At 73.6% G+C, this 115343-nt stretch carries 89 protein-coding genes and 2 pseudogenes (1 of these 91 only partly in view); 44 read left to right on the top strand and 47 right to left on the bottom strand.

The genetic code is table 11. The features are described from left to right. Nucleotides 1–218: the 3' portion of a DUF2267 domain-containing protein gene (locus IE332_RS27170; protein ID WP_189921288.1), read on the top strand. It extends 178 nt beyond the left edge of the window; only the last 218 of its 396 coding nucleotides appear in the window; its start codon lies beyond the left edge, outside the window; it ends in the stop codon at nucleotides 216–218. Nucleotides 219–236: 18 nt separating this feature from the next. On the opposite strand, the gene IE332_RS27165 is transcribed toward IE332_RS27170, so the two are convergent. The 7 genes from IE332_RS27165 to IE332_RS27135 form a co-directional block, all read right to left on the bottom strand. Beyond that, nucleotides 237–410 carry a hypothetical protein gene (locus IE332_RS27165; RefSeq protein WP_189921414.1) on the bottom strand — a complete coding sequence of 58 codons (174 nt, stop codon included), beginning with the start codon at nucleotides 408–410 and terminating at the stop codon, nucleotides 237–239. 24 nt (nucleotides 411–434) lie between these two features. Beyond that, nucleotides 435–1367, bottom strand: a complete 933-nt coding sequence (locus IE332_RS27160) for an ROK family protein (protein ID WP_229928943.1) — start codon at nucleotides 1365–1367, stop codon at nucleotides 435–437. A gap of 149 nt (nucleotides 1368–1516) precedes the next feature. After that, complete coding sequence (locus IE332_RS27155; protein ID WP_189921286.1) at nucleotides 1517–4561, bottom strand: alpha-mannosidase; 3045 nt, start codon at nucleotides 4559–4561, stop codon at nucleotides 1517–1519. Between the two features lie 56 nt (nucleotides 4562–4617). Next, nucleotides 4618–5874, bottom strand: coding sequence for a glycoside hydrolase 5 family protein (locus tag IE332_RS27150; protein WP_189921284.1), 1257 nt, complete (start codon nucleotides 5872–5874; stop codon nucleotides 4618–4620). Nucleotides 5875–5936: 62 nt separating this feature from the next. After that, entirely contained in the window at nucleotides 5937–6860 is a 924-nt protein-coding gene (locus IE332_RS27145) for a carbohydrate ABC transporter permease (RefSeq protein WP_373313847.1), read from the bottom strand. Between the two features lie 4 nt (nucleotides 6861–6864). Beyond that, entirely contained in the window at nucleotides 6865–7737 is an 873-nt protein-coding gene (locus IE332_RS27140; RefSeq protein ID WP_189921282.1) for a carbohydrate ABC transporter permease, read from the bottom strand. A 165-nt stretch (nucleotides 7738–7902) separates the two neighbouring features. Beyond that, complete coding sequence (locus tag IE332_RS27135) at nucleotides 7903–9192, bottom strand: ABC transporter substrate-binding protein (protein ID WP_189921280.1); 1290 nt, start codon at nucleotides 9190–9192, stop codon at nucleotides 7903–7905. A gap of 255 nt (nucleotides 9193–9447) precedes the next feature. Between IE332_RS27135 and IE332_RS27130 the strand changes: the two genes are divergently transcribed. The 5 genes from IE332_RS27130 (at nucleotide 9448) to IE332_RS27110 (ending at nucleotide 18701) form a co-directional block, all read left to right on the top strand. After that, nucleotides 9448–10530, top strand: coding sequence for a LacI family DNA-binding transcriptional regulator (locus tag IE332_RS27130; protein ID WP_189921278.1), 1083 nt, complete (start codon nucleotides 9448–9450; stop codon nucleotides 10528–10530). 156 nt (nucleotides 10531–10686) lie between these two features. Then, entirely contained in the window at nucleotides 10687–13170 is a 2484-nt protein-coding gene (locus IE332_RS27125; RefSeq protein ID WP_189921276.1) for an endo-beta-N-acetylglucosaminidase, read from the top strand. A gap of 96 nt (nucleotides 13171–13266) precedes the next feature. After that, nucleotides 13267–17472, top strand: coding sequence for a glycoside hydrolase family 38 N-terminal domain-containing protein (locus IE332_RS27120; protein WP_189921274.1), 4206 nt, complete (start codon nucleotides 13267–13269; stop codon nucleotides 17470–17472). Beyond that, the gene (locus IE332_RS27115) at nucleotides 17469–18161 is read left to right on the top strand and encodes a DUF7158 domain-containing protein (RefSeq protein WP_189921272.1); all 693 of its coding nucleotides are present in this window, start codon (nucleotides 17469–17471) and stop codon (nucleotides 18159–18161) included. Before IE332_RS27120 ends, IE332_RS27115 begins: the two co-directional genes overlap by 4 nt. Nucleotides 18162–18239: 78 nt before the next feature. After that, on the top strand, nucleotides 18240–18701 hold the full coding sequence (locus IE332_RS27110; RefSeq protein WP_308437605.1) for an SRPBCC family protein: 462 nt from the start codon (nucleotides 18240–18242) through the stop codon (nucleotides 18699–18701). Nucleotides 18702–18746: 45 nt separating this feature from the next. On the opposite strand, the gene IE332_RS27105 is transcribed toward IE332_RS27110, so the two are convergent. From IE332_RS27105 to IE332_RS27090, 4 genes are all read right to left on the bottom strand, one after another. Further along, complete coding sequence (locus IE332_RS27105; protein ID WP_189921268.1) at nucleotides 18747–18953, bottom strand: hypothetical protein; 207 nt, start codon at nucleotides 18951–18953, stop codon at nucleotides 18747–18749. Between the two features lie 71 nt (nucleotides 18954–19024). Beyond that, nucleotides 19025–20167 (bottom strand): ATP-grasp peptide maturase system methyltransferase, encoded by a 1143-nt coding sequence (gene tgmC / locus IE332_RS27100; RefSeq protein WP_189921266.1) that lies wholly within the window; start codon nucleotides 20165–20167, stop codon nucleotides 19025–19027. Continuing rightward, complete coding sequence (gene tgmB / locus IE332_RS27095; protein WP_189921264.1) at nucleotides 20164–21126, bottom strand: ATP-grasp ribosomal peptide maturase; 963 nt, start codon at nucleotides 21124–21126, stop codon at nucleotides 20164–20166. Before tgmB ends, tgmC begins: the two co-directional genes overlap by 4 nt. Beyond that, complete coding sequence (locus IE332_RS27090) at nucleotides 21126–21362, bottom strand: putative ATP-grasp-modified RiPP (RefSeq protein ID WP_229928942.1); 237 nt, start codon at nucleotides 21360–21362, stop codon at nucleotides 21126–21128. The genes tgmB and IE332_RS27090 overlap by 1 nt, the downstream gene beginning before the upstream one ends. 203 nt (nucleotides 21363–21565) lie before the next feature. Here IE332_RS27090 and IE332_RS27085 point away from each other — a divergent pair, with 203 nt between their 5' ends. Further along, the gene (locus IE332_RS27085; RefSeq protein ID WP_189921260.1) at nucleotides 21566–22879 is read left to right on the top strand and encodes a helix-turn-helix domain-containing protein; all 1314 of its coding nucleotides are present in this window, start codon (nucleotides 21566–21568) and stop codon (nucleotides 22877–22879) included. A gap of 48 nt (nucleotides 22880–22927) precedes the next feature. On the opposite strand, the gene IE332_RS42000 is transcribed toward IE332_RS27085, so the two are convergent. Beyond that, nucleotides 22928–23131, bottom strand: coding sequence for a DUF397 domain-containing protein (locus IE332_RS42000; RefSeq protein ID WP_189921258.1), 204 nt, complete (start codon nucleotides 23129–23131; stop codon nucleotides 22928–22930). Then, nucleotides 23124–23987, bottom strand: a complete 864-nt coding sequence (locus tag IE332_RS27075; RefSeq protein WP_268256621.1) for a helix-turn-helix domain-containing protein — start codon at nucleotides 23985–23987, stop codon at nucleotides 23124–23126. Before IE332_RS27075 ends, IE332_RS42000 begins: the two co-directional genes overlap by 8 nt. Before the next feature lie 266 nt (nucleotides 23988–24253). Here IE332_RS27075 and IE332_RS27070 point away from each other — a divergent pair, with 266 nt between their 5' ends. Continuing rightward, nucleotides 24254–24619 (top strand): ATP-binding protein, encoded by a 366-nt coding sequence (locus IE332_RS27070; protein WP_189921254.1) that lies wholly within the window; start codon nucleotides 24254–24256, stop codon nucleotides 24617–24619. Beyond that, entirely contained in the window at nucleotides 24619–24873 is a 255-nt protein-coding gene (locus IE332_RS27065; protein ID WP_189921252.1) for a hypothetical protein, read from the top strand. The genes IE332_RS27070 and IE332_RS27065 overlap by 1 nt, the downstream gene beginning before the upstream one ends. A gap of 173 nt (nucleotides 24874–25046) precedes the next feature. Here IE332_RS27065 and IE332_RS27060 read toward each other — a convergent pair whose 3' ends face one another. Next, complete coding sequence (locus tag IE332_RS27060; protein ID WP_189921250.1) at nucleotides 25047–25682, bottom strand: DUF6368 family protein; 636 nt, start codon at nucleotides 25680–25682, stop codon at nucleotides 25047–25049. 63 nt (nucleotides 25683–25745) lie between these two features. Beyond that, entirely contained in the window at nucleotides 25746–26129 is a 384-nt protein-coding gene (locus tag IE332_RS27055) for a hypothetical protein (protein WP_189921248.1), read from the bottom strand. A 309-nt stretch (nucleotides 26130–26438) separates the two neighbouring features. On the opposite strand from IE332_RS27055, the gene IE332_RS27050 reads away from it, so the two are divergent. The 4 genes from IE332_RS27050 to IE332_RS27035 all read left to right on the top strand — a co-directional run bounded on the left by IE332_RS27050 (nucleotide 26439) and on the right by IE332_RS27035 (nucleotide 30225). Then, nucleotides 26439–27353 carry an ABC transporter ATP-binding protein gene (locus tag IE332_RS27050; protein WP_189921245.1) on the top strand — a complete coding sequence of 305 codons (915 nt, stop codon included), beginning with the start codon at nucleotides 26439–26441 and terminating at the stop codon, nucleotides 27351–27353. Between the two features lie 82 nt (nucleotides 27354–27435). Next, a complete protein-coding gene (locus IE332_RS27045; RefSeq protein WP_229928953.1) occupies nucleotides 27436–28164 on the top strand; it encodes an ABC transporter permease in 729 nt (242 codons plus the stop codon). 133 nt (nucleotides 28165–28297) lie between these two features. Then, on the top strand, nucleotides 28298–29590 hold the full coding sequence (locus IE332_RS27040) for a sensor histidine kinase (RefSeq protein ID WP_189921241.1): 1293 nt from the start codon (nucleotides 28298–28300) through the stop codon (nucleotides 29588–29590). Beyond that, the gene (locus tag IE332_RS27035) at nucleotides 29587–30225 is read left to right on the top strand and encodes a response regulator (RefSeq protein WP_189921239.1); all 639 of its coding nucleotides are present in this window, start codon (nucleotides 29587–29589) and stop codon (nucleotides 30223–30225) included. Before IE332_RS27040 ends, IE332_RS27035 begins: the two co-directional genes overlap by 4 nt. A 38-nt stretch (nucleotides 30226–30263) precedes the next feature. On the opposite strand, the gene IE332_RS27030 is transcribed toward IE332_RS27035, so the two are convergent. After that, nucleotides 30264–31961: an FAD-dependent monooxygenase gene (locus IE332_RS27030; protein WP_189921238.1), complete on the bottom strand. Its 1698-nt coding sequence runs from the start codon at nucleotides 31959–31961 to the stop codon at nucleotides 30264–30266. An 80-nt stretch (nucleotides 31962–32041) separates the two neighbouring features. On the opposite strand from IE332_RS27030, the gene IE332_RS27025 reads away from it, so the two are divergent. Continuing rightward, complete coding sequence (locus tag IE332_RS27025) at nucleotides 32042–32599, top strand: CGNR zinc finger domain-containing protein (protein WP_189921235.1); 558 nt, start codon at nucleotides 32042–32044, stop codon at nucleotides 32597–32599. 92 nt (nucleotides 32600–32691) lie between these two features. Here the strand turns inward: IE332_RS27025 and IE332_RS27020 are convergent, their stop codons facing one another. Then, on the bottom strand, nucleotides 32692–33465 hold the full coding sequence (locus tag IE332_RS27020) for a hypothetical protein (protein ID WP_189921232.1): 774 nt from the start codon (nucleotides 33463–33465) through the stop codon (nucleotides 32692–32694). 262 nt (nucleotides 33466–33727) lie between these two features. Here IE332_RS27020 and IE332_RS27015 point away from each other — a divergent pair, with 262 nt between their 5' ends. Next, nucleotides 33728–34720, top strand: coding sequence for a helix-turn-helix domain-containing protein (locus IE332_RS27015; protein ID WP_189921230.1), 993 nt, complete (start codon nucleotides 33728–33730; stop codon nucleotides 34718–34720). Nucleotides 34721–34795: 75 nt separating this feature from the next. On the opposite strand, the gene IE332_RS27010 is transcribed toward IE332_RS27015, so the two are convergent. Together IE332_RS27010 and IE332_RS27005 are read right to left on the bottom strand one after the other, a co-directional pair. After that, nucleotides 34796–36196, bottom strand: a complete 1401-nt coding sequence (locus tag IE332_RS27010; RefSeq protein WP_189921228.1) for an NUDIX hydrolase — start codon at nucleotides 36194–36196, stop codon at nucleotides 34796–34798. Between the two features lie 93 nt (nucleotides 36197–36289). Continuing rightward, nucleotides 36290–37192, bottom strand: a complete 903-nt coding sequence (locus IE332_RS27005) for a DUF4253 domain-containing protein (RefSeq protein ID WP_189921226.1) — start codon at nucleotides 37190–37192, stop codon at nucleotides 36290–36292. Nucleotides 37193–37407: 215 nt separating this feature from the next. Between IE332_RS27005 and lanL the strand changes: the two genes are divergently transcribed. The 3 genes from lanL (at nucleotide 37408) to IE332_RS26995 (ending at nucleotide 41559) form a co-directional block, all read left to right on the top strand. Further along, entirely contained in the window at nucleotides 37408–40098 is a 2691-nt protein-coding gene (lanL, locus tag IE332_RS27000; protein ID WP_229928941.1) for a class IV lanthionine synthetase LanL, read from the top strand. A gap of 2 nt (nucleotides 40099–40100) precedes the next feature. Beyond that, nucleotides 40101–40232: a hypothetical protein gene (locus IE332_RS41995; RefSeq protein WP_268256620.1), complete on the top strand. Its 132-nt coding sequence runs from the start codon at nucleotides 40101–40103 to the stop codon at nucleotides 40230–40232. A gap of 118 nt (nucleotides 40233–40350) precedes the next feature. Next, nucleotides 40351–41559, top strand: coding sequence for a lanthionine synthetase LanC family protein (locus IE332_RS26995; RefSeq protein WP_189921224.1), 1209 nt, complete (start codon nucleotides 40351–40353; stop codon nucleotides 41557–41559). Nucleotides 41560–41608: 49 nt separating this feature from the next. On the opposite strand, the gene IE332_RS26990 is transcribed toward IE332_RS26995, so the two are convergent. The 5 genes from IE332_RS26990 to IE332_RS26970 all read right to left on the bottom strand — a co-directional run bounded on the left by IE332_RS26990 (nucleotide 41609) and on the right by IE332_RS26970 (nucleotide 47953). Beyond that, on the bottom strand, nucleotides 41609–43081 hold the full coding sequence (locus tag IE332_RS26990) for an MFS transporter (protein ID WP_189921222.1): 1473 nt from the start codon (nucleotides 43079–43081) through the stop codon (nucleotides 41609–41611). Beyond that, on the bottom strand, nucleotides 43078–43884 hold the full coding sequence (locus IE332_RS26985) for a glycerophosphodiester phosphodiesterase family protein (RefSeq protein ID WP_189921220.1): 807 nt from the start codon (nucleotides 43882–43884) through the stop codon (nucleotides 43078–43080). Before IE332_RS26985 ends, IE332_RS26990 begins: the two co-directional genes overlap by 4 nt. A gap of 156 nt (nucleotides 43885–44040) precedes the next feature. Then, nucleotides 44041–45111, bottom strand: a complete 1071-nt coding sequence (locus IE332_RS26980) for a DUF4185 domain-containing protein (protein WP_229928951.1) — start codon at nucleotides 45109–45111, stop codon at nucleotides 44041–44043. 293 nt (nucleotides 45112–45404) lie between these two features. Further along, nucleotides 45405–46448 carry an asparaginase gene (locus IE332_RS26975; protein WP_268256619.1) on the bottom strand — a complete coding sequence of 348 codons (1044 nt, stop codon included), beginning with the start codon at nucleotides 46446–46448 and terminating at the stop codon, nucleotides 45405–45407. 140 nt (nucleotides 46449–46588) lie between these two features. Continuing rightward, nucleotides 46589–47953 (bottom strand): M14 family metallopeptidase, encoded by a 1365-nt coding sequence (locus IE332_RS26970; RefSeq protein WP_189921216.1) that lies wholly within the window; start codon nucleotides 47951–47953, stop codon nucleotides 46589–46591. Between the two features lie 546 nt (nucleotides 47954–48499). Between IE332_RS26970 and IE332_RS26965 the strand changes: the two genes are divergently transcribed. The 4 genes from IE332_RS26965 (at nucleotide 48500) to IE332_RS26950 (ending at nucleotide 53724) form a co-directional block, all read left to right on the top strand. Continuing rightward, complete coding sequence (locus IE332_RS26965) at nucleotides 48500–50581, top strand: PEP/pyruvate-binding domain-containing protein (RefSeq protein ID WP_189921214.1); 2082 nt, start codon at nucleotides 48500–48502, stop codon at nucleotides 50579–50581. Nucleotides 50582–50723: 142 nt separating this feature from the next. After that, nucleotides 50724–52079 (top strand): ATP-grasp domain-containing protein, encoded by a 1356-nt coding sequence (locus IE332_RS26960; RefSeq protein WP_189921212.1) that lies wholly within the window; start codon nucleotides 50724–50726, stop codon nucleotides 52077–52079. 38 nt (nucleotides 52080–52117) lie between these two features. Continuing rightward, a complete protein-coding gene (locus tag IE332_RS26955; RefSeq protein ID WP_189921210.1) occupies nucleotides 52118–53257 on the top strand; it encodes a nucleotide disphospho-sugar-binding domain-containing protein in 1140 nt (379 codons plus the stop codon). Nucleotides 53258–53313: 56 nt separating this feature from the next. Beyond that, a complete protein-coding gene (locus IE332_RS26950) occupies nucleotides 53314–53724 on the top strand; it encodes a peptidase inhibitor family I36 protein (RefSeq protein WP_189921208.1) in 411 nt (136 codons plus the stop codon). 46 nt (nucleotides 53725–53770) lie between these two features. On the opposite strand, the gene IE332_RS26945 is transcribed toward IE332_RS26950, so the two are convergent. After that, nucleotides 53771–54340, bottom strand: a complete 570-nt coding sequence (locus IE332_RS26945) for a hypothetical protein (RefSeq protein WP_189921206.1) — start codon at nucleotides 54338–54340, stop codon at nucleotides 53771–53773. A gap of 446 nt (nucleotides 54341–54786) precedes the next feature. On the opposite strand from IE332_RS26945, the gene IE332_RS26940 reads away from it, so the two are divergent. Continuing rightward, nucleotides 54787–56061, top strand: a complete 1275-nt coding sequence (locus IE332_RS26940) for an FAD-dependent monooxygenase (protein ID WP_189921204.1) — start codon at nucleotides 54787–54789, stop codon at nucleotides 56059–56061. Nucleotides 56062–56151: 90 nt separating this feature from the next. Here the strand turns inward: IE332_RS26940 and IE332_RS26935 are convergent, their stop codons facing one another. After that, nucleotides 56152–57057 carry a UTP--glucose-1-phosphate uridylyltransferase gene (locus IE332_RS26935; protein WP_189921202.1) on the bottom strand — a complete coding sequence of 302 codons (906 nt, stop codon included), beginning with the start codon at nucleotides 57055–57057 and terminating at the stop codon, nucleotides 56152–56154. Nucleotides 57058–57278: 221 nt separating this feature from the next. Further along, on the bottom strand, nucleotides 57279–58055 hold the full coding sequence (locus IE332_RS26930; RefSeq protein WP_189921200.1) for a DUF4232 domain-containing protein: 777 nt from the start codon (nucleotides 58053–58055) through the stop codon (nucleotides 57279–57281). A 241-nt stretch (nucleotides 58056–58296) separates the two neighbouring features. Here IE332_RS26930 and IE332_RS26925 point away from each other — a divergent pair, with 241 nt between their 5' ends. Beyond that, nucleotides 58297–59553 (top strand): helix-turn-helix domain-containing protein, encoded by a 1257-nt coding sequence (locus tag IE332_RS26925; protein ID WP_189921198.1) that lies wholly within the window; start codon nucleotides 58297–58299, stop codon nucleotides 59551–59553. A 167-nt stretch (nucleotides 59554–59720) separates the two neighbouring features. Here IE332_RS26925 and IE332_RS26920 read toward each other — a convergent pair whose 3' ends face one another. Next, entirely contained in the window at nucleotides 59721–60671 is a 951-nt protein-coding gene (locus IE332_RS26920; RefSeq protein WP_189921196.1) for an RNA-guided endonuclease InsQ/TnpB family protein, read from the bottom strand. Between the two features lie 160 nt (nucleotides 60672–60831). Here IE332_RS26920 and IE332_RS26915 point away from each other — a divergent pair, with 160 nt between their 5' ends. Then, nucleotides 60832–61203, top strand: coding sequence for a YciI family protein (locus IE332_RS26915; RefSeq protein ID WP_189921194.1), 372 nt, complete (start codon nucleotides 60832–60834; stop codon nucleotides 61201–61203). Next, nucleotides 61200–62417: an RNA polymerase sigma factor gene (locus IE332_RS26910; protein ID WP_189921192.1), complete on the top strand. Its 1218-nt coding sequence runs from the start codon at nucleotides 61200–61202 to the stop codon at nucleotides 62415–62417. The genes IE332_RS26915 and IE332_RS26910 overlap by 4 nt, the downstream gene beginning before the upstream one ends. Nucleotides 62418–62455: 38 nt before the next feature. Here the strand turns inward: IE332_RS26910 and IE332_RS26905 are convergent, their stop codons facing one another. Further along, a complete protein-coding gene (locus IE332_RS26905) occupies nucleotides 62456–63139 on the bottom strand; it encodes a TetR/AcrR family transcriptional regulator (protein WP_189921189.1) in 684 nt (227 codons plus the stop codon). A 146-nt stretch (nucleotides 63140–63285) separates the two neighbouring features. Here IE332_RS26905 and IE332_RS26900 point away from each other — a divergent pair, with 146 nt between their 5' ends. Continuing rightward, nucleotides 63286–63783 carry a nitroreductase family deazaflavin-dependent oxidoreductase gene (locus tag IE332_RS26900; RefSeq protein WP_189921187.1) on the top strand — a complete coding sequence of 166 codons (498 nt, stop codon included), beginning with the start codon at nucleotides 63286–63288 and terminating at the stop codon, nucleotides 63781–63783. A gap of 76 nt (nucleotides 63784–63859) precedes the next feature. Here IE332_RS26900 and IE332_RS26895 read toward each other — a convergent pair whose 3' ends face one another. The 4 genes from IE332_RS26895 to IE332_RS26880 all read right to left on the bottom strand — a co-directional run bounded on the left by IE332_RS26895 (nucleotide 63860) and on the right by IE332_RS26880 (nucleotide 69065). Continuing rightward, nucleotides 63860–64981: a hypothetical protein gene (locus tag IE332_RS26895; protein WP_229928940.1), complete on the bottom strand. Its 1122-nt coding sequence runs from the start codon at nucleotides 64979–64981 to the stop codon at nucleotides 63860–63862. A 183-nt stretch (nucleotides 64982–65164) separates the two neighbouring features. After that, nucleotides 65165–66922 carry a penicillin-binding transpeptidase domain-containing protein gene (locus tag IE332_RS26890; RefSeq protein ID WP_189921180.1) on the bottom strand — a complete coding sequence of 586 codons (1758 nt, stop codon included), beginning with the start codon at nucleotides 66920–66922 and terminating at the stop codon, nucleotides 65165–65167. Between the two features lie 203 nt (nucleotides 66923–67125). Continuing rightward, nucleotides 67126–67632 (bottom strand): carboxymuconolactone decarboxylase family protein, encoded by a 507-nt coding sequence (locus IE332_RS26885; protein WP_189921178.1) that lies wholly within the window; start codon nucleotides 67630–67632, stop codon nucleotides 67126–67128. A gap of 194 nt (nucleotides 67633–67826) precedes the next feature. Beyond that, entirely contained in the window at nucleotides 67827–69065 is a 1239-nt protein-coding gene (locus tag IE332_RS26880; protein ID WP_189921176.1) for a cytochrome P450, read from the bottom strand. Between the two features lie 649 nt (nucleotides 69066–69714). On the opposite strand from IE332_RS26880, the gene IE332_RS26875 reads away from it, so the two are divergent. After that, nucleotides 69715–70857: a hypothetical protein gene (locus IE332_RS26875; RefSeq protein WP_189921174.1), complete on the top strand. Its 1143-nt coding sequence runs from the start codon at nucleotides 69715–69717 to the stop codon at nucleotides 70855–70857. Nucleotides 70858–70993: 136 nt separating this feature from the next. On the opposite strand, the gene IE332_RS26870 is transcribed toward IE332_RS26875, so the two are convergent. Continuing rightward, entirely contained in the window at nucleotides 70994–74203 is a 3210-nt protein-coding gene (locus IE332_RS26870; RefSeq protein ID WP_229928939.1) for a M28 family peptidase, read from the bottom strand. 348 nt (nucleotides 74204–74551) lie between these two features. Between IE332_RS26870 and IE332_RS26865 the strand changes: the two genes are divergently transcribed. From IE332_RS26865 to IE332_RS26850, 4 genes and pseudogenes are all read left to right on the top strand, one after another. Further along, nucleotides 74552–75985, top strand: a complete 1434-nt coding sequence (locus tag IE332_RS26865) for a helix-turn-helix domain-containing protein (RefSeq protein ID WP_229928938.1) — start codon at nucleotides 74552–74554, stop codon at nucleotides 75983–75985. Between the two features lie 276 nt (nucleotides 75986–76261). Next, entirely contained in the window at nucleotides 76262–77119 is an 858-nt protein-coding gene (locus tag IE332_RS26860) for a sterol desaturase family protein (RefSeq protein WP_229928937.1), read from the top strand. Nucleotides 77120–77204: 85 nt separating this feature from the next. Further along, nucleotides 77205–86447 carry a non-ribosomal peptide synthetase/type I polyketide synthase gene (locus IE332_RS26855; protein WP_189921172.1) on the top strand — a complete coding sequence of 3081 codons (9243 nt, stop codon included), beginning with the start codon at nucleotides 77205–77207 and terminating at the stop codon, nucleotides 86445–86447. After that, nucleotides 86434–88089: pseudogene (locus tag IE332_RS26850) on the top strand (phytoene desaturase family protein); the annotation flags it as partial. The gene IE332_RS26855 and the pseudogene IE332_RS26850, both read left to right, overlap by 14 nt. Nucleotides 88090–88161: 72 nt before the next feature. Here IE332_RS26850 and IE332_RS42460 read toward each other — a convergent pair. Continuing rightward, nucleotides 88162–88221: pseudogene (locus IE332_RS42460) on the bottom strand (hypothetical protein); the annotation flags it as partial. Between the two features lie 59 nt (nucleotides 88222–88280). On the opposite strand from IE332_RS42460, the gene IE332_RS26840 reads away from it, so the two are divergent. The 5 genes from IE332_RS26840 to IE332_RS26820 all read left to right on the top strand — a co-directional run bounded on the left by IE332_RS26840 (nucleotide 88281) and on the right by IE332_RS26820 (nucleotide 93549). Continuing rightward, nucleotides 88281–89999, top strand: a complete 1719-nt coding sequence (locus IE332_RS26840) for a phytoene desaturase family protein (RefSeq protein WP_189921380.1) — start codon at nucleotides 88281–88283, stop codon at nucleotides 89997–89999. Continuing rightward, complete coding sequence (locus tag IE332_RS26835; RefSeq protein WP_189921170.1) at nucleotides 89996–91051, top strand: MDR family NADP-dependent oxidoreductase; 1056 nt, start codon at nucleotides 89996–89998, stop codon at nucleotides 91049–91051. The genes IE332_RS26840 and IE332_RS26835 overlap by 4 nt, the downstream gene beginning before the upstream one ends. A gap of 124 nt (nucleotides 91052–91175) precedes the next feature. Beyond that, nucleotides 91176–91622, top strand: coding sequence for a GntR family transcriptional regulator (locus IE332_RS26830; protein ID WP_189921168.1), 447 nt, complete (start codon nucleotides 91176–91178; stop codon nucleotides 91620–91622). Further along, the gene (locus IE332_RS26825; protein WP_189921166.1) at nucleotides 91619–92461 is read left to right on the top strand and encodes an ABC transporter ATP-binding protein; all 843 of its coding nucleotides are present in this window, start codon (nucleotides 91619–91621) and stop codon (nucleotides 92459–92461) included. The genes IE332_RS26830 and IE332_RS26825 overlap by 4 nt, the downstream gene beginning before the upstream one ends. Then, on the top strand, nucleotides 92458–93549 hold the full coding sequence (locus IE332_RS26820; protein WP_189921164.1) for an ABC-2 membrane transporter-related protein: 1092 nt from the start codon (nucleotides 92458–92460) through the stop codon (nucleotides 93547–93549). Before IE332_RS26825 ends, IE332_RS26820 begins: the two co-directional genes overlap by 4 nt. A 36-nt stretch (nucleotides 93550–93585) precedes the next feature. Here the strand turns inward: IE332_RS26820 and IE332_RS26815 are convergent, their stop codons facing one another. Next, nucleotides 93586–94158 carry a winged helix-turn-helix transcriptional regulator gene (locus tag IE332_RS26815; RefSeq protein WP_189921162.1) on the bottom strand — a complete coding sequence of 191 codons (573 nt, stop codon included), beginning with the start codon at nucleotides 94156–94158 and terminating at the stop codon, nucleotides 93586–93588. Between the two features lie 110 nt (nucleotides 94159–94268). Between IE332_RS26815 and IE332_RS26810 the strand changes: the two genes are divergently transcribed. Then, the gene (locus tag IE332_RS26810; RefSeq protein ID WP_189921160.1) at nucleotides 94269–95027 is read left to right on the top strand and encodes a class I SAM-dependent methyltransferase; all 759 of its coding nucleotides are present in this window, start codon (nucleotides 94269–94271) and stop codon (nucleotides 95025–95027) included. A gap of 217 nt (nucleotides 95028–95244) precedes the next feature. Here IE332_RS26810 and IE332_RS26805 read toward each other — a convergent pair whose 3' ends face one another. Continuing rightward, the gene (locus tag IE332_RS26805) at nucleotides 95245–96462 is read right to left on the bottom strand and encodes a threonine synthase (protein ID WP_189921158.1); all 1218 of its coding nucleotides are present in this window, start codon (nucleotides 96460–96462) and stop codon (nucleotides 95245–95247) included. 106 nt (nucleotides 96463–96568) lie between these two features. Here IE332_RS26805 and IE332_RS26800 point away from each other — a divergent pair, with 106 nt between their 5' ends. Then, entirely contained in the window at nucleotides 96569–96895 is a 327-nt protein-coding gene (locus tag IE332_RS26800) for a hypothetical protein (protein WP_189921156.1), read from the top strand. A 15-nt stretch (nucleotides 96896–96910) separates the two neighbouring features. Here the strand turns inward: IE332_RS26800 and IE332_RS26795 are convergent, their stop codons facing one another. After that, complete coding sequence (locus IE332_RS26795) at nucleotides 96911–97522, bottom strand: hypothetical protein (protein WP_189921154.1); 612 nt, start codon at nucleotides 97520–97522, stop codon at nucleotides 96911–96913. A gap of 64 nt (nucleotides 97523–97586) precedes the next feature. Further along, nucleotides 97587–100436, bottom strand: a complete 2850-nt coding sequence (locus IE332_RS26790) for a penicillin acylase family protein (protein WP_189921152.1) — start codon at nucleotides 100434–100436, stop codon at nucleotides 97587–97589. Nucleotides 100437–100665: 229 nt separating this feature from the next. Between IE332_RS26790 and IE332_RS26785 the strand changes: the two genes are divergently transcribed. Further along, on the top strand, nucleotides 100666–102036 hold the full coding sequence (locus IE332_RS26785; protein ID WP_189921150.1) for an SUKH-4 family immunity protein: 1371 nt from the start codon (nucleotides 100666–100668) through the stop codon (nucleotides 102034–102036). 13 nt (nucleotides 102037–102049) lie between these two features. Here the strand turns inward: IE332_RS26785 and IE332_RS26780 are convergent, their stop codons facing one another. The 3 genes from IE332_RS26780 to IE332_RS26770 form a co-directional block, all read right to left on the bottom strand. Further along, nucleotides 102050–102931 (bottom strand): N-acetylglucosamine kinase, encoded by an 882-nt coding sequence (locus IE332_RS26780; RefSeq protein WP_189921148.1) that lies wholly within the window; start codon nucleotides 102929–102931, stop codon nucleotides 102050–102052. A 62-nt stretch (nucleotides 102932–102993) separates the two neighbouring features. After that, nucleotides 102994–103590 carry a DUF1349 domain-containing protein gene (locus IE332_RS26775; protein ID WP_189921146.1) on the bottom strand — a complete coding sequence of 199 codons (597 nt, stop codon included), beginning with the start codon at nucleotides 103588–103590 and terminating at the stop codon, nucleotides 102994–102996. Nucleotides 103591–103863: 273 nt separating this feature from the next. Beyond that, nucleotides 103864–104550 carry a macro domain-containing protein gene (locus tag IE332_RS26770; protein ID WP_189921144.1) on the bottom strand — a complete coding sequence of 229 codons (687 nt, stop codon included), beginning with the start codon at nucleotides 104548–104550 and terminating at the stop codon, nucleotides 103864–103866. A gap of 262 nt (nucleotides 104551–104812) precedes the next feature. Between IE332_RS26770 and IE332_RS26765 the strand changes: the two genes are divergently transcribed. After that, a complete protein-coding gene (locus tag IE332_RS26765; protein WP_189921142.1) occupies nucleotides 104813–106432 on the top strand; it encodes an ADP-ribosyltransferase domain-containing protein in 1620 nt (539 codons plus the stop codon). Nucleotides 106433–106566: 134 nt separating this feature from the next. Next, entirely contained in the window at nucleotides 106567–108762 is a 2196-nt protein-coding gene (locus tag IE332_RS26760; RefSeq protein WP_189921140.1) for a HelD family protein, read from the top strand. A gap of 61 nt (nucleotides 108763–108823) precedes the next feature. On the opposite strand, the gene IE332_RS26755 is transcribed toward IE332_RS26760, so the two are convergent. The 5 genes from IE332_RS26755 to IE332_RS26735 form a co-directional block, all read right to left on the bottom strand. Next, the gene (locus IE332_RS26755) at nucleotides 108824–109402 is read right to left on the bottom strand and encodes a phosphatase PAP2 family protein (RefSeq protein WP_229928935.1); all 579 of its coding nucleotides are present in this window, start codon (nucleotides 109400–109402) and stop codon (nucleotides 108824–108826) included. After that, nucleotides 109395–110897 carry a diacylglycerol/lipid kinase family protein gene (locus tag IE332_RS26750; RefSeq protein WP_229928934.1) on the bottom strand — a complete coding sequence of 501 codons (1503 nt, stop codon included), beginning with the start codon at nucleotides 110895–110897 and terminating at the stop codon, nucleotides 109395–109397. Before IE332_RS26750 ends, IE332_RS26755 begins: the two co-directional genes overlap by 8 nt. A gap of 467 nt (nucleotides 110898–111364) precedes the next feature. Next, nucleotides 111365–112207: a universal stress protein gene (locus IE332_RS26745; protein WP_189921138.1), complete on the bottom strand. Its 843-nt coding sequence runs from the start codon at nucleotides 112205–112207 to the stop codon at nucleotides 111365–111367. Beyond that, a complete protein-coding gene (locus IE332_RS26740) occupies nucleotides 112204–112404 on the bottom strand; it encodes a DUF302 domain-containing protein (RefSeq protein WP_189921136.1) in 201 nt (66 codons plus the stop codon). Before IE332_RS26740 ends, IE332_RS26745 begins: the two co-directional genes overlap by 4 nt. A 96-nt stretch (nucleotides 112405–112500) precedes the next feature. Further along, the gene (locus IE332_RS26735) at nucleotides 112501–113799 is read right to left on the bottom strand and encodes an SGNH/GDSL hydrolase family protein (protein WP_189921134.1); all 1299 of its coding nucleotides are present in this window, start codon (nucleotides 113797–113799) and stop codon (nucleotides 112501–112503) included. A 144-nt stretch (nucleotides 113800–113943) separates the two neighbouring features. On the opposite strand from IE332_RS26735, the gene IE332_RS26730 reads away from it, so the two are divergent. Next, nucleotides 113944–114423 carry a multinuclear nonheme iron-dependent oxidase gene (locus tag IE332_RS26730; protein WP_229928933.1) on the top strand — a complete coding sequence of 160 codons (480 nt, stop codon included), beginning with the start codon at nucleotides 113944–113946 and terminating at the stop codon, nucleotides 114421–114423. Beyond that, nucleotides 114416–115096: a hypothetical protein gene (locus IE332_RS26725; RefSeq protein ID WP_189921132.1), complete on the top strand. Its 681-nt coding sequence runs from the start codon at nucleotides 114416–114418 to the stop codon at nucleotides 115094–115096. Before IE332_RS26730 ends, IE332_RS26725 begins: the two co-directional genes overlap by 8 nt. The last annotated feature ends 247 nt before the right edge of the window (nucleotides 115097–115343 follow it).

Below are 115343 nucleotides of genomic sequence, written 5' to 3'. Positions count from 1 at the left end.
GCGACGCCCGGCCCGCGGCCGAGCCGCTGACCGCCGAGCGCTTCGTCCTGGGCGTGGTCGGGTGGATCGACGGGGCGACCCCGGCGACGGCGCAGTGGGACATCGGGGCGGTGCTCAGCACCGTGGCCGACCTGGTGCCCGGGGACCTGCTCGACCGGGTGATCGAGCAGCTTCCGGAGGGCTACGACCTGCTGTTCGGGCACCCCACCTCGGTCTGACGGGCGCCGGACCCGCTGCTACCGGGTGGCCCGCGGCCGTCCGGTGGTGGCCCGGAACAGCTCCGCGCCCAGCCACAGTTCGGCCTGCGGGGTGCCGTCGGGCTCGGCCCCGGTGAGCGCGGGGATGGCGGTGGCCGAGCCCCAGGCGTACCGGCGGACGGGGTTGCGGAGCGGGGCGAAGGGAGGCGGCACGGTGGCTCCGGGAGGGGGAGGCCCTCAGCGGCAGAGCGCGGCCGCGCCGATCAGCCCGGCGTCGGTGCCGAGTTCGGCGCGGCGCACGTCGAGGCCGCGGATGTACGAGAGGGCGGCGTAGCGGTCCAGGTGGCGGGCGAGCGGGGCGAACAGCACGTCGCCGGCGGTGGCCACGCCGCCGCCGACGACGACCCGGTGGAGGTCCACCAGGGCGGCCGTGGCGGCGATGCCGGCGGCCAGGGCCTGGGCGGCGCGGTCGAAGGAGGCGAGCGCGACCGGGTCGCCCGCGGCGGCGGAGGCGGCGACGGCGCGCGCCGAGCGGTCCTCGCCGTCGGGCCGCCAGCCCCCGGCGAGTGCCCGGCGGGCGATCGCGGTGCCGCTGGCGAGGCCCTCCAGGCAGCCGCGGGAGCCGCACGGGCAGGGTTCGCCGTCCAGCTCGACGGTGATGTGCCCGAGGTGTCCGGCGTTGCCGCTGGGGCCCGGGCGGACGGCGCCGTCGAGCACCAGTCCGGCGCCGACCCCGGTCGACACCACCAGGCAGAGCGCGTTGTCGGCGCCCCGGGCCGCGCCCTGCCAGTGCTCGGCGGCGGCCATCGCGACGCCGTCCCCGGCGAGGCGGACGGGCAGTGCGCGGGCGGCCACCGCCGGGTGCGCGGCGACCTCGGCGACCAGCGGGAAGCCGCGCCAGCCGGGGATGTTGACCGGGCTGACGGTGCCGTCGGCGAGGTCGACCGGGCCGGCGCTGCCGATCCCGAGGGCGGTCACGGCGGGCCAGTCGGTGGTGCCGGAGAGTTCGTCCAGCACCTTGTGGACGACGGCGAGCACGGCCGGGCCGGGCTCGGTCGCCGGGGTGGGCAGCTGGAGCCGGTGCCGGAGCCGGCCGTCGCCGTCGACCAGCGCTCCGGCGATCTTGGTGCCGCCGACGTCGACGGCGGCGAACAGCGGGGTGGAAGGCACGGTGGGCTCCAGGAGAGGGAGGGGGCGGCGCCCCGGCCGGGGAGGCGGGGGCGCCGCACAGCGTAGAACAGCCGTCGTGCGCGGAGCAGCCGTGCCGTGCCGCATGGAGTGGCCGTACCACTCCATGCGCACAGCCTGGCGCGGGGCGGCTACCCGGCGGCCCGCAGCCGCAGCGTGACCAGCTCGAACGGGCGCAGCGCGAGCCGCACCGCGCCGTCCGCCACCGTCACCTCGCCGCGGGTGCCGTCCCAGGGCCGCTCCAGCAGGTCGCAGGGGACGGCGTCGGCGAGCGGGAAGGAGGTGGTCAGCCGGCCCCGGGTACGGCCGCCGGAGGCCTCGTAGACCCGGACGATCAGGTCGCCGCTGCGGTCGTCGGCGAGCTTGACCGCGCTCACCACCAGCGCGTCGTGGTCCAGCTCCACCAGCGGCGCGACCCGCTCGGCGGTGCCGGTGACCCGCCGCTCGGGCAGGCCGATCCGGTAGCCCTCGCGGACGGCGTCGCCGATCGCCGCGCCGGGGACGAGGGCGTGCCGGAACCGGTGCAGGCCCTGGTCGGTCTTCGGGTCGGGGAAGCGCGGGGCGCGCAGCAGCGAGAAGCGGACCGTGGTGGTGGTGCCGCCGTCGGTGGCGCGCACGGCGCGGGTGACGTCGTGGCCGTAGGTGGAGGCGGTGACCAGGGCGACGCCCCAGCCGGGCTCGTCGAAGTGGACGAAGCGGTGGTTGCAGGCCTCGAACTTGGCGGCGTCCCAGCTGGTGTTGGTGTGGGTGGGCCGGTAGAGGTGGCCGAACTGGGTCTCGGCGGCGTAGCGCTCGGTGTGGACGTCCAGCGGGAACGCGGCCTTGAGGAACTTCTCGGTCTCGTGCCAGTCCACCAGGGTCTCGATGTCCAGGCGCTGCTCGCCCGCCCGCAGGGTGAGCGTCTGGACGGCGGTGGACGAGCCGAAGGAGCGCACGACCCGGACGGAGACCTTCTCGGCCGTCTCCGCGAAGACGGTGAGCGAGTCCACGCCGGTCAGGTCGGTGACGGTGTTGCGGTAGAACTGGTCGACGTCCCAGGCGTCCCACATGTTCGGGAAGTCCGGGTGCAGTTGCAGCAGGTTGGCGCGGGTGCCGGGGGCGACGGTCTCCCGGCCGCTCGCGACCTCGACCGCCGAGGCGATCAGGCCGTCGGCGTCCACCACGACGTCCAGCAGGCCGTTGCGCAGCAGGTAGCCGCCCTCGGGGCGCTCGGTCAGCGTGCAGCCCTCCGCCGGCGGAGCCACCACGGCGGCCCCGCCGGCCGGGACGGCGGAGCGCGGGTGCGGCGCCGCGTTGAACACCAGCTCGTGCCGGCCCCGGTGATCCCCGGCGAGGGCCCGCTGGGCCGACGCGATCAGCTCCACCAGCTCCTTGGCCAGCGCCGCGTACGTCGCCTCGGCCTCGCGGTGCACCCAGGCGATGGACGAGCCGGGCAGGATGTCGTGGAACTGGTGCAGCAGCACGGTCTTCCAGATCCGGTCCAGCCGCTCGTACGGGTACTCCGCGCCGGTGCGCAAAGTGGCGGTGGTGCACCAGAGTTCGGCCTCGCGCAGCAGGTTCTCGCTGCGCCGGTTGCCCTGCTTGGTCTTCGCCTGGCTGGTCAGGGTGGCCCGGTGCAGCTCCAGGTAGAGCTCGCCGACCCAGACCGGCGGGTTCGGGTACTCGGCCTCGGCCTTGGCGAAGAACTCGGCGGGCTTCTCCCAGCGGACGGTGGCCGAGCCCTCCAGGTCCCTCAGCCGGGCCGCCTTGGCCACCATCTCGCGGGTGGTGCCGCCACCGCCGTCGCCCCAGCCGGTCGGGGCGAGCGAGTGGCTGGCCACCCCCTTGTCCTTGAAGTTCCTTGCCGCGTGGGCGATCTCGCTGCCCTTCATGGAGCAGTTGTAGGTGTCCACGGGCGGGAAGTGGGTGAAGATCCGGGTCCCGTCGATGCCCTCCCAGAGGAAGGTGTGGTGCGGGAATTTGTTCACCTGGCTCCACGAGATCTTCTGGGTCAGCAGCCACTTGGAGCCCGCGTTGCGGATGATCTGCGGCAGGCCGCCGGTGAAGCCGAAGGTGTCCGGGAGCCAGGCCTCGTGGTTCTCCACCCCGAACTCGTCCAGGAAGAACCGCTTGCCGTGCACGAACTGCCGGGCCATCGCCTCCGAGCTCGGCATGTTGGTGTCGGACTCGACCCACATGCCGCCCGCCGGGACGAACCGGCCCTCGGCGACGGCCTTCCGGACCCGGGCGTACACCTCGGGGCGGTGCTCCTTGATCCAGGCGAACTGCTGCGCCTGGGACATGGTGTAGAGGAAGTCCGGTTCGTCCTCCAGCAGCGCCGTCATGTTGGCGGTGGTACGGGCCACCTTGCGGACGGTCTCGCGCAGCGGCCACAGCCAGGCCGAGTCGATGTGCGCGTGGCCGATCGCGCTGATCCGGTGCGCGGACGGCACGGCGGGCGCGGCCAGCACGCCCGCCAGCTCCGAACGGGCGGCCGCGGCCGTGCCGTTGACGTCCTGGAGGTCGACCGCGTCGAGGGCCCGCTCGATCGCCCGCAGCAGCTCCCAGCGGCGGGCGCCCTCCACCGGCAGCTCGGCCATCAGCTCGCCGAGCACCTCCAGGTCCAGCACCAGCTGCCAGACCGTCTCGTCGAAGACGGCGAGGTCCATCCGGGCCAGCCTGTACTGCGGCCGGTCGCCGGCCGTCTCCCTGTCGCCCAACTCGGTCGGCAGGAAGGGGTGGTAGTCCAGGATGACCGGGTTGGCGGCGGCTTCGACGTGCAGCAGCACCTGCTCGCCGCCGGCCGCCGGGGCGGCGATCCGCACCCACTGGTTCTGCGGGTTGAGGCCCTTCACCGGGGTGCCGTCCGGGCGGTAGACCAGGCCCTCGCACTGGAAGCCGGGCATGTTGGCGTCGAAGCCGAGGTCGATCAGCGCCTCGACGGTGCGGCCCGCCCAGGCCTCGGGCACGGTGCCGGTGACGGTGATCCAACTGGTGCTCCAGGGCGCGCCCCAGGCGTCGCCGACCGCGATCGGGGCGCGCGGCGCGGCCAGGCCCTCGGCGACCGGGACGGGCTCGCCGGGCGCCGTCCAGATGCCGACCTCCAGCGGGACGGACTCGGGGTACACGGCCGGACGGATGCGCTCGTCCAGGACGCGCTTGAGACGGGACTCGACGAGGGTGCGGTCATCGTGCATGTCAGCGGGCTCCGTTGCGTGGCTGAGGGACAGCGGCGTTCAGGGAGAACGTACGTCTAGAGAGAACGTAGGTGGGAGGGGTGGACCACGTCGGTGATACCGCGCGCGGCCAGGTGCTCGCGGTCCCCGGCGCGTTCGGCGAGGACGGCGGTCGGGCGGGCACCCGCCTCGGCGAGGCGCATGAACGCCTCGTACACCGGGCCGCCGGGGCCGCAGACCGAGCGCTTCGGCGAGGTCACCTCGTCGCCGGTGGCGACCACCACGGCGGTGCCGCGCGGCTTCGGCGGCCGCCAGGAGCGGCGGGCCTCGGCGGCGGCCTCGGCGAGCCGGGCGCCGGCCGGTTTGACCTTCCGGTCGGTGGTCAACAGGCCGAGGCTGTACTCGAGTTCGGGGAAGTCGGCGAGCGAGCGGTCCACGTCGTGCGAGCACCACCAGGTGACGCCCCACAGGTCCGGGCAGTCCAGCACGGCCTCGACGGTGGCGCCGGTGAAGCGGGCCGCGTCGTCCGGGGCGATGTGCGGGGCGGGCGCGCCGACCTCCTGCAGCCAGACCGGGCGGGCCGGGTCGTCCGCCCAGGCCTTGGAGAGCTCGACCAGGTACGCGGCGTGCTGCGCGGTGGCCGTGGAGTGCGGGCCGTAGCGCTGCGCGGTGCCGTTGAACACCCAGGAGTGCACGGCGGTGGCGGCGCCGATCCGGGCCGAGTGCCAGGGGGTGAACGGGTGCCCGTCCAGGTACCAGGCGGCGTCGTAGGAGGCGTGCAGGTGCAGCCGGCCGGGGGCGCCGGTCTCGCAGGCCGCCAGCATCCGGCGCAGCCAGGCCTCGGCCTCGGCGGGGGTGGCCCGGTCCGGGTCGGGGTGCGGGTCCCCGGAGAACTGGTTGATCTCGTTGCCGAGCGTCATCCCGAGGAAGTTGGGCCGCTCGCGCAGCGCCCCGGCGAGGGTGCGCAGGTAGGCGGCCTGGCCGTCGGCGACCTCGGGGTCGGTGAAGAGGTTGCGCCGGTGCCAGGTCCGGGTCCAGGAGGGCAGGAAGTCGAAGCTCGACAGGTGACCCTGCAGCCCGTCCACCGCGACGTCCAGCCCGCGCTCCCCGGCCGCGTCCACCAGGGCGGTCAGCTGCTCGACGGCGCGCGGGCGGACCAGGGCGCGGTTGGGCTGGAACACCGGCCAGAGCGGGAAGACCCGGACGTGGTCCAGACCGAGGGCGGCGATGGAGTCGAAGTCGGCGCACACGGCGTCGAGGTCGAAGTCGAGCCAGTGGTGGAACCAGCCGACGCTGGGGGTGTAGTTGACGCCGAAGCGGGGGGCGGTGGTCATCGGGGGGCTTCCTCGACTCGGTGGGGCGTACGGGGGCGTACGGGGCGTACGGGCCGGCGGGGCTATCCCTTGACGGCTCCCTCCTCGACACCTCTGAAGAAGAAGCGCTGGCAGAGGCCGAACACCACGACGATCGGCAGGAAGGCGATCATGGTGCCGGCCGCGATCAGCCGGGGGTTGGCGGAGAAGGTGCCGTTGAGGTACTGGAGTCCGACGGTCAGGGTGTACTTCTGCGGGTCGTTGAGCACGATCAGCGGCCAGAGGAAGTCGTCCCAGGCGCCGATGAAGGTGAAGATCACGATCACGCTGATCATGCCGCGCACGTTGGGCAGGCCGACGTGCCACAGCCGCTGCCAGACGTTGGCGCCGTCCACCAGCGCGGCCTGGTCGAGCTCGGCCGGCACGGCGGCGAAGGCGGTGCGCATCAGCAGCACGTTGAGCATGGCGATCGAGCCCGGCAGCGCCACCCCGGCCAGGGTGTCGGCCAGGCCGAGGCCGCGCACCAGCACGTACTGGGAGACGATGGTGACCTCGCCGGGCAGGACGAGCGTCGCGAGGAACAGGCCGAGGACGAGCCTGGCGCCGCGGAAGCGCAGCCGGGCGAGCGCGTAGCCGGCCAGGGTGCAGCCGACCACGTTGCCGGTGATGCAGACCGCGGCGACGAGCACCGAGTTGAGCGCGTAGGTCCACACCGGGACGGTGTCGGCGACCTTGCCGTAGTTGTCGAGGGTGGGCTGGTCGGGCAGGAAGACCGGGGTGCGGGAGTAGACGTCCTCGGCGGGGCCCTTGAGGGAGGTGGACAGCTGCCACAGAAACGGGCCGATGACCAGGAGCAGGACGAGCAGCAGGAGCAGGTAGCGGACGGCGATGCCGCCGGGGGAGGGGGTGTTGAAGCCCCGGGCGCCCCTCGTGGCCTTGCTGTGCTTGGTCTTCTCGGTGGTGTCCTGGGCGCCCTGGGGGGTCGTCTTCGTCGGGAGGGTGGTCACGGGTTCAGGCCGCCTTCCGGTTCAGGCGCATCAGGAACAGCATCGGGCCGAGGGTGACGAGGAACAGCAGCAGGCTGAGCGCCGAGGCGTAGCCGAGGTGGCCGTTGAAGCCGCGGCTGTACATCTGGATCAGCATCACCACCGACATGTCCCGCCCGCCGGGGCCGCCCTGGCCGTTGGAGAGCACGTACAGCTCGGAGAAGACGCGCAGCGAACTCACCGAGATCAGCGCCGAGATGAGGATCATGGTGGGCCGCACCCCGGGCAGGGTGATGTGCCAGAACCGGCGCACCGACCCGGCGCCGTCCACCGCCGCCGCCTCGTGCAGTTCGCGCGGGACGTTCCCGAGGGCGGACAGGTAGATGACCATGTAGTAGCCGAGGCCCTTCCAGACGGTCAGGGCGATCGCGCTGAACAGCAGCAGCCAGCGGTCGGTGAGGAAGGAGACCGGGGAGCCGGCCAGCCCGGTCTGCCGGAGCAGGCCGTTGACCAGCCCGCGGTCGTCCAGCACCCAGCCCCAGACCACCGCCACCACGACGGCGGAGGCGATCACCGGGGTGTAGAACGCGGTGCGGAAGAAGGTGATGCCGGGGATCTTCCGCTGGACGAGCAGGGCCAGCAGCAGTGGCAGCACGGTCAGCAGGGGCAGGCAGACCAGCATGAAGACGATGCTGTTGAGCAGGGCGTCGGCGAGCTGTTCGTCGTCCAGGAGGCGGCCGTAGTTCTCCAGGCCGGTGAACCGCCCGCCGCCCAGCGGCTTGGCGTTGGTGAAGGACAGGATCACCGTGTTGACGGCCGGCCAGAGGTTGAACACGGCCAGCCAGACGATCGCGGGCCCGGCGAGCAGCCAGGGGGTGAACCAACGCCGGTGGGTCATGCCGATGCCTTCCTGGGGCCTGGGGTGGTGCGGGTCGTTCCCGGGAGCGCTGTTCCCGGGAGCGGCGGGTAGGGGGCCCGCCGCTCCGCCGTTCCGCCGGTACCGGGTGTGACGGGTCTGACGGTTGTGACGGGGGAGGTCCGTCCGGGGGGCTACGTCCGGAGGTCAGCCCTTGAGCAGCCTGTTGCACTGCTCCACGGCGGTGTCCAGCGCCTGCTTGGAGCTCGCGTCGCCGCTGATGGCCAGGGCGATCTGCTGGTTGATGACGGTGCTCATCGCGTCGTCGACCTGGACGGGCTGGATCAGCTTGGCCTTGGCCAGCGAGGCGAAGGCGATGACCTTGGCGTCGCCCGCGTTGGTGCCGTCGCTCTTGCTGAAGAACGGGTCCCCGGCCGAGGCCTTGGTGGACGGGAAGATGCTGGTCAGGTGGGCGAAGGCGGCCTGGTTCTCGGCGTTGGTGACCCAGCGGGCCAGGGCGACCGCGGCGGCCGGGTTCTTGGTGCTCTTCGGGATGGACACGCCCTGGACGTACAGCGGCGGGGTGTCCAGCGCGGGGGAGGGGACGACCTTCGGGGCGAGGGTCGGGTTGTCGACGGCGAGGCTGGTGATGTGGTTGGCGCCGGCGGTGGTCCAGGCGGCGGTGCCCGCGTTGAACAGCTTGGAGTTGCCGGCGTAGGTGTTGGTCAGCACGTCCTTGGGGAGCAGGCCGTCCTTGAAGGCGTCGCGGTACTTGTCGAGCAGCGCGGCGGCCTCGGGGGTGTTGAAGGTGAAGGTCCGGCCGTCGTCGGACATGATCTTCACACCGGCGTTGTAGAGGTCGCCGATGCCCGGTTTGCGGCTCATCAGATAGGTCTGGCCGCCGGACTTCTCCTTCATCACCCGGGCCTGGGCGATGAGTTCGTCCAGGGAGGTCGGGGGCTTCTTCGGGTCCAGGCCGTACTTCGTGAGGAGTTCCGAATTCCAGTAGTTCACATCGGTGTTGAGGTACCAGGGGTAGCCGAAGGTGCCCTGCTGTCCGACGAAGCGGTAGGCGTCGACGCCGCCGGCGACGTACTCCTCGGCGAGCTTCGGGTCGGCCTTGGCGACGTCCAGCAGGAGGTCCTTCCTCGCGAGCGGGAGGGCGAAGTCGGGCGGGAGGTTGACCACGTCGGGCAGGGTGCCGGCGGCGGCCTGGCTGAGCACCTTGTCGGAGTACCCCTCGCCGGGCTGGTCGAGCCACTCGACCTCGACACCGGGGTACTTCTTCTTGAAGCCGTCGATCACCCCCTGCATGTAGTCGGTGAACTTCGGCTTGAGCGCCCAGGTCTGGAGCGAGACCTTGCCCTTGACCTCGCCGGTGGCGGCCGCGCTCGCCACGCTGTCGCTGTTCTTGGTGTCGCCGGAGCCGAGTCCGCAGCCGGTGAGCGCGGCCGCGGTGAAGGCCGTTGTCGTCAGTGCCGCCCAGATTCTGCGCATGAGGGTCTCCCGGTCCTGAGGGTGGGTGGGGGATCGTGCTGAGCTCGGGGGGTGCTCGGGTCCGTCGGGTCCTTGCCGACACGGCTGTCGGCAGGGCTGTCGGCACGGCTGCCGAGAGGGCCGCAGGCAGCGCTGCGACGTGGCCGCCGACGGGGCTTGTGCCGCATTCCGGAACATGGCTAACTAAACCGGTCTAGCTCTGGCAGGGACTATGCTCCCGCCTAAACTTGGATGTCAAGAGAGGAGTCGGGTCCTGTGGGCAGACCGACGATCGCCGACATCGCCCGCCAGGCCGGTGTCTCCAAGGGCGCGGTTTCCTTCGCGCTCAACGGCCGCCCGGGCGTGAGCGAGGCGACCAGGGACCGGATCCTGCGGGTCGCCGAGGAGATGAACTGGCGCCCGCACAGCGCCGCCCGCGCCCTCGGCGGCGCCCGGGCCGACGCCGTCGGGCTGGTGATCGCCCGCCCGGCCCGCACCATCGGCGTCGAGCCGTTCTTCAGCCACCTGCTCTCCGGGCTGCAGGCGGTGCTCTCGGTGGGCTCCGTCGCGATGCACCTGATGGTGGTCGAGGACACCGCCGCGGAGATCGAGGTCTACCGCCGCTGGGCCTCCGAACACCGGGTCGACGGCTTCATCGTGGTCGACCTGCAGGTCAAGGACCCGCGGCTGCCGGTGCTGGACGAGCTCGGGCTGCCCGCCGTCGTGCTGGGCGGGCCCGGCAAGGGCGGCAACCAGCTGCGGATCTGGGCCGACGACCGGGAGGCGATGCTCTCCATCGTCGACTACCTGGCCGCCATCGGGCACCGCCGGATCGCCCACCTGGCCGGGCTGCCGCACTTCCAGCACACCCAGCGGCGGATCCGCGCCCTGCGCGACGCCTCGCGCCGGCTCGGCCTGGAGGAGGCCGTGTCGGTGCCCACCGACTTCAGCGACGCCGAGGGCGCGGCCGCCACCCGCACCCTGCTCTCCCGCGCCAGGCGGCCCACCGCGATCGTCTACGACAGCGACGTGATGGCCGTCGCCGGGCTCGGCGTGGCCGGGGAGATGGGCGTCGCGGTGCCCGGCGAGCTCTCGATCGTCTCCTTCGACGACTCGGTGCTCGCCCGGATCGTCCACCCGCCGCTGACCGCGCTCAGCCGGGACACCTTCGCGCTCGGCGAGCAGGTCGCCCGCAGCCTGCTGGAGGCGCTGGACGGGGCCGGGCCCGGGCGCGACCTGCAGATGCCCACGCCGCGGCTGACCGTGCGGGAGTCCACCGCACCGCCCGGTGCCGCGTCGTCCGCACCGGCCGGTGTGGTTGCCGCGCGAGTCGTTGACAGCGGTTCTGAACCGGTTTAGCCTCGCTGCGCCGAGGGGGTCCGGTCCTGTGCACCGCTCGTTGTCATGTTCGTTGAATTCCCCTCGATGAGCACCGCCACGCCCGCATGCACCCGGGCGGGCCCGCCGCTGCCGGCGGGCCCGCCCCCACCTCCTCCGCTCGATCGGAGCCACCGCATGTCACGACGCCTCCCCCTGCTGCTCGGCGCCGTCCTCACGACGGCCGCACTGACCACCACCGCCCCCGCGGCCCGGGCCGAACCGAGACCGGCCGCCGCACCGGCTTCCCCCGCCGACTCGGCAGCCGCCGGCGGCACCGCCGCCACGGCCGGCCCGGGCAGCCAGCCCTTCGCCTCGTACTGGTACCCCAGCACGATCCTGAACTGGGACCCGGCCACCGACCCGGACGCCCGCTTCAACCGTTCCCGCGTCCCGCTCCAGCCGCGCACCAGCGACCCGGCGCTCAAGGCCAACCCCAACGCCCGCACCGGCGAGGGCAAGATCGCCTCGCTGGTCTCCTTCGGCCCCACCTCCGACAACCCCTCGCAGGGCTCCGCCGACCCCAACTACTACGCCTTCGGCTACTGGCAGTACGTCGACAAGCTGGTGTTCTGGGGCGGTTCGGCCGGGGAGGGCCTGATCCTCGCCCCCAACCCGACCGTCATCGACGCGGCCCACCGCAACGGCGTCAAGGTCTACGGCACCGTCTTCTTCCCGCCCGGCGCGTACGGCGGCCAGCTCCAGTGGGTGCGCGACTTCGTCCAGAAGTCCGGCAGCCGCTACCCCGTCGCCGACAAGCTCGCCCAGGCCGCGCAGTACTACGGCTTCGACGGCTGGTTCATCAACCAGGAGACCGGCGGCGGCGATTCGGCCCTGGCCGGCGAGCTGCGCAACCTGATGCAGTACACCAAGGCGCAGAGCGGCACCGAGTTCATGTGGTACGACGCGATGACCACCGACGGCGCGGTCGACTGGCAGAACGCCCTGACCTCGGCCAACTCGCCCTTCCTGCAGGACGGTTCGAAGCGCGTCTCGGACTCGATGTTCCTGAACTTCGGCTGGTCGGCGAGCGGACTGAACTCCTCCCGGACGCTCGCCCGGCAGCTCGGCCGCAGCGAGTACGACCTCTACTCCGGCATCGACACCGAGGCCAACGGCTACAACACCGGCGTGGACTGGAACACCCTCTTCCCCACCGGCAAGCCGCACACCACCTCGCTCGGCCTCTACCGCCCCGAGTGGACCTGGAAGTCCGCCACCGACCGCGCCGACTTCTACGCCAAGGACTCCCGCTACTGGGTCGGCGCCAACAACGACCCGTCCCGGACCGACCTCTCGTCGAGCTGGCCCGGCCTGGCCGGCTACGTCGCCGAGTCCTCGCCGATCACCGCCAAGCCCTTCGTCACCAACTTCTCCACCGGGCAGGGCGACTTCTACAACGCGGGCGGCACCCGGGTCGCCACCGGCGGCTGGAACAACCTGTCGCTCCAGGACGTCCCGCCCACCTACCGCTGGGTGGTCGACTCGGCCGGCAGCAAGCTCACCCCGTCCGTCGACTTCACCGACGCCTACCAGGGCGGCTCCTCGCTGCGGCTGACCGGCACCCTCGACGCCGCCAACACCGTGCGGCTGTACCAGACCAAGCTGCCGGTCGCGGCGACCACCAAGCTGGACCTGGTGGTCAAGACCCCGGCCGCCGGGCCCACCGGGCTCAAGGCGGCCGTCGCGTTCACCGACGCGCCGAACACCTACACCACGATCGACGTCGGCGCCGACTCCGGCACCGGGTGGGAGCGGCACTCCCTCGACCTCTCCCCGTACGCGGGCCGCACGATAGCCCAGATCGCCCTGCGGGTCGAAGGGGCCGCCCCCTCGTACGATCTCCGGGTCGGCCAAGTCGCCGTCTACGACGGGTCGGTGGAGAAGCCAGCGGCGCCGAGCGGCCTGACCGTGCTCGGTGCGAGCGACGTGACGGCGGGCAGCAGCCAGTCGCTGCGGCTGTCCTGGACGGCGGCGCCCGGCGGCAACGTCCACCACTACGAGGTGTACCGGCGCAACGCCGACGGCAGCCGGACCTTCCTCGGCGCGACGCCCAACGACGCCTACTTCGTCGGGCGGCTCGACCGGGCCGGCACCGAGAGCGCCACCACGCTGGACGTGGAAGCGGTGTCCACCACCTACGGGCGGTCCAACGCGGCTTCCACGACCGTGAGTTGGACCACGACCCCGCCGGCCTCGACCAACCTGGCGCTGAACCGCCCGGCCACCGCCTCCGGCCAGTGCAACACCAACGAAGGGGCGGCCAAGGCCGTCAACGGCAGCGTCAGCGGCGGCACCAGCGACAAGTGGTGCACCCTGAGCTCCGCCAAGTGGCTCGAGGTGGACCTCGGTTCGGCGAAGCGACTGTCCAAGTTCGTGGTCAAGCACGCCTCGGCCGGCGGTGAGAGCTCCTCGTACAACACCCGGGACTTCTCCGTCCAGGTCCGGTCGAACACCACCGACCCCTGGACGACGGTCGCGTCCGTCACCGGCAACACCGCCGGCACGACCACGCACCCGGTGAACACGACCGCCCGCTACGTTCGGCTGGTGGTCACCAAGCCGACCCAGACCACGGACCCGGCCGCCCGCGTCTACGAGTTCGAGGCCTGGGGCGCGTAGCCCGGGCAGCCCCTTCGGGCCTTCGGGCCTTCGGGCCTGCGGACCTTCGGCCCCTCGGACCTGCGGCCCCTCGGACCTCCGGAAAGGAACCACCCCGTGCCGGTCACCATCACCGCCGTCGAGACCACCGACCTGTTCGTCGGCCCCGAGTCCGCCCCGCGCCAGATCCTGCGGGTCACGACCGAGGGCCCGGCCGCCCGGATCACCGTCCACGGCCCGGGCGTCCGCGGCGAGGCGACCGGCACGGGACCGGTCGAGGTCCCCCTGGAGATCACCCCGACCGCCCGCCCGGGGGACCGGCTGCCGGTCACCGTGACGGCCGGAGGAGCCGTCGCGGAGGGGCTGGTGGAGGTCGCCGAGCCCGGCTGGACGATGTTCCTGGTCTCGCACTTCCACTACGACCCGGTCTGGTGGAACACCCAGGCCGCCTACACCTCCCCCTGGGAACTGCTCTCCGCCGACGCCACCACCCGTCCGCTCTGGGAGCGCAACGGCTTCGCACTGGTCGACGCCCACCTGGACCTCGCCCTGCGGGACCCGGTGTACAAGTTCGTCCTCGCCGAAGTCGACTACCTCAAGCCCTACTTCGACCAGCACCCGGAGCGCCGCGACACCCTCCGGCAGCTGCTGGAACGCGGACAGGTCGAACTCGTCGGCGGCACCTACAACGAGCCGAACACCAACCTGACCGGCGCCGAGACCACCATCCGCAACATCGTCCACGGCATCGGCTACCAGCGGGACATCCTCGGCGGGGACCCGCGGACCGCCTGGCAGCTCGACGTGTTCGGGCACGACCCGCAGTTCCCCGGCCACCTCGCCGCGGCCGGCCTCACCGGCAGCGCCTGGGCACGCGGCCCCTTCCACCAGTGGGGACCGATCCAGAAGAACTTCCGCGAGGCCAAGGACGACGCCCGGGTGATGCAGTTCCCGAGCGAGTTCGAATGGATCGCCCCCGGCGGCGAGGGCGTGCTCACCCACTACATGCCGCACCACTACTCCGCCGGCTGGTGGATGGACTCCTCGCCCGACCTCGCCACCGCCGAACAGGCCGTCTACGAGCTGTACCGCAAGCTCAAGCCGGTCGGCGCGACCAGGAACCTGCTGCTGCCGGTGGGCACGGACTACACCCCGCCCAACAAGTGGGTCACCGCGATCCACCGCTCCTGGGCGGCCAAGTACCTCTGGCCGCGCTTCGTCTGCGCCACCCCGCGCGACTTCCTGGACGCCGTCCGGGCCGAACTCACCGCCACCGGACGGCGGCCCAGCCCGCAGACCCGCGACATGAACCCGGTCTACACCGGCAAGGACGTGTCCTACATCGACACCAAGCAGGCCCAACGGGCCGGTGAGGTGGCGGCGGTGGACGCCGAGAAGCTCGCCACGCTGGCGGCCGTCCGCGGCCTGGGCCGCTACCCGGCCGCCGCGCTCGACAAGGTCTGGCGCCAACTCGCCTACGGCGCCCACCACGACGCGATCACCGGCTCCGAGTCCGACCAGGTCTACCTGGACCTGCTCGGCGGCTGGCGGGAGGCGTACGACCTGGCCACCGCCGTCCGGGACACCGCACTGGACGCGCTCACCGGCCGGATTGCCACGACCGGAGCCGGATCGGCCGTGGTGGTGACCAACACGCTGTCCTTCGACCGGACCGACCTCGCCTCGGTCGAACTGCCCGACGGCGTCAGGGCGGTACGGGTGCTGGACGACCGGGGTGAGCAGGTGCCGAGCTCCGTCGACCGGGGGACGCTGCGGTTCCTGGCCGCGGACGTGCCCGCGCTCGGCTGGCGCACCTGGCGGCTGGTGAACGGGACGGCGGAGGAGCCCTGGTCGGCGGCCGAAGGCTCGGTGATCGCCAACGCCCGGTACCGGGTGACGGCCGACCCGCGGCGCGGCGGCGGCCTCAGCTCGGTCCGGGACCTGTGCCACGAACGGGAGTTGATCCAGGACGGCCGGATCGGCAACGAGCTGCGGGTGTACGAGGAGTACCCGCAGCACCCCGACTTCGGTGAAGGCCCCTGGCACCTGGTGCCCAGCGGCCCGGTGACCGGCTCCGGGGAGTCCGTCGCCGCCGTCCGCCGGGAGACCGGCCCGCTCGGCGAGCGGCTGGTGATCGAGGGCACGGTCGACTCCGTCCGGTACGAGCAGACCGTCACCCTGTGGCGCGGCGTCGACCGGGTGGACTGCCGTACGAGGGTGCTGGACTACTCCGGCGCCGACCGGCTGCTGCGGCTTCGCTTCCCGGTGGACGTCCCCGGCGGGCTGCCCGTCAGCGAGGTGGCCGGCGCCGTCATCGGACGCGGCTTCGCCATGCCGGACGTGGACTCGGCGGAGGCGCCGTGGACCCTGGACAACCCGGCCAACACCTGGTTCGGGCTCGGCTCCACCGCGCGCGCCGACCTCACCGACCCGGCCGGGGCGGCGATCGGGTCCCGCGCCCTGGGCGTGGCGGAGGTCATCGTCCCGAGCCTGGACGCCGCCGCCGACGCCCGGCCCCTGGTCGTCGCGCTCGCCCGGGTCGGGGTCACCGCCACCACCTCCGGCGCGGACTGGGCCCGGTACGGCTGGCTGGACGTCGACTCCAACCTTCCGGACTTCCGGATCCTGGTCGGCGGACCGGAAGTCAACGAGGCGGCACGGGAGTTGATCGAGGGGGCGGGAGCGGAGTACGCCGCCGTCCTGAAGACGCACGGCGCGGTCTGGGTGCCCGCGCTGACCCCGCTGGCCGAGGCCTGGCGGCCGGACGCCGACCTGCGCGACCTGCGGGCACTGCCGGCGCTCGTCGTCGCCGACGCCGCCGAGGTCGACGCGCTGGTCGACGACCTCGCCGACGCCCGGATCACCGCCGTCTGCCCGGCGGCCGCCGCCGACCGTACCGACGGCCCCCTCGCCGACCGTACCGTGGCCCTGCTCGGCTTCGGCCTGCCCGGGTTCGCGGTCGACACCACGGGGGCGTTGCACCTGTCCCTGATGCGCTCCTGCACCGGCTGGCCCTCGGGCGTCTGGATCGACCCGCCCCGGCGGACCCTGCCCGACGGGGCCTCCTTCCAACTCCAGCACTGGACACACGAGTTCAGCTATGCACTGGTCGGCGGGGACGGCGACTGGCGGACGCAGACCCTGCCCGCGCAGGGGCAGGAGTTCAACCACCCGCTGTACGCCCGGATCGTGCCCGCACAGGACGGCCCGCTGCCGGCCACCCTGTCCTGGCTGCGGGTCGAACCGCAGCGCGAGGTGCTGCTCGGCACGCTCAAGCCGGCCGGGAACCCGATCGCGCACGGATCGGTGGCGGGGGTCGGGCCCCAACTGGCCGTCCGGCTGGTCGAGTCGACGGGGCTGGGGTCGACCGCCGCGCTCGCCGGGGCGCTCGGGCTGGAACAGGTACGGGCCGCGGACCTGCTGGAACGGCCGCTTGAGAGCACCGCCGAACCCCTGGACCTTCCCGGCTCGCGGATCGCCACCCTGCTGGCCACCCCCGGCGTCACCGCGGCGGAGGGCGGTCCCGTCCTCGGCCCCACCGCCGAACCCGCCCAGCCCGTCCACGCCCGCTACTGGCTGCACAACCGCGGCCCGGCACCGCTCGGCTACCTGCCGGTGTCCATCGGCACCTCGCCCGGACTGCTGCGGACGACCGGCGAACCGGTGGTGCTCTCCGTCGCCCTCTCCTCCCAACTGCGGGACGCCGCCGTCGAAGGGACCGCCGTCGTCCTGCCGCCGGACGGCTGGACCGCCGGCCTCGGCAGCCGCCCGTACCGGCTGGAACCCGGCGGACACCTGCGCTTCCCGGTCACCCTCACCCCGCCGGCCGCCGCCGAACCCGGGCTGTACTTCGCGGCCGTCCGGACCGAGCACGACGGCCAGCGGATCGAGGACGTCGTCACGGTCGCCGTCGGCGACCTCCCCGGCCTGCTGCCCGTCGCCGGGGACGCCCCCGAGGACTGGACGGCCGCCCAGGGCACCAAGGCCACCGCCGGCCGCGGCACCGGCCTCGACGTCGAGGTCTCCCACCAGACCCTGCGGCTGACCCCCGGCGGCCGCGCCACCCTGAGCCTCACCCTCACCAACCGCACCCGCGGTGAGATCCGCGGCGAGTTGCAACTGGTCTCCCCGTGGGGCACCTGGGAGACGATCGCCGACCCCGTACGAGGCTTCGCGGTGGCGGCCGGCTCCGCGACGACCGTGGACTTCACCCTCGCCGTCCCCGAGTCGACCGACCCCGGCTCGTACTGGGCCCTCGCCAAGGTGATGTGGTTCGGCCGCTGCCAGTACGCCCCGACCGTCGCCCTGGTGGTGGAATCATGACCCTCGGCCTGCTCGACGGACACCCCCTCCCACGCGAACCCCTCGACCGCCGGCTGGCCGCCCTCCGGACCGGCCCTCGCGCCACCGCCCTGCCCCAGCCAGGCAGTTCGGAGGACCGGCAGCTCACCCGGTGGGTCGCCCAGGTGCTGCTGACCGAGGCGCTCTGCGAGGCGGTGGCAACCGAGCGGGGGTTGGTACTCGGCTCCGGCGCCACCCACCTCGACCAACAAGCCGCAGTCGAACTGGGATCCATCACGGCAGCCGCCTACGAGAGCAGTCCGGCCGTCCGCGCCGTCTACGAGTCGGTCACCGCCGACATCGAACCCACGCCCGAGGACATCGCCCACTACCGCGCGATGACCACCCGCACGCCGGCCGCCCGCTGGAGACTCGCGCTCCCCGGCGGCGAGTCGGAAGCCGACCCCGACACCGTCCCGCGCGCCCTGGCCGAAGCCCTCCGTGCGGCCCCCGTCGGCGAGTGGGTCACCGTAGGCCCCTGGACCGCCGCCCTCCTCGCCACCACCACCCCGGAGGCCACCCCCGACCCCACCCCGCGGCTCCGCGAAGCCGCCCGCCGAGCCGCCTTCGTCCGCTGGCTCGACCACGAACGCGCCCGACGCCTCACCCTCGTCGAGGGCCTCGAACACCCCGGCGACCCCGCCCAACCCGACAACCACCACCGCCACTGAGCCGGAGAGCCGGAGAGCCGGAGAGCCGCAGAGCCACCGCACGGGCCGGGCGAAGGCCGCCGTGCGACGGGCCGTACCGTGGGGCACCTGCCTTTGAGGAAGGGAACACGAGTGCGGTACAAGGTGACGGTGAATGTCGCGGCCCCGCCGGATCGGGTGTGGGAGGTGCTGGCCGACGTCGAGGGCTGGCCTCGCTGGACGGTGTCGAAGGCGAGCGTGCGGCTGCTGTCCGACGGCCCGGTGGCAGTGGGAAGCGAGGCGGAGGTCCGGCAGTTCAAGCTGCCGACCGAGGTGTGGGAGGTCACCGGGATGGAGGCCGGCCGCAGCTTCGAATGGCGCTCCCAGAACCCGGCGTTCACCACGATCAGCACCCACCTGATCGAGCCGCTCGGTGCGGACCGGTCCCGGGTGGTGCTCGGCGTGCAGCAGAAGGGGTTCATGGCGCCGCTGATGGCTCTGGCGTACGGCAAGCTGACCCGCCGGTACGTCGACATCGAGGCGGCCGGGCTCAAGCGGTACTGCGAGGCGCCGGCCCGCTGAGCGGCGCGGCAGCCGATGCCCCGCACCGCCCGACCCAGTGGACCGTCAGGTCGCCAGCCCGACGACCACGGCGGCCGTGCCGAGGGCCGCGTGAATCGCTCCGATGATCTTGACGGTACGCAGCGCCAGATCGGACTGACGGTACTGGTAGTTGAGCAGCTGCCACCACTTGGCGGCATTGCGGATGTCGAAGGCGGTGGCGATCCCGTGGAGGGCGAAAGCCGACCCGAAGACGATCAACTCGGTAGTCACAGCGGGAGCATAGGACCACGCCGAGGGGACCGCCAGGGAGTTCCGTGATGACGGCCTTCGACCGATGTGGGTCAGATCGGCAGGTCCCAGCCGGGGCCGTCCTCGGCGCCGAGCCACACCCGCTGGCGGGCGGTCGAGACCGTGATGCCGAATTCCTCCTGGTGGGGTTCGCCTGCGGCCTGCCAGCACCGCACCGCCTGCTCGACCCGGTCCCACAGGCGGGCGGGACCGCGTTGCACGACGGTCCATCCGCCATCGGGGTCGGGTGCCGTCCGGGCCTGCGAGCCGGTGGACACGTCCCAGAGGATCTGTGCCGCTCCCGCCCCCATCCGTTCGGCCGAGGGCGCCGCGAGCTGTGCGACCCAACCGCCGGTCCAGTCGTCGAGCTTCGCGGGGTCGATCCGGCTCGGACGCTCCTCGCCGGGCAGCAGGGCCAGTGTCGGGCGGGGTGGCCGGTCGTGGGGCCGGGCGATCATGAAACTGGTGTAGCCGGGCAGGAATCGACCCGTGGCCTCCCCGGGGCCGGTCACGTCGAGGAGCGCGAGGGCGTTGGCGTAGCTCCACCCGGACAAGGTGACCAGGATCCTTCCGCCCGGCTTCACCTGGTGCAGCCACGGGAGCGGGACGTACCGGACCGAGCAGGTGGCGATGAGCCGGTCGTACCGGCCGCCGTCCGGGTCACCGCGCAGCCCGTCACCGATGATCAGCCGAGGCGCGAAGCCCGCCGTCCTGAGCGCCGCCGCAGCGGCCCCGCCCACCGTCGGGTCGTATTCGATGCTGGTGAGACAGGCGTCCCCGAGGCGGTGCGCGCCGAGGGCGGTGGAGTAGCCGGTTCCGGTGCCGATCTCCAGCACCCGGTGTCCGGCCTCGGCGCCCAGTTGGTGCCACATGCGCAACACCAGCGACGGCAGGGTGGACGACGACGACGGGGAGCCGGGCACGGGCCCTCCGGTCACGTCGTCGGGCCTGGTGCGGCCGTCGAGTTGAGTGATCAGCGTTTCGTCGGAGTAGACCCCCTCCAGCCATCCGGGCTCGCCCTCCCGGACGGGCCGGTACCTGGTGGGGACGCTGCCCGCTACCGGCAGGAAGTAGGACCCCGTGAACAGCTCCCGGGGTACTTCCCTGGCGGCGCTGCTCCACTCGGGTGCGGTGAGGGTGCCGTCCTCGGTGAGTCTGTGCACCAAGGCGGAGCGGAGTCGAGTCGCTGTGCTCACGTGTCGGGACCTTTCTCCAACTGGTCGGCGACGGCATGGGCGATCGCTGCGGTGGTCTGAGCCGGCTGCCACGCCCACTGGCCGTTCGGATTGCACTCAAGGAAGTACCAGTCTCCGGCGCTGGTGACGGCGAAGTCGAACGCACCGTAGACCAAACGGAGTTCGGCGAGGTAGGCGACGACCGCACGAGCGACCGACTCCGGCACCTCGACCGGCGTACACGTCATGAGGTCCTGGCGGTGGCGCCAGTCGAGATCAGGGCTGTCGATCCGGGCCCCGAAGAGTCGGGCGCCCACAGCGGTCACCCGCACGTCGAACGCCTTGTCCACCTTGGCCTGGAACATGTGCGGGCACACGGACACGGCGTCGGTGATCTCGGCTGTACGCACCTCTCGGACCCACACGCTGTGCGGCCGGCCGTCCACGCGGTAGGGCGTGTTCCACAGCGGCTTGTAGACCACCCCGCCGTGCTGTCGGGCGGCGAAACTCCGTGCCTCGTAAGGGTCGTTGGTGATCACCGTGTCGGGCGTCAGGAATCCGCAACGCCGTGCGGTCGAGAGCTGAGCGGGTTTGAACTCGGCGGCCCGGTTGTTCCACGGGTGATTGACGTAGTGCGCGCCCGGCAGTGACGCGAGGATACCTCCGGTGCCCCACAGCGCTTGTTCTGCGGCGAAGCGACGGTCCTGGTCGTCCAAACCCGGGGGCCCCTCGTAGGGCGATGGCCGGCGCACCCAGACGGACCGGATCCGGGTGGTGTCGAGCTCCCGGCTTGCCGTGCGCAGCGTGCCCCGCTGCTCGCCCGTACGGTACGTGGCGGTCAGCGAGGCACCCGCGTGCAGGTCGGCGCCGGGATCGAGACGGACAACGGGAACCCGGCGGTCGGCGAGAAGCCGCAACACCACGTCCGCCGTCACGTCATAGGGATTGGTCAATACGAGTACCGACCTGCTGTCGTCCATCAGCCGGAACTCTGGTCCTGGTCGTACGACTCGGTGCTGTCCGCGTCGGTCGCGCCACCCGGACCGGCGCCGTCACCGGGGGTGGTCGTGGTGGGCGTCAGGCCGCTCGTGCTGGTGCCGTGGCCGCCCAGCTCGACCGTCCGACCGTACTCGTCCACGATGACCGCGATCTGCGTTTCGGGGTCGATGACGGGCGCGTGCCGCGGGACCGTGCTGGTGGCCGCGTACGGTCCCATGCGTCGCGTGCCCCACGGTGCCGGTGTCTTCGTCAACTGGCGCTTCCTGCGCGGGCTCCTTCCGTTTCGTGAAGGAAGTTCTTCGGTGTGCGTCGAGTACAACCCAACTCCCGCTCTCCGACCAGGCATTGTCGGTAGTCCCGGGGTTGTCCCGCCCGCGTTGTCGGTAGGCTCGCGGGCACTGTCGATGATGGGATTGGCCCGTGGACGACCCGATCCGGCACCCCCTTGCCTATGCGCGCGAACTGCACGGCTGGTCCCAGGGGGATCTCGCCACCTCGATGGACAAGGCCGCCCGCGGTCACGGGCTGCGCTCGGGGGCCGACAAGGCGGCTGTCAGCCGGTGGGAGAACTGGCGCAAGACACCGAACGTGGACTCCCAGCTCCTGCTCGCCGAAGTCTTCGGGGTCACGGTCGCGGACATGGAGGCGTACGGCTGGCCGTACTGGCTGCCCGGCCGCGACGAGCCGCTCGCGCTCGGCTCCGCCCACACCGTCCAAGCACTCCACGACGCACAGAGAGCTCTGATGGATCGCCGCACCTTCATGACGTACAGTGCCGTCTCCCTGGCAGGACTCGCCGCACAGTGGGCCGTGATCGAGCCCGCACGCCTCACGTCCGCACTGGACGGCAAACAGGTGGACGGCGGGCTCGTGGACTGGCTGGAGGAGACCAGCAAGCAGCTGACGGTCCTGCCGACCGAGCAGCGCCAGCACACCGTGCGGCTGATGGACGCCCAGCTGGCCACGGTGACCGACCTGATCGACGACGGCCGCTACAGCGAGGACATCGGCCGGCGACTCCACCTGCTGGCGGCCACCTTGGCCACCACCTGCGGCTGGTACCGCTTCGACCACGGCCGGCACTGGGCGGCGGGCAAGCTCTGGGGAGCGGCCCTGCAGTCCGCCCACGCCGCGGGGGACCGGGACCACGGCGCCGGGGTGCTGGCCGATTTCGCCTACCAGTCGAACTGGCTCGGCGAACCCAAGGTGTCGGTCGACCAGCTCGGGTACGCGTTGTCGGGCACCGGGCATCCCACCGCCCGGTCGCTGCTGTTCCTGCGCCGGGCCCGCGCGTACGCCGCCCTCGGGGACCGGGCGGCCTGTCTCCGGGACCTGTCGGAGGCCGAGGCTGCCCTCGGCGTGGAGGCCGCCGACCCCGCACCGGGCTGGTGTGCATGGATGGGCCCGGCCGATCTTGCCGTGGACTCCGGTCAGTGCATGCTCGACCTCGGCCGAACCGACGAGGCCCACACCCGGATCGCCGAAGGCATGGCCCTGCTGCCCCGCGCCCGCGACAAGACACGTGGAGTCTTCCTGACGTACCAGGCGAACGGCTACCTGCGGTCCAACGATGTCGAACAGGCGCTTGCCGTCAGCCGGGAGTCACTGGACCTGGCCACCCGGATCGGGGCCCCACGCTGCGTCGCCCTCGTGCGCGACCTCGCGCCGGCGTTCGAGGCTCACCAGCGAGTGGACGGTGTCCAGGAGTTCCTGGAACGACTCAAGGCCAGTTGATTCGCGGTGACCCGGCCCCTCGCTTTGCGGAGCGAGGGGCCGGTCGTTTCAGTTGGTGGGGTTGGTGTGGTGGTCGAACTCGCCGGCCTTGGCGGCTTGGAGGAGGGTGGCGAAGGTGGCGGGGGCAGTGCGGATGATCATGTCGGCTTCGTCTGACTCGCGGAGTTCGACCGCCCCGTCGGCAGTTCGGACCTCCACGCACTCGTTATTCGCCGCGCTGTAGCTCGACTTCCGCCACTCGGTGTTACGCATACTTGGATTCCACTTCTTTCTTGATGGATCGGATGAAGTCTCGCGACTCATCCTCGGAAAGTGCAGCGGAGTCCACGCGGTCGAAGATGGATCGATGCTTGGCCAGGTCTGCTGGGGCGTCGAAGAAGAGCGTGCCGGGAGAGGTGTCCATCTGAACGGTGTCGAGTTCGGGTACAGGGCCCTCGGCGAGCGTTACGTTCTCGCCAGCACCGGGGAAGGTGTCCACATCGAACGGCACCACCCTGATCGAGATTCCGTTGTCGGCTGAGTCGCCGATCAGGGCGTCAAGCTGGTCGGCGAGCACCTTGGGGCCACCGAACTGCATTCGGAGTGCTGCCTCGTGAACGAATGCGCGAAGCGGGATCTTGCCGGATCGGACCACTTGCTGCCGCTGCACACGGAAGGCAGTTCGGACATCGATGTCCTTGCGAGGCAGCGGCGGATAGACCCGAGCGAACACGGCAGATGCGTAGCTCCCGGTTTGCAGCAGGCCCGGGATGTAGGTGGTGGTGCAGACGGAGAGCGTTTTGGCGTGATGCTCGATCTCGGCTACCTCAAGGAAGTCTGTCGTCAGGACCTCTCGGTACTCCTCCCACCATCCCCGGCCGCGCTCCGTGATGATGTCGGCGAGAGCGTCGATCATCGGGCGATTCGCGTAGTTGCACGCGGAGGCGATGGTGCGCAGGCGGTCGGCGCTGATACCGATCCGTCCCGATTCCATCTGAGTGACTTGAGCGGGGTTCATCCCGACGAGGCGACCGAGCTCTGAGCCGCCATAGCCGGCCTGCTCGCGCATCCTCCGTAGCTCGGTGCCAAACCTGCGTTGGCGGAGTGTCGGGTTGGCGCGTGGCGGCATGGCTTCCTTCCGAGGACGTAGTCGACTCAAGTCTGCCGTGAGGGCTGAGTGGCGGTCTACCAACTACCACGATAGAGGGAAGTTCCCGAAGCGGGGGAAAATTGGCCACCCCTGTGCGCTATGGTCGCTGTCACATCGATCCGACGGATCGTCAGTAACGCCTGCTAGCAAGCACCGCAGAGCAGCCATGCCCATCTGCCTGGCCTGGCTCACGGCGACATGTGTTCCGCCGGTTCTTCCCTCACTCACGCCTCGGGAGAAGTCCCATGCGTCACCTCAACACGCCCTCGATCGCCATCGCCCGTCAGTCCCTCGGTGACACCATGACCCGCGTCGGCTGGTCCCCCTCCGCCATCTTCGACGCGCAGCTCGCGCTGGTCGAGCTCCTGGTCAACGCCTGGCGGCACGGCTCGACCCCCGCGCCGATCGTCCAGATCATCTCCGCGAACCAGACCCTCCGTGTCTCCGTCACGGACGAGAGCCCGATCCCGCCCTCTCCGCAGTCGACCGACCTGCTCGCGGAGTCCGGGCGGGGCCTCCAGCTGGTCGCCGGGCTCACCCACCGCTGGGGTGTCGACCCCCAGGAGCGTGGCAAATCGGTCTGGTTCGAGCTGCAGAAGGATGTCGCCTGATGTCCTACCGTCGCCACCCCATGAAGCCGACCGATCCCCGGATCCGGCACTACACGGACGACCACATCCGTACCCTCCTGGCCGAAGTCCAGGAGCGCGGGCGGAAGTTCGGCCTGATCTGGCCCTCGGCCGGTACCGACAAGACCCTGGACGGCCGCGTCCTCGTCCGCTTCGGCACCGCGCCCGCGTCGACCCTGCTCAACCTCCTCGTCCTCCTCCTCGACGCCGAACGCGAGACCCCGTGCGATTCCTGATCGGGACAGCTTTTGCTGTCCTCCTCGCCCTCGCCTTCGCGACCGTCGCGCTGGGCGTCGTCACCGCCCTCCGCGCGACCCCGCCCCAGGACGAGGACACCTGACCGCCAGCCCCCGCCGCCCGCGCGCCGGGGGCTGCGGCGCTGTCCATCGGGCCGCGCATGAACGCGCTGCTACTTGACCAGGCGGAAGCCCGGTCGGGCGACCCAGGCGCGCAGGAACTCGGCCGTGACCAGGGCGGTGTCCCAGCCGTCGTCGGCGACGGCGATCAGCCCGGGGAGGTCGGCGGTCACCGACGCCTGGCCGGGGGCCAGTTCGGCCTTGCAGACGCCGCCGATGACGTCCAGGACGGCGGCCGTGAGCAGGGCGGTGGCGGCGTGGTCGATCGCGCCGTTGCAGGCGGCGCTGACGTTGACGGCCTGGGCGGCGCGGAAGCCGAGCAGGGCTTCGATCTCGTCCTCCTCCGCTTGCTCGGACTCGAATATGGACTCGTCGCCGGCGCCCGCCCCCATCAGGTAGACGTCGAACGGCCGGCGCCGGTCCTCGCGTCGCGGGTTGAACCCCACCAGCGCGGCGAGGCTCGCGTCTGTCGGCTGTCCGGCGAGCAGCGGCAGCGGGTACGGCTTCCGCCAGTCCGGGTCACGGGTGTCCTCGATGCCCAGCCGCTCGGCGGGCACGTGGACGTCGTACGACCCGGGGCGGATCTCCGTGAAGCGGCAGGAGAGCCCCACCATCAGCTCCCGGAGTGCCCGTACGGAGGCGGGGGAGAGGGGGTCGGCGAGATCGATCACCAAGGTCGGTCCGGACATGCGGGGGAGCCTAGGCCCGCGCCCGTCCGGCCGTCGTCCGATTTTCGGGTGGTGGCGGTCGGGTCAGGCCGCCTTCTTCTTCACCCCGTTGATCTCCAGCAGGGCATCGCGCAGTTCCCACACCTTGCTGTGCGAGTACGGGAGGCTCAGGATGTCGACGGCCGTCTTGAGGCTCGCCCGGGCGGCCGGGCCGAGCCGGTCGAACTGTGCGTTGGCCAGTTCCGTGCGGTAGATCAGGATCGGCCAGTCCTCGCCGCAGATCGGGTCTCGGGGGTAGCAGCGGAGGCCGTGGCAGTTGAGTGCCGTGTAGATGGCGCGGAGCCGTTCGCTCCTGATCCGCTCCTTGCCCGACCAGTCGCGCAACAGGCGCTGGTAGAACACCGTGGCTCCACCGCGGAGGTCGACGCGCTCGGCCACCTTCTCGACGAGGGCGTGGGAAACGTGCATGCGGAGGCGAATTCCTTGCCTGGAGCGGGAGTTGGGACAACGGTGACGCATCGCTCCGGCGTTCGTCAACGACCCTTGTGGTCTCGACCGGCCTGCTGTAGGGGCCGGTGCGACCTCCCGGTGTCCACCGTTCGGTTACCGGCGGTTCCACCGTTCGGTTGTCGGACGGTGGATCCGCGGGCCGGGGCGGGTGCCGGAGACTGGGCGGACCCGGGAGGGCCGGGAGGACGGGGAGGTCGGGGCCGTGCGAGCCGATGTGACACCGAAACGGCGGGGGCCGGACACCGGGTGGGACCGGTGAGGCCTGCCGTGGTGGTGTCGGACCTGCGGGTGCGGTACGGCCGGAGGACGGTCGTGGACGGCATCTCCTTCGAGGTCGGGGAGGGCGAGATCTTCGGGATCCTCGGCCCGAACGGCGCCGGGAAGACCACGACGGTGGAGTGCCTCGCCGGGCTGCGGGTGCCGGACGGCGGCACCGTCTCGGTGCTCGGGCTGGACCCGTGGCGGGACGCGGCCGGGCTGCGCCGGGTCCTGGGCATGCAGCTGCAGAGCGGCGAACTGCCCGAGAAGCTGCGGGTCGCCGAGGCGATGGAACTGTACGCGTCCTTCTACGAGGAGCCCGCCGACTGGCGGGAACTACTCGCGCTGCTGGACCTGACGGAGCGGGCCGACAGCCCGTTCGGCCGGCTCTCCGGCGGGCAGAAGCAGCGGCTGTCGATCGGGCTGGCGCTGGTCGGCGACCCCAGGGTCGCGGTGCTGGACGAGCTGACCACCGGGCTGGACCCGGCGGCCCGGCGGGACACCTGGGAGCTGGTGGAGCGGGTCCGGGACCGGGGCATCACCGTGGTCCTGGTCACGCACTTCCTGGAGGAGGCGGAGCGGCTCTGCGACCGGCTGGCCGTCGTCGACCGCGGCCGGATCGTGGCGCTGGACTCCCCGGCCGGGCTGGTCGCCGCCGTCAACGCCGAGCAGCGGGTGCGCTTCCGGCCCACCACCGCGCTCGACGACGGCCTCCTCACCGCACTGCCGGAGGTGACCTCGGTGCAGCGGCACGGGGCACAGGTGGTGGTCACCGGCACCGGCAACCTGGTGTACGCGGTGGCCTCGGCCCTGGCGCGGCAGCAGATCGTCGCGGCGGACCTGCGGGCCGAACCGGCCGGGCTGGAGGACGCGTTCCTCGCCCTGACCGGACGGCGCTTCGACCACCCCGACCGGCAGCGGTGAACCCGTGAGTACCTCGAAGCGGGCGAAGGACCGACCGAAGGACCGACGGAAGGACCGACGGAAGGAGCCCCCGGTGCGGGCGATGAACCGGCTCACCGCCGTGGAGTTCAAGCTGTTCCTGCGCGACCCCGCCGCGTACTTCTGGACGCTGCTGTTCCCGGTCGCCCTGGTGGTGGTCATCGGCAGCCTCCCGTCCTCCCGCGAGGCCGGTGCGGAGCTCGGGCAGCGCGGCATCGACCACTTCACGCCCGTCCTGGTCGTGCTGTCCTGCGCGCTGACCGGACTGTTCGTCACCCCGGCGTACCTGGTGGGCTACCGGGAGAAGGGCGTGCTGCGGCGGCTGTCGGCCACGCCGGTGGGCCCGGTACGGGTGCTGGTCGCCCAACTCGTGGTCCAGACGGCGGTCGTGGCCACCACGACCGTCCTGGTGCTCGGCACCGCGGCCCTGCTCTGGGACGTCGAACCGCCCGCCAACCCGGGCGGGTTCCTGCTGGCCTTCGCGCTCTCCGTGCCGGCGGTCCTCGCCATCGGACTGTTCCTGGCCTCGGTGATCCGCACCGGCAAGGCCGCCACCGGCGCCGGGAGCATGCTCTTCTTCCCGCTGATGTTCTTCGCCGGGCTCTACGTGCCGCGCGAGCAGATGCCGGAGGCGGTCAACCGGATCGGCGACTACACGCCGCTGGGCGCGTCCGTGGCGGCGTTCGGCGACGCCGCCAGGGGCGACTGGCCGGGCCCGGCCGCCGTGCTGGTGCTGGCCGCGTACGCGGTGGTCCTCGGGGTGGCGGCGGCCCGCCTCTTCCGCTGGGAGTAGGTGGTCAGCCGGTCAGCCGGTCAGCCGGTCAGCCGGGGGGCCGGTCGGCCGGGCCGGGCCCGCGTCGGCAAGATCACGTAGGGTCGCAGGGCGCGAAGCGACCGGGGCCATCTGGGGGACGAGCATGTCGAGGATGTTGAGCGACGAACCGATCGACCTGGCCCGGGTCCGCCGCTACCTCACCCCGCTGCCCCTGGCGCTGCTGGCCGTGGCCACCGTGCTGAGCTACCTGCAGCCCGACGAGGGCGCGGCGAACGCGCGGGTGACGGTCGGCCCCCTGGTGGCGGTGACCGCCGGGTGGACGCTCGCCATGTACACCCTGCGCCCGCGGGAGTGGAGCGCCCGCACCGGGCCGATGCTGACGTACGTGGCGGTCCAGCAGGTCCTGGCCGCCGTGCTGATGACACAGCACCCGATCTTCTTCGTGTTCGCCGTGATCGGCTTCGTTCAGGCGTACGACCTGTTGCCGCCGCAGTGGGCCTTCGTCAGCGTCGGCGCCACCTCGCTGATGATCAACCTGATCCCCGGCGGGATCCCCGACACCTCGAAGCGGATCGCGATCGCCGCCGCCTCGGTGGTCCTGCAGACGCTGCTGATCGGCGTGTTCGGCAACCTCTCGTACCGCTTCAACGAGCGCAGCGAGGAGCGCCGCCGGCTGATCGCCAGGCTGAAGAGCGTCATCGCGGAGAACAACGGCCTGCACGCCCAACTGCTGACCCAGGCCCGGGAGGCCGGCGTCCAGGACGAGCGGCAGCGGATGGCCCGGGAGATCCACGACACCCTCGCCCAGAGCCTGGCCGGTATCGTCACCCAGCTCCAGGCCGCCGACCGGGCCCGGGAGCGGCCCGAGCGGCGCGACTGGCACCTGGAGCAGGCCCGGACGCTGGCCGGGGAGGGCCTCTCGGCGGCCCGCCGGTCGGTGGCGGCACTGCAGCCGGTGGAACTGGACGAGGCCCATCTGCCCGGCGCGGTCCAGGACCTCGCCCGGCGCTGGTCGGCCCTGCACGGCGTCCCCGTGTCGGTCGAGGCCACCGGGGACCCGGTGCCGCTGCTGACCGAGATCGAGGTGGCGCTCTTCCGGGTCGCCCAGGAGGCGCTGGCCAACGTGGCCAAGCACGCGGCGGCCGGTAGGGTCGGGCTGACCATCTCCTACCTGGACGACACCGTGATGCTGGACGTCCGGGACGACGGTGTCGGCTTCGGCGCGCTCACCGTGACGGGCCGGGACGAGCCGCCACCGCCGGAAGACGGTGACGGCGGTGGCTACAGCGACGGTGGCGACGGCGGTGACGGCGGTTACGGCCTCCCCGGTCTGCGGCAGCGGCTGGAGCGGGTGCTGGGGACGCTGACCGTGGAGAGCGCGCCGGGCGCGGGCACCGCCGTCAACGCCAGCGTGCCCGCGATCCGGCGGGGAGCGGGCGAATGAGCGAACAGTCCACACCGGTACGGCTGTTGATCGTCGACGACCATCCGATCGTGCGCGACGGCCTGCGCGGCGCGTTCACCGGCAGCCCCGAGTTCGAGGTGGTCGGCGAGGCCGGCGACGGCGCCGAAGCCCTCGACCTCGTCGAGGAGTTGAAGCCCGACCTGGTGCTGATGGACCTGCGGATGCCCGTGATGGACGGCGTCACCGCCATCCGGCGTCTCGGCCGGACCGCGCCGGCCGTCCGCGTACTGGTGCTCACCACCTTCGACACCGACAACGACGTGCTGCCCGCCATCGAAGCCGGCGCCACCAGCTACCTGCTGAAGGACGCGCCGACCGAGGAACTCCTGCGCGCCGCCCGGGTGGCCGCCCGCGGCGAGGCGGTGCTCTCCCCGGCCATCACCAAGCGTCTGATGGACCGGGTACGGCGACCGGCCGACGGTGTGCTCAGCGCCCGCGAGCTGGACGTGCTGCGCCTCGTCGCGCACGGGGCCTCCAACAAGGAGGTGGCGCACGAGCTGTTCGTCAGCGAGGCCAGCGTCAAGACGCACCTGCTGCGCATCTACGACAAGCTCGGGGTGCGCGACCGGGCGGGCGCCGTCGGCGAGGCGTTCCGGCGCGGGCTGGTGACCTGAACCGGGTCTCCCCGGCTCTCCCCGGCTCTCACCTGCTCTCACCGGCTCTCCGCCGTGGACAGGATCCGCCGCAGGACGGTGAGCAGGAGCGTGTCCCGGCCGGCGGGCGGATGCGGGGCCCGCCAGGCGATGTGGCCGTCGGGGCGGACGAGCAGCGCTCCGCTCCACGGGGCGAACTCCGTCGGCAGCGGACGGACGGTGACGGGCAGGCCGGCCGCCACGGCGGTGTCCGCCTGCCGCCGCCAGAACGCCTGCCCGGCCTCGTCGGTCTCCTCCGCCTTCGCGGCCTCGCCGGTGGGCGCCAGCAGGGTGAACCCGGGCCCGACCAGGTCCAGGGTGGAAGCGGGCCCGGCCGGGCCGGACAGCCTCAGGTGCGGGAGCCGGGTGCCGGGCGCGCCTCCGGGGTGCTTCCGGTCCGGGTCGAGCGGCGGCAGGGCCGGTGCGTCCGGTGCGTCCGGTGCGTCCGGATCGTCCAGGACCGCCGTCGAGCGGTAGGCCGCCGTCAGCAGCAGCTCGTCGTCGATCCGGTAGCCGCTCCGGGCCCGGGAGTTGGCGAGGGAGATGTCGATGACCTGCCGGGCCACCGGGCGGCGTTCGGCCTCGTAGCTGTCCAGCAGAGCCTCGCCCGCCGTCCCGGCCACCACCGCCGCGAGCTTCCAGGCCAGGTTGTCGGCGTCGCCGAGGCCGGTGTTCATGCCGTGTCCGCCGGTCGGGGGCACCGCGTGGGCCGCGTCGCCGGCGAGCAGGACCCGGGAGCGGCGGTAGGCAGCGGCGAGCCGGGCGTCCATCCGCCAGGTCATGGTGTCGTGGACGGTGACCGGCAGGCCGGGTACCCCGGCGGCGTCCCTGACCAGCTCGGCCAGCCGCCGGTGGTCGGTGAGGAGCGCCGTGACGTCCGCGTCCTCGGGGTCGTACGGGTGCTGGTAGATCCAGTGCCGGTCGTTGTCGACGGCCAGGAAGCCGCCGCGTCCCGGCGCGGTGAGGAAGTACGAGGCGCTGGCGCGGTCGGCGACAACTTCGCCGAGCGGTGCCTCGAAGCGGACGCTGAGGTAGTGGCCGAGTCCGGTCGGCCCCTCCATCGGGATCCCCGCAGTCTCGCGGACGGTGCTCGCCGCGCCGTCGCAGCCGACCAGCCAGTCGGCGCGCACGGTGTGCCGCTCGCCGGTGGCCCGGTCCTCCAGCGTGGCGTACACGCCGTGGCCGAGTACGCCGACATCGCGCGCGCCATTTTCGCGCGCGCCATTTTCGTGCGCGCCGATGTCGTGAGCGCCGTCGGGCTGCTCGGCGAAGGAGACCAGCCGAAACCCGAACCGGACGCCGTCCGGGGCGAGTTCGCGGGCGCGCCGGAGCAGGACGGGTTCCAGGGCGTCCTGGGAGCAGATCAGCCCGGGGGAGGGGGTGCGTTCGGGGCCGCCCGGCTCGGCGGCGACCCCGGTGCGGACGAAGTCCGGGTCGACCAGGTCGCGGCCGCGGTAGAAGTGCACCTGCGCGGCCGGGAGCCCGGCCCGCCGGACCTCCTCCTCCAGGCCGCAGCGGCGGAACAGCTCCATGGAGCGCGCCGACACCCCGCGCGCCTTGGGGTGGTGCGAGGTGCCCGGGTGGGCCTCGACGAGCAGGTGCGGCACGCCGTACCCGGACAGCAGGACCGACAGCGTGAGGCCGACCGGGCCTCCGCCGACGACGAGGACGGACGTTGTCCGCGGGAGTACTTCCGGGAGTACCGCCGGGTTTCGCATGCCACCCCTCCGTAACGTTCAATGCGTCTTTTTGACGTTACCATGGTGGGCAGGCGACCACCCGATCCGAAGGCGACCCCATGGCCCAGCCCCGCACCCGGCAGCAGCCCGACGACGGCAACCCCCGCGGCCTGCACTTCCTCACCGACCTCGCCAACACCGTCCACGAGGACCCCGACGCGAGCGCCGCCGACCTCCAGGCGCTCCTGGAACTGCACGGCGGCCCGGCCTTCCGGCTCACCGACGCCGACGCCCGCGAACTGTGCGAGGCCACCGCCCCCGTGATAGCGATCCTCGGCGCCGACGACCCCGACACCGCCGCCGAGGCGATCAACGCCCTGCTCGACCGCTACCCGGCCCGCCCCCGGCTGGTCCGCCTTCCCGGCCGGCCCTGGTCCCTGCACACCCGCGCCCCCGCCGACGCCGGCCCCACCCACTGGCTGCTCTCCACCGCCGCCCTCGCCCTCGGCCTCTGGCTCAGCGAACGCGGCACCTGCGCCTGGGGCCGGTGCGCCGCCCCCGGCTGCGGCCGCTTCTTCATCGACACCGGCCGCCGCACCCCCCAGCGCTACTGCACCCCCCGCTGCGCCACCCGCGTCCGGGTCGCCACCCACCGGGCCAACCGCGCGGCGGACTGAGGGGCAAGGCCCGACCGCGGATGACCCGGCCCCGGGCGCCCTGCGGGGGTGCGGGCGTCCGGGGCCGGGGGTTCGGGCGGGGCGGTGGTGCGTCAGTGCTGAAGGATCTCGCCCAGGTAGCCGCCGCAGCCGTTGGTGGTGTACATCGAGGAGATCCACCACCCGGCCGGGACGGTCGAGTTGCCGCACACGTTGATGCCGTTGAACAGGTTGTTGGTGATGATCTCGACCAGGTGGCCGCCGCAGCCGTTGGCCTGCTGCGCCGAGGTGATCACGTAGCCGGGCGGGACCGGTGAGTCGCCGCAGATGTTGATGCCCGGGAACGGCGCGTTCAGGTTCTCCGACATGGTGCCGCCGCAGCCGTTGGTCTGCTGTTCGGACGTGATCACCCAGCCCGGCGGGACGACCGAGTCCGCGCACACACTGATGCTGTTGAAGAGCTGGCTGGTGATCGTCCCGCCCAGGTGGCCGCCGCAGCTGTTGGTCTGCTGTTCGGCCGTGATCACCCAGCCGGACGGGACGGGGGAGTCCATGCAGATGCCGATCCCCGGGTAGGCGATGCGGATCACCGCGTTCAGGTGCCCGCCGCAGCCGTTGCCGCCCGACTCCGAAGTGATCACGTAGGTGGCGGGGACCGGGGAGTCGCCGCAGACACCGATGCCGTCGAACGGCGGTTGGACGGTCAGTTCCAGGTAGCCGCCGCAGCTGTTGCTGGTGCGCTCGGAGACGATCACCTGGCCGGGCGGGACGGGTGAGTTGCCGCAGATCGTGGCGGCCGAGGCGGGAGCGGCGAACGCCACCAGCCCGCCCGCGAGGACGGCCAGTACGGCGACGACGCGTCCGAGCCAGTGTGCGATGGGTTTCATGCGGTCTCCCGGAGGGGTGGACGGCGGCTCGGCCGCCGGCGGGTGGACGGGACGGCTGGACGGGACGGGTGGTGCGCCTGTGGGTCCGGCGGTCCCGGTGCGCTCACCACAGTGGCGGGCCGGTCGGTCGCGGCCAACACCGTCGCGACTCGGACAAACAATCACGGAAAACGATCAACCCCTGGTCACCCGCCGGGCCGCTGCGGACAATCTGGTCCGGACAATCAATCAGAGTGAAGCCGCAGCACGGGGGAGAGCGTCGGTGGGCCGCAGACAACGGAGCCTGGACCCGGACGCGGGGCCGGTCGCGGAGTTCGCCCTGCGGCTGCGAGCCCTGCGCGAGCGGGCCGGCACCCCGACCTTCGCCGCGATGAGCCGCAAGGTGCACCGCTCGACGACGGTCCTCTCGGAGGCGGCGGGAGGGGTCGACCTGCCGACCTGGGCCACGGTCGAGGCCTTCCTGGAGGCCTGCGGCGAGAGCGACCCGGGGCCGTGGCGTGAACACTGGGAGCGGGCCCGCGACGCCCTGGGGGAGCCCACGGCCCCGGCGGACGAGTCCTCGGACGGGCCGGCCGATGAGCGGGCGCACGGGCGGGCGTACGGGCCGGCCGCCGCCGTCCGGCCCGCCTCCGTCGATCCGGCCGGCGCACGGGCTCCCCACTGGTGGTCCTCACGCCCGGCCGTCGCGGCGGCGGCACTCCTCGCCGGCCTCACCGCCGGTCTGCTGGCGGGCAGCCGGCTCCCGCGCGACACCCCGACGCCCGACGCCGCCCCGCAGCCCACGCCGTCCCGGGTGCTGCCGACCGTCGTGGTCGTGCCGCCGCCCGTGCCGCCGCCCTGGCCGGCCGCGGGCTCCGGCTGCGACGCCCGGACCCACTGGGTCTACCAGTACGACCACGCCTACCAGGGCCAGGTCTACGCCCTGCTCGCTCGGCCCGACGGCACGCCCGCCGACACCGCCGTCACCCTCACCTGGGGCGCCTGGCGCTGGCAGCACGGGGTGACGGTCCAGCCCGGCACCCCGGCCCGGACCACCGGCGGCACCCTCCTGCTCTACACCAAGCTCGACACCAGTCTCCGCGACCCGCTCGTCACCGTGGACACCGCGGACCCGGTCTGCGCCGCCTTCGGCACCGCCGGCCCCACCTCCGTCGCCCCGCTCACCACCGTCGACGCGAACCAGGGCTGGACCGGGGCCGAGCCCACCGCCGACACCCCGGACACCCCGGACGCCCCGTCGGCCGCCCCCCGGTGACGCGCCGTCGACCCCAGGTGACGGGCCGACCCCCGGTGACGCGCCGCGGCCGAACTCCCGGACGGTGACGGTGCGCTACCTCGGCTGCCGACCCGCCTCCGTCGGGCGGCCGTCCGGGAGCCGGTCGAGGTAGTGCGCCAGGTACGGCGGGGTCCGTAGGTCCGGGAGCTCGGTGAGGGGGACCAGGCGGACGGCCCGGCCCTCGCCGAGGACGAGGGCGGACTCCGGGCCGGCGTACGTCCCGTGCAGGGCGACGGTGGACTCGTGCACGGCCGGGTGCCGGGGGCCGGGGAGGGCGCGCAGGCCGTCGACCCGGATGCCGGTCTCCTCCAGCACCTCCCGGGCTGCGGTCTCGTACGCGCTCTCGCGGCCCTCGCGGTGGCCGCCGATCGGGGCCCAGCACCCGGGGTGGGCGATGCCCGGCTCGTCGTCGCGCAGGTTCATCAGCAGGTGCTTGTCGTCCGGGGTGGTCACGAACACCACGACGCCCTCGAAGTCCCGTGCGACGCCGTGCCGGTCGACGGCGTCCGTCCCCGGCCGCTCGCCGTAGAGGGTGAGCCCGGCGCGGCGGGCGCGGTCGACCAGCAGCAGCCTGCGGTAGTCGGCGGGCCGCATGACGGCGCGCCAGTCGTGGAGGCTGCGGACGGCCCACTCGGTGTGCTCGTGGGAGAGCCGGATCCGGCCCAGCTGCTCGTCGCTGAGCCGTCCGCCCCGGAAGATGTGGCCGACCTGGTGCAGCGGCCAGTAGGCGCCGGGGGAGAAGTGCACCACGGCGAGCAGTTCCCGGCGGTCCACGATCCCGGGGTTCTCGGCCGCGAGGTCCAGGCCCAGCTCCTCCTTGGCCTCGCGCAGCGCGGTGTCCCACGGGGTCTCGCCGGGGTCGGTGTCGCCGCCGGGGAACTGCCAGCGGTTCGGGTCGAAGGCGTTGCGCAGGCAGAGGCCGCGGCCGGCCCGGTCGGTGAAGTAGAAGGCCCCGTACAGGTTCGCCAGGGCGATGTCGTGGACGTAGCGGCTGATCGGCCGCCAGCCCGGCACGGCCCGGCGCCGCCGCAGGAAGTCGAGCACCTCGTGGTAGCCGGCGCTGGTCGGCGGCGGGTCGTCGAGGTCCGCCCACACGTACCGGTCGTGCTCGGTGAGCGTCACCGGGGTGCCGTCGGGCACGGTGGCGGTGAAGACGAACTGCCGGATCGGACGGCCGTCGGCACCGGGGAAGTCCACCGCCCGGACGTACTCGACGTCCTCGGGTGCCACCGTGAGCCCGGTCTCCTCGCGGAGTTCGCGCAGCGCGCCCGCCCGTACGCCCTCGCCGGGTTCCAGGCCGCCGGCCGGGTAGTCCCAGAGGCCGGGCAGCACGTCGTCCTCGCGGCGGCGCAACATCAGCACCCGGCCGGAGGCGTCGAGGACGACCACGGCGGCCGCGAGCCGCGCGAAGCCCAGGGCGAGTGCGTTCCGGGCCAGGAGGTCGTAGTCGATCACGGGGTGTCGCCTTCCGTCGGTCGGGTCCAGCGGTGCCCTACCCACCTCGCCGCGGGACGCAACGGACCGCCACGCCCGTTTCGCCGGACGCCGTCAGTGCCACCAGAACGACCAGCACTTCTCCAGGACGAGCTCCTGCGCGTAGTCGGTGAGGCTCTCGGTGTCCCGGATGACGTTGTCGGGGCAGAACGCGACGTGCTCGGCGGCGATCGGCAGGGCCTGGTCCAGGTCGTCAGGGTCGTCCAGCCGCACCGTGGTGCTCAACCGCAGCCCGTCGGGGCCGACTTCGACGACCCGGGCGCCGAACCGCCGCTCCCAGTCGCGCAGGACGGCGGCGAGCTCGCCGGGGTCGTGGTGGCCGCCCGCCGTCCAGCCGCAGACGGCCAGCGCCTCGGCGCCGCTGCCCGCCCGGACGAGTCCGATCCGCAGCGCGGGGTCGTGGCCCAGCAGCCACCGCGCGACCTGGGCGGCTGCCGCCTCCGGGCCGTCCGCCTGCGAGACGTCCGCCTCGCCCGCCTTCGGGCCGTCCGCCTCGGCCGGCTGCGGGGTGGGGGCGAGGCCGGGCCAGTCGGCGCCGTACGGCTCCAGGACCTGGTGGCGCTCCCGCGCCTCCTCCGGATCCTCCGGGCGGGCCACGGCCGGGGAGTCCCACCAGCCGCGGAGCAGGGCGGACGGGTCGTGGCCGGCGGGCGGGTCGGCCTGGGCGGGGTGGAGCTCGCCGGTGGCCCAGGGCCGGAACTCCGGGTCGCCGGTGCGGCGGGTGAGCAGCAGCGGCCACAGCCCCGACCGCGGGTGCTCCCGCTGGAGCTCCTCCCACAGCCCGGCGGGTGCCGGCCCGTCGCTCAGCCACAGCACGGGAGCACCGCCCTCGGCCTCGCCTCCGGCCGGGGTGATCAGCCGGCCGGGCGGCAACGGGGTGGCGAGGGTGGACCGTTCGGCGGCGCCGTCGGGGAACAGCGGGTGGAGGACGGGCGGCAGCGGGAGACGATCGGTCATGCGCACACGGTAGAGGCAGGGTCGGACAGTGCGCCCGACGAGGGTCCGACGAGGGTCCGACGAGGGTCCGACGGGACGGATCGCCCACAGCCCTATTATGAGCTGATCGTATGCAATGACTTATCAAATCCCTTACGGAGCCCTTGTGTTGAGGATTTCACCGTTGCTAGCTTCGCCGTGTGACCTCGCCCTATCGGTCCATTCTCGCGGAGTTCTTGACGGGCTCCGATCAAGCCGCCGGCTGGCGCGTGCGCCGCGTCGAGCCGTGGTGGATGGTGACCCCGCCGGACCACCTGCCGCGCCGGCAGGGCTGGAAGCTCCACGTGTCCGCGACCCTGGCCTCCGCGCCGCGGGTGCTGGAGCGCGCCGGACGGGTCCTTGTCGCGCACGGCTGTGCCTTCAAGTTCGCGTCCGGGCCGCAGGTCACGGCCGAGCTGACCGGCACCCGCGCGGCCCGGGCGCAGTCCGGCAAGTTCCTCACCGCCTACCCCGCCGACGACGACCGACTGCGCGCCCTGGCGCAGGAGTTGGACGAGGCGACGGCCGGTCTGCCCGGCCCCGCCATCCTTTCCGACCGCCGCTACCGGCCGGACAGCGTGGTGCACTACCGGTACGGCTGCTTCGCCCGCTCCCGGGTGCTCAACGACGAAGGCTTCTACGAGGGCCGGCTGGTGGCGCCCGACGGGAGCCTCAGCACCGACCAGCGCAACCCCTGGTTCTCGCCGCCGCCGTGGGCCGAGGACCCGTTCGCCCGGCCGGAACCGGCTGCGGAACCGGCTGCGGAACCGCCGTCGGCGACACCGCCCCGCCGCCGCGGCGCACCGGTCCTGCTGGCCGGCCGGTACCTCGTCAAGGAGGCGATCCGGCACTCCAACCGCGGCGGCGTCTACCGCGCCGAGGACACCCGGGGCGGCGGGACCGTCCTGCTCAAGGAGGCCCGGCCGCACGTCGGTGCCGACCCCGAGGGCCGCGACACCCGGGACCGGCTGCGCCACGAGGCCCGGGTCCTGGACGAGCTCGCGCCCCTCGGTGTCACCCCCCGGGTGCGGGAGCTGTTCGAGAGCGGCGGCCACCTCTTCCTGGTCGAGGACCTCGTCCCCGGCCGCAACCTTCAGCAGTGGACCGCCGAGCACCTGGAGCGGGGCGACGGGAGCGTGCCCGTCCCGGCGGCCCTCGGGCTCGCCCGGGCCCTCGTCGCGCTGATCGGGCGGGTGCACGCCGCCGGGTACGTCCTGCGCGACTTCAAGCCGGGCAACGTCATCATGACGCCGGAGGAGCGGCCGGTCCTGGTCGACCTGGAGCTCGCCGTCCCGCTCGGCTCCGCCGCCCACCCGGCGGGCACCCGCGGCTTCACCGACCCCGGCTACCTGAACGCCGGCCACCCCACAGCCACACCGGCACCCACGCCCGCACCCTCACCCGGCCCCGAGGCCGACTGCTTCAGCCTCGGCGCCACCCTGCTGCACGTCACCAGCGGCATCAGCCCCGTCCTCGCCGACGACGGCGCACCCGCCCGGCCGCCCGGCGAACGGCTCGCCGCCCTGGTCGCCGCCGCCGACGACCTGCCCGCGCTGCGCGCCCTCGGCCCCCTGGTCGCCGGACTGTCGGCGTCGGCACCGCGGCGCTGGACGCTGCCCCGGGCGGAGGCCTACCTGCGCACCGGACTGGACCCGGGCGGCCGCGAGCACCTGCCCGAACCGCCGTCCGCCGAGCGCCTGATCGAGGACGGCCTCGCCCACCTCGCCGCCACTGCGGACCCCGCCGCCGAGTACCTCTGGCCGGCCCCGCGCTCCCTGCCGGACGGCGACCCCTGCAACGTGCAGCTCGGCGCGGCCGGGGTGCTCGCGGTGCTCACCCGCGCCGTCCGCCGCGGGTACGGGGCCGCCCGGCCCACCCTGCGCACCGCCGCCGACTGGCTGGACGAACGGCTCACCGAACCCGACCGGATCCTGCCCGGCCTCCACTTCGGCCGCTCCGGCACCGTCTGGGCCCTGCACGAGGCGGCGACCACCCTGGAGGACCGCCGGCTCGCCGACCGCGCCCTCGACCACGCCCTGCGCATCCCGCTGGACACGCGCAGCGCCGACGTCTGCCACGGCCTGGCGGGTGCCGGGCTGGCCCAGCTCCACCTGTGGCGCCGCACCGGCGACCGGCGCCTCGCCGACCGGGCCCAGGAGTGCGCGGACGGGCTGCTGTACCTGCTGAAGGACCGTGACGGGGTGGACTGGCCGCTCGGCCCGGAGCACCGCGCCGAACTGGCCGGCTCCGGACACTACGGCTTCGCCCACGGCGTCGCCGGCAACGCGGCCTTCCTGCTCGCCGCCGGCCGCGAACTGGGGCGGCCCGAGCTGACCGACATCGCGCTCGGCGGCGGCGAGGCCCTGTGTGCGCTCACCGACTGGCGCGACGGCGCCGCCTACTGGCCCAAGGGCCCGGGCCGCGCCGACCGCCCCGGCCTGGACTACTGGTGCCACGGCTCCTCGGGCATCGGCAGCTACCTGGTGAGGCTGTGGCAGGAGACCGGCGACCCGCGCCACCTCGCCCACGCCGAGGGCGCCGCGCTCGCCGTGCACCGCGACCGCCACCGCCTCGGGCCCGGCACCTGCCACGGGCTGGCCGGCAACGCCGAGCTGCTGCTCGACCTGTACGCCGCCACCGGCGACCGCCGCCACCTGGCCCGCGCCGACGACCTGGTCCGCGGCATCGCCCTGCGCGCCGCGCTCCGCGACGGCCGGTACCTGGTCCCCGACGACACCCTGCGCGAGGTCACCGCCGCCTACAACGTGGGGTACGGCGGCGTGCTCGACCTCCTGCTGCGCCGCCGCCACGGCGGCCCCCGATCGTGGCTGGTCGACCGGCCGGCCGCGGAACCGCACCACCACCCGAGCCCCGGAAAGGGGGGATGACGATGGAGAGCACCGTCCTGGAGCTGCAGGAGCTGCCCGAGACCGAGGAGCAGCCGCTGGAGCCGATGATGTGCTGCGACACCGGCCACCACAGCTACGAGTGGACCGACCTCTGTCTGAGCCCGGTCGACTGACGGCCGGCCCGCGCGGTGCTGTGGGAGCCGGCAGCGGCCTCTCACAGCACCCGATCGACGGGCGTGCGAGCGATCCGCACCGAACGATCCACCGCACCCGATCCGTGGAACGGGGCCGATGACCGGCGACTCCGGCGAGACCCCCTGGGCCGTCCTGCTCGACGGGCCCGCGGCGGAGGCCGCCCGGCGCCTGGTCGACCGGATCGCCGGTCCGCCGCGCCCGGCACCCCGGGCGGTCCGGCCCGACCTCGCGGCCGGCGGCGCGGGCCTCGCGCTCGCCCACCACCAGCTCGACCTCTGCCGGCCCGGCGAGGGCCGGCACGCGGTGGCGGCCGGTCACCTGGAGGCGGCCGTCCGGGGCGCGGAACGGATCCGGTCGCGGGCGCCGGGACTGCTCGGTGGCTTCGACGGACTCGCCTTCACCGCGAGCCGGCTGGGCCTCCCGGTCCCGCTCGGAGCGGCCGGCCGGGGTTTCGACGCCCAGGCCCCAAACAGCCAGCACCTCGACCGCCGCAGCCTCGACCTGAGCTCCGGTCTGACCGGACACGGCGCCGTCCTCCTGGACCGCTGCGCCGAGGACCCGGCCGCCGCCGACCGGCTGACGGCCGTACTGGCCGTGCTCGGCCGTCAGGTGGCGGCGTTCCCGGGCGACTCGCCGGGGATGGCGCACGGCCCGGCCGGTCCGCTGGCCCTGTTCTCGTTGGCGCTGTCGGCGGGTGTGGCGGCGCCGGGCCAGGTCGCGGCGGTGCACCGGGCGGTGGACCGCCTCCTGGCGCACCGTCGGGACGACGAGTACGGCCCGGACTGGGTGCTGATCGAAGGCCCGGGGCCCGAACGGCCGGCCCTGCCCGCCTCCTGGTGCCACGGCGGCCCGGGCATCGCCCGTGCGCTCTGGCTGGCCGGCACCGCCCTGGACGACGGGTCCCTGCGCGGCCTCGCCCGGGAGACCCTGCTGGCCGCGCTGCGCCGCCCGCGCGAGGTGCGCCGGATCGACCGGCGGCCGGGCCTCTGCCACGGCCTGGCCGGTCTGCTGCTGATCACCCTGCGCTTCGCCCACGACACCGGGGACCCGGAGTTCCGGTCGGCGGCCCGGGGCCTGGCCACCCGGCTGGTCGACGGGCTGACGGACGGGCTCACCGACAGTCTCGGCGACGGGCGCACCGACAGGCGCACCGGCCGACTCACCGACAACCTCACCGGCCGAAAAGAGAACGCCCGGCCCCTCGGCCCGGGGTTCCTGGACGGCGCCGCCGGTGTGCTGCTGGCCCTGCTGGCCGCGACGACGCCGGTGCCGCCCGGCTGGGACCGGGCCCTGCTGCTCTCCTGACGGACGGACCGTTGGCCCGGCGTACCGGAGGGCGGCAGGGCCCCGCCCGTCAGAGCCGCTCGGGCACCGGGTTGCCGACGGCCTCGATGGCACGGCGGAGCGGGACCTTCACCAGCACCGCGAAGCCGATCACGAAGAACACCAGCAGCGAGATGATCGCCGAGCGGTAGCTGCCGGTGAGCTCGTACGCGAGGCCGAAGACCAGCGGGCCCATCCAGCTGGTGCCGCGGTCGCTGACCTTGTAGAGGCTGAAGTACTCGGCCTCCCGGCCGGGCGGGATGAGGTGGGAGAACAGCGAGCGGGAGAGCGCCTGGCTGCCGCCGAGCACCAGGCCGATCATGCAGGCCAGGGCGTAGAACCAGGCGGGCTGGTGGGCGGGCATGAAGTAGCCGAGGGCGAGGGTGACCACCCAGCCGACCAGGGAGCCGAGGATGGTCCGCTTGGCGCCGTACCGCTGGGCTATCCGGCCGAGCAGCAGGGCGCCGCCGATGGCCACCACCTGGACCAGGAGCACGGCGGTGACCAGCGAGGTCTGTTCCATGCCGAGTTCCTCGCTGCCGTAGAGCGAGGCCTGGGAGACGACGGTCTGGATGCCGTCGTTGTAGCAGAGGAAGGCGGCGAGGTAGAGCAGCGTGAGCGGGTGCTTGCGCATGGCCTTCAGGGTGCGGCCGAGCTCGCGCAGGCTGCCGGCGGCGGGCTCGGCGGCCCTCGCCGCGTCCGCCTTGTCCGCCACGTCCGCCTTGTCCGCCGCGAGCGCCGCGGCCCGTGCGGGGGTGACCCCGGCGCGGGAGGGCAGCCGGAGCAGCGGGACGACGGTGAACAGCGCCCACCACAGCCCTGCCGAGGCCAGGCAGATCCGCACGGCGGTGCCGGAGGACAGGCCGAGCGCCTCGTGGCCCTGGAACAGCGCCAGGTTGGCGATCAGCAGCAGCCCGCCGCCCGCGTAGCCGTACGCCCAGCCCTTGGAGGAGACCGCGTCCCGCTCGTCGGGGGAGGCCAGGCCCGGGAGGTAGGCGTAGGAGAGCGCGACCGACACCGCGTAGGCGATGTTGGCGACCACCAGCAGTCCGCCGCCGAGCAGGTAGCGGTCGCCGTCGAGGAGGAACATCCCCATCGTGGCGATCGAGCCGACGAACGCGAAGCCGCACATCAGCTCCTTGTGCCGCCCGGTGCGGTCCGCGACCGTGCCGGTCAGCAGCATCACCGCGACCGAGATCAGCACGGAGAAGGAGACCGTGTACGGGAAGTACGACCCCGCCCGGATCGACAGGCCGAGCGGGTGCACGTCGCCGTTCGCGTCGGCGGCGTTCTTGGCCACCTCGGTCAGGTACGGCCCGAGGAACACCGTCAGGACGGTGGCGGAGAAGGCCGCGTTCGCCCAGTCGTTGATGTACCAGCCGAACTGCATCCGACGCAGCGCTCGGCCGTCGTCGTCGGCAGCGGCAGCGGCACCGGCGGCGGCCGCCGACGGGTCGGTCGGTGGATCGTCCGGCGGGTGCGTGGCCGGGTTCGTGGTGCTCATGGGGTTCCCATCACCGTGCTGGAGCCGGTGCTGCCGTCGGTCCAGCAGCCCCGCTCGCCGAGGACGTCCCGCAGGACGTCGATGCGATCGGCCATGATGCCATCCACACCGAGGTCGAGGAGAGCCCTGATCCGTGTGGGATCGTCCACAGTCCAGACGTGGACCTGCAGGCCGAGGCGGTGGGCGGTCCGGACGAAGGCCCGGTCGACCACCCGCACGCCCCGGTGCCGCTCCGGCACCTGCGCGCAGACGCCGGCGAACGGTGCCGCGGCGCGTCCCCGCAGCAGCGGCCCGGCCAGCGAGCGCAGCCGCAGCCGGGCCACCTCGCGCGGGCCGAGCGAGGTGGCCAGCCGGGGGCCGGCGGCGGCCCGGACGGCGGCCAGCCGGCTGTCGGAGAAGCCGCCGACGCAGACCCGGTCCCAGGCGTCGGTCCGGCGGATCGCCTCGACCAGCGGCGCGACGGCCGGTGCCGCCTTGACGTCGATGTTGAAGCGGGCCCCGGGGAAGGCGCCGAGCAGGTCCTCCAGCAGCGGCACCGGCTCGCTGCCGCCGATCCGGGCCCGCCTGACGCTCTCCCAGGGCAGCTCGGCCACCGCTCCGGCGCGGTCGGTGACCCGGTCGAGCCGGGAGTCGTGGAAGGCCACCAGCACGCCGTCGCTGGTGGCGTGCACGTCCGTCTCCAGGTAGCGGTACCCGAGCGCGACGGCGGCCTCGAAGGCCGCGAGCGAGTTCTCGGGGTGCCCGAGGTCGCCGCCGCGGTGGGCGAAGGCCAGCGGCCCGGGGTGGTCGAGGAAGACGTGCATGTCGTGCTCCGAGCTGCTGGGAGGGGAACCGCGCCGACCGCTCCGCCGCCGTCCCGGACCGCGCGCGTTACAGTATTACGCACTCTGTCAAGCAGTAATGCGCGCGGTCACTCCGCAGTCCGTCAGCCCGGATCCTCCCTCGACCCCCGGCGGCGCTCAGGACACCATGTTGATCCGGTACTGCATGATCCGGTAGTTCGTCGGGTCCGGGACGTACCACTGACTGACGATGATGTGGAAGTTGCCGAACGTCGAGCCGGGGACGACGAAACCGCCGTAGGGGCTGAGGACGAGGTTCCCGGCCTCCTGCCCCGGGCCGCAGGGCAGGATCATGGTCTGCTCCGGCGTCCTGGTCAGGTCCGAGGTCGGGAGCGGGAAGACCATCGCCCTGATGGACAGCGGGTTCATGTTCAGCCAGGTGAGGACGTACTTGCCGTCCATGGCGCGGAAGCAGATCTCGCCCCACTTGCGGGTGCCGAAGACGGTCGTCGGCGCGGGCGCGTTCCACCGCCAGTCGCCGTCCCAGCCCCAGGGCTCGTAGGCGCCCGGGTCGCCGAGGCTCTCCTTGCGGACCCGGTGCAGCAGCATGCCCGACTCCACGTCCCGGTTGAAGACCGTGGACAGGACGTAGCAGTAGCCGTCGTCGGCCACCGCGTAGGTCTTCTGCTGGAACTGGCCGCCGTGCAGGTCGCCCGGCCACTGGCAGAGGTACTCCCAGGTCTGCCCGTTGTCGGTGGAGCGCCAGAAGTCGGTGTGGTGGGTGTCGAAGATGACGCCGCGCATCAGGTGCATGTACATCACGCCGTCGACGACGAACACGTCGGAGGGGATCGCGGTCGTGTGCGCGGTGTCGCCGACCGGGGTGTGCGGCTCGTCGACGAGGCTGATGCCGTACGCGCCGCGGACGATGCCGTCGATCCGCAGGTTGTTCGGGTCCGAGTTGCTGGAGCGCAGGCCGACCGGGGCGTTCCACTCGCCGTCGCCCACCCCGTTGCCGCTGAAGGTGTCGCCGCAGACGAAGAGCATGCTGCCGTCCGGGCACCGCACGGGGATGCCGAGGTCCGTCCACGGCGCGCCGAGCGGCCCCGTCTCGGCCGCGCCGCTGAGGTTCTTCACCTTGGTGGCGATCGTCGGAAGGGTCGGGTCGTTCGGCCCGCCGGCGACCGCCGCCGGGGCGCCCGAACCGATCGCCGCCACCCCCGCGGCGACACCGAAACCGATCTTCAGGAGCCGGCGGCGGGACGGCCCGCCGGTCGTCGGGTCATTCCCGCCCGACGGCTCCGAGGGGTTCGATGACTCCGACCGGTCCGACGGGTCCGATGAGTGCGTCATGCTGTCGATGGCCTTTCCGCGTCGACGAACTACTGCGACTGAGACCGCGTCGCGCACCTCGGTGGCGACGGTCGGACCCGAGGCTACGGCGGCCGGGCGCCGGTTCATCGATCGGTGGACAAACCTTCACTCAAATTGGTTATGCGCCACGGAAGTTCACGTTCCGCGCGCGGGTCCCGGCAGGTCCTTCACCCGGTCGCGGCGAAGGCGGCGGCGATCTCCGCGGCCCCCCGCCCCCGGGTCAGCAGGACGCGCAGGAGCAGCCGGGCCTTGTACGGGTCCAGGTCGCCGCCCCGGATCAGCCCGCGGGCGAGCAGGTCCCGCTCCGAGCCCGGGAAGCCGTACGTCCCCTCCAGGACGGGCCCGTTGCCGATCCGGCTGGCGAGGACGACCGGGATCCGGGCCGCGGTCCGCTCCAGCACGTCCACGAAGCCCTCCGGCACGTGCCCGACCCCGAACGCGGCGACGACGAGCCCGTCGCACGCCTGCGCCGTCGCGGCGAGCAGGCCGCCGTCGTCGCCGAGCGTCGCGGTGTACAGCCCGACCCGGACGGCGTTCGCGGGCCCGGTGGCCGGGCCGGCGAGCGCCGTCCGGGGAGCGAGCGGGCCGTGCAGGTGGACGCGCCCCTCGTACAGCCGCCCGAGGGGCCCGGTGGCGGGGGAGGTGAACGCGGCCGGGCTGGTGGTGTGGGACTTGCGGACGCGGCGGGCCGCGTGGATCTCGTCGCCGAGCACGACCACCGCGCCGGCGCCCCGCAACTCCGGTGCCGCGGCGGCGACGACGGCCGCCAGGACGTTCGCCGGACCGTCCGCCCCGGGCAGGGTGGGGTTGCGCATGGCGCCGGTGACGACGACCGGCTGGTCGCCCGGGTGCAGCAGGTCGAGCAGGTAGGCCGTCTCCTCGATGGTGTCGGTGCCCTGGGTGACCACCGCGCCGTCGCAGCCGTTCCGGAAGGCCTCGGCGAGGGCCTCCGAGAGCGCGTCCAGGTCCTCGAACCCGAGCGAGGCGCTCGGCAGCCGCCGGAAGTCCCTGACCCGCAGCTCCACGTCGAGACCCCGCAGGGCCGGCACCGCGTCGAGCAGGTCCTGGGCGGAGAGCGCGGGTACGACCCCGCCGGTCGCCGGATCGGCCGTCATGGCGATGGTGCCGCCCAGCGAGAAGACCGCAACCGTCCTCGTACCCGACGCCGTCGTCCCCTCGCTGCCCGACGCCGTCGTCCCCTCGGTACCCAACGCCGTCGTCCCCTCGTCCGGGCCCCGGAAGCCGCCCCCGCCGACTGCGGGGGCGGGTGGTGGCCGCGGGGCAATCTACCGGTTCGGTGCGCGCCCGGGGCGCCGCGGGCGGGCCACGGCCGCGCACCGGACCGGGCCGGTCAGGAGGGGATGCCGCAGTACTGCTGCTGCTTGCCGATCGCGCGGTAGACGCAGTCGGCGGTCTCCACCAGGCGCAGGACCGCTTCGCGGTTGCGGCTGGTCTCGCGGCCGATCACCTCGTCGGGCGGGTAGAAGCCGTCGCTGCCGTTCTCGCCGGGGTACATCTCGAAGGTGTAGGCGAAGACCCGCTGGGAGCCCCAGAGCCAGTCGTCGATCGCGCCGTCGGTGATGTAGAGCTCGCTGGACTGCTCGGGCGTGTAGCCGTTGGTCGCGGCCATGCTGCGGCCGAGGGTGGCGAAGGTGTTGTACTCGTCGGCGGTCATGCCGGTGGTGGTCTCGGAGGTGGTCCAGCCGAACGGCCAGAGCACCAGCTCGCTGTAGGTGTGGAAGTCGATGGCGGCGGTGATCTGCTGCTTGCCGCCGACGATCCGGCTGCGGACGAAGTCGGCGACGACCTTGGTCTCCTTGGCGGACTCCGGGGCGCTGCCGCGGTAGGTCTCGCTGGAGGTGGAGCCGGAGGAGCCGCCGCAGCAGCCCCACTTGAAGTTCCAGTTGCGGTTGAGGTCGGTGCCGACGTTCCTGCTGCCGGAGTTGGGCTGGCGGTCCTTGCGCCAGCTGCGGTAGCGGCCGGTGGCGATGTCGTACTCGCCGCCGTCGGGGTTGAGGTCGGGGATCACCCAGATCTCGCGGCTGTTGACGACGTTGGCGATCCGGCTGTCGGTGGCGTACTTGTCGCCGAACTCGTGCAGCAGGTAGAGCGACATCTCGACGGTGAGGTGCTCCCGGGCGTGCTGGTGGGCGGTGAACAGCACCTCGGGTTCGTCCTCGTCGGTGTTGACGTTGTCGCTGATCTTCACCGCGACGATCGGCCGGCCCTCGTAGGAGGTGCCGATGACGCGCTTGCTCATGATGTCCGGGTGCGCGGCGACGACGGCGTCGATGTCGGCGGTGGCCTCGGCGTAGTTGTGGTAGCCGGAGTCGGCCTGCGGGAAGTCGTAGACCGCGGACAGGCCCTGGTCGTCGGCGCCGGCGCCGTAGCGGGGGCCGGGCAGGGCGACGGGGGACCAGCCGAGCGCGCGCAGCCGGGCGGCCTCGGCGGGGGTGGCGGTGACCACGACCGCGTCGGGCAGGACGGCGTCGACGGAGGCGCCGGTGGCGGCGACGGCGGTGCGTTCGGCCACGGTGCGGGGGCCGTCGAGCCGGTACTGCCGGGCGGTGTCGGACGTGCTGGTGTCGGCGGTGGTGGAGGTGGACGCCGGCGGCCAGTCGGGGGAGGCGGCCTGGGCGGTGAGCGGGGTGGCGAGTGCGAGGGCCAGCAGCACGGCGGTGGCCGCAGCGGGCTTTCCTCGGCGGGGCAGTCGCATGACTGTCCTCCTGTGGGGGTCCGTTGGGGGCGGAGCAGTGGAGGAGATGGCGCGCCAGCTTGATGGTGCGTCAGTGTCATGCGTTCGTCAAGACGGGGGAAAGCCGGGGGAGGGGCGGAGGCGGGGGCGGTGCCCGGCGAAGGGGTCGAGGCGGAGGGGCGACGGGTCCGAGGTGTCCGGCGGCGGTGTCGGACGGTCGGGTCCGGGCGAGGTCGGCGGCCTCAGTTCGTGGACATGACATATATCTGGAGGGATCTGATTCCGTTTCATTTCGCGCAGAGATTGTCCAAGAGTCAACATTTCAGCGGTATTTCGCGCCCTCGATCGAAGGCTCCATCTTCACCTTGTGACCTTTGTCACGGCCCGACCTGCGGTTTTGGTTTCGGCGGTGACAGTATTCGTGGCCGAAACAGTTCGGAGTGGCCTGATGTCGAATGACTATTCGTCAGAAGTTCAGATTTGATGGCAGTGTGTGTGCAGCCGTACCACCTTCTGACCTGGTGCACACCGATCGTGTACACGATGACGAATGGCTGAACTGTGCGCATGACCCGTTCGGATCGCAACGAAGCGACCACGCGGCCCCGTCTCACTGGCGAAAAGCTCACCACCCGGGAGTTCTCCCGGCTCGCCGGCACCGTCGGCGGCTACCCCTACGTGAAGATCGTGCTCGACCGCACCGAATCGGTGCTCCACTTCATCGACAGCGCGGACGGAACGCTCCACGTCAAGTACATCGCGTGCGAGATCCTCGGCATGTCGATCGACGAACTCGCCGGCAGGCTCGATTCGTTCAATGACGACGTCTACCGGAATCCCGACCGCCGTTTCCAGCTCGGCACCCTCGCCCTGCACACCCGCGGCGGCGTGGCGGAGGGCGGCCGGACCGACGGCCCCTTCCTGTCCCTGGAGACCGTCGACGTCGACACCATGTCCGGAGACATGCTGCGCGCCTTCTACCACCGGGTGCGCGCCCACATCGACCCGTCGCTCCCGCTCCTCCTCAAGCCGGCCAACCACCGGCAGGAGGGCTACGTCGCGCGGATCCCGGAGAGCGAGATCCCGCGCGTCCTGTCCCACGAGCTCTACTCCACCGCCGCGTTCGTGCCGCTGAACGCCGGGGAGGCCCACGGCCGGCTGCGGGTCTTCCGCTCCGAGGCCGAGTACCGGGCCGACCCCGAGCCGCTGGAGTGGCACGACATCGTGGTGATGCCCCGGGTGCCGGAGGACGTTCCCCGGGTGTCCGGCATCATCCACACCGAGCACACCACCCCGCTCTCCCACATCAACGTGATGGCCACCGGGTGGCGGATCCCCAACGCCGTCGGCATCGGCGCCCTCGACCGGATCGACCGCGCCGGACTGGCCGGCCGGTGGGTCCGCTACCGGGTCGAGGCCGACGGCTCCGACCTGCACCTGGAAGCCGCGCCGCCGCGCGACGACGCCGACCGGCCGACGCCGGCCCCGCCGGCCGAACGCGTCACCGTGGACCGGCCCGACCTCTCGCCCACGCCCGTCACCGCGCTGACCGGACTGCGCGCGGACGACCACGTCCGGTTCGGCACCAAGGCCGCCAACCTCGGCGAACTCACCCACCTGCTCCAGCACGGCTCGCCGCGCTGGCTCGGCTTCTACCGCGTCCCCCGGCCGCCCCGGGACAACCTGCTGCGCTACCTGGCCCGGCAGCTCGGGCTCCCCGAGGACGCGGACGACACCGAGCTGGCCGACGCGGCGCAGCGGCTGGTCAAGGAACACGCCCAGGTGCCGCGCGGGATCGTGCTGCCGTTCTCCCTCCAGCAGGGCTTCCTGGACTCCTCGGCCGGACTCCGCGCCGCCGTGGACCGGCTCGACGGCGCGCTCCGGGGCGAAACGACGGACACCGCGGACGCCGCGGGCACCACGGACGCCACGGACACCACGGACGCCGCGGACACCACCGGCGCCTGCCTCGAAGTGCAGCGGCTGATCCGCACCACCCCGCTGCCCGACCCCGTCCGCGCCGAACTCGACCGGGCGCTCGACCGGCACCTGTACGGCGCCGCCGAGCTCGTCGTCCGCAGCTCCTCCAACGCCGAGGACCTGGCCGGCTTCTCCGCCGCCGGGCTGTACGAGTCGGTGGCGCACGTCCGCGGCACGGACGCGGTCCTCGACGCCGTCCGGGAGGTCTGGGCCTCGCTGTTCTCGCCGCGCGCCGTACGGCTGCGGCAGCAGGCCGGCATCCCGCTGGACCACTGCCGGATGGGCGTGGTGATCCAGGAACAGGTCGGCGCGACCGTCGGCGGCGTCCTGGTCACCTGCAACCCGCTGAGCCCGCGGGACTTCCGCGACGTCTACCTCAACATCTCGCCGCGCTCGGTGACCGACGTGGTCACCGGCGAGGGCGCCCCGCTCCAGTACCTGTGCAACACCATGGAGGGCGGCAGCCGCACCGTCTCGCTGGGCAGCGCCGCCACCGACCTGGACGGGCCGACCAAGGAGCTCGTCGGCCGCCTCGCCCTGATCAGCCGCCTGCTGCAGTCGCACTTCTCGCCCGACGAGGACTACGCGGTCCCGGTCGACATCGAGTGGGCGATCGAGGGCGACCGGATCGACCTCCTGCAGCTGCGTCCCTTCCGCACCGCCGGCTGACCCCGGCCGGGTGCGACGGCGCCGGCCCGTGTCCCACCGGCCGCGCACGGCGACACCGCCGTGCGCGGGTGCGGCACGGGCCGGGCGCGCCCGGGGCCGACCGTGCCCCGGGCCCACTGAACTTCCCCCAGGAGAAAGCACCGTGAACCGGATCCTGTACGTCTACGTCAAGGGCGGAGCCCCGCTCGAGTACGCCTTCCCGCGCATCGCCGCGTGCGGGGAACTGCACGTCCTCGCGCTGGCACCGCTGCCCACCACCGCCGAGGAGCTGTGGCGGCCCAGCTGCACCGCCGTCGAGACCGTCCACGACGCGCCGCGCGGCGACGAACTGGTCGACCTGATCGTGGCCCACGCCGAGGCCATCGGGGCCGACGCGGTGCTCACGCTCTCCGAGTTCGCGGTGCTGGCCGTCGCGCACGCCGCCCGCCGGCTCGGCCTGGCCGGCGCCGGCGAGGGGATCGTCCGGGCCCGCGACAAGCGGCTGATGCGGGAGGCGTGGGCCGCCGCCGGGGTGCCCGTGCCCGGGTTCCGCCGCGTCGACAGCCTCGCCGACCTGGACGCCGCACTGGCCGAGTTCACGCCCCCGCTGCTGCTCAAGCCGGCCTGGGGCGCCGGCTCCGTCGCCCAGATCGTGCTCGACTCGGCCGCGGACGCCGCTCCGGCCTGGGAGGAGATCGAACGCGGACTCCGGGCCGGCAGCCGGGTCGGCATGAACGAGCTCTACGCCCCGGACACCGACCGCGACCGGCTGGTCGAGGAGATCGCCCAGGGCTCCACCGAGGGCTGGTACGAGGATCCCGGCTACGGCGACTACGTGAGCGTCGAGGGGATCGTCGCCGACGGCGTCCACCGCCCGCTCGCCATCACCGCCAAGCTGCCGACCGTGCCGTCCTTCGTCGAGGTGGCCAGCACCTCGCCGTCCGTCATGGCGGTGCCGCTGCAGCGCCGGATCGAGGAGGTCACCCGGCAGGCCGTCGACGCCCTCGGCCTGGAGAACTGCGGCACCCACACCGAGCTCAAGCTGATGAAGGACGGCGAGCTCGTGGTCATCGAGACCGCGGCCCGGTTCGGCGGCCTGCTGACCACCCGGCAGGTGCACGAGGTGTTCGGGCTCGACCCGATCGGGATGCTGGTCCGGCAGCTGCTCGGGGAGCCGGTCGACTACCCCGAGGCCATGCTCACCGAGGGCGACCGGGCCGCGGCCTCGGTCGCCGTCGTCCCCGCCGACGCCTTCGGCGTGCCCTGGCGCACCCGGCCGGTCTGGAACCCGCAGGCCGTGGACTGGCAGTCCATGCTCTCCCCGGGCAGCACCATCGAGGCCGTCCCCGCCTTCGCCATGCCCGCCGGACAGCCGGTGCCCGCCTTCGACCCGTCCGCGGGCTCCCGCAACTGGCTCGGGGTCTACCTGCTCGGTGCCGTCGACGCCGAGACCCTGCGGCGCGACTGCAACGCGGTGCTGAACGGCCTGGAAGCCGCCCTGCACCGCGCCGCCGGCTGACCCGCCCATCTCCCGACACTTCCCCGAGGTTCCCTTCGATGCGTGTACTGTTCGCCGGCGTCCCCGGCGTCGGCCATCTCTTCCCGCTGGTCCCGCTGGCCCGGGCGATGCGTGGACTCGGCCACGAGGTCGCGGTGACCTCGATGGACGGCGGCGAGCCGGTCGCCGCCTCCGGACTGCCGTACCTGCCGCTCGCCCCCGGCCTCGACTGGCGCGTACGGATCCGCGAGGCCGGCCGCGACGAGCGGCCCGACCTGATGCGACGGGTCGTCGAGAGCAACTCCGCCGACCGCGAGGCCTTCGTCCCGCTCGCCGCCCGCGTCAACAGCGCCGTGGCCGACGACGCCGTCGAACTCGCCGCACGGTGGCGGCCCGACCTGGTGGTGTACGACTACCTCTTCCCGGTGGCCCTGCTCGCCGCCACCGCCCTCGGCGTGCCCGCCGTCCAGCACGACCTCGGCTTCGTCCGCACCCCCGGGCTGCGCGACCTGATGCTCACCGAGATGGCGGACGCCTTCGCCCGGCACGGCGCCGACCGGCTCCCCGCGCCCGCGGAGACCATCGACCTCGCCCCGCCGAGCATGGCCGGCGCCGAGCGCTACGGCTGCCCGCTGCGGCCCGTCGCCTACAACGGTGACGACGCCCTGCCCGATGCCCTGGCGGCCCCCGCCGACCGCCCGCGCATCGCCGTCACCCTGGGCACCGTGCCGCCCAAGACCGACGGACTGACCAGGGTCGAGCGGGTGATCGCCGCCGCCGCCGAGGTCGACGCCGACTTCGTCCTGGCCACCGGCGACCTCGACCTCGACACGCTCGGCACCCTGCCCGGCAACGTCCACGCGCACGGCTGGGTGCCCTGGCGCGCCCTCCTGGACACCTGCGCCGCCGCCGTCCACCACGGCGGCAGCGGCACCGCCCTCGCCGCCCTGGACGCGGGCATCCCCCAACTCGTCCTCCCCGACGGCTCCGATCGCTTCATCAACGCCGACGCCGTCCGCGACCGCGGCGCCGGCCTCAGCGCCACCGCCGAGGAGATCGCCCCGGCCCTGCTCGACCGGCTGCTCACCGACCCCGCGCTCAGCCGGGCCGCCCGCGAGGTCAGCGCCGAGATCGCCACCATGCCGAGCCCGACCGCCGTGGCACAGCGCCTCACCACCCTCCCGGGCCTGGCCGGCTGACGCCGGAGGAAGGGGGGCGAGGATGACCCGGAGCGCGCGGGCTCGTTGCACCGGGCATGACGCGTACGAAGCGAATCCTCGCCGCCCTGACCGGCGCCGTGGCAGCCCTGGCCCTCACCCCGGCCCTCCCGGCCCAGGCCGCCGACGGGTACGACCGGTGCCCCGACGGCGCCTACTGCCTGTTCTCCGGCCTCGACGGCACCGGTGACCTGGTCGTCCTGCGGGGCAGCACCCCCGACCTCGCCCCGCTCGGCATGAACGACCGGGCCGAGTCGGACTGGAACCGCACCCCGTCCACCGTCCACCTGTGGTCCGACCCGGGCTACACCGGCTGCACGGCCGTCACCTCCCCCGGCCCGACCGGCAAGGGCAACTTCTTCCCGGCCTACCGGGACTTCTTCAGCTCGGTCCGGTTCGACGGCCCCGGCGGCCCCGGCTGCGGCACCCCGCCCGGCGAGGACCGCTGACCGCCCGCGCCGTCAGCGGACCTCGCCGGGCCGGCCGCAGCGGGGCTCACGCCACCAGGGCGGCCGCCGGGGCCTTCGACAGCCGGTAGGGCGCCCGTTCCGGGAGGTCCCGGCCGAGCGGGAGGAGGGCGTCCGGCGGGACCCCGTACGTCAGGACGCGGTCGGCGTCCCGGGTGTGCTGGGCCGTCGGGTCCAGGACACCGGGGAAGCGGGTGCGGGTACAGGTGCGCTGCTGGACGGCGGCGACCCAGCCCAGAGCCATGCCGATGCCCGCGTAGGCCCGGGCGCGTCCGTCGGGCCAGGTCGGGTCGAGGGCGCGGCCGTGCTCGTCGGCGCACCAGGCGTGGCGGGTGACGGTGCCGTCGGCCTCGATCACGTAGCCCTCGACGTAGGCCAGGGCGGTGGACCTGCGGGCGATGCGCCAGGCGTTGGGGAAGCCGGCGCCGCCGTTGCGGCGGCGGGGCAGACCGGCCGGCCAGGCGGCCGGGGCCTGCAGGCGCCCCTGGGCGAGGACCACGGCCTCGGCGGTCAGCCCGCCGCGCGCGGCCCTCGCCCGGAGCGCGCCGACAAGGACCCGCTCGTGGAGGGAGGTTCCGGCGTTCACGGTGGAGGACACGCTGGCCAGTCTTCTCAACGCCCAAGGGCCGCGCGAGAAGTACTACGCCATCCGATGCCGGGCCCGCACCGGAGGCCGGGGCGGCGCCCGCGCCGCACCTCCCCGAGACACCCGGGTTCGCCCGCCCCGGCCCGCACGCGAACTCGGCGGCCGACCCGGGGACTTCGCGCACCGGCACGTCCCGCCGACTGGTGGCGCCGGGTCCGCCCGCGCCTCCTCCGACCACAGGAAGGGGTGCACCGCCAAGTCCCGCTCCTCCTCGGGCTTCCGGCTGCCGCTGCCGTGGGGGTCCCTTCATATGCGGACGACCCCGGTCGGCTGCCGACGGCGGCCTGTCAGTGCCCTGTCGGTGACCTGTCGGTGGTGGCAGCGGTCTGTTCCCGTGCTGTGGGTGGCCGGTCGCAGGGTGGTTCACGACAGCACCAGCGACTCACCGGAGGTCCACCGTGTCGAGCACCGACCCGTCGAAGAGCACCCAGACGAACAGCACCCCGCCGAACAGCGCCCCGCCGAGCGGCGGCGGCGCCCGTCCGGTCTCGGTCCTGGTCTCCGGTGCCGGGATCGCCGGCACCGCCCTCGCGTACTGGCTGGAGCGGTACGGCTTCCGGGTCACCGTCGTCGAGCGGGCCCCGGAGCTGCGCGGCGGCGGCCAGCCGGTGGACATCCGGGGCGACGCCCTGCGGGTCGTCGAGCGGATGGGGCTGCTGGCGGAGGTCCGGGCCCGCCGGACCGGCCTGCGCGGGATGTCCCTGGTGGACGGGGACGGCCGCGAGCTGAAGCGCACCACCGAGTGGACGGCCAGCGGAGGGCCGGTCGGCGGCCCGGACGTGGAGATCCTGCGGGACGAACTCGCCGAGCTGATCGCCGGCGCGGCCGGGCCGGGGGTCGAGTACCGCTTCGGCGACTCGATCGACACCCTGGTCCAGTACGGGGACGGCGTCCAGGTCCGGTTCCGCGGCGGGGCCGAGCAGTCCTTCGACCTCGTGGTGGGCGCCGACGGCCTGCACTCGAACACCCGCCGTCTGGTCTTCGGCCCCGAGGCCGACTACCTGCACCCCATCAACACGTACATCGCCGGCTGGAGCGTCCCCAACCACCTCGGTCTCGACCGCTGGGAGGTCATCCACCCGTCCGGCGCCGGCTGGCACTGCATGGCGATGACCGTCCGCGACAACACCGAACTGCGCGTCTTCGTCGGCTTCGCCACCGACGAGCCGCTCGACCGGATGCTGCCCCGGGACCGTACCGAGCAGCGCCGGCTGGTCGCCGACCGCTGCGCCCACCTGCGCTGGGAGGTGCCGCGCTTCCTGGAGGCGATGTGGGAGACGGAGGCGTTCCACTACGACGTCGTCGCCCAGATCCGGATGGACCGCTGGTCCAACGACCGGGTCGCCCTGCTCGGCGACGCCGGCTACTGCTGCTCCCCGTTCACCGGCCAGGGCACCAGCGTGGCCCTGACCGCCGCCTACGTGCTGGCCGGTGAACTGCGCGCCGCGGGCGGCGACCACCGCACCGCCTTCCCCGCCTACGAGCGGCGGCTGCGCGACCACGTGGCGGCCAACCAGGCCATCCTCGAACTGACCGCCGACCTCTACGGGTCCGATGCCGAGCCCGGGGACGACGGTGCGCCGGGTGACGCCCTCGCGGGCTTCGACGTGCCCGGGGTGGAGATGGAGGCGGCCTTCCGCGCCGCCACCGCCTTCGACCTGCCGGACTACTGAGGGCCGGACGGGTCTGCCGAGGGGCCCCGGAGGGCTCCCGGGCCGCACCACCCCCTCGGCAGCCTGCGGGGCCCTCCGGCGATCGGCCGACTACTCCGTCGGCGGGGCGAGTTCGGCGGCGAGCCTGCGCAGGTCGGGCCCGTACTCGGGGTTGGCGAGGGCGGCGGCGAACTGGGCGCGGAGGTAGGCGGCGGGGTTGCCGGTGTCGTACCAGGTGCCGGCGATGACCTGGCCGTAGACGGCGCGGCGGGCCGCGTAGGCGTTGATGGCGTCGGTCAGGTAGACCTCGTCCTCCGGCTTCTCGTGCCAGCGGCGGGTGAGTTCGCGCAGCTCGTCGACGATGCCGGGGGTGATGACGTAGCCGCCGATGGCCGCGTACGCGGAGGGGGCGTCGACCGGCTTGGGCTTCTCGACCAGGCCGCTGATCCGCAGGGAGCCGCCGCCGAGGTCCTCCTTCACCACCGGTACGCCGTAGCGGTAGGAGTCCTCGGGGGCCATCGGCATCAGCGCGAGGACCGGCGCGTTGGTCTGCTCGTACGCCCGGATCAGCTGCTGCGCGCGGGGGACGTCGGCCACGAAGACGTCGTCCGGCCAGAGCACCAGGCAGGGCTCGTCGCCGAAGTGGCGGGCGGCGTTGAGCACCGGGGTGCCGTTGCCGTACGGGCCGTGCTGGTACAGGTAGCTGATGTGGCCCCGGCGGGACAGCTCCCCGACCTCCTCGACCGCGTCGGCGAAGGCCGCCTTGCCGTCGCGGCGCAGCTGGTCGACGAGGACGGGGTTGGGGCGGAAGTGCTCCTGGATCATGCCCTTGTCGCCGTTGACGACGATGGTGATGTCGGTGATGCCGCTCTCGATCAGCTCGCGGACGGTGTGTTCGATCACCGGCTTGTCGCCGACCGGAAGCATCTCCTTCGGCGTGGCCTTGGTCAGCGGCAGGAGGCGGGAACCGAGCCCGGCGGCGGGGATGACGGCTCGGCGGATCGTCCTGGGGGCCATGTGCCCTCTCTCGTCTCGACGGTGGTGCGGTCCTCGGTACGCGTCGTGTGGTGCACGAGGTCGTGGTGACGCCACGCTACCAAGGGTTGTGGTGTGATTATTTGCCGTGACCGGGTGGGGAGTTGGGGCATGATCAAGAATTCCTCGGCCGTTCACCAGGGCGCGGCCGACGGTTGCCCCTCGAACCGGGGGTGGTGGGTTCCGCCGGGGTGGTGGCGGTGTCACCAGGACAGGGCGTCGTCCATGGACTGCTGCCAGTAGGTGACCTTGAGGGAGTCGTCGACGTAGACGCCGGTGGCGGGCAGCGACGGGTTCGCCGGGGTGCCGACGCTCTCGTTGCCGGAGGGGCCGTGGAAGTGGACGGCGAGCGTGGTGGTGGTGTGGCCGTCGGTGTTGCCGGTGCCGTCGGCGGAGGAGAGGTTGACGGAGGCGTAGCCGGACTGGCCGGGCTGGAGGGTGACGACGGCCTGGGGCTTGGAGTCGGCGATGACCGGGGGTACGGACTGGGCCTCGCCGAAGCGGACGGCGGGGTAGCCGTGGAGGTAGCAGGTTCCGGGGCCGGTGTTGGTGACGGTGAGCAGCAGGTGGTTGACCGGTCGGTTCAGTGGGGCGGCGGTGGTCTTGGTGGTGGAGCCGGTGCAGGTGACCGGCTGGGCGGCCGGGGCCGGGGGAGCCGTGGGGGACTTCGGTGCGGGGGTGGCGGTGGCGGGCTTGGGGCCGGTGGGCCGGGGCGCGGGGGTGGGGGTCTCAGCGGTGGGACCGGAGGAGGTGCCGGAGGAGGTACCGGTGCCCGTGCCGGTGCCGGTGGTTGGGGTCGTCGTGGGGTCGGTGGGCGCCGGGACGAAAGGGGTGGACGCGACCGAGGGAGTGGCCTTGAGCGAGGGGCCGGTCGCGGTCGCGATGTCCCCGCTGTTGTCGCACGCGGTCATCGAGAGGGCGGCGAGCGCGATGCCCGCGGCGGCGGTGATCAGACGGGTGCGGGAGGTACGGACGGACATGTGGGCGTGCCCCTTTCGGCATTCGTGCAGGTGGTGCGGTGATCGGATGACCGGAGCTTGCGGGGCGTTCCGTCCCGGCCGCCGGCACCGTCGGCACGATGGGTAAGGTGGAACGGCGTGACCGGCTCTGACCAGGGGAAACGAGTCGAGCCTGGAACGCTGGGACGGGACGCGGGGGGAACGGAGAAGTCGGGTGTCGGACGGAACAGGGGACGCCGGGGCGGAGGAGTTCGCGCGGTTGATGAGCGAACTCAAGACCCGCTCGGGCCTGAGCTACGGAACGCTGGCCAAGCGGCTGCACATGAGCACGTCGACGCTGCACCGCTACTGCAGCGGCACGGCGCTGCCCAACGAGTACACGCCGGTGGAGCGCTTCGCGCGGGTGTGCCGGGCGACCCCGGACGAGCTGGTGGAGCTGCACCGGAACTGGATCCTGGCGGACGCGGGCCGGGGCCGCCGGGCGGACCGGGCGCCGGTCGCGGAGCCGCCGCCGGTGGTGGAGCCGTCAGCGGTCGATCTGCCGGCGGCCGTGGAGCCGCCGTCGACGGTGGACCTACAGTCGGCCGTGGAGCCGGTCGTCGAGGTGGCGCCGCCGCCCGTACCGCCGCGGCGCCGCCGTACCGCGCTGATCGCCTCCGCCGTGGCCGTCGTGCTGCTGGCCGCCGTGGTGGTCGTGGTGCGCCCCGCGATCTGGGGCGGGGACGACGCGGGCGACCGGCAGGCGGCCGGTGCCACGTCGACGGGCACCGCCACGACGGGTACGGCCACGACGGCGACGGGTGCGGCGGTCGCGCCGGACCCGTCCCCCTCCGCCCCCACCCCGCCCGACCCCGCGCCGCCGCAGAGCCCGACCGCCACACCAACCGCCGGTCCCACCCCCACCCCGTCCGAGACCGCGCCCCCGCCGCTCACGGTCCGCACCCGCCCGTACGTCTACGAGGACCAGTGCAGCCAGCACTTCCTCGTCAACAGCGGTCCCGCCCAGGTCGGTCCGCCCGCCGGCGAGAGCGACGCACCCCGTTGGGCCGCCGCCTTCGGCGCGGTCTCCTCCGGTGAGCAGCTGGTCGCCCTGACCGTCCAGGGCACCGGGGCGGAGACCGTCGTCCTGGAGGCGCTGCACGTGCGGATCGCGGCCAAGGGCGCGCCGCTCGCCTGGAACGACTACGCGATGGGTGTCGGCTGCGGAGGCGGGGTCGAGACCAAGTCCTTCGACGTCGACCTGGACCGGGGCAGCCCGGCGGTCACCGTGAAGGGCGGCCAGCGCGACTTCCCGTACAAGGTCAGCAAGTCCGATCCCGAGGTCTTCTACGTCACCGCGCACACCAAGGCGCACGACGTCCGCTGGGACCTGACGCTGGAGTGGTCCAGCGGCGGCCGCCGGGGCACCGTCCGCGTCGACAACAGCGGCACCCCCTTCCGCACCAGCGCCGACGTCGGCCGCCCCGGCTACGACTACCCGCCGGGCGGCGGCGAGTGGATCAAGCGGACGGGCGGCTGAGCGGCGGCCGGTTCTTGACGGGAAGAATTCGTGCGGGATGTCCGGCGGAGGACGTCAAGACGGCGGCGCCCGCTCCGACCACCGGTCGAAGCGGCCCCGCCGAGGCCCGCGCACCCGAGGGAGTCACGAGTTGACTTCCTCCCCCTCGCAAACGAGGGGGGTTCCCCTCAGCCTCGCGGCTGAGCCGCTGCGCGTGAGCGCTGCGGTGGGACGACTTCCTGCTTCATCGACGACTGCCCGCCCGGAGTGCTCCGTTGAGGTCTTACACCGTCTCCACAGGCTGCAACCGCCAGTCCGGCGGCCAGGATGTTGATCGCCGCGTTCACGTCCCGGTCGTGGACCGCTCCGCAGCCGCACGTCCACTCGCGGACGTTGAGTGGCATCATGCCCCGCAGGATGCCGCAGGCCGAACACAGCTTGGACGATGGGAACCAGCGGTCCACGACCACCAGGTCCCGGCCGTACCAGGCTGCTTTGTACTCCAGCATGGACCGCATCTCGGTCCAGCTCGCGTCGCTGATGGCGCGGGCGAGCGTGTGATTCCTGACCATGTCGATCCCGACCGCCGTGTTCACCGGCTCGGGCATGGCCGGCCGGTCGTCGCACAGCACGGAGACGAACCAGCGTCCGGCCGCGTCCTGCGACACCGTCACCGTCGATGGGACCGTCCCCTCGGGCAGCGGCCTCGACCACACGATCTCCAGCGGCTCGGCCATCTTCGCCAGGGTCAGCGATCCGTTCCGGAAGCGGAACGCCGAGCTCGTGTACTCGGCGGACTTGCGGGACTTCTTCCGCGACTTGAACGTCGGGTACTTCGCCCGCCTGGTCCAGAAGTTGGCGAACGCCCCTTGCAGATGCCGGAGCGTCTGCTGCAACGGGACGCTGGACACCTCGGACAGGTAGGCCAGTTCCCCGGTCTTCTTCCACGCCGTCAGCATCGCCGACGTCTGGTTGTAGTTGACCCGCTCCTGGCGTAGCGTCCATGCCTCGGTGCGGGCCTGGAGCGCCATGTTGTAGACCTTCCGCACGCACCCGAACGTGCGAGACAGCTCAGCCGCCTGCATATCGGTCGGGTAGAAGCGGTACTTGAACGCCCGCTTCACATGGGTGGTCGCCACGGATCACACACTAGCAACCACTGCTTGTGACCATGTGATTGGTAATCACCTACCGAGATGGCACACCGCCTTGACGGCGGTCTGCCTATCCCTGCCCCGCTACGCGGGAGTCTCGTTTCCTGCCCCGGCTGAAGCCGGGGGTATCCACGAAAGGACTCTGATGAAGTTCCTGATCAGTCTGCACATCAACCCGGCCGTGCTGGACGCGCTGACCGACGAGGAGAAGGCGGCGATCGGCGCCGGGCACGGCACGTTCATCGAGGAGCTGAAGGAGTCCGGCGAGCTGATCCTGACCCAGGCGCTGGTCGACCCGTCGCAGGCCGCCGTGGTGAAGGTCCGCAACGGGCAGCCGGTGGTGACCGACGGGCCGTTCCTGGAGGCCAAGGAGTTCCTGGGCGGCTTCTACCTGGTCGACTGCGAGGACAAGGAGCGCGCGATCGAGCTGGCGGCCCGGATCCCGGACACCCGGATCGAGGGTCTGGGCGTCGAGGTGCGGCAGGTGATGTTCTCCGACGGAAACTTGGAGGCATGACAGCACCCGGCATCGAGGACCTGCTGCGTGGGCTCACGCCGCAGGTCCTCGGCACGTTGGTCCGCAAGTACGGCCGGTTCGAGGGCTGCGAGGACGCGGTGCAGGAGGCCGTCCTCGCCGCCGCGGTGCAGTGGCCGTCGGAGGGGGTGCCGGACAACCCGCGCGGGTGGCTGGTGACGGTCGCCTCCCGGCGGCTGGTCGACCAGGTGCGCAGCGACCGGGCGCGCCGCGAGCGGGAGTCGGCGACGGCGGCCGCCGAGGTGGTGCCGGAGGAGGTGCCGGACACCGACGACACGCTGCTGCTGCTGTTCCTGTGCTGCCACCCGGCGCTGACCGCCGCCTCCCAGACCGCGCTGACCCTGCGGGCGGTCGGCGGGCTGACCACGGCCGAGATCGCCCGGGCGTTCCTGGTGCCGGAGGCCACGATGGCGGCCCGGATCAGCCGGGCCAAGCAGCGGATCCGGGCCGCCGGGAGCGCGTTCGCCGCGCCCGCGGGCGCCGAGCGCGAGGAACGGCTGCGGGTCGTCCTGCACGTGCTCTACCTGATCTTCAACGAGGGCTACACCGCGTCCTCGGGCAGCGAGCTGGACCGGCCCGACCTCGCCCGGGAGGCGATCCGGCTGACCCGGTCGGTGTACGCGCAGCTGCCCGGGGACGGCGAGGTGGCCGGGCTGCTCGCCCTGATACTGCTGACCCACGCCCGCCGCGCCGCCCGGACGACGGCCGCCGGCGACCTGGTGCCGCTGGACGAGCAGGACCGTACGGCGTGGGACCGCGAGCTGATCGACGAGGGCACCGCGCTGGTCAAGGCGGCGCTGGCCGGACCGGAGCTCGGCCCGTACCTGGTGCAGGCCGCCATCGCCGCCACGCACGCCGACGCGCCCACCGCCGCGGACACCGACTGGCGGCAGGTGTACGGCCTCTACCTGGTCCTGGAGCGGATCGCGCCGAACCCGGTGGTCACCCTCAACCGCGCCGTCGCCCTCGCCGAGGCCGAGGGCCCGCGGGCGGGCCTGGACCTGCTCGCCACCCTGGACACCGACGCCCGGATGGCCGGACACCACCGCCTGCTGTCGGTCCGGGCACACCTGCTGGAGCGCGACGGCGACCGGGCGGGGGCGTACGAGCACTACCGGCGCGCCGCCAGGGGGACGGCGAGCCTCGCCGAGCAGCGGTACCTGGAGGGGCGGGCGGCGCGGCTCCGGCCGAGCTGACCCCGCCGCCTGCCCGAGCGCCCCAGGCCCCGCCCCCCTCAGAGCCCGAGCGTGTCGGCCGTCTGCGCCGCCGTCCAGGTGAAGAAGTCGTCCGCCGGGTCGATCGAGCCGACCAGGTGGCCGTGGAGCTCGAAGCCGATCAGACCGATGAGCTGGACCCAGGCCGACACCCCGCGGGCGACGACGTGCGGCGGCAGGCCGGGGGCGAAGGCGGCGGCGAGCGCGGTCAGCTGTCCGGGCAGGGCGCCCTGTGGCGGGGGGCCGGGCGGGGTGGGCCGCAGCGGGGCGTCGCGGACCACGCCGATCAGGGCGAGGGGCAGCCGGGCGGCGGGTTCGACCGTGGTCCGGGGCGCCGCGTAGCCGGGCACCGGGGTGCCGAAGACCAGGGCGAACTCGTGGGGGTTGGCGCGGGCCCAGTCCCGGGTGGCGGTCCACAGGGCGCACCAGCGGTCGCGCGGGGCGGCCTGCTCCGTGCCGGCCAGGGCGTGGTCGGCGGCGTCGCCGAGCTCGTTGTACGCGTCGATGATCAGCGCGGTCAGCAGCTCGTCCCGGCTGGGGAAGTAGCGGTAGAGGGCGGAGGAGGCCATGCCCAGCTCGCGGGCGACGGCCCGGAGCGACAGCTGTTGGGCGCCGACGGACGCGAGCTGGCGGCGCGCCTCCTGCTTGATCTCGCGGGTGAGTTCCTCGCGGGCCCGTGCGCGGGCGGTCCGGATCGCTGGCATGGGGCCAGCCTGCCACATGTCGGATCGGTGCACACAAGTGAGAGCACTGCTCTTGCTTCGAGTGCCCGCCGGTGCCATGCTGAGGATGTCGAAACGAGAGCAGTGCTCTCGAAAAGAAGCGGTAGTCACAGAATCGAGGCAGGCCGATGTCCAGCACCGAGAACCCGAACCCCCGGCCGACCGACCCCACCACCCGCCTGGTCGCGCCCACCACCCGCCTCGGCGCCGCCGCCAACCGGCTGACCAACCGCGCGGTCGCCGCCCTCACCCGGGCCGGCGTGAGCCTCTGGGGCTCCCGGGTGCTCGCCGTCCGGGGCCGCAAGAGCGGCGAATGGCGCACCAATCCCGTCAACCTGCTCACCCACGGCGGCGAGCGCTACCTGGTCGCCCCGCGCGGCCACACCCAGTGGGTGCGCAACCTCCGGGCGGCCGGCACCGGCGAACTGCGGGTCGGCCGCCGCGCCGAGGTCTTCCACGCCACCGAACTCCCGGACGCCGACAAGCCCGAGGTGCTGCGCGCCTACCTGCGCCGATGGAAGTGGGAGGTCGGCTACTTCTTCGACGGGATCGGCCCGGACGCCCCGGCCGAGGAGCTGCTCCGGGTCGCCCCGGGCTACCCGGTCTTCCGCGTCACCGCCGGCTGACCCGGCCACCCGAGGCGGTGCTCCCGGCCCTTCTCCAGGTACGGGCCGGTGCCGAGGTGCGCGATGTGAACGGGCATCAGTTCACCTCCCCGGGGCTCTCGGTGGCCGGTGCCCGGTCCTCGAACGCCCGCAGGCGCAGCCGGGGCCGGCTGTGGTCGGCGAACCAGAGCAGCCACCGGTCGCCCGCGGCCAGGGCGGCGCGGGCCGTCTCGCACCAGTCCTCGCGGTCGAGGACGGCGAGGTACGCGGCGAGCACGGCGGTGCGCTGCTCCTCGGTGCAGCCGCAGTCCTCGGCGGACGCGGTGGCCAGGTGCAGGGCCAGGGTGGCCACGAACTGGAAGGTCTCGACGGTCGGTGGCGCATCGCCGGCGTGCCGGGCGTGGGCCGCCAGGACGGCGGCGGAGTGGGGGTAGTGGCCCAGGGTCATCCCCATGCCCGAGCTGTGCGTCAGCATGTAGAGCAAGTGTCCGGTGTGGTGGAGGAGTTCGCGGTCCCGCCCGAACTCCGGGACGGCCTCGTGCAGTCGGCCGGCGACGGCGACCCGGCCCGCGAAGTAGCCGTTGAGGAAGTCGCCGTCGATCGCCTTGCGCAGCAGCCAGGGGCAGGCGGCCGGGTCGTCGAGCCGGCAGAGCGCCTCGACGACGTAGACCCGCCCCCAGCCCGCCGTCCGGTCGGCCAGCCAGAGCAGGTGGGCCGTGCCCCCGTCGAGCCGTTCGAGCGCGCGCGCCGCGAGCGGGCCGAAGGTGTTGGACAGCAGTCCGATGGTCCGGATCAGCGGGATGTCGGCCGTGGTGCCGACCTCGGCGAGCAGGGCGAGCCCCGTCACGACGCTGCCCTCGTCGGTCCCGTGGCGCACCAGCCACCGTCCGGTGCGCCGGACGCGTTCCGGGTCGGCCCGGTGGGCGGCCGCGGTGACGGACTCGCGGGGGTGGATCGGGACGTAGAGCTCGCCGAGCGCGTCGGCCAGCTCCCGGAGCGGCGCGGAGGGCCGGGCGAAGTGCCCGTCCAGGAGGCGGGCGACCTGAACGCCCGCCGTCCGCAGGTCGTCCGGCGCCTTGGGGCGGGGCCGCCCGCCGTCCGGGTACGGCGCACCGTCCCGGGGGAGCGGGCCGTCCGGCGTCAGCCGGTGCAGGCGCAGCGCGTGGTCGTGGAAGCTGCTCGGGATGCCGGGCGACAGCGGCCCGGAAGCGGCGCTCACCAGCGGGTGAGGGGCTCGATTCTGAAGATCATGGCGCCGATGGTGACACCCGAACTCCGGTTTCGGCAAGCCCTTTCCGCTCCGGTTGCAGTGGCGCGGGCCCCGCGGTGGCGGTTCTGAGCGCCGGGGGCCCGCCGACCCGTGCGGACGTACGTACGGCCGCGCGGGTCGACGGGGCAGCCGTCAGCCCTTGCCCGCCTTGAGGACCTGGGCCGCCGCCACGCCGGCCGCGCTGTTGCCGTGGCCGCCGCCGTCGACCTCGGCGGCGACGGCGAGGTCGCCGCGGTAGGCGATGAACCAGCTGTTGGTGGACTGGCCGCCGGTTTCGACGGTGCCGGTCTTGGCGCCGATCTGGCCGGTGAGGCCGGACATCGGGGCGCGGGCGGTGCCCTGGGTGGCGGTCTTGGCCATCATGGCGCGCAGGTCCTGGGCGACGCCGGCGGGGAGCTTCCCGGGGGCGGTGGCGCGCTTGGCGTCCTCCCGCAGGACGGGCTGGCGGAACGTTCCGCTCTGCACGGTGGCGGCGACCGAGGCCATCGCCAGCGAGTTGACCTGGATCTTGCCCTGGCCGATGTACTCGGCGGCGGCCTCGTCCTTGTCCGCCGGCAGCGGGATCGTGGCGTCCCGGCTGTCGATGCCGATGTGCCATTCCAGGCCGAGGCCGAACTGGTCGCGGGCCACCTTGGCGAGCGTGCCGGGCTGCAGCTTCTCCAGGCCCTTGTCGATGAAGCCGGTGTTGCAGGAGTGGCTGAAGTCGTCGGTGAGCGTGTACGAGGGGAAGTCGCCCGGTTCGTCGTTGTGCCACGGGCGCGGGGAGTTGGTGGTGTTCTTGCACGGCACCACGGTGTCCGGGGTCACGCCGGCCTGCAGCAGGGCGGCCGAGGTGATCACCTTCATCGTGGAGCCGGGCGGCTGGCCGGCCGAGACCGCGCGGTTGTACCCGCTGGGCGAGAAGGCCATCGCCAGGATGTGGCCGGTGCTCGGCTGGACGGCCACCAGCGAGGCCGGCTTGCCGCCCGCGGCCTGCTGCTTGACGGCCTCCTCGGCGACCCGCTGGAGGTCGGCATCCAGGGTGAGCTTGACCTGCGGCGCGCTCGGCGGGGTCAGTACGAACAGCTGCTCGGGATCCTTCCCGGCGCCGCCGGAGAGCACCACGGCCCGCCCGTTGACCACGGTCTCCCCGTCGGCGGGCGCGATCTTGGGCAGGACGGCGGCCAGCGAGGGGAAGCCCTCCAGGGGCTTGCCGTTGCGGTCGGCCGGCTTGGTCACCGGGTCGGGCAGCGCCTTCACGGCGATCGTCCCACCCGGCCCGAGGCGGGGGTGGAGCACGGTCGGCGCCCAGCGCACGACGGCCTTTCCGCTCTCGCCCCGGACGACGCTGAGCGTGCTGTCGTACTCCCAGGCGGCCGTCGCGCCCTCGAACTCGGCCTTCACCCGGAAGCCGACGGCCGGTTCCTCCGCCGTGCCGGTCGCCGCCGGGCCCGTCCCGGTCAGCGCGAGGGTGCGGGCCGGCACGTTCTCGTGGAAGGCGGCCAGCGCGGCGCGGGCCGTCTCCGGCCGGTTGGTCAGTGCGGAGGCGGCGGTGACGTCCCCGCGGCCCCAGGCCGCCAGGAAGTCCTTGGCGACCGCCGCGGCCTGCTCGGCGGTCGGCGGTGTCTGCGGGGCCTTCGCCGCGGTGTCGGACCCCTGGGTGCCGCTGCCGCCGCTCGACGGGTTGCCGCCCTGCACGGCGTTCACGATGTTGTAGAGGCCGTACCCGCCGACCGCCAGCAGCGCGGCGAACACCCCGCCGACCGCGACCAGCACGGCCTTCCGCGCGCCGGAGCGGCGCGGGGCTTCCCCCTCGTGCCCGGTCCCGTCCTCGTACTCGACGTACTCGACGTGGTCCTCGTCGAGTTCGGTGTACCCGGCGTACCCGTCGGGTTCCCGCTCTTCACGCATGTCTCTCGTCCCCCTGTGTCCTTCGTGTCCCGCGGACCTGCCCCCTCCGGCATCCCGGCCCGCGGGCCCGGACGGACGGGCGGTCGATCGCCAGTCCGTTCGAGCGCGGACCAGCCTATGCGGACACCGGTGATCGGTCGACAGCGGGAGCGCCCGCCGGGCGGAGTTGCCCGGTAGGCGCTCCCGTGGCCGGAAGGGAACGGTCAGGCCCAGGGGTCGGTGAAGGAGCGGCCCGGGACGGGCTTGGCGATCAGGGCGATGGCGGTGAAGAAGTTGACCTGGCCGATGGCGATCATCAGGGTGGCCAGGGCCTCCTCGTCGTAGTGCTCGGCGACCTCGGCGTACAGGGCGTCGGAGACGCGCTCGCCGTGCTGGTTGGGCTGGAGGGCGGCCTCGACCAGGGCGAGGGCGGCCCGCTCGGGGGCGGTGAAGTACGGCGAGTCCTGCCAGGAGGACACCGAGGCGATGCGCTCCTCGGTCTCGTCGGCCTTGCGGAGGAAGCCGGTGTGCAGGACGGTCAGGTAGGTGCTGCCGGCGATCTGGCCGGCCCGCAGCTGGACCAGGCTGATGGTGGTGCGGGGCACCGAGCGGTTGCCGGTGGCCTTGAACAGCGCGGCCGAGACCTCGGCGAGGGCGGGCACGAGCTGCACCGGGTCCTGGGCCATGCGGGGGCGCTGCGGGACCTCGGCGGTGATGGATCGGCTGGTCATCGTGGTGTTCCTCTCGGGAGCGGCGGGGTCGCCGTGATCGGTGCGATCAGCGGTGCCGTCACCTCCCCGACGGATCCCGGCGCCCGGGTGTGACAGTGCGGGCCCGCGCGTTTCGCGCTCCCCGGCGCGGGCCCGCCCGTGTCGCGCTCCCCGGCGCGGGCCCGCCCGTGTCGCGCTCCCCGGCGCCGGCCCGCTCAGCGCAGGACGGCGGGCGAAGGTCCGTCCGGCCGTACGGTGATGCTGTAGGCGGCGCCCTTCGGCTTGCTGACGTAGGCCAACTCGCCCATCGGCAGCAGGAGTTCCAGCAGCGCCGTGGTCTCCCGGAGGGCGAACTGGGTGCCCAGGCAGGCGCGGGCGCCGAGGCCGAAGGGGAGGTAGGCGCCGAGGTGGCCGGGGCGCTCCGCACCCGGGGCGAAGCGGGCCGGGTCGAAGCGTTCGGGGTCGGGCCACAGGGCCGGGTCGCGGTGGATGAGGTACGGGCAGACCAGCACGTCCGTTCCGGCGGCGATGTGGTGGCCCTCGATGACGTCGTCCTGCGTGGCGTGCCGGGGGAGCAGCCAGGCGGAGGGGTAGAGCCGCAGGGTCTCGCTCACCAGCGCCTGCGGATCGGCCGTCCGGGCCTCGGGGTGCTCGTCGAGGAGCAGGAAGAGCCAGGTGAGCGTGGTGGCGGTGGTCTCGTGCCCGGCGACGAGCAGGGTGACGAGCTCGTCGCGGATCAACCGGTCGGTGTACGCGGGGATTTGGTCGCCCGCCTCCAGCAGCACCCGGAGCACGCCGGGCTCCTCCGTCGGGCCGGCCTCGCGCGCCGCGTCGATGGCGGCGTGCGCCACGGCGTCGACCAGCGCCAGGTCCTCGGCGACGGCGTCCCGGGCGTCCGCCGCGTCGGTCGGCAGCTTCGGCATGGCGGCCACCACCCGTTCGACCGCGCGGAGTTCGCGGTCGGTCCGGTCGTCCAGGGGCAGTCCGGTGAGCGCCCGCCAGACGGTGTCCAGGGCGAAGCGGCGCATCTCCTCGCCGACGTCGAAGGTCTCCCCGCTGCGCCGGTAGCCGGCCCAGCGCTCGGCGGTGCGGCGCGCCGCCGCCGCGATCCGCTGCTCGTACCGGCGCATCCCGGTGCCGGTGAACTGTGACTGCAGCAGCCGCCGTTGGCGCTTCCAGGCATCCCCGGTGGCGGACAGCACGCCGTCGCCGACGAGCATCCGGGCGCGGTGCGAGCGCTTGACGTACCGGTCCGGGTGGCGGCCCAGGACGTGCTGCACCGCCGCCGGGTCGGTGACCAGGACGGTCGGCTCCGGGCCGAGCCGGAACGCGGCGATCCCGCCGACGCCGCGCCGGGCCCGGGCCAGCAGGTCGACGAGCTCGGCACCCTCGGTGCGCCACTGTTCGACGGCCTCGGGTGCCAGCTCCGGTACCGGGCGGGTGTCCGTGCTCACGGTGGGGGTCCTTTCGGTCCGATGACGGCTGACGGGTGCTGCTGACGGTTCGTCCGCTCCGACTCTATGCCGACTCCATGCCCGGCCGTCCGGCGCGCACACGGCTGCGCCGACCGGGCGGCGGGCCTGGCCGGCGACCGCGCGGCGGCCCGCCGGGCCGTATGCGAACGGGTACCGTGCGGCGGGGCCGACCGGCCCACGCTCGCGCGCGGATGGGAGAACGCATGCCCGGGACCCGGCACATCGGAGGCGGCACAGCCGGCCGAGCGGCCCGGTGGCTGGCGGCCGCCCTGCTCGTACCGGCCCTGGTGTCCTGCGGCGGCGGTGGCGGCGACTCGGCCTCGGCCCAGCGGAGCGACAGCGGCCCGAACGGCAACGGCCAGAACGGCGACGGCGGTCAGACCGGGGAGCAGCGGACCCAGGACACCGGGAACCAGGGCGGGTTCCGGACCGCCGGCGAGCCCTCGGCGAACGTCCAGGGCACCGACAACAAGGCCCTGATCAAGCTGTCCTTCCCCGCGAGGACCAGCTTCCGGGCGACGATCAGCAAGGTCGCCGACTGCGGCACGTCGAGGTTCGCCACCCCCGCCTCGCGACCGGTCCAGGTGGTCGACGGCGAGACCGAACGGGCCGAGTTCACCCTTCCGCGGTGGACGCCCGGCACCACCAGCCGCACGATCTGCCTGACGGTGACGGTCGACGGCGACAGCAAGCAGGTCCAGGCCGTGGGCACCGTGGAGATCATCACCGTCCCGGACGACGGCTCCACCTCCGGCACCGGCTCCACCCCCAGCGTCGAGGCGACCCCGTACGGCGGTGTCAGCCCGTACGGCGGTGCCACCATCGGCGCCGGGAGCAACCCCTGACCACTGCCGAGGAGGAGCCCCCGGACGAACCGAGGCGGGCGCCGGCGGAACAACCGGGGCAACAGTCGCCGCAGCCGCCGGTACGGCCCTGGACCGACTGGATCGCCAAGCTCGCCACCTGGGTCGCCCCGACCACCCTCCTCACCGCGCTGCTCTTCTTCTTCGGCTACGCCTACACCAGCTCGCTCTACAGCTACTTCGGCATCGACGCGGGCACGATCGGCTTCGCCACCCAGGACCTGCTGCTGCGCAGCTCCCCCGCGCTCTACGTCCCGGCCGGGGTGGCGCTGTGCGGGGCGCTGGTCGGCGCGCTCGGCTACCACCTCGCGACCAGGGCGGCTGGCGGCGGCGCGGATGGCGTCCGGACCGTGCGTTGGGTCTGCCTGGCCGTCACCGCGCTGGTGGTCCCGCTGCTGGTGCTCGGCTTCCTGGCCGGCTTCGAGGTGGTCGACGCCGGCCCCATGGGCACCCCGCTGCTGATCGGCGGCGCGCTGCTGCTCGCGGTGCTGGCCCGGCTGATGTACGTGCGCAGCACCGGCGCGGACTACCCGCTCACCGGGGAGCGCGCGGCGCTGGGCATCAGCGTGGCGATCGTCGTGCTCTGCTCGTACTGGGCGGTCGGCGGCTACGCCCAGCAGAAGGGGACGGCCGACGCCGAGCAGCTCGCCCACCACCTCTACCGGCGTCCGGCGGTCATCCTGGACACCTCGGAGCGCCTGCACCTGGGGTGGGAGGGGGTGCGGGAGACGGTGCTGCCCGAGGTGGCGGAGGGGGCGCGGTTCCGGTACCGCTACGAGGGCCTGCGGCTGCTGGCGCACTCCGGCGGCCGGATGTTCCTCGTCCCGCGCACCTGGACCTGGCAGAGCGGCAACGGGCTGATCCTCCCCTTCGACGCCACCGTCCGGGTCGCCTTCCACCCGGGCTGACCACCGGCCCCGCACACGGCTGCGCCGCGGTCCGTCCCCCCTCGACGGACCGCGGCGCAGCGGCTTTCACCGGGCGTCGGTCAGAACGCCCCGGTCAGGTCGTCCTGATCAGATCGCCCCGGTCAGGTCGCCTCGATCACACCGGCTGCCAGAGCGCGGGGACGATCGGCGGCTCCCAGCCGACCTGGGCGGTGTGGCCCTGGACGCAGACGTAGGTGACGCCGTTGTAGGTCACGGTGTCGCCCGCCTTGTAGGTGGTGCCGGCCGTCCAGGTGCCGCTGGGGTCGGGGTTCCCGTTGCCCACGACCAGCGAGAAGGTGGTGCTGTGGGTGGCCGAGCCGGCCCCGGTCAGGGTGATGCTGTAGGTGCCGGCCGCGGTGGAGGCGGAGGTCGCGACGGTGACCGTCGCCGAGCCGCCGGACTGCACCGAGGACGGGCTGAACGAGACCGTGACGCCGGCCGGGGCGCCCGAGGCGGACAGGTTGACCGTCTGGGCCGAGCCGGAGGTGGTCGCGGTGGCGACCGTCGCACTGGCGCTCTCACCGGGCTTGACGGTGGCGCTGCCCGGGTTCACCGAGAGGGAGAAGTCGTTGGTGGGCGTGGTGCCGCCGACCGAGGTCTTCCAGATGGTGTAGGCCACGCCGTCGGCGCTGCGGTTGAGCACCGTCGCGTCGATGTTGCCGGTGGTGTCGCAGGACTGGTGGTAGCAGGAGTCGTACGACCGGCCCGCCTGACCGCCCCACTTGGCCGCCTGCGAGGAGGACTTGGTGTCGCTGGCGCCGGCCGCGTAGCCCGAGGTCGGGATGCCGGCCTGCTGGAAGGAGTAGTCGTCCGAGCGGCCCTGGCCCTCGACGTTCTCCTCCGGCTGGAGGTTGAGCGAGTCCCAGTAGGCCTTCATCGGCGCGGAGGCCGAGGAGGAGATGTTGTTGATGAAGTAGCCGGCGTTGGGCGAGCCGACCATGTCGAAGTTGTAGTACGCCTTGATCGCGGAGCGCTGGCTCGACCCCAGCTGGCCGACGTAGAACTGCGAGCCCTGGAGGCCCTGCTCCTCACCCGTCCACCAGGCGAACCGGACGTGCCGGGTCAGCGTCGGGTTCTGCTGGGCGAGCACGAGCGCGTTCTCCAGCAGGGTGGCCGAACCGGAGCCGTTGTCGTTGATGCCGGGGCCGGCTCCGACGCTGTCCAGGTGCGCACCGAACATGGTGACCTGGTCGGACGGGCCGCCGGGCCAGTCGGCGATCAGGTTGTTGGACTGGTAGGTGCAGGAGGTGCAGGTCTGCTCGCTGACGGTGTAACCCGCCGCCTGCAGCTTGCCCTTGATGTACGCCACCGACTGGCTGTGCCCGGCGGTGCCCGCCCGGCGGTTGCCGCCGTTCTGGTTGGCGATGCCGTTCAGCTGCGACAGGTGGGCCTGGACCTTGGCGACGTCGATGTCGGGCGCGGGCCCGCCGGGGGTGCCCCCGCCGCCGACGGTCAGGGTGTACTGGGCGGTGTGGGTCGCCGCGCCGGCGGTGCCGGTGACGGTGATCACGTAGCTGCCGGCCGGGGCGCTCGCCGAGGCCGCCAGGGTCAGCGTGGCGGACGAGCCGGTCTGCACGGAGGAGGGGCTGACCGTCGCGGTGACGCCGGCCGGGGCGCCGGAGACGCTCAGGTTGACGGACTGCGCGGTGCCCGAGGTCAGCGCGGTGCCGACGGTCGCCGTGGTCGAGGCGCCGGGCTGGACCGAGCCGGACGCCGGGCCGAGCGACAGCGAGAAGTCGTTGGTGCCGGACGGCGTGCAGTTCGGGTCACCGCTCTGCGCGGGCACGCTGATCGCGTCCCAGGCGGCCTTGGCCCGGGTGAAGAAGGTGCAGGACGGGTCCAGGTTCTTCGCCGCCGTCAGGGTGGCGGTGCGGTAGCGCTTGTAGGTCATGCCGCTGGTCTTGAGCAGCATGCCGCCGTAGAAGACCCGGCCGGCGTCCTTGATGCCGATGCCGGTGACCGTGGAGTTGTTGCAGGTCGGGCTGGTGGGCTTGCCGCCGCCCGGGTTGGAGCCCTCGGCCAGCAGGTAGAACCAGTGGTTCAGCGGGCCGGCCGCCGCGTGCTCCTCGGTGTTCGGGATGGAGGAGGAGTAGCAGTTGGGGTTGTTGCCGACCTGCGAGGGGTTGTACATGTTGCGGATCGGACCGCTGCCGACCAGGTTGATCATCTCGCCGACGAGGTAGTCCGGGTTGTCGTACGGCGCGGGCTCGTTGGCGTAGGCCTCGGTGAGCGCGCCCATGATGTCGCCGGTGGACTCGCCCAGCCCGGCCTCGTTGTTGGCGCCGCCCGGGGTGTACTGGTCGATGCCGTGGCCGAATTCGTGGCCGACCACGTCGATCGAGGCGATCCACTCGTTGGCCTGGCTGTGGCCGATGGATATCGAGCTGCCGTCCCAGTAGGCGTTGACGTCGTTGAGGCCGACCTTGACCGGCCAGCTGCCGCCGTTGCCGTTGTGCCCGTTGCGACCCAGCCAGTCGCGGAGCATGTCCCATTCCTTCTGGGCCGCGAACATCGCGTCGCCGCAGCCGGTCTCCTTGCTGGTGGGGCTGCCGGTGCCCCAGGAGTCGCTGGACTTGGAGAAGACCTGGCCGGTGCTGTAGTCGGAACAGGTCAGGCCGGGCCGGTTGGGGTCGCGCAGCGAGTACGAGCCGCCCGAGCCGGTGGTGCTGATGGTGACCGGCGCCGGGCCGTTCCACTTGCTGTTGACGGTGCCGGCGTGGACGTCGTCGTAGCTGTCGATGACCTCGCCGCTCGCGGCGTCGACGAAGACGTGCAGCCGGCTCGGGGCGGCGCCCTTGGAGCCGTTGAGCACGGTCTCCCAGGCGAGCCGGCCGCCGTTGCCGTCCTTGACCCGGACGACCAGGCGGTTCGACTCCACCGATTTCACGACGGCCAGCTCGGTGCGCGCGGTCTGCTCCGCGCGCTCCGCGCTGATCTGCGGGGTGACGGAGCCGCCGACCGGGCCGGGGGCGGCGGACTGCAGGCCGCGGACCTTGCCCTGACCGTCGGCGAGCACCACCGCGTCGCCGCCGACCACGGGCAGGCCGCGGTAGCTGCGCTCGTAGGCGACGGAGTAGAGGCCACCGACCCACGGGGTGACGGCCTTGCGCTCATAGGTCTCGTCGGGGCCCTTGGCCAGCGCGTCCAGGCCGGCCGCGGCGGCCGCGTCGGCGGCGTTGACGGCGGCGGACAGGGCGCTCGGTGGTGCTGGGGAGGGGGTGGGCGCGGCGGTGGCCGGCCCCGCAGTGGCGGCGATCAGGCCGGCCAGCACGGTCAGGGTGGTCGCCGTGGTGAGCAACCGCCCGGTGGACATCCTGCGTTGCATCGAGGCTCCTCGTATGTGGGGGTCCTCGACCGCGGACGGCAGTGGCTGGTGGCGCACCGCTGGCCGTGTTCGGGGGACGGCCGTGCGGGCCGTCCGCGCTCGGGTGCCCGAACCCTCACATGGCGTCATGCCCGGGTCAATGGCTGGTGCGGGCGATGCATCGGGTTGGCAAATTCCGTCAAGCGCGTCGTTCGAATTTGCGTCAAGCTGGGGTTTTCTTGAAGTGGTTGAGACCACGTCATATACGCGGCGGGGGGCCGTCCAGTACCGTCGGCGATCGAGTACCGGTGCCGTCCTCGTGGTGGCACCGCGACCGGCCGAGGGCGACGACGCACCCGGGAGGCAGCCGTGGAGCGGAACCGAGTGGCCCCCGACCCGGGGGCTCCGGCCCCGCCGGCCGGCCAGGGCCGCGGCGCCTGGCGGGAGTTCGGCGCCCGGTTGCGGCACTGGCGCCGCCGGGCCGGCCTCACCCAGGCGCAGCTCGGCGCCGGGATCGGCTACGACCACACCGCGGTCAGCAAGATCGAGCACGGTGCCCGCCGGGTCACCCCCAGGGTCGCCGACCGGATCGACCGACTCCTCGGCGCGGGCGGTGAGTTGAGCGCGGCCTGTCTGCGCGCCGAGACCGCCGAACTCTGCGGGCCCGACTCCCTCTCCCTCTCTCCCGCGCTGCTCCGGCCCCCGCTGCCGGGCCTCGCGCCGGCCGAGCCGGTCCTCACCGCCCCCGCCCCGGCGCGGCTGCCCGACTACGGGCTGCTCTGTCCGCTGCACGGCGCCGAGGGCTGCGCCGTCCCGGCGGCCGCTGAACTCGCCGGACTGCACGCCGAGTTCTGCGCTCCCGAGGCGCTCGCCGACCCGGCCGCGGCGCGGCCGCTGGACGCCGCCACCGCGCACGCCCTGACCGGACTGCTCGCCGCCCACCTGCGCTCCGGCGAGACCGGCGGCCGGCCGGGCCTGGCCGCCGCCGTCGAGCGCACCCTGCACGCGGTGCTCGCCCGGCTCGCCGGCGCCCCCGCCGCGCAGCGCGCTCCGCTCGCCCGGCTGGCCGCCGAGCACGCCCACGCGGCCGGCGCGCTGCGGATGCAGGACGGCCGCAACGCCACCGCGATGGCCTGCTACGACCGGGCGCTCACCTGGTCCGGGCTGGCCGGGGACCTGGCCACCCAGGTGGGCACGCTCAGCGATCTGGGCGTCCTGGCCCGGATGGACGGGGACCCGGCGGCGGCCCTCGGCTTCGCCCGGGAGATCGACCGGGTCGCCCCCGGCCGGCACTGGGCCGGTGCGATGGGCCGGATCAGCCGGGCCCGCGCGCACGCCCTGACCGGCGACGTCCGGGCGACCGTCCGGCAGATCGGTCTGGCCCGGGCGCACCTGGACCACATCGGCGCGGCGGACGAGGCCGACGTGCCCTGGCTCTCCATCGCCTCGATGCGGATGCGGGTCGAGTCCGCCGCTGCCGCCGCGCTGCGCGACCTCGCCGCGGCCGGCGACGACCCCCGGCTGGCCCGCCGGGCGCTGAGCGCCACCGAGACCGCGCTGGGCCTGCTGGGCCCGAGCCAACTCCCGTCCAGTCGCCTGCTGTTCATCGTCCGGGCGGCCGACTGCCTGGTCTGCGCGCACGATCCGCGGGGCGCCGTCGAACTCCTCGGCCCCGCGCTGGAGGCGATGCCGGCGGTCGCCCTGCCGGCGCTGGTCGAGTACGAGCTGCGCGGCGTGCGCGACCGCCTCGCGGCGCACGCGCCGCACGCCGCACACCGGTTGGCGGAGCTGGTCCGGACCTGAGTGGCGGGCGGGTGCCGCGGCGCCTCCCGGTACCGGCGCGCGTGGGGGCGCTCGACAGCGCTCACCCGGTGGTGTGACGCCGTGCGCGCCCCGAGAGTCCCCGCTGCTGGCACAAAACGCGCCCCCTTCACGCCGTTCGAGCGTCAACTTCGTGCGCGTATCGTCCGCCGATCGGGTCATTCATGGCGTTAACACGTCGAATGACTTCCTCGGCCAGCGGCTCCGGCTAGAGTCTCTGACGTTTCCAGTCGTTAGTCCGCGAAGAACGGGGGGCGCGTGCTTTCAGCCATTGCACGCCGGCTCGCCCATCCGCTTCTGCTGGTGGGCGTGCTGTGCGTCGCCGTCGCGACCCTCCGCTTCCACTGGGCTCCCGACCGGGTCTCCCCGCTCGTCCTGGTGGCCGTCATCGGATACCTGGCGGTCCTGGAGCGGGTGATCCCGTACCGGACCGACTGGCACCCGACGCGTCGCGAACTCGGCTGGTACAGCGTCTACTTCCTGCTGAGCATGGTCGGCGGCGCGCTGGCCCAGGGGCTGGTGACGTCACTGGTGGAGCTGCTCGGCCCGGCGCACCCGGCGCTGCCCTTCGCGGTGGAGATCCCACTCGCGCTGCTGGTCGGCTCGCTCGGCGACTACCTCGTGCACCGCTGGTCGCACCGCAACCGGTGGCTCTGGCGGCTGCACGGCGTGCACCACGTCCCGGAGAAGGTGAACGTCGCGAACAACGGCGTGAATCATTTCCTGGACGTCTTCGTCGCGCAGTCCGTGGTCCAACTTTCACTGGCGCTCGTCGGATTCTCGGCGGATTCAGTGTTCGTGGTCGGAATATTCGTCCTGGCCCAGGGGTATTTCGTCCACGCGAACATCGACGTCCACCTCGGGCCGCTCGGTCACGTCCTGGCCGGTCCGGAGCTCCACCGCCTGCACCACAGCACCGACCTCGGCGAAGCCGGCCACTACTCCTCCGACCTCTCCCTGTGGGACCACGTGTTCGGGAGCTTCACCTGGCGGCCCGGCCGGGTGCCCACCGCCGTCGGCCTCACCGACCCGGCCGCGTTCCCCACGACCGGCGAGCTCGGCGCCACCCTGCTGCACCCGTGGCGCCGGGCGGAGACCACCGAGCCGTCCGTCTGACTCCGGCCGCGCGGCCGCCCCCATGCCCGTGTCCCGCCCCCATGCCCGTGTCCCCGGCGCCACGCCTTCACCCTCGGATTGGACCATGACCTCCTCGCCCTTCGCCGTGCCCCGCGAGCCCATCGCGATCACCGGTATCGGCTGCCGCCTGCCGGGACACGCCAACGACCACCGGACCTACTGGCGCAACCTGATCGAGGGCCGGGACTGTCTCACCGAGACGCCCGCCGACCGGTACGACACCGCCACCCTGGGCAGCCGCGACCGGGCCAAGCCCGGCCGGCTGATCGGCGGCCGGGGCGGCTACATCGACGGATTCGACACCTTCGACCCGGACTTCTTCGGCATCAGCCCGCGCGAGGCCGAACACATGGACCCGCAGCAGCGCAAACTGCTGGAGGTCACCTGGGAGGCCCTGGAGGACGGCGGCCTGCGCCCTGCCGAGCTGGCCGGCCGGGACGTGGGCGTCTACATGGGCGCCTTCACCCTCGACTGGAAGATCCTGCAGTTCGCCGACCTCGACTTCGACACCATCGCCGCGCACACCGCCACCGGCACCATGATGACGATGGTCTCCAACCGGATCTCGCACTGCTTCGACTTCCGCGGCCCCAGCGTCTCGATCGACACCGCGTGCAGTTCCTCCCTGGTCGCGGTCCACCTGGCCTGTCAGAGCCTGCTCCGCGGCGAGACCGAACTCGCCCTGGCCGGCGGCGCGTTGCTGCACATGGCGCCGCAGTACACGATCGCCGAGACCAAGGGCGGCTTCCTCTCGGCGGACGGCCGCTCCCGCGCCTTCGACGCCTCCGCGGACGGCTACGTCCGGGCCGAGGGCGTCGGCGTGGTGGTCCTCAAGCGGCTCTCCGACGCGCGCCGCGACGGCGACCCGGTGCACGCGGTGATCCTCGGCAGCGGTGTCAACCAGGACGGCCGCACCAACGGCATCACCGTCCCCAGCGCGGATGCCCAGGTCACCCTGATCGAACGGGTCTGCGCCGAGGCCGGACTGCTGCCCGGCAGCCTGCAGTACGTCGAGGCGCACGGCACCTCCACCCCGGTCGGAGACCCGATCGAGGCGGCCGCGCTCGGCCGGGTGCTCGGCATCGGCCGCCGCGACGGGGACCGCTGCTACGTCGGTTCGGTCAAGACCAACATCGGGCACACCGAGGCCGCCGCCGGCGTCGCCGGGCTGATCAAGACCGCGCTCGCCCTCAAGCACCGCCGCATCCCGCCGCACCTCAACCTGGAACGGCCCAACCCCGGCATCGACCTGGCCGCGCTGCCCTTCGAGATCCCGACCGAACCGGTCGACTGGCCCGAGCACCGCGGCCCGGCCCGCGCCGGCGTCAACTCCTTCGGCTTCGGCGGCACCAACGCGCACGTCCTGATGGAGGAGCCGCCCCGCCCCGAGCCCGCCGCCCCGGTCGCCGAGCCGGTCCGCACCGTTCTGCCGCTGAGCGCCAAGGACGCCGCCGGACTGCCCGAACTCGCCGAAGCCGTCCGGCAGGAGCTCGCCGCCGGGGCCTCGCTCACCGATCTCGGCCACACCCTGGCGCACCGCCGCCAGCACCTGCCCGAGCGGCTCGCGGTGGCCTACTCCACCCGGCAGGACCTGGACGAGGCGCTGGCCGCGTGCGCGCGCGGCGAGGAGCACCCGCAGGTGGCCCGGGGCCGCGCCCGCGAGCGCCGACAGCGGCGCCTGGCCTGGGTGTTCACCGGCATGGGCCCGCAGTGGTGGGGCATGGGCCGGGGCCTGTACGAGAGCGAGCCGGTCTACCGGGAGGCCGTGCTGGCCGTCGACCGGGAGATCCGCGCGCAGGCCGGCTGGTCGCTGACCGAGGAGCTGGGCCGGGACGAGGCGGACTCCCGGATGGCCGAGACCTGGCTGGCCCAGCCCGCCAACTTCGCCGTGCAGGTGGGGCTTTCGGCGCTCTGGCGGAGCCACGGCCTGCGCCCCGACGCGGTGGTCGGCCACAGCACCGGCGAGGTCGCCGCCTTCCACGAGGCCGGGGTGTACGACCTGGCCGACGCCGTCCGGGTGGTGCTCGCCCGCAGCCGGCTCCAGCAGCGGCTGGCCGGCACCGGCGGCATGCTCGCGGTCGGCCTGCCGGAGGCGGAGGCGGAGCGCCGGATCCGGCCGTACCGCACCCGGATCTCGCTCGGCGCCGTCAACAGCCCCTCGGCGGTGACCCTGGCCGGGGACACCGAGGCGCTGGGCGAGCTGGCCGAGGAACTCACCCGGCAGGGCGTCTTCGCCCGCCCCCTGGACGTCGAAGTCCCGTACCACAGCATGCGGATGGACCCGATCCGGGACGAGCTGACCGCAGCCCTCGCCGCCGTCAAGCCGCAGCAGGCACGGCTTCCGCTCTACCTGACCGGACGGGAGGGCCTCGCCAAGGGGCCCGAACTGGACGGCGGCTACTGGTGGGAGAACGTCCGCAACCCGGTGCGCTTCCGCGCCGCCGTCGAGCGGATGGCCGAGGACGGGCACACCCTGTTCCTGGAGCTCGGCCCGCACCCGGTGCTCGGGCACGCGATCCGGGAGTGCGCCGAGCGCGCGCACACCCTGCCCTCGATCCGCCGCGGCCAGGACGAGCCCGCGCGCTTCACCCGCAGCCTCGCCGAACTGCACACCCTGGGTGTCGAACTGGGCTGGGACGCGCTGCACCCGGCCGGGCGCCCGGTGCCGCTGCCGGGGTACCCGTGGCGGCGCGACCGGTACTGGGTCGAGCCCTCGCCCGTCGCACAGGTCCGGCTCGGACGGGTCGACCACCCGCTGCTCGGCCGCCGCACCGCGAGCGCCCAGCCCGGCTGGACCACCACGCTCGACCCCGAGCGGCTGCCCTACCTGACCGACCACCGGATCGAGGGCCAGGTGGTCTTCCCGGCCGCCGGGTACCTGGAGATGGCCGCCCAGGCCGTCCGTGCCCTGACCGGCGGCACCGAGGTGGTGCTGGCCGAGGTCGAACTCAACCGCGCGCTGTTCCTCTCCGAGACCGAGCCCGTCCGGGTCCAGCTCGGCTACGCCCCCGAGGACGCCCGCTTCACCGTCGCCGCCACCCCGAACGGCGGCGAACCGACCGTGCACGCCGGCGGCCGGGTCCGCACCGGCCAGCGGCGCTCCTACGGGCCCGCCCTGGACGTCACGCTGCCGCACACCCACGGGGAGCACCTCGACGGCCCGGACTGCTACCGGCGGCTGGCCGAGCGGGGCTACGACTACGGGCCCGCCTTCCAGGCCGTCGCCGAGGTCTGGGCGGGCCCCGGCCAGGCGCTCGCCCGGATCCGGCCGACCGCGGGCCTCGGCCCCGACGCGGCCGGCCACCACCTGCACCCGGTCCTGCTGGACGCCTGCTTCCAGACCCTGCTCACCACCACCCTGCACGCACCCGAGGGCGGCAGCGTCCGGCTGCCGGTCTCCATCGAGGAGGTCAGGCTCGACGAGATCGGCGACCGCCCGCTCTGGGCACGCGCCACCGTCACCCGGGACAGCGGCGAGGAACTCGTCGGCGACATCGCCCTGTACGCCGAGGACGGCACCCCGCTCGGCCGGATCACCGGCTTCCGGGTCGCCGACGTCGCCCAGGCCCCGGCCTCCGTCGGCCTGGCCACCATCGACGGCTGGCTCACCGAGGTCGCGTGGACGGAAGCGCCCGAGCCGACCGCCGAGGAACCCCTCGGCGACCTGCTGCTCCTCGCCGACGAGGGCGGCCTCGCCGAGCGGCTGGCCGCCCTGGCCGCCGAACGCGGCGCCCGCTGCCACCTCGTCCGGCCGGGCCCCGAGTACCGGCACGACGAGCAGGGCTCGACCGTACGGCCCAACTCCGCCGAGGACGTCCGACGGCTGCTCGCCGACCTCGACCCCGGCTACCGCACCGTCGTCCACCTCTGGAACCTCGACCTGCCCGCCCTGGACGCCACCACGCCCGACCGGCTGGACGGGCTCGCCACCCTCGGCGCCTACTCCCTGATCGCCCTCGCCCAGGCCCTGCCCGCCGCCCGCCCGGACGGCCGGCTGCACATCGTCACCCGGGGCACCCAGCCCGCCGCCCCCGGCGAGCGGGTCGAACCCCTCGGCGCCCCCGCCTGGGGCGTCGGCCGGGTGCTCTGGCAGCAGGAACTCGTCGCCCAGCGCGGCAGCCTGATCGACCTCGACCCGGCCGCCGAGGCCGCCGACCAGGCCGAGGCGCTGCTCGCCGAGCTCACCGCCCGCGACGAGCAGGAGATCGCCCTGCGCGCCGGGCGCCGCCTCACCAGCCGGCTGCGGCAGGCCGAGGGCCTCACCCGGCCGCTGCCGCCCGTCCTGCGGGCCGACGGCAGCTACCTGGTCACCGGTGCCTTCGGCGCGCTCGGCCGGCTGCTCTGCCGCACCCTGGTCAAGCGCGGCGCCCGGCGGCTGATCCTGGTCGGCCGCACCGCCCTGCCCGAGCGCGCCCAGTGGGCGGACACCGACCCGAGCAGCCCCGCCGGGGAGCGGATCGCCTTCCTGCGCGAACTCCGGGCACTCGGCGCCGAACCGCTGCTCGCCCCGGTGGACGTCACCGACGAGGCGGCCCTGGCCGGCTGGCTCGCCGACTACCGGGAGCGCCAGCACCCGCCGATCCGGGGCGTGTTCCACCTCGCCGGGCAGGTCAAGGACACCCTGCTCGCGCAGATGGACCGCACCGCCTTCGACGCCGGGTACGCCCCCAAGGTGGCCGGCGGCCACCTGCTGCACCGGCTGCTGCGCGAGGAACCGCTCGACCACTTCGTGCTGTTCGCCTCCGTCGCCTCGCTGCTCACCACCGCCGGGCAGACCAACTACGCGGCCGGCAACGCCTTCCTGGACGCCCTGGCGCACCACCGCCGGGCCGACGGACTGCCCGCGCTCAGCCTGGACTGGGGGCCCTGGGCCACCGGCATGATCGAGGAGCTGGGCCTGGTCGCGCACTACCGCGACGCCCGCGGTATGAGCTCGCTGCCGCCGGACGCCGGGACGGCCGTCCTGGAGCGCGTCCTCGGCCAGGACCGGGCCCAGCTGCTGGTCGCCACCGTGGTCGACTGGCCGACCTTCCTCGCCTGGTACCCGGCGCCGCCGCCGCTGGTCGCCGACCTGGCGGCGAGCGCCGCCGAGCAGGCCCCGGCCGAGACCGGCGGCTTCCTCGACGCCTACCGGGCGGCCGGCCCGCAGACCCGCCGGGAGCTGGTCACCGAGCGGTTCACCGCCGCCGCCGCGGCCGTGCTGCGGATCGGCGCCGAACGGATCGGCCCCGACACCAAGCTCGGCGCGCACGGCCTGGACTCGCTGCTCGCGATGGAGCTGCGCGCCCGGGTGCACGGCGAACTGGGCGTCGCCCTGCCGGTGGTGGCCCTGCTCAGCAACGGCACCGTCGGCGACCTGGTCGACCTGCTCGCCGACGGCCTGACCGAGCGGCTCGACGCCGACGGCGGCCCGGCCCGGGCCGAGGTCGAGCCGTACACCGACGAGTCCCGGTACCCGCTCACCCACAACCAGCAGGCGCTCTGGTTCCTGCGCCAGCTGCACCCGGACGGCTTCGCGTACAACATCGGCGGCGCCGTCGAGGTGCGCGCCGCGCTCGACCCGGAGCTGGTGTTCGCGGCCTTCCGCCACCTCGTCGCCCGCCACCCCGGCCTGCGCGCCGCCTTCACCGCCGAGGAGGGCCGGCCGCTCCAGCGCATCCGCGCGGAGGACGTGGCCGACACCGGCCTGACCGACGTCGAGGGCCGCCCGTGGGAGGAGATCCACGAGCTGATCGTCCGCGAGTACCGGCGGCCGTACGACCTCGCCGAGGACCCGCTGGTACGGCTGCGGCTGTTCCGGCGCGGGCCGGAGCGCTGGGTGCTGATGAAGGCCGTCCACCACATCGTCTCGGACGCGATCTCCACCTTCACCTTCATCGAGGAGCTGTTCGAGGTCTACGAGGCGCTGCGCCAGGGCCGCAGCCCCGAACTGCCCCCGGTGCCCGCCCGCTACCTGGACTTCCTCAACCATCAGAACCGCTTCCTGGCCGGGCCCGGGGCGCAGCGGATGCTGGACTACTGGCGCGGCCACCTGCCCGCCGAGATGCCGGTGCTGGCGCTGCCCACCGACAAGCCGCGGCCGGCCGTGCAGACCCACAACGGGGCCTCCGAGTTCTTCCGGCTGGACGAGGAACTCACCGCCCGGGTCCACGAACTGGCCCGTTCGCAGAACGCCACCCCGTTCATGGTGCTGCTCAGCGCCTACTACCTGCTGCTGCACCGGTGGTCCGGGCAGCCGGACATCGTGGTCGGCAGCCCGGTCACCGGCCGCACCCAGGAGGAGTTCGCCTCCGTCTACGGCTACTTCGTCAACCCGCTGCCGCTGCACGTCAGCCTGGGCGGGGAGCCGACCGTGGCCGAGCTGCTGGCCCGGGTGCGGGAGAGCGTGCTCGGCGGGCTGGACAACCAGGAGTACCCCTTCCCGCTGCTGGTCGAGCAGCTGGGGCTGCAGCACGACCCGAGCCGCTCCGCGGTGTTCCAGGCGATGTTCATCCTGCTCACCCACAAGGTCGCCGTGGAACGCTTCGGCTACCGCCTGGAGTACATCGAACTCCCGGAGGAGGAGGGGCAGTTCGACCTCACCCTGTCCGCCTACGAGGACCGCTCGGACGGCTGCTTCCACTGCGTCTTCAAGTACAACTCCGACCTCTTCGAGCCCGCCACCGTCCAGCGGCTGGCCGGGCACTACCGCAACCTCCTGGACGCCATGACCCGCGCCGCCGAGGACCTGCCGGTGGGACGGCTGCGGATGCTGGACCCGGCCGAACGCCGGGAGATCCTCACCGGGTTCAGCGGCGCCGACCGCAGGATCGAGCACGACACCCCGCTGCCGGAGCTGATCGCCAAGGCCGCCGCCGAGCACCCGGAGGCCGTCGCCGTGGTCGCCCCCGGCCGGGACGAGGTCCGGCGGCTCACCTACGGCGAACTGGACCGGCGCTCCCAGCGCACCGCCGCCCGGCTGCGCGAACTGGGCGTCGGGGAGGGCTCGGTGGTGGCGGTCTGCCTGGACAAGTCACCCGAGCTGATCACCACCCTGCTGGGGATCTGGCGGGCCGGCGCCGCCTACCTGCCGCTCGACCCCGGGCACCCGGCGGACCGGCTGGCGTACCAGGTGGCCGACGCCGGGGCCGCACTGGTCGTGGTCGACGAACGGCGCCCGCTCCCCGCCGGCCTGCCCGCCGAGCCGGTCACCCTGGAGGAACTGGACCGCCCCGCCGCGACCGCCGTACCGCTGCCCGCCGCCGACCCGGACCGGGCCGCGTACCTGATCCACACCTCCGGCTCCACCGGCCGGCCGAAGGGCGTCCGGGTCGACCACCGCAACCTGGCCGCCGTCACGGCCGGCTGGCGCGCGGAGTACCGGCTGGACACCGAGGCCCGGGTGCACCTGCAGATGGCCGGCACCGCCTTCGACGTGTTCTCCGGCGACTTCGCCCGGGCGCTCGGCACCGGCGGCACCCTCGTCCTGGTCGACCGCGAACTGCTCTTCGACACCGCCCGGCTGCACCGGGTGATGCGCGAAGAGGCCGTGGACTGCGGCGAGTTCGTCCCCGCCGTGGCCCGCGCCCTGCTGGCCCACTGCGAGCGCGAAGGCCTGACGCTGGACTTCCTGAAACTGGTGATCGTCGGCTCCGACTCCTGGAAGTCCGCCGAGCACCGCCGACTGCGCGCCCTCTGCGGCGAGCACACCCGGCTGGTCAACTCCTACGGGCTGACCGAGGCCACCGTCGACTCCACCTACTACGAGGGCGCGGCCGAGGAACTGGAACCCGGCCGGATGGTGCCGATCGGCCGGCCCTTCCCCAACAGCGCGCTGTACATCCTCGACCCCTACGGCGAGCCCGTCCCGGCCGGGGTGCCCGGCGAGCTGTGGATCGGCGGCGCCGGCGTCGCCGCCGGCTACCCCAACGACCCGGAGCAGACCGACCGGCGCTTCACCACCCTGGACCTCGACGGCACGCCCCTGCGGCTCTACCGCACCGGTGACCTCGGGCACTGGGACACCGCGGGCACCGCCCACCTGCTCGGCCGGATCGACAACCAGGTCAAGGTCCGCGGCCACCGGATCGAGCCGGGCGAGATCGAGACCCACCTCACCGCCCGCCCCGAACTCGCCCAGGCCTGCGTGGCGGTCCGCCAGGACGCCTCCGGCGAGGCCGTCCTGGCCGCCTACGTGGTCCCCGCCGAGGGCACCGTGCTGGACCGCCGGGAACTCCGCCGCCACCTCGCCGAGCACCTGCCCACCGTGATGATCCCCTCCTACCTCACCGAACTGCCCGCCCTGCCGCTCACCCCGAACGGCAAGGTCGACCTCGCCGCGCTGCCGGAGCCCAAGGCCGACACCGCCGGCGCCCAGCACGAACCGCCCGTCACCCTCTACGAGACCCGGGTCGCCGAGCACTGGCGGAACCTGCTCGGCCTGGAGGAAGTCGGCCTGCAGCACGACTTCTTCGAACTCGGCGGCAGCTCGATCCGGCTGATCGAGCTGATCCACCACCTGCAGACCGAGTTCAACATCGGCATCCCGGTCGGCCAGCTGTTCAAGGTCACCACCCTGCACGGCATGGCCCGCACCGTCGAGCAGATCATCACCGGCGAGGTGGCCGGCGGCCAGTCCCACCTCTGGTTCAACGCCGCGGCACCCGAGGACCGTACGGTCTTCTGCTTCCCGCCCGCCGGCGGCCACGGACTGGTCTACCGGCAGCTCGCGACCCACCTGCCCGAACACCGGATCGCCGCCTTCAACTACCTGACCGGCGACGACAAGACCGCCCGCTACGCCGACCTGGTCGAGGAACTGCACCCGGGCGGGCCGTACGTCCTGCTCGGCTACTCGCTCGGCGGCAACCTCGCCTTCGAGGTGGCCAAGGAACTGGAACACCGGGGCCGGACGGTGAGCTCGGTGCTCCTGGTGGACGCCTACCGGGTGCTCGACGCCTTCGACCTCGGCGAGGAGCACGTGGCCGTCTTCGAACGCGAACTCCACGAGCACCTGCACCGCCACACCGGCTCCCGGATCGTCGCCCGGGAGACCCTCGAACAGGCCAGGGACTACCTGGAGTTCTGCAGCCGTACGCCCAACACCGGCACGGTGCGGGCCCAGCTCGACGTGGTCTGCGAGCGCGAGCGGCTGGCCGTCCACGTCGGCGGCGAGGAGGGCTCCTGGCACGGCGCCTCCACCACCGGCACCGCCGTGTACGCCGGCCACGGCAGCCACGCCGAGATGCTCGACGGCGACCACGCCGCCCGCAACGCCGAACTCGCGGGCGCCATCCTGGCCGGAGGGACCGTCGATGGCCGCGACTGACCGCGGACCGGACTGGTCCACGCGGGAGCGGGCCCCCGGCGGCCCGCCCCGGGTCATCGTGATCGGGGCCGGCCTGGCCGGCCTCGCCACCGGCTGCTACGCGCAGATGAGCGGCCTGGAGACCCGGATCTTCGAGAAGCACGTGCTGCCCGGCGGCTGCTGCACCGCGTGGTCCCGGCACGGCTACCTGTTCGACTACTGCATCGACTGGCTGATCGGCACCGCCGAAGGCACCGGCGCGCACCAGGTCTGGAGCGAACTCGGCGCCCTGGACGGCAAATCGGTGACCCGCTTCGACACCTTCAACCGGGTCGTCGACGAACACGGCCGCGCCGTCACCTTCTACGGCGACCCGGACCGGCTGGAACACCACCTGCTGTCCGTCGCCCCCGGTGACGCCAAGCCGATCCGGGCCTTCTGCCGGGACCTGCGCCGCTTCGCCGCCGTCGACCTGCCCTGGGACCTCACCCCGCCGCCGCTGCGCACCCCCGCGGAGCGGCTGCGCACCCTGCGCACCGTCCTGCCGGCCTTCCGGCTGTTCTGGCGGACCGCGACCACCCCGATGAGCGGCTTCGCCGAGCGCTTCCAGGACCCGCTGCTGCGCCGGGCCTTCCCCAACATGTTCCTGCAGGAGCCCGCCGGCTTCCCGCTGCTGCCGTACCTGTACACCCTGGCCGCCGCGCACAACGGCAACGCCGGCTTCCCGCAGGGCGGTTCGCTGGGGCTGGCCCGCTCGGTCGAGGAGCGGTACACCTCGCTCGGCGGGGTGATCGGCTACCGCTGCCGGGCGGAGCGGATCCTGATCGAGGACGGGCGCGCCATCGGCATCGAACTCCGGGACGGCTCAAGGCACTTCGCCGACCACGTGGTCGCCGCCTGCGACGGCCCGACGGTGCTCGACCGGCTGCTGGAGGGCCGCTACTCCAGCCCCGCCACCGACCTGCTGTACGGCGAACTGCTCGACAAGCCGGGCAACCTGTACCCGGCCGTGGTCTCCGCCTTCGTCGGCGTCGACGGCCCGCTGCCGGCCGGCGAGCCGCACAGCACCACCTACCTGCTGGCCCCCGAGGAGGGCGCCCGGCTGCCCGGTTCGCTGCAGAGCAGCCTGGTGGTGCAGCTGCGCTCGTCCTACGCGGAGGGCTTCGCACCGCCCGGCAAGTCGGTGCTGCACTGCACCTACTTCAGCGACTACCGCTCCTGGAAGGACCTGCGGGTCCGGGACCGCCGGGCCTACCGGGCGCGCAAGCAGGAGGTGGCCGCGTTCGTCCGGGGATTCCTGGAACGGACCTACCCGGGGCTCGGCCGGCGGATCGAACTGGTCGACGTGGCCTCGCCGGTGACCACCGAGCGGTTCACCGGCAACACCTACGGCTCCATCCTCGCCTGGCAGGCCTTCTCGGAGGCCGAGGACGCCGCCAACCGGCTGGTCAACCGGGACCGGATGCGGCTGCCCGGGCTGAGCGGCTTCTCCATGGCCGGGCAGTGGACGGCCCTCGGCGGGCTGATCCGGGCGGCCACCAGCGGGCGGTTCGCCGCGCAGTACCTCTGCCGGGAGCTCGGCCGGCCGTTCCGGGCCTGGCCCAGCGACAACCGCGAGCCGTGGCACACGGGCAAGTGGGGCAGCCTGCCGCAACTCGACCGGGTCACCGTGGGGGCGCCGGGAGCGGGCGTGGCGGAGGCGGGCGTGGCGGACGTGGGAGCGCCGGAAGCGGGAGTGCCGGAAGTGGGAGTCGCGGAGGTCGGAGCGTCGGAAGTCGGAGTCGCGGAAGTGGGAGTGGCGGAAGTCGGAGTCGCGGAAGTGGGAGTGGCGGAGTGACCACCAATCGACAGACGATGGTCGTCATCGGCGGCGGGCTCGGCGGCCTGTCCACCGGCTGCTACGCGCAGATGAACGGCTACCGCACCCGGATCCTGGAGATGCACGAGATCCCCGGCGGCTGCTGCACCGGCTGGGACCGCGGCGAGTTCACCTTCGACTGCTGCGTCAGCTGGCTGCTGGGCAGCGGACCGGGCAACGAGATGCACCGGATCTGGCTCGAACTCGGCGCGCTGCAGGGCAAGCGGATGCGCAACTTCGACGTCTTCAACGTGGTGCGCACCAGGGACGGCGGGGCGGTCTACTTCTACTCCGACCCGGACCGGCTGGAGGCCCACCTGCTTGAGCTGGCCCCGGAGGACGCCCGGCAGATCCGGCAGTTCTGCGCCGGACTGCGCAAGTTCCGTCTGGCGCTGGCCCGTTACCCCTTCCTCAAGCCGGTCGGACTGATGGGCCGGCGGGAGCGGTGGCGGATGCTCGCCTCCTTCCTGCCCTACTTCAACGTGATCCGGCGCTCGATCACGGTGCTGATGAGCGACTACTCGGCGCGGTTCCGGAGCCCGCTGCTGCGCGAGGCGTTCAACTTCGTCCTGTACGAGAAGCACCCCAACTTCCCGGTGCTGCCGACCTACTTCCAACTCGCCTCGCACGCCGGGCAGTCGGCCGGGGTGCCGGAGGGCGGCTCGCTCGGCCTGGCGCACTCGGTCGAGCAGCGCTACCGGCGGCTCGGCGGGGAGATCACGTACAACGCCAAGGTGACCGAGATCCTGGTCGAGGAGGACCGGGCGGTCGGGGTGCGGCTGAGCGACGGCCAGGAGGTGCGGGCGGACGTCGTGGTCGCCGCCTGCGACGGCCGGACGACCATGCTGGACCTGCTCAAGGGCCGCTACCTGAACGACACCTACCGCCGGCTGTACACCAGGACCATCACCGAGCCCGGCATGGTCTTCCCCGGGTACCTGACCGTCTTCCTCGGCCTGCGCCGCCCCTTCCCCGCCGGTGACCCGTGCACCACCTACCTGCTGGAGGACGAGCTCGCCGGCCGGCTCACCGGGATCCGGCACCCCAGCGTCAACGTCCAGTTCCGCAGCCGCCACTACCCGGAGCTGTCCCCGGCCGGGACCACCGTGGTGTACGCCAGCTACTTCTGCGACATCGCCCCCTGGCGGGAGTTGAGCACCGGGCCCGAGCAGACGCCCCGGCTGCGGCGCGGCGAGGAGCTGCACACCCTGCCGGTCGGCCGGGGCCGGGAGTACCAGCGGGAGAAGCGCCGGGTGCGGGACGCCGTGATCGACTTCCTGGACGTCCACCACCCGGGCCTCAAGGACGCGGTGGCGGTCAAGGACGTCTCCACCCCGCTCACCCAGGTCCGCTACACCGGCAACTACGACGGCACGGTGCTGGGTTGGCAGCCCTTCGTGGAGAGCGGCGAGACCCTGGAGGAGGAGATCAAGCGCAACGGCCCCGGACTGCCGGGCCTCGCGAACTTCTACCTCTCCGGCGTCTGGGCGACCACCGGCGGGCTGATCCGGGCCGCGGCGGCCGGCCGCCACGTCGTCCAGTTCATCTGCCGGGACGACGGCAAGCCCTTCTCCGCCGAGATCGACGACACCGCGCCGCCGCCCACCCTGCTCATCGAACCCGTCGGACCCGCAGGATCCGCAGGCCCCTCAGGAATCGCAGGAACCGCAGGCCCCACAGGACCCGTCGACCGGCAGTTTGGAGTCACCTCGTGAGGATCGAGAAGTGGACCGTCCGGGAGCACGTGGAGGGCGTGCCGGACATCGAGCGGATGTACCGGAAGGTCGTGGAGGAGGTGGACGTCCGGCTCGCCGCGGACGAGATGCTGCTGCGCACCCGGTACGTCTCGGTCGACCCGTACCTGCAGGGCATCGCACTGGACACCCCGATCGGCGACCACATGGGCGCCGACTCGATCATGGAGGTGGTGGAGGCCGGGCCGGCCGCGCGGTTCGCGGTCGGCGACCTGGTGCAGGGGTTCGCCGGCTGGTGCAGCCACGTGGTCAGCAACGGCGCGCCCCGGCTCTGGCAGACCGGGACCTTCCCGATGGTCTTCCCGGCCTACCGCCGGCTGGACCCCGGCCACTACGACGAGGCGCTGCCGCTGTCCACCGCGCTCGGCGTCCTCGGCGGGCCCGGGATGACGGCCTGGGGCACGGTCGAGAAGTTCCTCGACGTACGGGCCGGAGCGACGGTGCTGGTCAGCGGGGCCTCCGGGGCGGTGGGGTCGGTGGTCGGGCAGCTGGCCAAGCACCGGGGAGCGCGGGTGATCGGCACCACGGCGACGCCGGAGAAGGCCGAGCGGCTGTGGGAGCTGGGCTTCGACGGGGTGGTGCTGTACCGGGACGGCGACGCCCCCGAGCGGCTGGCGAAGGAGCTCGCCGAGCTGGCACCGGACGGCATCGACCGCTACTTCGACAGCCTGGGCGGGGTGCTGACGGACGTGGTGTTCGGCATGCTCGCGGTGGAGAGCCGGGTGGCGGTCTGCTGGCAGTGGGGGAGCCAGGTGGGCGGCGACTGGGCGGGGCCCCGGCTGCTGCCGATGATCATGTTCCCGCGCACCACCATCCGCGGCATCTTCTCGCTGGAGTGGTTCACCGAGGAGAACTGGACCGCACTGCGACGGGACGTGGGTGCCCTGGTCCGCAATGGGGAGCTGAGCTACCAGCAGACCGTCCACCGGGGCTTCGACAGCATCCCGGAGGCGTACCGCAGCCTCTACGTGGACCGCGCGGCGAGCCGGGGGAAGGTGCTGGTCGAGCTCTGAGGGGGGCGGTTCTTCGGGTACCGGTGTCCTGTCGTCACCGCAGTGCTTCGCTGTAGTGGTTGACTAGTGTTCTACTTGACCATAACAATTACGGGGCAGGCCTCAATCACCGAGGAGACACCCCGTGATCGAATTCCATGTGGACCGGGCCGACAGCCTCCCGGCCTACGCGCAGCTCGTACGACAGGTGCGGGAGGCGCTCAGGCTGGGAGTGCTGAAACCCGGTGACCGGCTGCCGGCCGTGCGGGACGTCGTCGTCTCGTGCACCGTCAACGCCAACACCGTGCTCAAGGCCTACAAGGAGCTGGAGCACGGCGGCCTGGTCGAAGCGCGCCAGGGTTCCGGAACCTTCGTCACCGGCTCGCTCGGTGCCGTCGAACCGCACGACATGGCTCGGCTTCGCACCGGACTCTCCCGCTGGGTGGCCGAGGCCCGCGAGGCCGGGCTGGAGGACGAGGACGTCAAGGCGCTCGTCACCGCCGTCCTCGCCGAGGAACCGGCCGCCGCCCGGCGCGACGCGGGCCACGGAGCCGCAGCCCGGCGCGACGCGCGTCAGGGGGCCGGAGCGTGAGCGCGGCCCTGGAGGTGCGCGGACTGACGAAGCGGTACGGGAGCGTGACCGCCCTGGACGACTGCGGCTTCGAGCTCCCGGCCGGCGGGGTGGTCGCGTTGGTCGGCGCCAACGGCGCGGGCAAGTCCACCCTGATGGGCATCGTCAGCGGCATGCTCCGGCCCACGGCCGGGGAGTACCGGACGGCGGGCCGAGTGGTACTGCTCTCCCAGGACAAGCCGCTCTACCGCGACTTCAGCGTCACCGACATGCTGAACTTCGGCCGGCACACCAACCAGGTGTGGGACCAGACCCGCGCGCTCGCCTGGCTGGAACGGTTCGGCATCCCGCTCGACCGGCGCTGCGGCAAGCTCTCCGGCGGCCAGCAGGCCCAGGTCGCGCTGGCCGTCGCGCTCGGAGCCTGCCCGTCGCTGCTCCTGCTGGACGAGCCACTGGCCAACCTCGACCCGGTCGCCCGCAAGGCCGTCACCGGCGAACTGCTCGGCGAGGTCGCCGAGACCGGCATGACGGTGCTGCTGTCCACCCACGTCGTCGCCGAACTCGCGGGCGTGGGCGACCACTTACTGCTGCTGTCGCACGGCAGGAACATCCTGGACGGCGACGTCGAGGACCTGCTCGGCCAGCACGCGCGGCTGACCGGGCCGCGGGCCGACCGGCCGCCGGTCGAGGGCGAGGTCGTGCACGAGACCCACACCGCGAGGCAGTCCACCTTCCTGGTACGCACCCTGCTCGGGGCGGCCACCCCGCTCGACACCCCCGGCTGGACCGGACACCCCGTCACCCTGGAGGACATCGTGCTCGGCTACCTCAGGACCTCCCTCGGGGAGACCGGCCGATGAGCGCCCCGACCACGACCCCGCCGCCCGCCTCGCCGGCTGCCACCGCCACCCGGCCCGCACCCGCTCCCCGAGGGCAGCTGTGGCGCGGCATCCTCTGGCTCACCTGGCGCCAGCACCGCTGGCAGCTGATCGGCGGCGCCGTCCTGACCGCCGGCTTCCTCGGCTGGATGGCCGTCAACGCGGCCGACCTCCAGGGCGCGCTCGACCTCTGCCACGGGCCGGACTGCTCCCGGGCCGTCGCCGAGGACCGGCTCGCCCGGATCAGGCACGGCGCCGACATCGCCGGCTACCAGCTGAACCTGGTGGTCTTCCTGCCCGCGATGCTCGGCATGTTCATCGGGGTGCCCCTGCTGGCCCGCGAGTACGAGCAGCGCACCCTCCTGCTCGCCTGGTCCCAGGACATCAGCCCGCGGCGCTGGCTGTTCGGCAAGCTCGCCGTGCTCGGCACCGTGGTCGGCGGGCTGGCCGCCGCGCTCGCCACCGAGTGCCTGCACGTCGCCCGGCTGGTCCACCTCGCCGACCGGCGCAGCCTGTTCGAGGGGACGCTCTTCCAGGCCGGCGGCTGGATGCCGCTCACGCTCGCGCTCGCCTGGGGGATGTTCGGGGTGGCCGTGGGAGGCGCGCTGCGCCGGCTGGTGCCCGCCTTCCTGGTGGTGCTGGGCTCCTTCGCCGGGCGCACCGCGCTGATGGAGCGGCTGCGGCCGCACCTGATGGACCCGGTGACCCGGACGATCCCGCTCCCGCCGGGCGGTGGCGCGGGCGGTGGCGGGGGCGTGGACGCCTTCGCGCCGGTGGCCAACGACCTGGTGCTGGACGGCGGCAAGGCGCCGTTCGTCGACGCGGCGGGGGGCCTGCACCCGTACAACGAGGTGATGGGTCAGTGGTGCGGCAACATTCCGGACGGGCGGGCCGAGGCGTTCAGCTCCTGCCTGCGGCAGCACGGGCTGACCGGCATGCAGCAGAGCCTGCAGCCGGAGGGCCGGATGGGCACCTTCCACCTGATCGAGAACGGGCTCAACCTCGGGTTGTTCGTGGTGGCGCTGGTCGTCACCTGGTGGCTGGTGCGCAGGGCCCGGACCACGGTGTAGCGGGGCGGGGTCGCGGGCGGCCGGCGGCCGGCTCCGCTAGCGACCGGTGTCGTCGGCGGCGTATTCGGCTTGGGCGGCTTGGGCGGCCTGGGCGGCTTGGGGGGCTCGGGCGGCTCGGGCGGCGAGGAGCGGGCCGAGGACCTGGGTGCCGGGGCCGGTCCGGCCGCCGGGGCCGGGCAGTTCGGTGGTGTTGGCGGCGGTGACGGGCCCGCCGCAGTGGCCGCAGGCCGTCACGGGCGTGGTCTCCCGCCCGCAGTCCAGGTGGCGGATCCGGGCCGGCGGGCCGGCCTCGCCCGCGTACCAGCGGTCGCCCCAGGCCATCAGGGCCATCAGGACGGCGTGCAGTTCGGCGCCCTTCTCGGTGGCCCGGTACTGCTCGCGCGGCGGGTGCTCCTGGTAGCGCTCGCGGACCAGGACGCCTTCCTCGACCAGCCGGGCCAGCCGGGCGGCCAGGACCTTGCGGGAGATGCCCAGGTCGTGGGCCAGGTCGTCGAAACGGTGGATGCCGGTCAGGACGTCCCGCATGATCAGCGCCGTCCAGGCGTCGCCGAAGAGGTCGGTGGCGCGGGCGATCGAGCAGGCGACATCGGCGAGGGAGGTGCGGGTCATGGCGGCCAGCGTATCCGGGGTCGGCCGGGTCGGGTTCCCTGAGGGAACTTCATCGGATAGGTTCCTTCAGGGAACCCGAATGCATCCGGCGCGTCCAGAGGGAGTTCGGCATGGGCACCACCCCGCACATCGAGCTCGATGCGGCGTCCCCGGCGGCGATCGACGGTCGGCACATCCGCGCCCTGTCGTTCCAGGCCGTCCGGATGGAGTACCTGGGCGAGGTCGCCCCGCGCGGCGAGGGCCGGGCCGCGCTGGTGGTCGGCGGCGGGCGCGGCCTGATCGCCGCCGGACTCGCCCGGTCCGGCTACCGGGTGACGGCCGTGGACCCGTCCCCGGTGGCTACCGGCCACGCCCGGGCCGCACACCGGCGGGACGGCCTCGCGATCACCGACCTGGTCGCCCGGGCCGAGGAACTCCCGTTCGGCGATGGCGAGTTCGACCTCGTCTACGGTGCCGACACGCTGGAGGTGACCGACCGCCTGGACGACGTCCTCGCCCAGACGGCCCGGGTGCTCGCTCCCGGCGGCACCCTGGTCTACGACACCGTCAGCCGTACCCCGCTCTCCCGGCTGGTCTACCTCGGCGCCTTCCAGGCCGTCCCGATGACCCGGATCATGCCGCCCGGCCGCTACAGCGCCGACCGGCTGCGCCCACCCGCCGAGCTCGCCGCCGCGCTCTCCCGGCACGGCCTGCACAACCGGGACGTCCGCGAGTTCAAGCCGCGGAACCCTCTCGACCTGGTCCGGGCGGTCCTGGCCCGTCGCGCCGGTCGGATCACCGACGAGGAGATCCCGCCGCTGGTCGACTTCGTGCTCTCGCCGGCCGCCCGACCACTGGTCACCTACCTGGGGTACGCGGTGAAGGGTTAGGGCGTGTCTGACAATTCCCGCCGGGCGCGCGACGCCGGGGCACGCACCTCGCCGCGTTGTCGTCGGTCGCCGATGCTCCGCATGGACTCCCTCCTCCGCCTTGCGATGCACGCACCCCAACGCCGCGCGCTGATCCGACGCGAATTGTCAGACACGCCCTAGGGCCCGTCTTCGAGCCCCCGCCTGCGGGCGGACGACGGGGGCTCGAAGACGGACCCTAGGCGGCCAGCCCCGCAGCGCGCAGGCGGTGGAGGACGGCGTCCCACTCGGGGGCGACGGGTTCGGTGCGGCGGGTGCCGACGCCCAGGTCCTTGAAGCCGCTCGACGTCGACAGGCAGACCACCGGGCCGTCCGAGAGGTCCGGCTCGCCGAGGCTGCGCAGTCCGGCCAGGCCGGCGGCCGCGGACAGCTCGGTCCACAGGCCCGCCCTGGACAGCTCGTGCTGGGCCTCGGCGAGGCTGCGGTCGTCCAGCGTCAGGGCCCGGCCGCCGCTCTCCCGGACCGCGACCACCCCTCGGTAGCCGCTCACCGGCGAGGCGATCGAGTAGGCGTCACTCGGACCGACCGTGACGTGGGCGGCCGGGAGGCCCAGCGCGATGGCCCGGGCCAGCGGGCCGGAGGCGGCCACCTCGCAGGAGTGGATCCGCGGCACCCGGTCGGTCAGGCCCAGGCGGCGCAGCTCGGCGAAGCCCTTCCAGACGCCGAAGAGCAGTTCGCCGTACCCGGTCGGGACGAACACCGCGCTGGGCACGCCGACGTCCTGGTAGATCTCGTACGCGACGGTCTTGTAGCCCTCGGGGCCGTAGGCGTGCCCGGTGTGGGTGGTGGTCAGGTTGCTGACCGGGTGCAGGCCCAGCCGCTCGACCACCTGGCGCAGCAGCGGCCAGCGGGCCTCCCATGGCACCGGGAGCACCACCGCGCCGTAGGCGTTGAGGAAGGCGTCGACGTTCGGCGGGACGTCGGGGCCGGTGAACACCACGCAGGGCAGGCCGGCGCGGGCGGCGTAGGCGGCGGCCGAGGCGCCGTGGTTGCCGGAGGAGGCCACCGCGATGCCCGGGGCGCCGGCGCCCACGGCGGCGCTGGTGGTGCAGCGGTTCAGCCGGTCCTTGTGGCTCCAGGTCGGGTTGCGCGACTCGTCCTTGACGTACACCCCGGGTTCGATCTCGACCAGCGGGGTGGCGCCCTCGCCCAGGCCCGGCGCGTGCAGCGGCGGCAGCAGCGGGGCCCAGCGCTCCAGGCCGCCGCGGGTGGGGGCGGGGGCGAACAGGCTCGCCGGGTCGACCTTGTCGTAGGCGTAGTCGACCTCGACGGGGTAGGAGATCTCCTCCGTCCCCGTCCGGGGGCAGCCCGCGGTGAGCGGGGGCCAGAGCGGGTAGCCGACGTCGGGGTCGCCGAGGGAGCGTTGTCCGGTCGCGAGGGAGTCTGCTGTCGCCATGTAAGCAGCCTAGAACTGATTCGGATGCTACCGGGTGGGGTTTGTGATTCCCGTGCGCACGGGCACACTCACCGGGTCGGAGGACTCGGACGGAACCGGGGGAGCGATGGACAGCGGCGTGCGGGCGATGGTCGAAGCGGTCGGCGAGGCGCGGCGGCAGCTGCGTGAGAACGCGCTGCCGAAGGCCCGCGAGGGCGGGCGGGACAAGGTGCCGGCTACGGAGGAGGCGGCGCTGCTCGGCGCCCTGGCGGGGCTGGTGGAGGCCGTCGTGGAGCTGGCCGACGCCGCCTCCGACCGGATGACCACGATCGACAGCGGAACGGTGTACCTCAAGGCGGGCAGGCGCTTGCGGGACCAGGCCGGCTACCTGCGGGACGACGAGCGTGGGGTGAGGGCCCGAGTGGCGCCCGCCGGGCCGGCGAAGCCGTCCTGACCCGGCGGGCGGTGGTCACGAGGCGGTGAACAGTAGGGCGACCAGGCGGCCTTCGGCGTCGCGGCCCTCGTAGCAGTCCGCCCCTCCGGCGTTCACCGGGAAGGCCAGCACGTTCGCGCCGGTGCGTTCGTCCACCGTGACGTCCACCCAGGAGGGCGTCCGGCCGGTCGGGTCGGCGGTGGCGAGCTCTGCCTCGACGTGCGTCACGAAGGCGTCGAGGTCCGGGAAAGCGTCCGGGCGGGGGCCGTCGAAGCGCAGGGCGTCCATCGCGGTGCCGTCCCAGAGGAAGCCGAGGTCGGGGCCGAGCGGCTGGTAGTCGTCGAAGGCGTCCTCGAACTCGGCCTCGGCGATCGCCTCGGGCTCGGCGAAGGGGATCAGCGCCATGGTGACGAGCGCCAGCTCCCGTCCGCTCTCGGTGTCCTGCCGACGGACCACGCCGACGTGCACGGGGTGTGTGCCGATGGGCACGTCGTCGCAGGTGAACCACTCCAGCGCGTCGGGGCTGCTGAAGACCAGCCCCGAGGTGACGGTCAGATCGGCGGCGCGGTGGAACTCCTCCGGGCGCTCGCCGAGGGACTCGTCGATGTGCTCCTCGGCCAGGTCGCGGAGCAGGGTCTCTATGTCCATGCCGGTGATGATGGCAGCCCCCGCCGACAATCGGGCGGGGGCTGCCGGGCGGTTCGGTGACGGCTCAGCGGTGGGTGGGGAACTGCACCACCTGCTGGTACGTCGGGCGGTTCTGCCACGTGGTCTTGGCGTCCGTCACACCGCCCAGCGGGCGCTGGATGATGCTGTCGGCGCACCACTGGTCGCCGGCCGGGCAGTCCGCGTCGCCCGGGTAGACCTGGGCCGGGGTCTGGGCGGCCGCGCGCTTGAGGGTGTCCAGCAGGACGGCGCGGCAGGCGGTGAGGTCGCCGCCACCGCAGAACGGACGGGCCAGCGGGCCCCTGACCTGGTCGCCGAGGACGGACCTGAGGTCCTTGTCCAGGTAGCTCCACCAGCCGTACTGGAAGGCCGAACCCTTGTGCGGGATACCCTCGTTGGCGCTCACCGGGCCGCCGCCGGGACCGGTCTGCCCGCCCGAGGGCGACTCGTTGATCTGCAGGGCGCCGGTCAGCGCGCCGAACAGCTGGTCGCCCAGGCCCGGCCGCATGACGCCCTCGGCGACCAACGGCCACCAGGCGTCCGTCACCCGGATCGCGGTCGCGTCCGCGTAGGTGTGGCTGCCGGCCGAGGTCTCCTTCCGCTGGGCGCCGTTCGCGAGCCAGGTCTCCAGCTGCTGAAGGGCGGTGAGGGCGGCGGGGTCGGTGACGGGCGCGCTGCGCAGTACCCGGATCAGTTCGGGCAGCACGTCCTCGGCCCGCAGGTCGGCCAGGGCGGCGCTCTCCATGGCCTGGGTGAGCGCGACCCGGCTGATCTTGCCGCCGCCGCGCAGCAGCGCCTTGACCCGGTCGTCGAGCAGGTTGCCGCGGTGCACCGAGCCGTTGCCGAAGCCGGCCGAGGTGTAGCCGTTCGCCTGCTTGTTGTTCCAGGAGATGTAGTAGTCCTGGCCGACGGACTGCGGGTGCTCGGCCGCCGGGGTGTACCGGGCGGTGTTCGCGACGGGGTCGAACTCGGCCCACTCGTAGGCGGGTTGGGCGAGCACCGGCAGGCCGGCGTCGACCCCGGGGGCCCGCACCGGGTTGCTGCCGGAGTTGTAGTACGCGATGTCGCGGGAGTCGGCGTAGAACCAGTTGAAGGTGTAGTTGACGTCCTGCGCGGCCCGCTGGAAGCTCGCCGCGTCGTGCACCGCGCCGGGGTCGTTGAGCTCCTGGAAACCGATGATGGAGTCGGCCTCGTGGCGGTAGGTGGAGCGCAGCGAGGTGAAGGCGACGGGCGCGCCGCCGACCGTGCCGCGGGCGGTGACCAGGCCGTACTTCGAGCGGTACATCACCAGGGTGTAGGAGCCGGCCGCGGTGGAGTCGGCGGTGGTGGGGCTCCACGCGTTCTTGCGTTCCAGCCGGTCGAAGGGCAGGCACTGGCCGTGCCAGAGGTAGGCGTTCGCGGCCGTGGTGACCGGTGAGCCGTCGGTGGTGCAGAGCGGGACGGCGTAGCTGTCGGTGATGTCCTGCCCGGCGGAGGTGGCGCTCCAGGCGTAGTCCTGGCCTCGGCCGAGCTGCACGTAGAAGCTCAGGCCGGCGAAGGCCGCGCCGCGCGCGCTGATCCCGGGGCCCTGGATCTCCTCCAGCATCAGCAGCTGCGGGGCGAAGTAGCCGGTCTGCGGGCCGAACACGGCCACCGGGTGGCCGTCGTCGGTGTGCGCGCCGGACACCAGCAGGGCGTTGGACATGCCGTGCTTGGCGGTGAGCAGGTTGCCGGGCAGGACGCCGTCGGCCTTGGTGGCGGCGGTGCCGGCCGAGCCGGTGGCGTCGTAGACCATCCGTTCGGGCACCACCGAGCCGGGGTCGGGCAGCGCCTCGCCCCGCGGCTGGTCGGGCACGGTCGCGTACGGGAAGGTCTGCCCGTCGTGCAGGGTCTGGACGGCCTCCGGGTCGTCGGCCTCGCGCAGCGACTTCCAGAGCGCGTCTCCGGCGTCCTTGCCGTAGCGGGCCTCGGCGGCCGACTTGACCTGGGCGGAGGAGAGTTCGTTGCCGCCGCCGGAACCGAACAGGGCGCCGACCACGGAGGCGAGGGCGACCAGGTCGGTCAGCTTGAACGGCTCGATCGAACCGGCGTTGGTGATCGGGTCGATGTGCCCGGTCAGGTCGTACTCGCCGGGGAAGGTACGGGCGTTGTAGGACTCCTTGGCGTACTGGTTGATGCCGTCCAGGTAGGCGGTGGCGTCGGCGAGCGCCTGGGTGGCCCGGCCGCCGCGGGCGGCGATGGCGTCGATCTGCTGCTGCAGCTCCGCCTCGGTGTACGGCGCGGCCTGCCAGAAACTCTGCTCCAGCTGGCGGTTGGCGGCGGCGCCGCCCGCGAAGCCGGAGAGCTGGCCGCGCCCGACGTGCCGGAAGAGGTCCATCACCCAGAGGCGGTCCTGGGCGGCGGCGTAGCCCGCGCCGAACTCGGTGCCGTAGCGGGTGGTGCCGGTGATGTGCGGGACGCCGCTGGCCTTGTCGCGCACGATGGTGACGTCCGGGCGCGGGCTGGTGGTGCTGGCGACCTGGTCGGCGGGGACGCCGAAGGAGGCGTCGTTGAAGAAGTCGCGCAGCTTGGCGTCGGTGAGGCCCGGGTAGCCGGAGGCGAGCGCGGCGTACGGGCCGAGCTGGTCGTCGGTGTGGGCGGGGCGGGTGCCGAACATCCGGTTGAGCAGGATGTCGGCGAGGGTGGCGTTGCCGTTCTCGCCGGGCGGCAGGATGTCGGCGCAGTGGCCGCCGCAGTAGTCGCCGGCGGCGGTGGTCGTTGCGGTGCTCGCGGTGTTCGGCGCGGTGTTCGTCGCGGTGGGGGCGGCGGTCGCGGTCGGGGTGGTGGTCAGGGCGGCGGTGATGAGCAGGGCCGACGCGAGGGCGGCGGCCGCCCGGAAATGGAGGGGGCGTCGGAGGGGGTGGGGGCGTAGGCGCAAGGCGGACTCCTCCGTCGAAGCCACGGAAGCCACGGGGAGTCGACGGTAGGGGCGCTACTGGACGGTTGGCTAGTGGCGTGCATGCCATTTTCCGTCGGGATGGTGAGGACTTGACGGTGCGTCGGGGGAGGCGGTACCCGGCGTCCGGGCCGGTTGTCAGTGGTGTCGGTTATGGTCGGTCGCGTCGGAGCAGGACCGTCCGTCGGATCGGCGGGGGAGGAGGGGCGCGGTGGACGAGACAGCGGTGGACGAGACAGGCGTGGAGACGACGCTGATCAGGGAACTGCCCGCCGGGCTCACCCACGGGCCGAGCCGTGAGCGGCTGGCCGCCGGGGGCCTGCCCCGCTCGTTCGCGCACCTGGACCTGGAGGCGTCCTGGTACGAGCCCCTGCGGACGGCCGCCACCTGGTACGACGGGCTCCGGGACGGCGAGGTGGCCGAAGGCCTGATCGTGCTGGGCGAGGCGCGCTACGAGGACCCGTTCGGCCACAACCTCGCGGACGTGCTGCTCGACGGGGCCTCCGGGGAGATCTACCTGGCCTGCCTGGACAAGGACGGGGCCCTGCGGCGGGACTTGCTGGCCAGTGGTCTGGAGTCCCTGGTCGCGCTGATGATCGAGGTCGAGGCCGTCACGGCCGGCGCCGCCGAGCCGTACGAGGCGGATGAGGACGACGCGGAGGATGACGAGGAGGACGGGGAAGGCGAGGAGGGCGGGTCGCGGGAGGAGTTCGAGCGGCGCGGGCCGGGGGCGGTCGCCGAGGCCGCCAGGATCTCCCTGGAGCGGATGCACCGGGCCGATCCGGAGCTGTTCCGGCGGACGGACGGCCGGCCGGCGCACTGGGAGACGGCGATGCGGGTCCGGGCGCTCGCCTGGGGAGCACTGGAGGGCGAGCCCGGCGGCCTGCGGTACACCATCGACGCGTCCCTGGTCGAGGAACTCGCGGCGCTCACCGAGGGCACCGTCCGACGCTTCCACGAGGACGACCTGCCGGCGGTGCTCGACCACCTCCCGACCCGGCGGCTGCTCACCGGGATCGGCCTGCCGGTTTCCGCGCGGGGAGTGTTGCGGGTCGATCCGGCGGGGCCGCTGCGGACGATGGCGGAGACCTTCCCGGAGGACTATGAGCCCGATGACTGGTCCGACTGCTCGGACCGGTCGGACCGCTCGGACCACTCGGACGACTCGGACGACTCGGACCCGTCGGACCCCGGCGACGCGGAGGACCTCGACCGGGCCTACCAGGGCGAGTTCCTGGCCCTGGGGGACTGGCTGTACGACCTCACCGTCGCGCTGGACGGTGCCACCGGCCGCCTTGAGCTCCCGGGCTGGTTCGACGACGGAGACCCCGCCGCCTACCTGCACCAGGACCTCTCGGCGATGCTCTACCTGGTCTGGTCGTACGAGCGCCTGCGCGCCGACCGGCGCCGGTGGGACGGCCGGCCCGACCCGGCACCTTGGGCGGCCTTCGACCCGCGGGCGCTGCTGGATGCTGCGGCGGAGGACGCGCTGCGCGTGCTGGACCCGGAGGCCTTCGCGTCGGAGACGCACTTCTGGCCGATACGGATCGACGACGGGCACATGGGAAGCCTGCTGGAGTAGCGGTGGCAGGTGGTCAGCCGGTTCGGTGGGCGCGGCGTCCGGCGAGCAGGGCGGCGGCGGTGGCCGCGTCGGTGGTCGGCAGCTGTGGGGTGAGGTCGGCGAGGTGACGGAGGAGGTGGCCGCGGATCGGGCCGGGTGAGGTGGCGACCGAGCCGGTGAGGACCAGGGGTTCGGCGGTGACGGCGGTGGCGCGGACCAGCGCGGCGAGGTGCTCGGCGGCGGTTCGGGCGATCGCGAGCGCGGCGGTGTCGCCGGCGGTGGCCAGTCGGGTGACCAGCGGGGCGAGGTCGGCGAGCCGGCGCGGCGGGCCGGCGTAGGCCCAGCGCAGCAGCCGGTCGGGGGAGTCGACGGCGCAGTGGGTGCGGACGGCGGTGCCGAGCGGGCCGTCGGGGCTGGCGTGGGCGTGCCGGAGCGCCTCCCGGCCGAGCCAGAAGCCGCCGCCCTCGTCGCCGAGCAGCCAGCCGAGCCCGCCGCTGCGGGCGAGCGTGCGGTCGCCGTCGAGGCGGACGCAGATCGTGCCCGTGCCGGCGATCAGGACGGTGCCCCGGCCGTCGGTGACGCCGCCGGAGGCCAGGGCCGGGACGGTGTCCGGGACGAGCCGGACCGGGCAGTGGAGGCCGAGCGCGGTTCGGACCCGCCGGGCGAAGCCGTCCGGGTCGGGCAGCGCGCGGTACCCGGCGAGGCCGATCAGACAGGCCGCGACCCGGGCCGGATCACGGTGACCGAGCGCGGCCGAGGCGGTGGCGGCCAGGGTGGCGACCGTGTCGTCCTGGTCCGGCCCCGCGGGGTTGGCACCGCCGCTCGCGCCCCGGCCGAGCAGGGTTCCGGCGGTGTCGAGGAGGGCGGCGCGGGTGCGGCTGCCGCCCGCGTCGATACCGAGGAGGAAGGTGGTCACGGCGGCGGCTCCGGTGGACGGAGGAGGCTGAGCACGGAGTTGGGCGCGGGGTTGGGCGGTGGTCAGTCCGCCAGGTGCAGCGTCATGTCCGCCGGCCCCTGGGCGAAGCGGGTGAAGCGGACCTGCAGGCCGTCCCGTTCGGGTGAGGCGCAGAACGGTCCGGCTGCCGCCGGTGCGGCGGGCGGCAGCGGGGCCAGCCGGACCATCCGCCAGGGGCTGTCCTCGCAACGGGCGCGGACCGTCACGGCGTCCCCGCTGCGGCTGGCTCTGACGGTGACTTCTCTGCCGTGCCATTCGGGGACGGGGGCGAGCGACCAGTCCGAGACGCCGCGGGTGACGACCGCGCCCAGGTGGGGGAGGCCGTCGCTCATCTCGACCCCGGCCTTGATCCAGGTCTGCGGGTCGACCCGGATCAGCAGGCCGGCCTGGTCGTACAGGGCGGCGAAGTCGGCGACGAAGGTGACCTCGGTCGCGCTGCCGACCGGGAAGGCGGTGAGCAGCGCGTGCCCGTCGTCGCGGACGAAGCCGTAGCTGGTGGTACGCCAGAAATCGCTGCGGCCGCGGGCGGTGACCAGGAGGTCGGTGCCGTCGGTCCGCGCCCGCTCGGGCTGGTTGAGCCAACTGCCCTCGTGCCAGGCGATGTCGCGGGGCGGGTGCATGGGAGGCCGTCCTTCCGATGTTCCAGCCGGTGGCAACAGGTGGCTGAAATGGTTTGCAGAAAGGCCATTCAACACCCGCCCGGGTGGGCTCGGGGGAGGTTTGTCAGGGCTGCGGCAGGAGGCGGATCGGGTCGCCCTCCTCGCCGTCCTCGCGCTCCGGCGCCTCGATCGCGCGGGCGGCCCCGGTCGGCGGGAGCGTGCCGCCCACCGAGCGGGCGCAGTGCCGCCCGGGACGGCGCGGTGATGCGCCCCGGGGCGGGCCGTGGTCGGTCGTCAGGCCCGGCGGGTCGGCGAACTCCGGCGGGCGGGCGGGGAGATGCGGACCCGCTCGGTGGCGGGCGCCCGCTCGATGTCGTCCAGCTGGGCCAGGATGGTGGCGCGCAGGTCGTCGTCGTCCTCGAAGTGGTGGTCGTCGAAGAGGGTGAGGCCCGACCACATCAGGTTGGCGCAGACCCGGGCCGGCACCCGGCCGGTCTGGGCGCCCATGCCGACCAGGGCGACGGAGCGGATGGAGCCCGGCTCGAGCGCGTTCTGCCGGTGGACCGCCTGGAACGCGGCGGCGCAGGCCAGTGCCACGTTCAAGGTCTCGCTCACGTTCTGCGAGGAGGTCCGCATCGTCGGGGCCGAGATCAGGAACGTCGGGTTGACGGCGCCGGACCGGACGCACACCGCGCTGCCGACCGGGAGCGAGCCGGCGTGCCCGTCGCGGATCGCCTTCTGCACCCGCAGCTGGATCCCGGCGCCCAGGTGGCGCTTGATCGCCGCGTCCGTCCCGCCGTCCATCCGGCCGCGGGCGTTGGTGGGGCTGACCCAGGCGTCGACCTCGGCGGTGAGGATCGAGGCGTGCCGGATCTCCACCCCGGGGGTGTCGGCGAAGGCCGCCCGCCAGGACTCGACCACCGTGGCGTTGAGGTCGGTCAACACGACCTTGAGCGGCGAGTGCGCGCGGTCCGTGGTCATGGCGGGGCTCCTGTCGGTCGGTGCGGTTCCTGCTGACACCGACGAAGCTAGCGGGGGCCACTGACAATCCGTCCGGGTCCCGCGCGGACCGTCGGAGCGGGCCGGATTGTCAGTCCTGCCTGGTAGGACTGTGGTGTCCGGCAGGGGAGCTGACGGTTCGTCACCTGCGTTCCGCCTGCTCTCCGTCCGTCATCCGTTGCCATTCGTCTGCCATTCGTACGGTCCCGACCAGTCGGGCCGCCTCTCACCTTGGGGCACCACCATGAGCGCTGTCGACACTCCCTCCACCCAGCCCGACCCGAACGACCCGCTCGCCCTCACGGAGCTGTTCGCGGGCGGCGGCGAGCCGTGGCTGCCGCTGCTGAAGCCGGTCATCGAGGCCCAGCCCGGCGCGGCCTCGTTCATCGGCCCCGGCCGCGGCCCGGACGTCGTCCCCGTCCGCGAGCTGACCTTCCAGGCGCTCAAGCCGCACGCCCCGGACAAGTGGAAGGTCGTGGTGTTCGGCCAGAACCCGTACCCGCGGCCGGAGAGCGCCACCGGCATCGCGATGTTCGACAACACCTTCCACGACTGGAAGGACAGCAAGTTCGGCCGGGTGGTCAGCATCCGCTGCATCATCAAGGCGGCGGCGATGTGGAAGTACGGCATCCCCAAGAAGACGCCGATCGCCGACATACGGGCGCTGCTGAAGGAGCGGGAGACGGTCCAGCCGCCGGAGTGGTTCCAGGCGATGCTCACCCAGGGCGTGCTGCTCCTGAACGCGGCGCTGACCGCCAGCAGTGACGGCGCGATGGGGCCGGACCAGCACACCGCGTTCTGGCGGCCGGTGGCCGAGCGGATCGTCGAGGAGATCCTCCGGGCCAAGGAGCAGGCCGCCGAGGAGGACCGCTACGTGGTCTTCGCGTGGTGGGGCGCGCACGCGCGCAGCCTGAAGAACGTCGTGCTGCGGCTGCAGAAGAAGTACCCCGGGGTCGAGGTCCGGCACATCGACCACGCCAACCCGGCGGCCCAGGGCGACATCTTCTGCGACGGCGAGCACTTCGCGACGGTGAACTCGGCCCTCACCGCGCTCGGTGCCGAGGAGGTCGACTGGCTGCCCAGCGCCGGGTGGAACGCGAAGGCCGACGGGGGCGGCGCGGCGGACGGCGGGGTCGCCGAGCGGATGGGCGCCTTCATCGCCTCCACCATGGAGCTGCACCAGCTCTACCTGGACCGCCTCGCGAGCGTGAAGGACGAGGGTCTCGTCCTGCCCGCCATCACCGGTGTGTTCGACACCCCGCTGATGGGCTTCCGGGAGGCCGCGGCCCCGGTCGCCGAGGTGCTGCGCGGGCTGGACCGGCACGTCACGCTGTCGCACGAGTTCGGCAAGCGGCGGGCGGACGAGGCGGCCGGCGCGCTGTCCGCCGACGAGATCGCCGCGCTGTACCTGTACACCTGCGAGTCGGCGTTCTACCGGGAGATCAACGCCGTCCTGCGATCGCCCGACCGCGCCCGGCTGGTGCCCTACCTCCCGTACCTGCGGCTGCTGTTCGCGGCGGTGTCGCGGCTGCCCGTCCGCACCGAGCCGCTCTGGCGCGGCGTCTCGCTGGACCTGCGCCGGCAGTACCCGCTCGGCCGGACGGTGACGTGGTGGGGCGTGTCCTCCTGCACCTCCAAGCTCGGGGTGGCGCAGGGCTTCCTCGGCAGCCGGGGCAAGCGGACGCTCTTCGAGGTGCGCCCCGCCCGGGCCGCGGGCATCCAGAAGTTCTCGGCGTTCACCGGCGAGGAGGAGTTCATCCTGCTGCCGGGCACGCAGCTGGAGGTCACGGACGTCCGGGCGGAGCGCGGCGGGCTCTGCACCGTGACGCTGACCGAGCTGGCGGAGGCGCCCCTGGTGTCCTGAATCGACGGGTCCGCTTCCCTCTCGGCGGCCGGCGCCATCCAGAAAGCGTAACTGAGTTAGATGTTTTACTTGGTTCAGTTATGCTGGATGGTGAGCCACAGGCGATCCCGTTGCGAGGAGAGGGGATGCGGACGATGACCTCGGAAGCCCATCAGGCGGTGCCGGAAGCCCGGCCGCTCGACGACGAGCTGCGCCGGGAGCGGACCTACGTCGAGACCTGCCGGGCGGCGATGGCCCGGCAGGTCGAGGACGCGGGCCACCAGGTCGTCGCCGGAGCGGACGTCTCCGGCGACGGCGCCAGCGCGGAGGCGCTCGGCCGGTACCTGCGCACGCGCGCCAAGCGGATGAAGGAGCTGCCGGAGAGCCCGTCCTTCTTCGGCCGGCTCGACTTCGCCGACACGGCCGAGGCCGGGGACCACCGACGGCAGCGCTACTACGTGGGCCGCCAGCGGATCTCCGAGGACCCGACGGTGCCGCCGCTGGTCGTCGACTGGCGGGCCCCGGTCTCCCGGGCGTTCTACCAGGCGAGCGCCCACGCCCCGCACGGGCTCGCGCGCCGCCGCCGGTTCGGCTGGGCGCCGTGGAGCCTCGGCCGGCCCGAGGAGCTCACCGGACTGGAGGACGAGTCCCTCGACGGTGCCGGGGCCGCCGCCGGGGCCGGACCGGACGCCGGCCCCGGGGAAGGCGCGGCGGGCGGCGGTCGGGGCGGGAGCGGCCCGGGCGGCATCCTCGCCGCCGAGATCGAACGGCCGCGGACCGGCCCGATGCGGGACATCGTCGCCACCATCCAGCCCGAGCAGGACGAGCTGGTGCGGGGCGGGCTGAGTGAGTCCGTCTGCGTGCAGGGCGCGCCCGGCAGCGGCAAGACCGCCGTCGGCCTGCACCGTGCCGCGTACCTGCTCTACAGCTTCCCGCAGCGGATCCGGCGCGGCGGCCTGCTGGTGATCGGCCCCAACCGGACCTTCCTCCGCTACATCGCCGAAGTCCTGCCCGCGCTCGGCGAGATCGACGTCACCCAGTGCACCGTCGAGGACCTCGTCGCCGGCCGGCCGGTCACCGCGACCGACGACGACCGGGCCGCCGCTGTCAAACAGGACGCGCGGATGGCGACCGTGCTGCGCCGGGCGCTCTACGGGCGGATCAGGGCGGAAGGCTCGGAGCCGCTCGTCGTGCCCGACGGCTCCTACCGCTGGCGGGTGTCGCCGGACCGGCTCGACCGGCTGGTCGCCGAACTGCGCGAGCAGGCGCCCCCGTACGCGGTCGGACGGGAGAGCCTGCGCACCCGCGTGGTCGCCGTGCTGCAGGACCAGGCCGAGCGGCGGGCCGGCGTGATGCCCGGCGCCTGGACGCGGAAGACCGGCCGCTGCAAACCGGTCGCGGCCTTCCTGGAAGCCGCCTGGCCCACCCTGCGGCCCGAAGCGGTGGTCACCGCGCTGCTCGGCGACCCCGCCGTGCTCGCCGAGGCCGCCGACGGGGTGCTGAGCTCCGAGGAGCAGGCGGCGGTCCTGTGGCGCCGGCCGCCGCGCTCGGAGAAGAGCGCGAAGTGGTCCGAGCACGACCTGATGCTCCTCGACGAGGTGGCCGGCCTGATCGAGCGCCCGGCCGGCTTCGGCCACGTCGTCGTCGACGAGGCGCAGGACCTCTCCCCGATGCAGTGCCGGGCGATCGCCCGGCGCAGCGCCTTCGGCTCCCTCACCGTCCTCGGCGACCTCGCCCAGGCCACCGCGCCGTGGGCCGCCCGCAGCTGGCCCGAGCAGCTCGCCCACCTCGGCAAGCCGGAAGCCGCCGTGGTGCCGCTGACCACCGGCTTCCGCGTCCCGGCCGCGGTGATGGCGCTCGCGAACACGGTGCTCGGGGCGCTGGACGTGGACGTGCCGCAGGCCGTCTCGCTGCGAAGGGACGGCGAGTTGACGGTGCGGCGGGTCGACGGGGCGGGGCCGGACGGCGGTGGCGACGGGGGCGGCGAGGTGGGAGGCCCGGCGGGCCTGGGCGGCGCCGCGGTGGCGGCGGTGCGGGCGGCGTTGGAGCGCGAGGGCTCGATCGCGGTGATCACGGCGGACGGCACGGTGGCGCGGACCACCGAGGCCCTGCGCGCCGCCGGCATCGAGACGGCCACGGCCGAGCAGGTCGGCACCACGGCCCGGGTGAGCGTGCTGCCCGCCACGCTCGTCAAGGGGCTGGAGTACGACCACGTGGTCGTCCTGGAGCCGGCCGAGATCGTCGAAGCCGAACCGCGCGGCCTCCACCGGCTCTACGTCGTGGTGACCCGGGCCGTCTCGCGGCTGGACATCCTGCACTCCCGGCCGCTGCCCGCACCGCTCGGCGGCTGACCGTACCGGCCGACGCGCGGGGAGAGCACCGAACCGCCCGCCGGGCCGTTCACCGGGCCGTTCACCGGCCGGCGAGCCGCAGCGGAACGTGCACGACGGCCAGGGCCGCGACCGCCGCCGCGAAACCGAGGACCGCGCCCGCCGCGACATCGCCCGGGTAGTGCACGCCCGTGTGGACCCGGGAGTAGCCGACCGCCACCGCCAGCGCCCCGAGCGGCACCGCCGCCACGGGCAGCACCACGCCGACGGCCGTCGCGAAGGCCGTCGCCGACGCCGTGTGCCCCGACGGGAAGGACGCCGACTCCGGCATCGGCACCTGCCGCGCCACGATCACCCGGGCACGCTCCCGGTCCGGCCTGCGTCGGTGGACCATCCGCTTGCCGAACAGGTTCGCCGCCACCGAGGCCAGCGCGACGGCCGTGACCCCGACCACCGCCGCCTCCCGGGGCCGACCGGGCACCAGGGCCAGGCCCGCGGCGACGGTCAGCGAGATCTTCGAGCGGTCGGCCGCGCGGGACAGCCGGCGCAAGGCCGGGTCCAGGGCCGGGGTGGGGGTGGCGGCCACGGCCGCGTACAGCGCCCCGTCGACCGCCCGCAGATCGGCGAGGACGCCCGCCGGGGGGATGTTCCGCTCAGCCACGGGTCCGCCCCCCGGGCTCCCGCTCGGCCGGCTCCCGTTCGGTCGACTCCCGCTCGGCCGGCTCCGGTCCGCCGCGGCCGAAGGCCAGCGTGGCCAGCTGCCGCCAGTCCACCCGGGGCGTGGCCGACGCGACGCCAGGCCGGTCGCGCGGCACCAGCACCCGCAGCGCCCCCGGGCGCATCGTGCAGACCACCGGTGTGGGCATCCGCAACGCCTCGCCGTCCACGGCCACCGCGATCTCCCGCTCCCCGGACGCCACCTCGACCCGCCGCGCGGTCAGCACGGTCAGCCCGGTCGACTGCGAGCCCCGGACGGCCAGGTCCGCGGCCTGCGCCGCACCCTCCACCCGGACGCCCAGCACGCCCAGTTCACCGCTGTCGAGCCGAGGCCGGCGGCCACCGCCGTCCAGGCCGTCGGGGGAGCCGTACGGATTGTTGCTGACCAGTAGCGCCTGCTGGGCCGAGAGCGAGGCGGGCGCGGTGCCGTCGACCGTGGCGTCGACCCGCCGCACCCCCTCGCCGACCAGCAGGTCCGGCAGGAGGTTGAGCATGGTGCCCGCCTTGTCGTCGCGGTACTCGGGGCGCTGCACGATGTCCGCGTACACCCCGAAGGACACGGTGTTGACGAAGGCCCGGCCCGCGACCTCGCCGAGGTCGACCCGCAGCTCCTCGCCGTCGGTCAACGCGTCCAGGCAGCGCGAAGGGTCGTCCCGGTCGAGGCCGAGGTCCATCGCGAAGTGGTTGCGGGTGCCGGCGGAGACCACCAGGAACGGCAGACCGTGCTCGGCCGCGACCGCCGCGACCAGGGCCTGCGTGCCGTCGCCGCCCGCGACACCGAGCAGGTCCGCGCCGTCGGCCACCGCCTCGCGGGCGAGCTCGGCGACATCGGCGGGCGCCTCCGGGTCGAGCAGCACCACCCGGGCACCGAGCCGCTCCGCCCGCTCGACCAGCCCGAAACGGCCGACCTTCCCGCCGCCGGACTTCGGGTTCATGATCAGCACCGGCTGTCGGGGCCGCGGCGCGGAGGCCGTCCGTTCCGCCCTGGCCGGACGCGCCCGGCGCAGCGCCGCCCGGCCCAGGGCCAGGGCCGCGCCCCAGCAGAACACCAGCAGCAGCGCCGTCGGCCACAGGTCGTGGCGGGCGAACAGCACCAGGACGCCGACGGGCGCCGCGACCGCGAGGAACGCCCCGATCAGTCGCACCGGACCGTGGTGCGCCAGGAACCACCAGACACCGGCCGCCCAGACCACCAGCTCCAGGAAGCCGAACACCACCACTTCCAGGCCCCCGTCGCCCAGCGCGAGCAGCAGCACCACCACGGCGCCGGCCGCCGCCAGCAGCGCGCACCGCGCGAGCACCCGCGCGGACCCGCCGCCCGCCGGACCGGCCTGCCGCGTTCCGTCGATGTCGTCCTCCCTGAGCCGTGTCCCCCGCCGGTCGCCGCCGCGCGGCCCGGTCCGTGCCAGCAGCCTGCGCACTCCCGCCGCCGGAGGCATCCCGGCCAGTCTGTCCGGGTGAGCCCCACTCCGGCCACGCGAACCGCCGACGGGGTTCCGGGGCGGGCGCTGGTGAGGGGCGGGGCGCGGCAGGCGGGGCTGGAAGGGGGTGGGCCCAAGGCGGGGCGGGGCCCGAGGCTGTGGCGGGCTCAATGAGGGGTGGGGCAGACGGGCCGGGAGGGGGTGGGTGGCCGCGGGGGCCCGAGGAGGGGTGGGGCCGAGGCCGGGGCGAGGGCAGGCGGGCCGGGAGGGACAGGGCCCGAGGCTGGGGCGGGCCCAGGGAGGGGGGTGGGCGCGTAGCCGTGGCGGGCCCGAGGCGGGGCGGGGCCGAGGCCGAGGCGGGGAGGTGGTGGGGGCAGGCGGGCCGGGAGGGGCGGGGCCCGAGGCTGTGGCGGGCTCAAGGGATGGTGGGGCAGGCGGGCCCGAAGCGGGCCGGGTGCGTCCGGCGTGGTGGGGCCGGTGTGGGGTCAGTCGTGGGGGACGAGGGCGACGGGGCAGTGGACGTGGTGGATGGCGGCGTGGGCGACGGGGCCCAGGTGGGTGCCGAGGAGGGTGCGGCGGACGCGGCGGCCGAGGACGAGCAGGCGGGCGTCCGCGGCGGCGTCGACGAGGGTGACGGTGGCGCTGCCGCGGATCAGGTCGGTGGTCACGTCGACTTCGGGGCGGCGGGCGAGCCAGGGGGCCAGGAGGTCGGTGAAGCGGGTCCGCTCGACGGAGGAGAGTTCGGTCTGCAGGCCGCCGATGGCGTCGAAGGCCATGTACTCGCTGCCGACCGGCGGCGACCAGACGTGGACGGCGCGCAGCGGGGCGGAGCGCCGGGCGGCGGCCTCGAAGGCGAAGGCGAGGACGTCGTCCATCGGGTGGGCGAGGTCGAGGCCGACCAGCACGGGGCCGTCCGGTTCCTCCTCGCCGGCCCGGACCAGCACCACCGGGCAGCCGGCCCGGCGCAGCACCTCCTGGCTGACCGAGCCGACCAGGAAGCCGCGGACGGCGCCGAGGCCGCGGGAGCCGAGCACGAGCAGGTCGGCCCGGTCGGCGGCGTCCTCCAGGGCTTCGGCGGGGGCGGCGGCGACGTGCACGGAGGTCACCGGGACCTCGACGGTGGCGCGCAGTTCGGCTTCGCGGGCGGAGAGCAGTTCGACGGAGCGCTGGCGGGTGCCCGCGCCGCCCGCGGCGTCCCGTTTCGGCCACGGCCAGGCCTGGAGGAGTTCCAGCGGGCAGTCGCGGCGCTGCGCCTCGTGGGCGGCCCAGGTGCTGGCGGCGACGCTCTCGGGGGAGCCGTCGAAGCCGACGACGACGGGTCCGGTCATGGTCGGCCCCCTCGTCCGCGGAGGGTGTCGAGGGCGGGGTCGCCGGCGCCGGGGGTCTTCCCGCGCTTCTCGCGCGGGGTCGACCGGACGTCGCGGGTCGACCGGGCGCCGAAGCCCTGGTCCTTGAGCGCCGCGGTGACCGCCTCCACCGCCTGGGCGGAGGGGCGGTCGAGCCGTACACCGATGCCGTGGTCCATGGTTCCTCCCGGGGGGCGGGGGTCGCGGCCCCAGTATCGGGGGCCGCGGCGGCCGCCGCCTCCCGGGTCGGGCGGCCGCCGTCGGGCCGGCCCGGTTCAGCTCAGGGCGTCGAGGTCGATGCTGTCGGCGACGGCCCGGTAGCCGAGGGGGCTGGGGTGGAGGTGGTCGCCGCTGTGGTAGCCGTCCGGGATGGCGCCGGTGCCGTCGGGGTCGATCGCCCGGTCGAAGTCGGCCACCGCGTCGTACGTGCCCGAGCCGCGGATCCAGTCGTTGAGGTCGCGGCGCAGCCGGTCGGCCTCGGGGGTCCAGAAGGGGGCGCCGCCGAAGGGCATCAGGGTGGCGCCGACGGCCTTGACGCCGCGGGCGTGGGCGGCGCGGACGAGGGCGCGGTGGGCGTCGATCAGTCGCTGGAGGGTGACGGGCGGGTCGTCGCGGTCGACGCCGCAGATCTGGTCGCCGGTGCGGAGGATGTCGTTCATGCCGTGGGAGACGATCACCGTGCCGACGTTCGGCTGGTCGAGCACGTCGCGCCGGAAGCGGGACAGGGCGCTGTCCCCGGCGCAGGCGGAGTCGGCGAGCAGCTTGTTGGAGCCGATGCCGGCGTTGAGCACGGGGTGGGGCAGGCCGGCGGCGGTCAGCCGTTCGGCGAGCAGGTCGGGGTAGCGGTCGTCGCCGTCGACGGTGGCGCCGAAGCCGTCCGTGGTGGACTCGCCGAAGGCCACCACGGCCTTCCCGGCCGGCCGTCCGCCGGTGACCTCGATGCCGTCCAGGTAGTACCAGGAGCCGAAGCCGGGTCGGACGGCGTCGGTGAACGCGGCCGGGCCGGGGTCGCCGCGGTGGTCGCCGTCGGCGCGGTAGGTCGTGGTCATGGAGACCTGGTGGTAGGTGGCGGGGCCGGTGGGGCCGTCGAAGTAGAGGGTCAGCGCCAGGCGGTCGAGGGCGGCCACCGGGAGCGCGACCGGGTCGCTGAGGACCTCTCCGCCGGGCGGCACGGTGACCGAGTCGCGGTGGTCGAAGCGCAGCGGGCGCAGCGTGCCGGGGAGGACGGCCGCGCCGTCGGCGGCCCGGCCGACGTCGGCGCCGGTCAGCCGCAGCGGGGTGGTGCCGTAGGCGTTGGAGAGCCGGAACCGGACCCGGGAGCCGCCCGCGCTGAGCCGCACCACCTGCCGCACCGACTGGTGGTCGAAGCCCGCTACGGCCCAGGTCGCGAACCAGGGCGCGGCGGAGGGCCGCATCATCGGGGCGGACCACGCGCCCGACCAGCGCTGCGGGTGCGTGGCGACGGTGGTGGCGGGGGCGGCCGCGGCGGGGAGGGCGGAGGCGGCGATCGAGAGTGCGGTCAGGGCGGCGACGGACGCGGCGCGGGTGAGCGGGTGGCGGGTCCTTGCGGGCATCGGTGGCTTCCTCGGGTCGGTGATGGCTGACGGGTTCACAGGCCTTGACCCCTCCCGGCGCGGGAATGTGACACGGCCGCACCTCGGAGCAGCACGCGGCGACACGAGGCAGCGCGCACCGAGCCCGCCGAGCTGCAGGAGGCGGTGGAACTGCACGTCTGCATGGGGCTGAACGCGTGCAAGGGCCACGGCCGCGACACGTCGGGCGAGATGGCCGGCATGGGCGAGTGCGCCACCGTGTTCCACGTCTGTCACGGCGCCAACGAGTGCCGTGCGCAGGGTGGTTGCGGCTACTCGGGGTCGGACGCGGAGCAGGCCGTGCCGGGCGACCAGAACTGCCGCTGGAACGGCAGCTGCGCCAGTCCGATCAACGAGAGCCGGGTGCACGGCCACACCGATCTGGGCACCCACGTCATCGACACCCACGACCGGCCGGTCGCCCAACCCGTGTGGGAGCTCTACACCTTGGCGACCTCGCTGACCGGTCCGCAGCCGACCCTGCTCGAATGGGACGACCGCATCCCGCTGTTGCCGGACCTGCTCGCCGAGCTGGACAAGGCGCGACAGCGCGCGGCTGCGGGCACGGCTGCGGGCGCGGCTGCGGGCGCGGTGGTCCGTGGCTAGCGGGGCGGCGCCGGGTGAGGCGCAGCGCCGGCTCCAACGGGCGATCCTGGCCGGGCAGTCGGCCGGGCAGTCGGCCGGGATCGTCCGGGAAGCCAACGAACTGCTCGATCCTGCGGCGAAATTGACGCCATATCAGTGCCTGGAGGTCTACCGCCGGGGCTACCGGCTGCGGTTGCTGGAGGCGATGCGTGGACTCCCCGGCCTGGACGAGATGCCGCACTACATCAAGTTCAAGCGGATCGCGGACGGCGTCGAACCGATCGGCCCGGTCCGGCCGCTGCCCACGGATCCGAAGGCCGGCCTGTACGGCGAGGACGAGGCGGCCACCAGCATCAACACCCTCTTCAACGCGGTGTACTGCTATGTGCTGCACATGCTCGACGTCATCTACCGGACCCCGCGCGGCGACGTGAAGCCGGGCGCCACCAGCCCGCGCTACCACTACGAGCGGACCTTCATGTCGGCCATGCAGGGCATCCTCGTCACCCTGGCGGAGACCATGGCCGCCCTCCAGGTGCACCCGGCTCCCTGCCGATGGTCGTGCACGCGGGGCCGAGCTTCGAGTTCCACCGGCTGCCGGCGACCGGGAAGAAGCAGTACCTCCTGCGGCTGTGCGACGCGGCGATGGCCCACTTCCCGCATCTCGGCGGCGACAACAGCGTGCGCCGGCTGATCGGCAAGGTGCCCGACGCGGTGTGAGGGCGGCGCACCGGCGCCGGAAAGTCGCCGCATCCTCCAGGACGGCTTGAAGCGGTCCGGAAACACTGGCCGCCCCCGCGCTGGACGGGACGGCCGACAGGAGGCGGGCGTTGATCGCTCTGTGGACGGTTCTGAGGGGCCTGGGTGCCCTGGTGGGGTGGCTCTGGTCGGGGTTGCAGCTGCTCGGCGGGGCGGACATGTACGAGGCCGCCACGCGGGCC

The organism is Kitasatospora xanthocidica (genome assembly GCF_014656195.1).
Taxonomy (GTDB): domain Bacteria; phylum Actinomycetota; class Actinomycetes; order Streptomycetales; family Streptomycetaceae; genus Kitasatospora; species Kitasatospora xanthocidica.
The sequence above is the reverse complement of the archived record's forward strand: the minus strand, read 5'-3'. Positions and strand labels throughout refer to the sequence as shown.

Coding starts and splice junctions, on each gene's coding strand:
- IE332_RS27155 (WP_189921286.1), bottom strand. CDS start 4,561: ATGCACGATGACCGCACCCTCGTCGAGTCCCGTCTCAAGCGCGTCCTG.
- IE332_RS27150 (WP_189921284.1), bottom strand. CDS start 5,874: ATGACCACCGCCCCCCGCTTCGGCGTCAACTACACCCCCAGCGTCGGC.
- IE332_RS27140 (WP_189921282.1), bottom strand. CDS start 7,737: ATGACCCACCGGCGTTGGTTCACCCCCTGGCTGCTCGCCGGGCCCGCG.
- IE332_RS27135 (WP_189921280.1), bottom strand. CDS start 9,192: ATGCGCAGAATCTGGGCGGCACTGACGACAACGGCCTTCACCGCGGCC.
- IE332_RS27125 (WP_189921276.1), top strand. CDS start 10,687: ATGTCACGACGCCTCCCCCTGCTGCTCGGCGCCGTCCTCACGACGGCC.
- IE332_RS27115 (WP_189921272.1), top strand. CDS start 17,469: ATGACCCTCGGCCTGCTCGACGGACACCCCCTCCCACGCGAACCCCTC.
- tgmB (WP_189921264.1), bottom strand. CDS start 21,126: ATGGACGACAGCAGGTCGGTACTCGTATTGACCAATCCCTATGACGTG.
- IE332_RS27090 (WP_229928942.1), bottom strand. CDS start 21,362: ATGGGACCGTACGCGGCCACCAGCACGGTCCCGCGGCACGCGCCCGTC.
- IE332_RS42000 (WP_189921258.1), bottom strand. CDS start 23,131: ATGCGTAACACCGAGTGGCGGAAGTCGAGCTACAGCGCGGCGAATAAC.
- IE332_RS27075 (WP_268256621.1), bottom strand. CDS start 23,987: ATGCCGCCACGCGCCAACCCGACACTCCGCCAACGCAGGTTTGGCACC.
- IE332_RS27070 (WP_189921254.1), top strand. CDS start 24,254: ATGCGTCACCTCAACACGCCCTCGATCGCCATCGCCCGTCAGTCCCTC.
- IE332_RS27065 (WP_189921252.1), top strand. CDS start 24,619: ATGTCCTACCGTCGCCACCCCATGAAGCCGACCGATCCCCGGATCCGG.
- IE332_RS27060 (WP_189921250.1), bottom strand. CDS start 25,682: ATGTCCGGACCGACCTTGGTGATCGATCTCGCCGACCCCCTCTCCCCC.
- IE332_RS27055 (WP_189921248.1), bottom strand. CDS start 26,129: ATGCACGTTTCCCACGCCCTCGTCGAGAAGGTGGCCGAGCGCGTCGAC.
- IE332_RS27045 (WP_229928953.1), top strand. CDS start 27,436: ATGAACCGGCTCACCGCCGTGGAGTTCAAGCTGTTCCTGCGCGACCCC.
- IE332_RS27040 (WP_189921241.1), top strand. CDS start 28,298: ATGTTGAGCGACGAACCGATCGACCTGGCCCGGGTCCGCCGCTACCTC.
- IE332_RS27035 (WP_189921239.1), top strand. CDS start 29,587: ATGAGCGAACAGTCCACACCGGTACGGCTGTTGATCGTCGACGACCAT.
- IE332_RS27030 (WP_189921238.1), bottom strand. CDS start 31,961: ATGCGAAACCCGGCGGTACTCCCGGAAGTACTCCCGCGGACAACGTCC.
- IE332_RS27025 (WP_189921235.1), top strand. CDS start 32,042: ATGGCCCAGCCCCGCACCCGGCAGCAGCCCGACGACGGCAACCCCCGC.
- IE332_RS27020 (WP_189921232.1), bottom strand. CDS start 33,465: ATGAAACCCATCGCACACTGGCTCGGACGCGTCGTCGCCGTACTGGCC.
- IE332_RS27005 (WP_189921226.1), bottom strand. CDS start 37,192: ATGACCGATCGTCTCCCGCTGCCGCCCGTCCTCCACCCGCTGTTCCCC.
- IE332_RS41995 (WP_268256620.1), top strand. CDS start 40,101: ATGGAGAGCACCGTCCTGGAGCTGCAGGAGCTGCCCGAGACCGAGGAG.
- IE332_RS26995 (WP_189921224.1), top strand. CDS start 40,351: ATGACCGGCGACTCCGGCGAGACCCCCTGGGCCGTCCTGCTCGACGGG.
- IE332_RS26990 (WP_189921222.1), bottom strand. CDS start 43,081: ATGAGCACCACGAACCCGGCCACGCACCCGCCGGACGATCCACCGACC.
- IE332_RS26985 (WP_189921220.1), bottom strand. CDS start 43,884: ATGCACGTCTTCCTCGACCACCCCGGGCCGCTGGCCTTCGCCCACCGC.
- IE332_RS26970 (WP_189921216.1), bottom strand. CDS start 47,953: ATGCGACTGCCCCGCCGAGGAAAGCCCGCTGCGGCCACCGCCGTGCTG.
- IE332_RS26965 (WP_189921214.1), top strand. CDS start 48,500: ATGACCCGTTCGGATCGCAACGAAGCGACCACGCGGCCCCGTCTCACT.
- IE332_RS26955 (WP_189921210.1), top strand. CDS start 52,118: ATGCGTGTACTGTTCGCCGGCGTCCCCGGCGTCGGCCATCTCTTCCCG.
- IE332_RS26950 (WP_189921208.1), top strand. CDS start 53,314: ATGACGCGTACGAAGCGAATCCTCGCCGCCCTGACCGGCGCCGTGGCA.
- IE332_RS26935 (WP_189921202.1), bottom strand. CDS start 57,057: ATGGCCCCCAGGACGATCCGCCGAGCCGTCATCCCCGCCGCCGGGCTC.
- IE332_RS26930 (WP_189921200.1), bottom strand. CDS start 58,055: ATGTCCGTCCGTACCTCCCGCACCCGTCTGATCACCGCCGCCGCGGGC.
- IE332_RS26925 (WP_189921198.1), top strand. CDS start 58,297: ATGAGCGAACTCAAGACCCGCTCGGGCCTGAGCTACGGAACGCTGGCC.
- IE332_RS26915 (WP_189921194.1), top strand. CDS start 60,832: ATGAAGTTCCTGATCAGTCTGCACATCAACCCGGCCGTGCTGGACGCG.
- IE332_RS26910 (WP_189921192.1), top strand. CDS start 61,200: ATGACAGCACCCGGCATCGAGGACCTGCTGCGTGGGCTCACGCCGCAG.
- IE332_RS26905 (WP_189921189.1), bottom strand. CDS start 63,139: ATGCCAGCGATCCGGACCGCCCGCGCACGGGCCCGCGAGGAACTCACC.
- IE332_RS26900 (WP_189921187.1), top strand. CDS start 63,286: ATGTCCAGCACCGAGAACCCGAACCCCCGGCCGACCGACCCCACCACC.
- IE332_RS26890 (WP_189921180.1), bottom strand. CDS start 66,922: ATGCGTGAAGAGCGGGAACCCGACGGGTACGCCGGGTACACCGAACTC.
- IE332_RS26885 (WP_189921178.1), bottom strand. CDS start 67,632: ATGACCAGCCGATCCATCACCGCCGAGGTCCCGCAGCGCCCCCGCATG.
- IE332_RS26870 (WP_229928939.1), bottom strand. CDS start 74,203: ATGCAACGCAGGATGTCCACCGGGCGGTTGCTCACCACGGCGACCACC.
- IE332_RS26855 (WP_189921172.1), top strand. CDS start 77,205: ATGACCTCCTCGCCCTTCGCCGTGCCCCGCGAGCCCATCGCGATCACC.
- IE332_RS26840 (WP_189921380.1), top strand. CDS start 88,281: ATGGTCGTCATCGGCGGCGGGCTCGGCGGCCTGTCCACCGGCTGCTAC.
- IE332_RS26820 (WP_189921164.1), top strand. CDS start 92,458: ATGAGCGCCCCGACCACGACCCCGCCGCCCGCCTCGCCGGCTGCCACC.
- IE332_RS26815 (WP_189921162.1), bottom strand. CDS start 94,158: ATGACCCGCACCTCCCTCGCCGATGTCGCCTGCTCGATCGCCCGCGCC.
- IE332_RS26810 (WP_189921160.1), top strand. CDS start 94,269: ATGGGCACCACCCCGCACATCGAGCTCGATGCGGCGTCCCCGGCGGCG.
- IE332_RS26805 (WP_189921158.1), bottom strand. CDS start 96,462: ATGGCGACAGCAGACTCCCTCGCGACCGGACAACGCTCCCTCGGCGAC.
- IE332_RS26800 (WP_189921156.1), top strand. CDS start 96,569: ATGGACAGCGGCGTGCGGGCGATGGTCGAAGCGGTCGGCGAGGCGCGG.
- IE332_RS26795 (WP_189921154.1), bottom strand. CDS start 97,522: ATGGACATAGAGACCCTGCTCCGCGACCTGGCCGAGGAGCACATCGAC.
- IE332_RS26775 (WP_189921146.1), bottom strand. CDS start 103,590: ATGCACCCGCCCCGCGACATCGCCTGGCACGAGGGCAGTTGGCTCAAC.
- IE332_RS26770 (WP_189921144.1), bottom strand. CDS start 104,550: ATGACCACGGACCGCGCGCACTCGCCGCTCAAGGTCGTGTTGACCGAC.
- IE332_RS26765 (WP_189921142.1), top strand. CDS start 104,813: ATGAGCGCTGTCGACACTCCCTCCACCCAGCCCGACCCGAACGACCCG.
- IE332_RS26760 (WP_189921140.1), top strand. CDS start 106,567: ATGACCTCGGAAGCCCATCAGGCGGTGCCGGAAGCCCGGCCGCTCGAC.
- IE332_RS26750 (WP_229928934.1), bottom strand. CDS start 110,897: ATGCCTCCGGCGGCGGGAGTGCGCAGGCTGCTGGCACGGACCGGGCCG.
- IE332_RS26745 (WP_189921138.1), bottom strand. CDS start 112,207: ATGACCGGACCCGTCGTCGTCGGCTTCGACGGCTCCCCCGAGAGCGTC.
- IE332_RS26740 (WP_189921136.1), bottom strand. CDS start 112,404: ATGGACCACGGCATCGGTGTACGGCTCGACCGCCCCTCCGCCCAGGCG.
- IE332_RS26735 (WP_189921134.1), bottom strand. CDS start 113,799: ATGCCCGCAAGGACCCGCCACCCGCTCACCCGCGCCGCGTCCGTCGCC.